Annotated in this window: 114 protein-coding genes, 2 tRNA genes, 1 other RNA gene and 3 pseudogenes (2 of these 120 cut by a window edge); 69 read left to right on the top strand and 51 right to left on the bottom strand. The window is 63.9% G+C overall.

What is annotated here, in order from left to right:
* Positions 1-1,263: the 5' portion of a short-chain fatty acyl-CoA regulator family protein gene (locus IM701_RS12435; protein ID WP_039331814.1), read on the bottom strand. 147 nt of this gene lie to the left of the window's left edge; the window shows 1,263 of its 1,410 coding nt (coding positions 1-1,263); the start codon lies at positions 1,261-1,263; its stop codon lies off the left edge, out of view.
* A 225-nt stretch (positions 1,264-1,488) separates the two neighbouring features.
* Between IM701_RS12435 and IM701_RS12430 the strand changes: the two genes are divergently transcribed.
* The 6 genes from IM701_RS12430 (at position 1,489) to IM701_RS12405 (ending at position 10,629) form a co-directional block, all read left to right on the top strand.
* Positions 1,489-3,015 carry an acyl-CoA carboxylase subunit beta gene (locus IM701_RS12430; protein WP_062342692.1) on the top strand — a complete coding sequence of 509 codons (1,527 nt, stop codon included), beginning with the start codon at positions 1,489-1,491 and terminating at the stop codon, positions 3,013-3,015.
* 29 nt (positions 3,016-3,044) lie between these two features.
* Positions 3,045-4,223: an acetyl-CoA C-acyltransferase family protein gene (locus tag IM701_RS12425; protein ID WP_193827098.1), complete on the top strand. Its 1,179-nt coding sequence runs from the start codon at positions 3,045-3,047 to the stop codon at positions 4,221-4,223.
* 2 nt (positions 4,224-4,225) lie between these two features.
* Complete coding sequence (gene mce, locus IM701_RS12420) at positions 4,226-4,666, top strand: methylmalonyl-CoA epimerase (protein WP_039331821.1); 441 nt, start codon at positions 4,226-4,228, stop codon at positions 4,664-4,666.
* A gap of 116 nt (positions 4,667-4,782) precedes the next feature.
* Positions 4,783-6,924 (top strand): methylmalonyl-CoA mutase, encoded by a 2,142-nt coding sequence (gene scpA / locus IM701_RS12415; protein ID WP_193827097.1) that lies wholly within the window; start codon positions 4,783-4,785, stop codon positions 6,922-6,924.
* Positions 6,925-6,956: 32 nt separating this feature from the next.
* Positions 6,957-8,240 (top strand): O-acetylhomoserine aminocarboxypropyltransferase, encoded by a 1,284-nt coding sequence (locus IM701_RS12410; RefSeq protein WP_193827096.1) that lies wholly within the window; start codon positions 6,957-6,959, stop codon positions 8,238-8,240.
* 367 nt (positions 8,241-8,607) lie between these two features.
* Positions 8,608-10,629, top strand: coding sequence for an acetyl/propionyl/methylcrotonyl-CoA carboxylase subunit alpha (locus IM701_RS12405; protein WP_193827095.1), 2,022 nt, complete (start codon positions 8,608-8,610; stop codon positions 10,627-10,629).
* Between the two features lie 148 nt (positions 10,630-10,777).
* Here the strand turns inward: IM701_RS12405 and IM701_RS12400 are convergent, their stop codons facing one another.
* Complete coding sequence (locus IM701_RS12400; RefSeq protein ID WP_193827094.1) at positions 10,778-12,181, bottom strand: FAD-binding oxidoreductase; 1,404 nt, start codon at positions 12,179-12,181, stop codon at positions 10,778-10,780.
* 157 nt (positions 12,182-12,338) lie between these two features.
* On the opposite strand from IM701_RS12400, the gene IM701_RS12395 reads away from it, so the two are divergent.
* Positions 12,339-12,728 (top strand): cytochrome c family protein, encoded by a 390-nt coding sequence (locus IM701_RS12395; RefSeq protein WP_369820982.1) that lies wholly within the window; start codon positions 12,339-12,341, stop codon positions 12,726-12,728.
* 9 nt (positions 12,729-12,737) lie between these two features.
* Here IM701_RS12395 and IM701_RS12390 read toward each other — a convergent pair whose 3' ends face one another.
* Complete coding sequence (locus IM701_RS12390) at positions 12,738-14,675, bottom strand: alkyl/aryl-sulfatase (RefSeq protein WP_062342681.1); 1,938 nt, start codon at positions 14,673-14,675, stop codon at positions 12,738-12,740.
* 170 nt (positions 14,676-14,845) lie between these two features.
* On the opposite strand from IM701_RS12390, the gene IM701_RS12385 reads away from it, so the two are divergent.
* Complete coding sequence (locus tag IM701_RS12385; RefSeq protein WP_193827093.1) at positions 14,846-15,724, top strand: hypothetical protein; 879 nt, start codon at positions 14,846-14,848, stop codon at positions 15,722-15,724.
* Here IM701_RS12385 and IM701_RS12380 read toward each other — a convergent pair.
* Together IM701_RS12380 and IM701_RS12375 are read right to left on the bottom strand one after the other, a co-directional pair.
* Positions 15,721-15,990, bottom strand: coding sequence for a hypothetical protein (locus IM701_RS12380; protein ID WP_193827092.1), 270 nt, complete (start codon positions 15,988-15,990; stop codon positions 15,721-15,723). The genes IM701_RS12385 and IM701_RS12380 overlap by 4 nt on opposite strands.
* A gap of 92 nt (positions 15,991-16,082) precedes the next feature.
* The gene (locus tag IM701_RS12375; protein WP_193827091.1) at positions 16,083-17,840 is read right to left on the bottom strand and encodes a fatty acyl-AMP ligase; all 1,758 of its coding nucleotides are present in this window, start codon (positions 17,838-17,840) and stop codon (positions 16,083-16,085) included.
* Between the two features lie 163 nt (positions 17,841-18,003).
* Here IM701_RS12375 and IM701_RS12370 point away from each other — a divergent pair, with 163 nt between their 5' ends.
* The 4 genes and pseudogenes from IM701_RS12370 to IM701_RS12355 form a co-directional block, all read left to right on the top strand.
* On the top strand, positions 18,004-18,576 hold the full coding sequence (locus tag IM701_RS12370; RefSeq protein ID WP_039331834.1) for a regulatory protein RecX: 573 nt from the start codon (positions 18,004-18,006) through the stop codon (positions 18,574-18,576).
* The gene (locus IM701_RS12365; RefSeq protein ID WP_039331836.1) at positions 18,560-19,057 is read left to right on the top strand and encodes a DUF192 domain-containing protein; all 498 of its coding nucleotides are present in this window, start codon (positions 18,560-18,562) and stop codon (positions 19,055-19,057) included. The genes IM701_RS12370 and IM701_RS12365 overlap by 17 nt, the downstream gene beginning before the upstream one ends.
* An 80-nt stretch (positions 19,058-19,137) precedes the next feature.
* A complete protein-coding gene (locus IM701_RS12360) occupies positions 19,138-19,551 on the top strand; it encodes an NADH:ubiquinone oxidoreductase subunit NDUFA12 (protein WP_039331838.1) in 414 nt (137 codons plus the stop codon).
* Positions 19,551-19,967 (top strand): annotated as a pseudogene (locus IM701_RS12355) (DUF2155 domain-containing protein); the annotation flags it as partial. The gene IM701_RS12360 and the pseudogene IM701_RS12355, both read left to right, overlap by 1 nt.
* A gap of 35 nt (positions 19,968-20,002) precedes the next feature.
* Here IM701_RS12355 and aat read toward each other — a convergent pair.
* A complete protein-coding gene (aat, locus tag IM701_RS12350; protein WP_193827090.1) occupies positions 20,003-20,791 on the bottom strand; it encodes a leucyl/phenylalanyl-tRNA--protein transferase in 789 nt (262 codons plus the stop codon).
* 69 nt (positions 20,792-20,860) lie between these two features.
* Here aat and IM701_RS12345 point away from each other — a divergent pair.
* Positions 20,861-20,936, top strand: a tRNA-Trp gene (locus IM701_RS12345).
* Between the two features lie 324 nt (positions 20,937-21,260).
* On the opposite strand, the gene IM701_RS12340 is transcribed toward IM701_RS12345, so the two are convergent.
* Positions 21,261-21,818, bottom strand: coding sequence for a hypothetical protein (locus tag IM701_RS12340; RefSeq protein ID WP_193827089.1), 558 nt, complete (start codon positions 21,816-21,818; stop codon positions 21,261-21,263).
* Between IM701_RS12340 and IM701_RS12335 the strand changes: the two genes are divergently transcribed.
* The 6 genes from IM701_RS12335 (at position 21,817) to IM701_RS12310 (ending at position 24,493) form a co-directional block, all read left to right on the top strand.
* Complete coding sequence (locus IM701_RS12335) at positions 21,817-21,996, top strand: hypothetical protein (RefSeq protein ID WP_193827088.1); 180 nt, start codon at positions 21,817-21,819, stop codon at positions 21,994-21,996. The two genes, IM701_RS12340 and IM701_RS12335, sit on opposite strands and share 2 nt — an antisense overlap.
* Positions 21,997-22,124: 128 nt before the next feature.
* Positions 22,125-22,319, top strand: a complete 195-nt coding sequence (gene secE, locus IM701_RS12330; protein WP_039331848.1) for a preprotein translocase subunit SecE — start codon at positions 22,125-22,127, stop codon at positions 22,317-22,319.
* A gap of 26 nt (positions 22,320-22,345) precedes the next feature.
* Positions 22,346-22,885 carry a transcription termination/antitermination protein NusG gene (gene nusG / locus IM701_RS12325; protein ID WP_039331850.1) on the top strand — a complete coding sequence of 180 codons (540 nt, stop codon included), beginning with the start codon at positions 22,346-22,348 and terminating at the stop codon, positions 22,883-22,885.
* Positions 22,886-23,047: 162 nt separating this feature from the next.
* The gene (gene rplK / locus IM701_RS12320) at positions 23,048-23,479 is read left to right on the top strand and encodes a 50S ribosomal protein L11 (protein WP_039331852.1); all 432 of its coding nucleotides are present in this window, start codon (positions 23,048-23,050) and stop codon (positions 23,477-23,479) included.
* A gap of 4 nt (positions 23,480-23,483) precedes the next feature.
* Positions 23,484-24,185 carry a 50S ribosomal protein L1 gene (rplA, locus tag IM701_RS12315; protein ID WP_039331853.1) on the top strand — a complete coding sequence of 234 codons (702 nt, stop codon included), beginning with the start codon at positions 23,484-23,486 and terminating at the stop codon, positions 24,183-24,185.
* Between the two features lie 119 nt (positions 24,186-24,304).
* On the top strand, positions 24,305-24,493 hold the full coding sequence (locus tag IM701_RS12310) for a hypothetical protein (RefSeq protein ID WP_039331855.1): 189 nt from the start codon (positions 24,305-24,307) through the stop codon (positions 24,491-24,493).
* On the opposite strand, the gene IM701_RS12305 is transcribed toward IM701_RS12310, so the two are convergent.
* The 7 genes from IM701_RS12305 to IM701_RS12275 all read right to left on the bottom strand — a co-directional run bounded on the left by IM701_RS12305 (position 24,468) and on the right by IM701_RS12275 (position 30,987).
* Complete coding sequence (locus IM701_RS12305) at positions 24,468-25,508, bottom strand: sensor histidine kinase (protein ID WP_193827087.1); 1,041 nt, start codon at positions 25,506-25,508, stop codon at positions 24,468-24,470. The genes IM701_RS12310 and IM701_RS12305 overlap by 26 nt on opposite strands.
* Positions 25,505-25,951, bottom strand: coding sequence for a response regulator (locus IM701_RS12300; RefSeq protein ID WP_039331857.1), 447 nt, complete (start codon positions 25,949-25,951; stop codon positions 25,505-25,507). The genes IM701_RS12305 and IM701_RS12300 overlap by 4 nt, the downstream gene beginning before the upstream one ends.
* The gene (locus IM701_RS12295; protein ID WP_193827086.1) at positions 25,944-27,434 is read right to left on the bottom strand and encodes an ATP-binding protein; all 1,491 of its coding nucleotides are present in this window, start codon (positions 27,432-27,434) and stop codon (positions 25,944-25,946) included. The genes IM701_RS12300 and IM701_RS12295 overlap by 8 nt, the downstream gene beginning before the upstream one ends.
* 73 nt (positions 27,435-27,507) lie before the next feature.
* Positions 27,508-28,056, bottom strand: coding sequence for a hypothetical protein (locus IM701_RS12290; protein ID WP_193827085.1), 549 nt, complete (start codon positions 28,054-28,056; stop codon positions 27,508-27,510).
* Positions 28,037-28,741 (bottom strand): peptidylprolyl isomerase, encoded by a 705-nt coding sequence (locus IM701_RS12285; protein WP_193827084.1) that lies wholly within the window; start codon positions 28,739-28,741, stop codon positions 28,037-28,039. The genes IM701_RS12290 and IM701_RS12285 overlap by 20 nt, the downstream gene beginning before the upstream one ends.
* 4 nt (positions 28,742-28,745) lie before the next feature.
* Positions 28,746-29,507, bottom strand: coding sequence for a molybdopterin-binding protein (locus IM701_RS12280; RefSeq protein ID WP_193827083.1), 762 nt, complete (start codon positions 29,505-29,507; stop codon positions 28,746-28,748).
* Positions 29,508-29,547: 40 nt separating this feature from the next.
* Positions 29,548-30,987: a flavin-containing monooxygenase gene (locus tag IM701_RS12275; RefSeq protein ID WP_370584363.1), complete on the bottom strand. Its 1,440-nt coding sequence runs from the start codon at positions 30,985-30,987 to the stop codon at positions 29,548-29,550.
* 172 nt (positions 30,988-31,159) lie between these two features.
* Between IM701_RS12275 and IM701_RS12270 the strand changes: the two genes are divergently transcribed.
* From IM701_RS12270 to IM701_RS12260, 3 genes are all read left to right on the top strand, one after another.
* Positions 31,160-32,134, top strand: a complete 975-nt coding sequence (locus IM701_RS12270; RefSeq protein ID WP_039331984.1) for a magnesium and cobalt transport protein CorA — start codon at positions 31,160-31,162, stop codon at positions 32,132-32,134.
* Positions 32,135-32,250: 116 nt separating this feature from the next.
* Positions 32,251-32,898 carry a DUF47 domain-containing protein gene (locus IM701_RS12265; protein ID WP_039331869.1) on the top strand — a complete coding sequence of 216 codons (648 nt, stop codon included), beginning with the start codon at positions 32,251-32,253 and terminating at the stop codon, positions 32,896-32,898.
* 24 nt (positions 32,899-32,922) lie between these two features.
* Positions 32,923-33,921 (top strand): inorganic phosphate transporter, encoded by a 999-nt coding sequence (locus IM701_RS12260; RefSeq protein ID WP_039331872.1) that lies wholly within the window; start codon positions 32,923-32,925, stop codon positions 33,919-33,921.
* Between the two features lie 13 nt (positions 33,922-33,934).
* Here the strand turns inward: IM701_RS12260 and IM701_RS12255 are convergent, their stop codons facing one another.
* Positions 33,935-34,693: a DUF1365 domain-containing protein gene (locus IM701_RS12255; protein ID WP_193827082.1), complete on the bottom strand. Its 759-nt coding sequence runs from the start codon at positions 34,691-34,693 to the stop codon at positions 33,935-33,937.
* Positions 34,693-36,024 (bottom strand): NAD(P)/FAD-dependent oxidoreductase, encoded by a 1,332-nt coding sequence (locus IM701_RS12250; RefSeq protein WP_193827081.1) that lies wholly within the window; start codon positions 36,022-36,024, stop codon positions 34,693-34,695. The genes IM701_RS12255 and IM701_RS12250 overlap by 1 nt, the downstream gene beginning before the upstream one ends.
* Positions 36,025-36,147: 123 nt before the next feature.
* Here IM701_RS12250 and IM701_RS12245 point away from each other — a divergent pair, with 123 nt between their 5' ends.
* From IM701_RS12245 to IM701_RS12235, 3 genes are all read left to right on the top strand, one after another.
* Positions 36,148-37,170 carry a cyclopropane-fatty-acyl-phospholipid synthase family protein gene (locus IM701_RS12245; RefSeq protein WP_193827080.1) on the top strand — a complete coding sequence of 341 codons (1,023 nt, stop codon included), beginning with the start codon at positions 36,148-36,150 and terminating at the stop codon, positions 37,168-37,170.
* 75 nt (positions 37,171-37,245) lie between these two features.
* Positions 37,246-38,865 carry a M20/M25/M40 family metallo-hydrolase gene (locus IM701_RS12240; protein WP_193827079.1) on the top strand — a complete coding sequence of 540 codons (1,620 nt, stop codon included), beginning with the start codon at positions 37,246-37,248 and terminating at the stop codon, positions 38,863-38,865.
* A 142-nt stretch (positions 38,866-39,007) separates the two neighbouring features.
* Positions 39,008-40,285, top strand: a complete 1,278-nt coding sequence (locus IM701_RS12235; protein WP_193827078.1) for a DUF3391 domain-containing protein — start codon at positions 39,008-39,010, stop codon at positions 40,283-40,285.
* Between the two features lie 2 nt (positions 40,286-40,287).
* Here IM701_RS12235 and rimO read toward each other — a convergent pair.
* Positions 40,288-41,694, bottom strand: a pseudogene (rimO, locus tag IM701_RS12230) (30S ribosomal protein S12 methylthiotransferase RimO).
* A gap of 87 nt (positions 41,695-41,781) precedes the next feature.
* Here rimO and IM701_RS12225 point away from each other — a divergent pair.
* Positions 41,782-42,213 (top strand): DUF1761 domain-containing protein, encoded by a 432-nt coding sequence (locus IM701_RS12225; RefSeq protein WP_230487692.1) that lies wholly within the window; start codon positions 41,782-41,784, stop codon positions 42,211-42,213.
* Here IM701_RS12225 and IM701_RS12220 read toward each other — a convergent pair.
* The 6 genes from IM701_RS12220 to IM701_RS12195 all read right to left on the bottom strand — a co-directional run bounded on the left by IM701_RS12220 (position 42,200) and on the right by IM701_RS12195 (position 46,038).
* Positions 42,200-43,249, bottom strand: a complete 1,050-nt coding sequence (locus tag IM701_RS12220; protein ID WP_193827077.1) for a TrkA family potassium uptake protein — start codon at positions 43,247-43,249, stop codon at positions 42,200-42,202. The two genes, IM701_RS12225 and IM701_RS12220, sit on opposite strands and share 14 nt — an antisense overlap.
* Before the next feature lie 5 nt (positions 43,250-43,254).
* Complete coding sequence (locus IM701_RS12215) at positions 43,255-44,016, bottom strand: M23 family metallopeptidase (protein ID WP_062780374.1); 762 nt, start codon at positions 44,014-44,016, stop codon at positions 43,255-43,257.
* Positions 44,013-45,293, bottom strand: coding sequence for a serine--tRNA ligase (gene serS / locus IM701_RS12210; RefSeq protein ID WP_039337737.1), 1,281 nt, complete (start codon positions 45,291-45,293; stop codon positions 44,013-44,015). The genes IM701_RS12215 and serS overlap by 4 nt, the downstream gene beginning before the upstream one ends.
* Before the next feature lie 53 nt (positions 45,294-45,346).
* Positions 45,347-45,538: a DUF2892 domain-containing protein gene (locus IM701_RS12205; protein WP_039337736.1), complete on the bottom strand. Its 192-nt coding sequence runs from the start codon at positions 45,536-45,538 to the stop codon at positions 45,347-45,349.
* Between the two features lie 76 nt (positions 45,539-45,614).
* Complete coding sequence (locus IM701_RS12200) at positions 45,615-45,866, bottom strand: hypothetical protein (RefSeq protein WP_039337735.1); 252 nt, start codon at positions 45,864-45,866, stop codon at positions 45,615-45,617.
* Positions 45,867-45,963: 97 nt separating this feature from the next.
* Positions 45,964-46,038, bottom strand: a tRNA-Val gene (locus tag IM701_RS12195).
* 99 nt (positions 46,039-46,137) lie between these two features.
* Between IM701_RS12195 and IM701_RS12190 the strand changes: the two genes are divergently transcribed.
* Complete coding sequence (locus IM701_RS12190) at positions 46,138-46,437, top strand: DUF3297 family protein (RefSeq protein ID WP_039337734.1); 300 nt, start codon at positions 46,138-46,140, stop codon at positions 46,435-46,437.
* Between the two features lie 113 nt (positions 46,438-46,550).
* Here the strand turns inward: IM701_RS12190 and IM701_RS12185 are convergent, their stop codons facing one another.
* The gene (locus IM701_RS12185; protein ID WP_039337733.1) at positions 46,551-47,447 is read right to left on the bottom strand and encodes a LysR family transcriptional regulator; all 897 of its coding nucleotides are present in this window, start codon (positions 47,445-47,447) and stop codon (positions 46,551-46,553) included.
* A 104-nt stretch (positions 47,448-47,551) separates the two neighbouring features.
* Between IM701_RS12185 and IM701_RS12180 the strand changes: the two genes are divergently transcribed.
* The 7 genes from IM701_RS12180 to mmsB all read left to right on the top strand — a co-directional run bounded on the left by IM701_RS12180 (position 47,552) and on the right by mmsB (position 53,885).
* The gene (locus IM701_RS12180) at positions 47,552-49,048 is read left to right on the top strand and encodes a CoA-acylating methylmalonate-semialdehyde dehydrogenase (RefSeq protein ID WP_039337732.1); all 1,497 of its coding nucleotides are present in this window, start codon (positions 47,552-47,554) and stop codon (positions 49,046-49,048) included.
* A 17-nt stretch (positions 49,049-49,065) separates the two neighbouring features.
* Positions 49,066-49,611 (top strand): hypothetical protein, encoded by a 546-nt coding sequence (locus IM701_RS12175; protein ID WP_062346944.1) that lies wholly within the window; start codon positions 49,066-49,068, stop codon positions 49,609-49,611.
* Positions 49,612-49,622: 11 nt separating this feature from the next.
* Positions 49,623-49,922, top strand: coding sequence for an I78 family peptidase inhibitor (locus tag IM701_RS12170; protein WP_039337730.1), 300 nt, complete (start codon positions 49,623-49,625; stop codon positions 49,920-49,922).
* A gap of 100 nt (positions 49,923-50,022) precedes the next feature.
* Complete coding sequence (locus IM701_RS12165; protein WP_193827076.1) at positions 50,023-51,165, top strand: acyl-CoA dehydrogenase family protein; 1,143 nt, start codon at positions 50,023-50,025, stop codon at positions 51,163-51,165.
* Positions 51,162-52,232, top strand: coding sequence for an enoyl-CoA hydratase/isomerase family protein (locus IM701_RS12160; RefSeq protein ID WP_193827075.1), 1,071 nt, complete (start codon positions 51,162-51,164; stop codon positions 52,230-52,232). The genes IM701_RS12165 and IM701_RS12160 overlap by 4 nt, the downstream gene beginning before the upstream one ends.
* Positions 52,229-53,011 carry an enoyl-CoA hydratase-related protein gene (locus tag IM701_RS12155; RefSeq protein ID WP_193827074.1) on the top strand — a complete coding sequence of 261 codons (783 nt, stop codon included), beginning with the start codon at positions 52,229-52,231 and terminating at the stop codon, positions 53,009-53,011. Before IM701_RS12160 ends, IM701_RS12155 begins: the two co-directional genes overlap by 4 nt.
* Before the next feature lie 4 nt (positions 53,012-53,015).
* Positions 53,016-53,885 carry a 3-hydroxyisobutyrate dehydrogenase gene (gene mmsB / locus IM701_RS12150; protein WP_062346936.1) on the top strand — a complete coding sequence of 290 codons (870 nt, stop codon included), beginning with the start codon at positions 53,016-53,018 and terminating at the stop codon, positions 53,883-53,885.
* Positions 53,886-53,939: 54 nt separating this feature from the next.
* On the opposite strand, the gene IM701_RS12145 is transcribed toward mmsB, so the two are convergent.
* Positions 53,940-54,710, bottom strand: a complete 771-nt coding sequence (locus IM701_RS12145; protein ID WP_193827073.1) for a CHAP domain-containing protein — start codon at positions 54,708-54,710, stop codon at positions 53,940-53,942.
* 124 nt (positions 54,711-54,834) lie between these two features.
* Between IM701_RS12145 and der the strand changes: the two genes are divergently transcribed.
* Both der and IM701_RS12135 read left to right on the top strand, forming a co-directional pair.
* A complete protein-coding gene (gene der / locus IM701_RS12140; RefSeq protein WP_193827072.1) occupies positions 54,835-56,217 on the top strand; it encodes a ribosome biogenesis GTPase Der in 1,383 nt (460 codons plus the stop codon).
* Positions 56,218-56,222: 5 nt separating this feature from the next.
* Positions 56,223-56,648, top strand: a complete 426-nt coding sequence (locus IM701_RS12135; protein WP_193827071.1) for a DUF983 domain-containing protein — start codon at positions 56,223-56,225, stop codon at positions 56,646-56,648.
* A 191-nt stretch (positions 56,649-56,839) separates the two neighbouring features.
* Here IM701_RS12135 and IM701_RS12130 read toward each other — a convergent pair whose 3' ends face one another.
* From IM701_RS12130 to IM701_RS12090, 9 genes and pseudogenes are all read right to left on the bottom strand, one after another.
* Positions 56,840-57,364 carry a hypothetical protein gene (locus tag IM701_RS12130; protein WP_156451885.1) on the bottom strand — a complete coding sequence of 175 codons (525 nt, stop codon included), beginning with the start codon at positions 57,362-57,364 and terminating at the stop codon, positions 56,840-56,842.
* A 23-nt stretch (positions 57,365-57,387) separates the two neighbouring features.
* Positions 57,388-58,113 carry a hypothetical protein gene (locus IM701_RS12125; RefSeq protein ID WP_156451886.1) on the bottom strand — a complete coding sequence of 242 codons (726 nt, stop codon included), beginning with the start codon at positions 58,111-58,113 and terminating at the stop codon, positions 57,388-57,390.
* 67 nt (positions 58,114-58,180) lie between these two features.
* A complete protein-coding gene (locus tag IM701_RS12120) occupies positions 58,181-59,356 on the bottom strand; it encodes an acetyl-CoA C-acyltransferase (protein ID WP_193827070.1) in 1,176 nt (391 codons plus the stop codon).
* Between the two features lie 3 nt (positions 59,357-59,359).
* On the bottom strand, positions 59,360-60,952 hold the full coding sequence (locus IM701_RS12115; protein ID WP_193827069.1) for a class I adenylate-forming enzyme family protein: 1,593 nt from the start codon (positions 60,950-60,952) through the stop codon (positions 59,360-59,362).
* 13 nt (positions 60,953-60,965) lie between these two features.
* A pseudogene (locus tag IM701_RS12110) lies at positions 60,966-62,204 on the bottom strand (3-hydroxyacyl-CoA dehydrogenase NAD-binding domain-containing protein); the annotation flags it as partial.
* Positions 62,205-62,248: 44 nt separating this feature from the next.
* Positions 62,249-63,481 carry a serine hydrolase gene (locus tag IM701_RS12105; RefSeq protein WP_193827067.1) on the bottom strand — a complete coding sequence of 411 codons (1,233 nt, stop codon included), beginning with the start codon at positions 63,479-63,481 and terminating at the stop codon, positions 62,249-62,251.
* A gap of 10 nt (positions 63,482-63,491) precedes the next feature.
* Positions 63,492-64,292 carry a thioesterase family protein gene (locus IM701_RS12100; protein ID WP_230487691.1) on the bottom strand — a complete coding sequence of 267 codons (801 nt, stop codon included), beginning with the start codon at positions 64,290-64,292 and terminating at the stop codon, positions 63,492-63,494.
* 206 nt (positions 64,293-64,498) lie between these two features.
* Positions 64,499-65,779: an MFS transporter gene (locus IM701_RS12095; protein ID WP_193827066.1), complete on the bottom strand. Its 1,281-nt coding sequence runs from the start codon at positions 65,777-65,779 to the stop codon at positions 64,499-64,501.
* A 117-nt stretch (positions 65,780-65,896) separates the two neighbouring features.
* The gene (locus IM701_RS12090; protein ID WP_039337715.1) at positions 65,897-66,784 is read right to left on the bottom strand and encodes a LysR family transcriptional regulator; all 888 of its coding nucleotides are present in this window, start codon (positions 66,782-66,784) and stop codon (positions 65,897-65,899) included.
* Between the two features lie 99 nt (positions 66,785-66,883).
* On the opposite strand from IM701_RS12090, the gene IM701_RS12085 reads away from it, so the two are divergent.
* Both IM701_RS12085 and IM701_RS12080 read left to right on the top strand, forming a co-directional pair.
* On the top strand, positions 66,884-67,996 hold the full coding sequence (locus tag IM701_RS12085; RefSeq protein ID WP_039337714.1) for an S-(hydroxymethyl)glutathione dehydrogenase/class III alcohol dehydrogenase: 1,113 nt from the start codon (positions 66,884-66,886) through the stop codon (positions 67,994-67,996).
* Positions 67,997-68,092: 96 nt separating this feature from the next.
* Positions 68,093-69,082: an MBL fold metallo-hydrolase gene (locus IM701_RS12080; protein ID WP_193827065.1), complete on the top strand. Its 990-nt coding sequence runs from the start codon at positions 68,093-68,095 to the stop codon at positions 69,080-69,082.
* Positions 69,083-69,103: 21 nt separating this feature from the next.
* On the opposite strand, the gene IM701_RS12075 is transcribed toward IM701_RS12080, so the two are convergent.
* The 5 genes from IM701_RS12075 to IM701_RS12055 form a co-directional block, all read right to left on the bottom strand.
* The gene (locus IM701_RS12075; RefSeq protein WP_039337751.1) at positions 69,104-69,883 is read right to left on the bottom strand and encodes an SDR family oxidoreductase; all 780 of its coding nucleotides are present in this window, start codon (positions 69,881-69,883) and stop codon (positions 69,104-69,106) included.
* Between the two features lie 82 nt (positions 69,884-69,965).
* Positions 69,966-70,508: an NUDIX hydrolase gene (locus IM701_RS12070; protein ID WP_039337713.1), complete on the bottom strand. Its 543-nt coding sequence runs from the start codon at positions 70,506-70,508 to the stop codon at positions 69,966-69,968.
* A complete protein-coding gene (locus IM701_RS12065; RefSeq protein WP_193827064.1) occupies positions 70,505-71,188 on the bottom strand; it encodes a TPM domain-containing protein in 684 nt (227 codons plus the stop codon). Before IM701_RS12065 ends, IM701_RS12070 begins: the two co-directional genes overlap by 4 nt.
* Positions 71,188-72,012, bottom strand: coding sequence for a YgcG family protein (locus IM701_RS12060; RefSeq protein ID WP_193827063.1), 825 nt, complete (start codon positions 72,010-72,012; stop codon positions 71,188-71,190). Before IM701_RS12060 ends, IM701_RS12065 begins: the two co-directional genes overlap by 1 nt.
* Before the next feature lies 1 nt (position 72,013).
* The gene (locus IM701_RS12055) at positions 72,014-72,640 is read right to left on the bottom strand and encodes a LemA family protein (RefSeq protein ID WP_039337711.1); all 627 of its coding nucleotides are present in this window, start codon (positions 72,638-72,640) and stop codon (positions 72,014-72,016) included.
* Positions 72,641-72,770: 130 nt separating this feature from the next.
* On the opposite strand from IM701_RS12055, the gene mscL reads away from it, so the two are divergent.
* Together mscL and ssrA are read left to right on the top strand one after the other, a co-directional pair.
* The gene (mscL, locus tag IM701_RS12050; RefSeq protein WP_052242698.1) at positions 72,771-73,244 is read left to right on the top strand and encodes a large conductance mechanosensitive channel protein MscL; all 474 of its coding nucleotides are present in this window, start codon (positions 72,771-72,773) and stop codon (positions 73,242-73,244) included.
* A gap of 43 nt (positions 73,245-73,287) precedes the next feature.
* Positions 73,288-73,695: a transfer-messenger RNA gene (ssrA, locus tag IM701_RS12045) on the top strand.
* Positions 73,696-73,793: 98 nt separating this feature from the next.
* Here the strand turns inward: ssrA and IM701_RS12040 are convergent.
* The 5 genes from IM701_RS12040 to IM701_RS12020 form a co-directional block, all read right to left on the bottom strand.
* Entirely contained in the window at positions 73,794-74,039 is a 246-nt protein-coding gene (locus tag IM701_RS12040) for a hypothetical protein (protein ID WP_039337710.1), read from the bottom strand.
* 165 nt (positions 74,040-74,204) lie between these two features.
* Positions 74,205-75,470, bottom strand: a complete 1,266-nt coding sequence (locus IM701_RS12035; protein WP_193827062.1) for an N-succinylarginine dihydrolase — start codon at positions 75,468-75,470, stop codon at positions 74,205-74,207.
* A 9-nt stretch (positions 75,471-75,479) separates the two neighbouring features.
* Entirely contained in the window at positions 75,480-76,517 is a 1,038-nt protein-coding gene (locus tag IM701_RS12030; protein ID WP_193827061.1) for an arginine N-succinyltransferase, read from the bottom strand.
* Positions 76,514-77,722 (bottom strand): hydrolase, encoded by a 1,209-nt coding sequence (locus tag IM701_RS12025; RefSeq protein ID WP_193827060.1) that lies wholly within the window; start codon positions 77,720-77,722, stop codon positions 76,514-76,516. The genes IM701_RS12030 and IM701_RS12025 overlap by 4 nt, the downstream gene beginning before the upstream one ends.
* 62 nt (positions 77,723-77,784) lie before the next feature.
* On the bottom strand, positions 77,785-78,312 hold the full coding sequence (locus tag IM701_RS12020) for a type 1 glutamine amidotransferase domain-containing protein (protein ID WP_039337706.1): 528 nt from the start codon (positions 78,310-78,312) through the stop codon (positions 77,785-77,787).
* Positions 78,313-78,431: 119 nt separating this feature from the next.
* Between IM701_RS12020 and parC the strand changes: the two genes are divergently transcribed.
* From parC to IM701_RS12005, 3 genes are all read left to right on the top strand, one after another.
* Positions 78,432-80,717 carry a DNA topoisomerase IV subunit A gene (parC, locus tag IM701_RS12015; RefSeq protein WP_193827059.1) on the top strand — a complete coding sequence of 762 codons (2,286 nt, stop codon included), beginning with the start codon at positions 78,432-78,434 and terminating at the stop codon, positions 80,715-80,717.
* A 238-nt stretch (positions 80,718-80,955) separates the two neighbouring features.
* Complete coding sequence (locus IM701_RS12010; RefSeq protein ID WP_156451936.1) at positions 80,956-81,324, top strand: hypothetical protein; 369 nt, start codon at positions 80,956-80,958, stop codon at positions 81,322-81,324.
* A gap of 135 nt (positions 81,325-81,459) precedes the next feature.
* Positions 81,460-81,873, top strand: a complete 414-nt coding sequence (locus IM701_RS12005; RefSeq protein ID WP_193827058.1) for a Rap1a/Tai family immunity protein — start codon at positions 81,460-81,462, stop codon at positions 81,871-81,873.
* 24 nt (positions 81,874-81,897) lie between these two features.
* On the opposite strand, the gene IM701_RS12000 is transcribed toward IM701_RS12005, so the two are convergent.
* Both IM701_RS12000 and IM701_RS11995 read right to left on the bottom strand, forming a co-directional pair.
* Positions 81,898-82,740, bottom strand: coding sequence for a class III extradiol dioxygenase family protein (locus IM701_RS12000; RefSeq protein ID WP_039337701.1), 843 nt, complete (start codon positions 82,738-82,740; stop codon positions 81,898-81,900).
* Entirely contained in the window at positions 82,740-83,138 is a 399-nt protein-coding gene (locus IM701_RS11995; protein ID WP_193827057.1) for a protocatechuate 4,5-dioxygenase subunit alpha, read from the bottom strand. The genes IM701_RS12000 and IM701_RS11995 overlap by 1 nt, the downstream gene beginning before the upstream one ends.
* Before the next feature lie 176 nt (positions 83,139-83,314).
* On the opposite strand from IM701_RS11995, the gene IM701_RS11990 reads away from it, so the two are divergent.
* Complete coding sequence (locus tag IM701_RS11990) at positions 83,315-83,695, top strand: hypothetical protein (protein ID WP_193827056.1); 381 nt, start codon at positions 83,315-83,317, stop codon at positions 83,693-83,695.
* Between the two features lie 126 nt (positions 83,696-83,821).
* Positions 83,822-84,796, top strand: a complete 975-nt coding sequence (locus tag IM701_RS11985) for a sensor histidine kinase (protein WP_193827055.1) — start codon at positions 83,822-83,824, stop codon at positions 84,794-84,796.
* 22 nt (positions 84,797-84,818) lie between these two features.
* Here the strand turns inward: IM701_RS11985 and IM701_RS11980 are convergent, their stop codons facing one another.
* Positions 84,819-85,409: a PAS domain-containing protein gene (locus IM701_RS11980; RefSeq protein ID WP_039337698.1), complete on the bottom strand. Its 591-nt coding sequence runs from the start codon at positions 85,407-85,409 to the stop codon at positions 84,819-84,821.
* 171 nt (positions 85,410-85,580) lie between these two features.
* On the opposite strand from IM701_RS11980, the gene folE reads away from it, so the two are divergent.
* From folE to IM701_RS11960, 4 genes are all read left to right on the top strand, one after another.
* A complete protein-coding gene (folE, locus tag IM701_RS11975; RefSeq protein ID WP_039337745.1) occupies positions 85,581-86,177 on the top strand; it encodes a GTP cyclohydrolase I FolE in 597 nt (198 codons plus the stop codon).
* Between the two features lie 16 nt (positions 86,178-86,193).
* Positions 86,194-87,168 (top strand): NAD(P)/FAD-dependent oxidoreductase, encoded by a 975-nt coding sequence (locus IM701_RS11970; RefSeq protein ID WP_370584315.1) that lies wholly within the window; start codon positions 86,194-86,196, stop codon positions 87,166-87,168.
* A 42-nt stretch (positions 87,169-87,210) separates the two neighbouring features.
* Entirely contained in the window at positions 87,211-87,687 is a 477-nt protein-coding gene (locus IM701_RS11965; RefSeq protein WP_052242692.1) for a PaaI family thioesterase, read from the top strand.
* Between the two features lie 224 nt (positions 87,688-87,911).
* A complete protein-coding gene (locus IM701_RS11960) occupies positions 87,912-88,232 on the top strand; it encodes an endonuclease domain-containing protein (protein ID WP_193827054.1) in 321 nt (106 codons plus the stop codon).
* 66 nt (positions 88,233-88,298) lie between these two features.
* Here the strand turns inward: IM701_RS11960 and IM701_RS11955 are convergent, their stop codons facing one another.
* Positions 88,299-89,207, bottom strand: a complete 909-nt coding sequence (locus IM701_RS11955; protein WP_193827053.1) for a LysR family transcriptional regulator — start codon at positions 89,205-89,207, stop codon at positions 88,299-88,301.
* 175 nt (positions 89,208-89,382) lie between these two features.
* Between IM701_RS11955 and IM701_RS11950 the strand changes: the two genes are divergently transcribed.
* The 5 genes from IM701_RS11950 to IM701_RS11930 all read left to right on the top strand — a co-directional run bounded on the left by IM701_RS11950 (position 89,383) and on the right by IM701_RS11930 (position 95,289).
* Complete coding sequence (locus IM701_RS11950) at positions 89,383-90,300, top strand: SDR family NAD(P)-dependent oxidoreductase (protein WP_193827052.1); 918 nt, start codon at positions 89,383-89,385, stop codon at positions 90,298-90,300.
* An 11-nt stretch (positions 90,301-90,311) separates the two neighbouring features.
* Entirely contained in the window at positions 90,312-91,496 is a 1,185-nt protein-coding gene (locus tag IM701_RS11945; RefSeq protein WP_193827051.1) for an acyl-CoA dehydrogenase family protein, read from the top strand.
* Between the two features lie 65 nt (positions 91,497-91,561).
* The gene (locus IM701_RS11940; protein ID WP_193827050.1) at positions 91,562-92,794 is read left to right on the top strand and encodes a CoA transferase; all 1,233 of its coding nucleotides are present in this window, start codon (positions 91,562-91,564) and stop codon (positions 92,792-92,794) included.
* A 114-nt stretch (positions 92,795-92,908) separates the two neighbouring features.
* The gene (locus IM701_RS11935; protein ID WP_193827049.1) at positions 92,909-94,123 is read left to right on the top strand and encodes an acetyl-CoA C-acetyltransferase; all 1,215 of its coding nucleotides are present in this window, start codon (positions 92,909-92,911) and stop codon (positions 94,121-94,123) included.
* Positions 94,120-95,289: an acyl-CoA dehydrogenase family protein gene (locus IM701_RS11930; RefSeq protein WP_193827048.1), complete on the top strand. Its 1,170-nt coding sequence runs from the start codon at positions 94,120-94,122 to the stop codon at positions 95,287-95,289. The genes IM701_RS11935 and IM701_RS11930 overlap by 4 nt, the downstream gene beginning before the upstream one ends.
* Before the next feature lie 120 nt (positions 95,290-95,409).
* Here the strand turns inward: IM701_RS11930 and IM701_RS11925 are convergent, their stop codons facing one another.
* Both IM701_RS11925 and IM701_RS11920 read right to left on the bottom strand, forming a co-directional pair.
* Complete coding sequence (locus IM701_RS11925; RefSeq protein WP_039337690.1) at positions 95,410-96,036, bottom strand: response regulator transcription factor; 627 nt, start codon at positions 96,034-96,036, stop codon at positions 95,410-95,412.
* Positions 96,033-97,667, bottom strand: a complete 1,635-nt coding sequence (locus IM701_RS11920) for a sensor histidine kinase (RefSeq protein ID WP_193827047.1) — start codon at positions 97,665-97,667, stop codon at positions 96,033-96,035. The genes IM701_RS11925 and IM701_RS11920 overlap by 4 nt, the downstream gene beginning before the upstream one ends.
* A 246-nt stretch (positions 97,668-97,913) precedes the next feature.
* Here IM701_RS11920 and IM701_RS11915 point away from each other — a divergent pair, with 246 nt between their 5' ends.
* From IM701_RS11915 to IM701_RS11900, 4 genes are all read left to right on the top strand, one after another.
* Positions 97,914-98,489 carry a helix-turn-helix transcriptional regulator gene (locus tag IM701_RS11915; RefSeq protein WP_062343242.1) on the top strand — a complete coding sequence of 192 codons (576 nt, stop codon included), beginning with the start codon at positions 97,914-97,916 and terminating at the stop codon, positions 98,487-98,489.
* Between the two features lie 112 nt (positions 98,490-98,601).
* Positions 98,602-99,021: a hypothetical protein gene (locus tag IM701_RS21905; protein WP_230487689.1), complete on the top strand. Its 420-nt coding sequence runs from the start codon at positions 98,602-98,604 to the stop codon at positions 99,019-99,021.
* Positions 99,022-99,065: 44 nt separating this feature from the next.
* On the top strand, positions 99,066-99,512 hold the full coding sequence (locus tag IM701_RS11905) for a hypothetical protein (protein WP_193827046.1): 447 nt from the start codon (positions 99,066-99,068) through the stop codon (positions 99,510-99,512).
* A gap of 83 nt (positions 99,513-99,595) precedes the next feature.
* Positions 99,596-100,120 carry a winged helix DNA-binding protein gene (locus tag IM701_RS11900; protein ID WP_230487688.1) on the top strand — a complete coding sequence of 175 codons (525 nt, stop codon included), beginning with the start codon at positions 99,596-99,598 and terminating at the stop codon, positions 100,118-100,120.
* A gap of 4 nt (positions 100,121-100,124) precedes the next feature.
* Here IM701_RS11900 and IM701_RS11895 read toward each other — a convergent pair whose 3' ends face one another.
* On the bottom strand, positions 100,125-100,826 hold the full coding sequence (locus tag IM701_RS11895) for a hypothetical protein (RefSeq protein WP_193827045.1): 702 nt from the start codon (positions 100,824-100,826) through the stop codon (positions 100,125-100,127).
* Positions 100,827-101,311: 485 nt separating this feature from the next.
* Here IM701_RS11895 and IM701_RS11890 point away from each other — a divergent pair, with 485 nt between their 5' ends.
* The 11 genes from IM701_RS11890 to rplB all read left to right on the top strand — a co-directional run.
* Positions 101,312-102,388, top strand: coding sequence for a DUF262 domain-containing protein (locus tag IM701_RS11890; RefSeq protein ID WP_193827044.1), 1,077 nt, complete (start codon positions 101,312-101,314; stop codon positions 102,386-102,388).
* A 108-nt stretch (positions 102,389-102,496) separates the two neighbouring features.
* A complete protein-coding gene (locus IM701_RS11885; protein ID WP_193827043.1) occupies positions 102,497-103,324 on the top strand; it encodes a hypothetical protein in 828 nt (275 codons plus the stop codon).
* A 525-nt stretch (positions 103,325-103,849) separates the two neighbouring features.
* Positions 103,850-104,221, top strand: a complete 372-nt coding sequence (gene rpsL, locus IM701_RS11880; RefSeq protein WP_011444902.1) for a 30S ribosomal protein S12 — start codon at positions 103,850-103,852, stop codon at positions 104,219-104,221.
* A 141-nt stretch (positions 104,222-104,362) separates the two neighbouring features.
* Complete coding sequence (gene rpsG / locus IM701_RS11875) at positions 104,363-104,833, top strand: 30S ribosomal protein S7 (protein WP_039334380.1); 471 nt, start codon at positions 104,363-104,365, stop codon at positions 104,831-104,833.
* Between the two features lie 84 nt (positions 104,834-104,917).
* Complete coding sequence (fusA, locus tag IM701_RS11870) at positions 104,918-106,990, top strand: elongation factor G (RefSeq protein WP_039334378.1); 2,073 nt, start codon at positions 104,918-104,920, stop codon at positions 106,988-106,990.
* Between the two features lie 92 nt (positions 106,991-107,082).
* Complete coding sequence (tuf, locus tag IM701_RS11865) at positions 107,083-108,273, top strand: elongation factor Tu (protein ID WP_039334376.1); 1,191 nt, start codon at positions 107,083-107,085, stop codon at positions 108,271-108,273.
* A gap of 168 nt (positions 108,274-108,441) precedes the next feature.
* Complete coding sequence (rpsJ, locus tag IM701_RS11860) at positions 108,442-108,753, top strand: 30S ribosomal protein S10 (protein WP_039334374.1); 312 nt, start codon at positions 108,442-108,444, stop codon at positions 108,751-108,753.
* Between the two features lie 326 nt (positions 108,754-109,079).
* Positions 109,080-109,835 carry a 50S ribosomal protein L3 gene (gene rplC, locus IM701_RS11855; protein ID WP_039334372.1) on the top strand — a complete coding sequence of 252 codons (756 nt, stop codon included), beginning with the start codon at positions 109,080-109,082 and terminating at the stop codon, positions 109,833-109,835.
* 3 nt (positions 109,836-109,838) lie between these two features.
* Positions 109,839-110,462 carry a 50S ribosomal protein L4 gene (gene rplD / locus IM701_RS11850; protein ID WP_039334370.1) on the top strand — a complete coding sequence of 208 codons (624 nt, stop codon included), beginning with the start codon at positions 109,839-109,841 and terminating at the stop codon, positions 110,460-110,462.
* Positions 110,455-110,757, top strand: a complete 303-nt coding sequence (locus tag IM701_RS11845) for a 50S ribosomal protein L23 (RefSeq protein WP_193827042.1) — start codon at positions 110,455-110,457, stop codon at positions 110,755-110,757. The genes rplD and IM701_RS11845 overlap by 8 nt, the downstream gene beginning before the upstream one ends.
* Before the next feature lie 9 nt (positions 110,758-110,766).
* Positions 110,767-110,802 carry the 5' portion of a 50S ribosomal protein L2 gene (rplB, locus tag IM701_RS11840; RefSeq protein ID WP_039334367.1) on the top strand. Its footprint extends 801 nt past the window's final position, so 36 of the gene's 837 nt are visible here — the first part of the coding sequence; its start codon is at positions 110,767-110,769; its stop codon lies off the right edge, out of view.

Raw genomic sequence — 110,802 nt, 5'->3', positions numbered from 1 at the left:
TCGTGCAAGATTGATCCCGTCGGCATAGATGAACTCATCGGCCAGCGCCGCCTCGCAGCCCAGGGCCACGGCGTAGCGGCGCGGTATGCGATAATAGCTGCCCGAAGGCTTCACCAGGCCCTTGGCAATCGAGACATAGCGCACGCCATCGGGCATTTCTGCGGCCTGCACGTGGATCCGATCGGGGATCGCCACGGCTTCGTGCACCACCCATAGCGGGCAGGCACCGCCGAAGCGGGCGAACTGAAGGCGCGTGGCCGAGTGGCGCTTGGTGATGTTGCCGGCCATGTCGACGCGGCAGAAGAACATCGGAATCCCGCGCGCCTGCGGGCGTTGCAGCGTCGACAGGCGATGGCAGACCTGCTCGAAGCTGGCCCCGAAAGTCAGGCGCAGCTGATCGATATCATGCCGCAGCGCACGGGCGCGGGTGCGGAACCATTCGTAGGGCATGATCAGCGCGCCTGCCGCATAATTGCCCAGGCCTACGGTCAGGAGCTGGCGCGCGGCGTCCGATTGCAGCGTTGCCTCGCCGACGATGGCGCTGATTTCATCGCGCAGGGCTTCGGCCGCCAGCTGGTATGCGATCTGGAACCGGGCGGATTCGATCGGCTGGTTGGGATCTATGGTGAGGCGGCGCGCTTCGGGGTCGAAGCGCCGCATTGCCCCGCCGCTGACCTGTTCAACCGCGATGCCGCGACTCTCCAGCCAGCTTGCCATTTGCGCCGATGTCGGCGTCAGCCCGGTGCCGGATAGTCGCACCGCCAGTCGTTCGGCGGCGCGGTCGATAGTATCGACGTAGTTGTTGGCGTGGTGGAACCAGTCGCGCACTTCTTCCCACGGCAGGCGGCCGCCGGAGATACTGTCCGATCCCAGCGCCTCGTCGATGGCTTCGAGCCGCTGAACCGAGCGGCGGTGCTGGTCCCACAACTGGGCGAAGGCCTGGGCGAAGGCGGGGTATTGCTCTGCAACGCGCTCCACCTGATCGCCGGGAAGCATCTGGCCCAGCATCGGATCGGCGGTGGCATCGCGCAAGGCGGAAAGCACCGGCTCGACCCGGTCGGCAGCGAAGTCCTGCCATTCGACCGGAAAGCTCTGCTGCAACCGGTCGGTCAGCGCAGGGGTCAGGGGGCGCTCGTCATTCTCGATCTGCGAGAGATAGGAGGCGCTGATCCCCAGAAGCGATGCCATCTCGCCCTGGCGCAGCTTTCGCGTGACGCGCAGAGCCTTGAGTTGTTCGCCTGCAAACAAGCGGCGTCGTGCCATTTATCCCGTCCCCCGGCTTCGACCGGTTTTGCAAAGTGACCCTTCGCAAGTTTGCAGAATAACATTGGACTTGGCAAGCGGCGTGGCGCAGTTGGAACGCCGATCCGCGCCCGGTGTCGTTCCGGCAGGGCGCGGGCGCGGCTCTGGCGTGGCGCCTCGGGGAGGAGGAGCAGGCCGGAGTCGCAGCAGAAAACGGTCCGCCAGTCAGAAGAAGGGATGCCACGCATGTCCGCCAATATCGCCGAAATGGAAAAGCGCCGGGAAGCCGCGCGGCTGGGTGGCGGGCAGAAGCGCATTGATGCCCAACATGCCAAGGGCAAGTTGACCGCACGCGAACGCCTCGAAGTGCTGCTGGATGAGGGCAGCTTCGAGGAAGTGGACATGTATGTCGAGCATAACTGCGTCGACTTTGGCATGCCCGACACCGTCATTCCGGGCGATGGCGTGGTCACCGGATCGGGCACGATCAACGGCCGTCTGGTCTATGTGTTCAGCCAGGACTTCACGGTGTTCGGCGGATCGCTTTCGGAACGGCACGCACAGAAGATCTGCAAGATCATGGACATGGCGCTGAAGGTCGGCGCGCCGGTGATCGGCCTCAACGATTCCGGCGGCGCACGCATCCAGGAAGGCGTGGCCTCGCTCGGCGGCTATGCCGAGGTGTTCCAGCGCAACGTGCTGGCCTCGGGCGTGGTGCCGCAGCTTTCGCTGATCATGGGGCCGTGCGCGGGCGGCGCGGTCTATTCGCCTGCCATGACCGACTTCATCTTCATGGTGAAGGACAGCTCGTACATGTTCGTCACCGGCCCGGATGTGGTCAAGACCGTGACCAACGAGGTCGTCAGCCAAGAGGAACTGGGCGGCGCGGTGACGCACACGACCAAGACCTCGGTCGCCGACCTCGCGCTGGAGAACGACATCGAGGCGCTGCTGGCGGCGCGCGATTTCTTCGATTACCTGCCGCTGTCGAACCGCCAGGACGTGCCCGAGCGGCCCACCTCGGATCCTTACGACCGCCTCGAGCCCAGCCTCGATACCATCGTGCCGGCTTCGGCGACGCAGCCCTATGACATGCACGAAGTCATCCGCAAGACAGTGGACGAGGGCGAGTTCTTCGAGATCCAGCCCAAGCATGCCGCGAACATCATCTGCGGTTTCGGGCGCGTCGAAGGCCGCACCGTGGGTGTGGTCGCCAACCAGCCGATGGTGCTGGCAGGTGTGCTCGACATCAACTCCTCCAAGAAGGCCGCGCGGTTCGTGCGCTTCTGCGATGCGTTCAACATTCCGATCGTGACCTTCGTCGACGTTCCGGGCTTCCTCCCCGGCACGGCGCAGGAGCACAATGGCATCATCAAGCACGGCGCCAAGCTGCTCTTCGCCTATGCCGAGGCGACCGTCCCGAAGATCACCGTCATCACCCGCAAGGCCTATGGCGGCGCCTATGACGTGATGGCCTCCAAGCACCTGCGCGGCGACCTCAACTACGCCTGGCCGACCGCCGAAATCGCGGTGATGGGCGCCAAGGGCGCGGTCGAGATCATCTTCCGCGGGCTTTCCGCCGAAGAGCAGGCGGTGAAGACCAAGGAATACGAGGACCGCTTCGCCAATCCGTTCGTGGCAGCCAGCAAGGGCTTCGTCGACGAGGTGATCCACCCGCACTCGACGCGCCGCCGTGTCGCGCTGGGTCTCAGGAAGCTCAAAAACAAGGCCCTCGAGAACCCGTGGAAGAAGCACGACAACATTCCGCTCTGACTTGTCCCAAGACTTTGGAAAGACTGACCATGACCGACATCTACATCGTCTCGGGCGCGCGTACCGCCATCGGCTCGTTCGGCGGCGGCCTTGCCTCGCTGCGTCCGGCCGAAACCGGCGCGATTGTCATCAAGGAAGCGATTGCCCGCGCCGGGATCACGCCTGACAATGTGCAGAACGTGGTGATCGGCACGGTCGTGCCGACCCAGCCCAAGGATGCCTATGTCAGCCGCGTCGCGGCGGTAAACGCGGGCGTGCCGATCGAGGCTCCCGCCATGAACGTCAACCGCCTGTGCGGTTCGGGCCTGCAGGCGATCGTCTCGGCGGCGCAGGGCATTGCCCTTGGCGAGCAGGACATTGCCATCGGCGGCGGCGCTGAAAGCATGTCGAACGCGCCGCACATGGTGCTGACCGCGCGCAACGGGCAGAAGATGGGCGACCAGGTGCTGATGGACGCCATGCTCGGCGCGCTGCACGATCCGTTCGAGAACATCCACATGGGCGTGACGGCGGAGAACGTGGCCGAGCGCTGCGCGATCAGCCGCGAGGAGCAGGACGCGCTGGCGGTGGAAAGCCACAAGCGTGCGGCCGCAGCCATCGCAGCGGGCTACTTCAAGGAGCAGATCGTCCCGGTCGAGATCAAGACCCGCAAGGGCGTGACGGTGTTCGATACGGATGAGCACGTGCGCGCCGATGCCTCGGTCGAGGCGATGGCTGGCCTCAAGCCGGTGTTCAAGAAGGACGGCACGGTTACCGCCGGCAACGCGAGCGGAATCAACGACGGCGCGGCAGCGGTCGTGCTCGCCAGCGGCAAGGCGGTTGAAGAGCATGGGCTGAAGCCGATGGCCAAGATCCTCGGCTGGGGCCATGCGGGCGTGGAACCGAACGTGATGGGTCTGGGGCCGGTCAAGGCCGTGCCGGTGGCATTGCAGCGGGCGGGGCTGACGCTCGACCAGATCGACGTGATCGAAAGCAACGAGGCTTTTGCGGCGCAGGCCTGCGGCGTGGCCAAGGAACTGGGCTTCGATCCGGCAAAGACCAACGTCAACGGCTCGGGCATCTCGCTCGGCCATCCGATCGGTGCGACCGGCGCGATCCTGACGATCAAGACGATGTACGAACTGCACCGCACCGGCGGACGCTATGGCCTCATCACCATGTGCATCGGCGGCGGTCAGGGCATCGCCATGGTCATCGAGAAGGTCTGAACATGAAACTGGGCCGCCTCAACCACGTGGGCGTTGCAACGCCGGACATCGACGCTTCCATCGCGTTCTATCGTGACGTGATGGGCGCAAGTGACATCACCGAGCCGTTCGTGCTGGAAAGCCAGCAGGTGCGGGTGTGCTTCGTCAATACGCCGGGCGAGAACGGCACGGCGGGGACGCAGATCGAGCTGATCCAGCCGACCAGCCCGGACAGCGCAGTGGGCAAGTGGCTCGCGGCCAATCCCTTGGGCGGGCAGCACCACCTTTGCTACGAAGTGCCCGATATTCACGAGGCCAAGGCCTGGTTCGAGGGGCAGGGCAAGCGCGTGCTCGGCGAACCCCGCATCGGTGCCCACGGAACGCTGATCTTCTTCGTGCACCCCAAGGACATGGGCGGGCAGCTGACCGAGATCATGGAGACGCCCAAGGACGGGCATCACTGAGGGTGAGAGAACCGTCACCCTGAACTTGTTTCAGGGTCCATCGTGCGAATGGCACGGCGGTTCGAGTGGCAAAATGGATGCTGAAACAAGTTCAGCATGACGTGCGAGATGGCAAAATGACCGACAAGACACTGGCCGACTGGCAGGCTGCCGCCGCCAAGGAAGTGAAGGGTAAAGACCTGACCTGGCAGACGCCGGAAGGCATCGCCGTCAAGCCACTCTACACCGCCGAGGACGTGACTTCCGATCCCGGCCTTCCCGGTTTCGCCCCGTTCACGCGCGGCGTCCGCGCCTCGATGTATGCGGGCCGCCCCTGGACCATTCGCCAGTACGCCGGCTTTTCCACCGCCGAGGAATCCAACGCCTTCTATCGCCGCAACCTTGCCGCGGGTCAGAAGGGCCTCTCGGTCGCCTTCGACCTTGCCACGCACCGTGGCTATGACTCCGACCATCCGCGCGTGGTGGGTGACGTCGGCAAGGCGGGCGTTGCCATCGACAGCGTCGAGGACATGAAGATCCTGTTCGACGGCATTCCGCTCGATCAGATGTCGGTATCGATGACGATGAACGGCGCGGTCATTCCGATCCTCGCATTCTTCATCGTGGCGGGTGAAGAGCAGGGCGTAGATCGCAAGCTGCTCGACGGGACCATCCAGAACGACATCCTCAAGGAGTTCATGGTCCGCAACACCTACATCTACCCACCCGAGCCCTCGATGCGGATCATCTCGGACATCTTCGGCTACACCAGCCGCGAGATGCCCAAGTTCAACTCGATCTCGATTTCCGGCTACCACATGCAGGAAGCCGGGGCGACGCAGGTGCAGGAACTGGCCTTCACCATCGCCGACGGCATGGAATACGTGAAGTATGGCGTCGCCTCGGGGCTGGACATCGACAAGTTCGCCGGGCGCCTGTCGTTCTTCTTCGCCATCGGCATGAACTTCTTCATGGAAGTGGCCAAGCTGCGCGCCGCGCGCGTGCTGTGGCACCGGGTGATGACCAAGCTCGGCGCGCAGGACGAGCGCTCCAAGATGCTGCGCACCCACTGCCAGACTTCGGGCGTGTCCTTGCAGGAGCAGGACCCCTACAACAACGTCATCCGCACCACGATCGAGGCGATGGCCGCGATGCTGGGCGGCACCCAGTCGCTCCACACCAACGCTCTCGACGAAGCCATCGCGCTGCCGACCGACTTTTCCGCCCGTATCGCGCGCAACACACAGATCGTGATCCAGGAAGAGACCGGCATGTGCAACGTGGTCGATCCGCTCGGCGGGTCGTACTACATCGAGGCGCTGACGCAGGAACTGGTCGACAAGGCCTGGGAAATCATCGAGCGCGTCGAGGCCGATGGGGGCATGGCCAAGGCCGTGGCCGCTGGCTGGCCCAAGGCGATGATCGAGGAAGCCGCCGCCGGGCGTCAGGCCCGCGTCGACCGTGGCGAGGACGTGATCGTCGGCGTGAACAAGTATCGCCTGGCGAGCGAGGACAAGCTCGAAACGCTGGAAGTCGACAACCATGTTGTCCGCGAAGCCCAGATCGCCCGCATCAAGCGCGTGCGCGAGACGCGTGACGAAACGAAGTGCCGTGCTGCGCTTAATGCCTTGACCGAAGGTGCAAAGACCGGCGGCAACCTGCTGGAACTCGCCGTGGAAGCCGCGCGCCACCGCGCCACGCTGGGCGAGATTTCGGATGCGATGGAAGTCGTGTTCGGCCGCCACGGCACTTTCCCGACCCCGGTGAAGGGCGTCTACGGCTCGGCCTATGCCGGGGATTCGCGCTACCAGCAGGTGCTGGATGGTGTCGAGGCGGTGACGCACCGGCTTGGCCGCAAGCCCCGCATGCTCGTCGCCAAGATGGGCCAGGACGGGCACGATCGCGGCGCCAACGTGATTGCCTCGGCCTTTGGCGACATGGGCTTCGAGGTGACCTCCGGCCCGCTGTTCCAGACGCCCGAGGAAGCTGCCGCGCTGGCACTCGAGAAGGACGTCGATGCGGTTGGCGCATCTTCGCTCGCCGCCGGGCACAAGACGCTGATCCCCGAACTGATCGGCCATCTCAAGGCCGCAGGGCGTGCGGACATCAAGGTCGTGGCAGGGGGCGTGATCCCGCCGCAGGACTACGATTTCCTGCGCGAAGCCGGGGTGCAGGGCATCTACGGTCCAGGCTCGAACGTGGTCGAATGCGCCGCAGACATGCTGCGCCTGCTTGGCCACAACATGCCGCCGCCGGGTAGCGAGATCGACGCCGCCTGATAGTATTCGCGCCTTACAACGGGAGAGATGCGATGACACAGAAGCTCGAAACGCTGTCGGTCCACGCCGGGTGCGAGCCTGATCCGACCACCAAGGCGCGGATCACGCCGATCTACCAGACGGCCAGCTACGTGTTCGACAGTGCCGAGCACGCCGCGAACCTGTTCTCGCTGGCCGAGTTCGGCAACATCTACACGCGCATCATGAACCCGACCAACGCCGCGCTTGAAGCGAAGATTGCGGCGTTGGAAGGCGGCGTGGCTGCGCTGGGCGTGGCATCGGGCCATGCCGCGCAGTTCATCGTGTTTCACACCCTGATGGAGCCGGGCTGCGAGATCGTTGCGGCCAAGAAGCTCTATGGCGGCACGCTCAACCAGTTCGCGCACAGCTTTGCCAAGTTCGGCTGGAAGGCGGTTTTCGTCGATGCCGACGATCCGGCTGCGGTTGCTGCCGCGATCACCGACAAGACGCGCGGCGTGTTCATCGAAAGCCTCGCCAACCCCGGCGGCGTGGTGCAGGACATTGCCGCGATTGCCGAGGTTGCGCACGCGGCGGGCGTGCCGTTGATCGTCGACAATACGATGGCCAGCCCCGCGCTGTGCCGCCCGATCGAACATGGCGCGGACATCGTCGTCCATTCGTGCACCAAGTTCCTCAACGGCCACGGCAATTCCATCGGCGGGCTGATCGTGGATTCGGGCAAGTTCGACTGGGCGGCTACGACCAAGTTCCCCTCGCTCACCCAGCCCAACCCGAGCTACCACGGCGCGGTGCTGACCGAGGCGTTGAAGCCCGTGGGCCCCATCGCCTTCATCATCGGCTGCCGGGTGCTCGGCCTGCGCGATCTCGGGCCGTCGATGGCGCCGATGAACGCGTTCCTGACGCTGACCGGCATGGAAACTCTGGCGCTGCGCATGGAGCGGCATTGCAGCAATGCGCTGCATCTGGCGCAGTGGTTGCAGGCGCATCCCAAGGTGGCGTGGGTGTCCTACGCAGGTCTGCCGGAAGACCCCTATCACCAGCTGGCCAAGCAGTACCTTGGCGGCAAGGGTGGCGCGGTGTTCACCTTCGGCGTGAAGGGCGGCTACGAGGCGGGCGTCAAGCTGGTCCAATCGGTCAAGCTGTTCAGCCACCTCGCCAACATCGGCGACACCCGCTCACTGATCATCCACCCCGCCTCGACCACGCACAGCCAGTTGGGCGAGGAAGAGCTGGTGGCCGCGGGCGCGGGCGCGGACACCGTGCGCGTGTCGGTGGGTATCGAACACATCGACGACATCGTCGCCGACCTCGCGCAGGCGCTGGAGCTGGTGTGATCTTGGCTTCTTCGCCTTGCCTCTTCCCCGTCACCCCGGGTTTGACCCGGGGTCCCGCTGCCTTTTGCGCGGTCACGGGATTAGCGGGACTTCGGGTCGAGCCCGGGGTGACGATTGAAGGTGAGGCTTCGGAATGAACTTTTTGCGCTTTGTCCTCATCGTATTTGTGATCGTCGCGTGCTGGTTGTTCCTAGGTATTTCCGCTTTGGACTTTGCAGAAACGAATTGGCACGTCTGCGGAATTCCTGACGCAAGCAATCCAACAGCTCTTTGTGAATTCAGAGAAGCAATTGCGATTGTGTTTCTTGTTTCCTTGCTTGTTGCTCTTTGCGGGGCAGTTTACTGGCTCAACAATAGGTCTCGCTGAATGTTCAAGAAAATCCTCATCGCCAACCGTGGTGAAATTGCCTGCCGTGTGATCAAGACGGCGCGTCGGATGGGTATTCGGACGGTGGCGGTCTATTCCGATGCCGATGCGCGGGCGCCGTTCGTGCAGATGGCAGATGAAGCCGTGCATATCGGGCCGGCGCCGGCCGCGCAGTCGTACCTGATTGCCGACAAGATCATTGCTGCTTGCAAGCAGACCGGCGCGGAAGCCGTGCATCCGGGTTACGGCTTCCTGTCCGAGCGCACCTCGTTTGCCGAGGCGCTGGCGGCAGAGAACATCGCGTTCATTGGCCCGCCTGTCGGCGCGATTGCCGCGATGGGCGACAAGATCGAGTCCAAGAAGCTCGCCAAGGAAGCGGGCGTCAACGTCGTCCCCGGCTTCGTCGGCGAGATCGAGGACACCGAGCATGCCGTGCGCATCTCGGACGAGATCGGCTATCCGGTGATGATGAAGGCCTCGGCCGGCGGTGGCGGCAAGGGCATGCGCCTGGCCTACAGCGAGAAGGACGTGCGCGAGGGCTTCGAGGCCGTGAAGCGCGAGGGCCTGAACTCGTTCGGCGATGACCGCGTGTTCATCGAGAAATTCATCCTCAACCCGCGCCACATCGAGATCCAGATCCTCGGCGACAAGCACGGCAACATTCTCTACCTCAACGAGCGCGAATGCTCGATCCAGCGCCGCCACCAGAAGGTGGTGGAAGAAGCGCCTTCGCCCTTCGTCACCCCGAAAATGCGCAAGGCCATGGGCGAACAGTGCGTCGCGCTGGCCCGCGCGGTGGGCTATTACTCCGCAGGCACAGTGGAACTGATCGTGTCGGGCGCTGACCCCTCTGGCGAGAGCTTCTACTTCCTTGAGATGAACACCCGCCTGCAGGTGGAGCATCCCGTCACCGAGGCGATCACCGGCATCGACCTTGTCGAGCAGATGATCCGCGTCGCCTATGGCGAAAAGCTGCAGATGTCGCAGGACGACATCAAGATCGATGGCTGGGCGATCGAAAACCGCGTCTATGCCGAAGATCCCTATCGCGGTTTCCTGCCCTCGACCGGGCGCCTGATCCGCTACAACCCGCCGCTGGCCGGATGGACCGACGATGGGCAGGCCAATGGCCGTCGCGGTGTCGATGGCGTGCGCGTGGACGATGGCGTCTATGAAGGCGGCGAAGTCTCGATGTTCTATGACCCGATGATTGCCAAGCTGGTGACCTGGGGCAAGACGCGCGACGAGGCGGCGGACAAGCAGATCCAGGCACTCGACGCTTTCGAGATCGAAGGGCTTGGCCACAATATCGACTTCGTCAATGCGATCATGCAGCACCCGCGCTTCCGTTCGGGCGAGCTGACCACCGGCTTCATTGCCGAGGAATACCCGGACGGCTTCCACGGCGCGGCAACGTCGGACGAACTGAAGCAAACGCTGGCGGCGCTGGCAGCATTTCTTGCCACCGCGCGGTCGGACCGGGCGCGGCAGGTCGACAACCAGCTTGGCCACGACCTCGATCCGCCGTCGGAATGGGCGGTGAAGATCGGTGGTTCGACCTATGCGGTGGAACTGACCGAGGACGAGATCAGCGTTGATGGCAAGGCCATCGACATCGCGCTCGAATACACCCCGGGCGACCGCATGGTGCATTGCGAGGTCGACGACAAGCCGCTGTCAGTGAAGGTCGAAACCACGCGCGCCGGGTTCAAGCTGACGACGCGGGGCGCGATCCATGACGTGCAGGTGCTGCCCGCCCACATCGCGCACCTGACCAGGCACATGATCGAAAAGATCCCGCCCGATCTTTCGAAGTTCCTGATCTGCCCGATGCCGGGCCTGCTCGTCAGCCTCAACGTGGGCGAGGGCGATACCGTGGAAGCAGGCCAGCCGCTCGCCGTGGTCGAAGCGATGAAGATGGAGAACATCCTGCGCGCCGAAAAGGCGGGCAAGGTCAAGTCGGTCAACGCCAAGGCGGGCGACAGCCTGGCGGTCGACGCGATCATTCTGGAAATGGAGTGAGGCCGGGCGGGGCGGCGCCATGTGCCCACCCCGCTGCGACTAGAATCGCTTCGCTCTCCAAGTCTCGCGGCCCTCCCGTTTACGGGAGGGCAGGAACAGGTTCTTCAACTCCCCTCCCGCACGCGGGAGGGGTTGGGGGTGGGCTGTCTCAGCTCCGGAAAATCTTGCCCGGATTGAAGATGTTGCCCGGGTCCAGCACTTGCTTGAGCGAGCGCATCACGTCCACCGCGTCCTCGCCCAGTTCATCGATGAGGCATTGCTGCTTGCCAATGCCGACGCCGTGCTCGCCGGTGCAGGTGCCGTCCATGGCCAGCGCCCGGGCGACCATGCGATGGTTGACCGCTTCCACTTCTGCCATTTCGTGCGGCGCATTCGGGTCAATCGAGAAGACGAGGTGGAAGTTGCCGTCGCCGACGTGTCCAAGGATCGTGGCGGGCACGCTGCAACCGTCGAGATCGGCGCGGGTGGCAAGGATGCATTCGGCCAGCCGGCTCATCGGCACGCAGACGTCGGTGGTCAGGCCGATGGCGCCGGGCCGCAAGTTGACGGCAGCATAATAGGATTCGTGCCGCGCGCGCCACAGGCGGTTGCGATCTTCGGCCAGTGTTGCCCACTGGAACGCGCCACCGCCGTTGGCCGAAGCCAAGCCCTTGACCGTCTCGACCTGCTCGGCAACCCCGTTGGGGGTGCCGTGAAATTCGAAGAACAGCGTCGGCGCTTCGGGCAGACCCAGCTTGCTTCGCAAATTCACCGCATGGACCTGCATGGCATCGAGCAGTTCGATCCGCGCCATCGGCACGCCGCAATGGAAGGCCTGCACCACCGTTTCGATCGCGCCGGACAGCGTCTCGAATGGGCAGGTTGCGGCCATGATCGCTTCCGGCACCGGATGAAGTCGCAGGGTGATGCCGGTGATGACGCCCAACGTGCCTTCGGAGCCGATGTAGAGCCGCGTGAGATCGTATCCGGCGGCAGACTTCTTGGCGCGCTTGCCAGTGCGGATAACCTTGCCCTGCGGCGTCACCACCTCCAGGCCCAGCACGGCCTCGCGCATCGTGCCATAGCGGACTGCGTTCGTGCCCGAGGCGCGCGTCGAGGCCATGCCGCCGATCGAGGCGTTCGCACCCGGATCGATCGGGAAGAACAGGCCGCTGTCGCGCAGGTGCGCATTGAGCGCCTCGCGGCGGATGCCGGGCTGCACGGTGCAGTCGAAATCGGCATGGTTTACAGCCAGGACTGCGTCCATCGGCGTCAGGTCCAGACTGACCCCGCCTTCGAGTGGCAAGGTGTGGCCTTCCAGCGATGTGCCGGCGCCAAAGGGCACGATGGCCACGCCGGCTTTGCGGCACAGGTTGACGCAATCGACCACGTCCTGCGTTGACCGGGCAAAGACCACGGCATCCGGAAGAACGGTGGGATACTGCGATTCGCTGGCGCCATGCTGGGCGAGGATTGCTTCGCTCGTCTGACATTGCAGGCCGAAGCGGGCCGAAAGACGGTCGAGAAAGCCGTTGGGCAAAGGGCGGGCATGCGGGACAGACAGGGTTTCCATGTTTACGGCCTAACCCATCGACACCCTTTTTGCAGCAACTGCCCTAATTGATATAGCGCCTGCGCGTTCAGCCGCGATAAAGCGCGAATGCGGAATTCTCTTCGTGCGTTCGAGCTTTGCGGCTCTGGCGGCTTCTGGAACTGAACAGGGTGTATCGATGAAGAAGATGATGGGTGCGATGATCGTTGCAGGGCTGGCCGCCTCGGCGCTGGCGGGCGGAACCGCCTTTGCCCAGGCCAAGGGCGATCCGGTTGCGGGCAAGAAGATTTTCATGCGTTGTATCGCCTGCCATGCCGTGCAGCCGGGCGCCGGTGCCAAGATGGGTCCCAACCTTGCGGGCGTTGTCGGGCGCAAGGCCGCGGCGGCTCCGGGCTTCAAGTATTCCGCGGCGATGCAGAAGGCCAAGATCAAGTGGGATGATGCCACGCTCGACAAGTGGCTCACGCGCCCTGCCGCGGTTGTTCCCGGCACTTCGATGGCGTTTGCGGGCCTGCCCAATGCTGCAGACCGCGCCAACGTGATCGCCTATCTCAAGAAGCCCAACTGAGCTTGCCTATTAGGGCGTCACGATATTGAATGCAGGGTCCGGCTTGTCGAGCCAGCCGATGAGGCGGGCGAAGGCCGCCGGATCCCCTTCGATCTTCGCCTCGCCGGAGGCAACCTTGGCCGCAAGCGGCTGACCTGCAAACAAGGCTGACAGCAAATCGGCATAACGCACCGTCAGCGTCGCCTGCCGCCCTTCGCGCAGGCCCTTGCGGTGAACCAGCACGCCATTGGCGATCGTTACCGTCCAGTCCTGATCCTTGTCAGGAAAGACGAACCCGAGCGAGGCAGAGCCGTCTCCAGCCTTGGCCGGATCGAGCCGCACCGCAAGGACTTCGAACAAGTCTGACGGCGGGAGTTGGCTGATCAGGGCTGCACCGCCGGTGGGATCGGTTGCGGTGACTCCCATTTCCAGTTCGGTCGCGCCGGTGAGATACATGTTGCGCCACAGTGCGTTCTCGCTCTGGTAGGCGAGCTGGCGATAGGTACGGGCAAGCAGGCTCTTTGCCGCAGCATCATTGCCATCGGCGAAAATCACCTTGTCGAGCAATTCCGCCGTCCAGCCGTAATCGCCCTTGGCGAAGGCGTCCTCTGCCAGGGCGCGCACCCGCGCTGCACCGCCCAATGCTTCGACATATCGCCTTCCGCCCTGTTCCGGGGGCAGGGGAGCGAGATGGACGGGGTTGCCATCGTACCAACCCATGTAGAACTGATACACGGCGCGGCTGTTGAAGCTGTAGGAGCCGTAATAAGGCCGGTCGTACCACTTTGCCGCCAGCGCAGGGGGCAGCGTGAGCTGCGCCGCGATTTCAGGCCCGGTCAGGCCCTTGTTCATCAGCCGCACGGTCTGATCATGAAGGTAGGCATAGGCATCGCGGTGCTTGGCGAGATAACTGGTGATCTCGCCTGCACCAAAGCGGGGCCAGCCATGGCTGGCGATCAGCACTTCGGACCCTGCAAAGAAGTCGATCGCCTCGGTCAGCCCTTGCGCCCAGGCCTTGGCATCGCGGATCACTGCCCCGCGCGGGGTGAGGATGTTGTGCTGTGTGACGTTGGCGTTCTCGGCCAGGTCGGCAACCTTCCAATCTGGGAAGCCGAAGTTCATCTCGGCAGGGGCTTCGGTTCCGGGCGTGATCTGGAAGCGCACGCGCACGCCGTCGAGCACGAGTTCCGTGCCGGTCTCGCCGATTTCGCGCGTTGGCGGGATCAGGCTGCGCCCGCCTGCCGCCACACCCATGCCGATGCCCGAGCCCATCGAGCCTTCCGGGCCCTTGGGCAAGCCCAGGCCGAACTGATAGGAGGCGCGACGCCCCATTGCGGGACCTGCAATGACGTTCTCGCTGACGGCAGCGCGGGTGAAGCCCTGCGGAGCAATGATCGGCGCGTCCTTGGCCATGACCGAGGTGAACGCACCCGCGCCGCCGAAATGATCGACGTGGCTGTGAGTGTAGATCATGGCGGTGACGGGGAGCCTTGCCACCTTCTCGGAGATCAGCGCGTAGGCGGCGGCCGCAGTCTCGGTGGCAGTCAGCGGGTCGATCACGATCCAGCCCTGGTCCCCACGCACGAAGGTCACGTTGGCGACGTCGAACCCGCGCACCTGCCAGATGCGGTCCGTCACCTTGAACAGGCCGGCCTTGCCGAGCACCTGGGCATGACGCCACAAACTGGGGTTCACGGTGGCAGGGGCAGGGCCATTGGCAAAGGCGAAGGCGGCGGTGTCCCACACCGGCTTGCCCGCGGCGTCGCGGATCACCGGGTCTTTCAGCGTTGCCACGAACCCGCGGGTTGCGAAATCGAAGTCCTGTCGGTCGGCCATCGGCAGGTCGGCGAGGGCCGCGGCGTTGGCCTTGCGGGTGGCGTCGGTCGGTGCATCGGCCCGGGCCGGGCCTGCAACGAGCAGCAGTGACGCGCTGGCGGTCAGGGCGCGGCAAAAGTTCGTGAAACGCATGTCCTCTCCCGGCTCCGTTCCATGTGGAGTTCCGGGTGCAGAGTGACTTTAATCGCGCGATTAGGGAAGCCCGAATAAGGAATCCCTGGCGGAAGAAATCTGTTCAACCTGCGTGGACAGTTCCGAAGCGTATCGGCACTCTGCAGGCTCCATTGCGTGAAGGCGTTTTCATGATCCTGCGGAAGCTCTTGCAAATTGCGGCCTTCATCACCCTGCCCACGTGGGCGTGCGCGGAAGACAGGCAGGCCACCTTCGTCAAGGATATGGTGCGCCTGGTCGGCAAGGCTCATCCGTCTGGCGAGGTAAAGCCATCGGGAGATGACTGGCAGGAGCTCCGCATTGATTTCCCCGGCGAGGACAGTGACCGGATCGTCAATATCGGCCGCATCTGGACATTCTGTCAGTCCGCAGAGAAAGCCGACTGCAAGGTTGCCAAAGAGGAGTTCGCACGAAAGACAGCACTGCTGCCACCTGAAGGCAAGGTCAGCGATCTTCGGGTTACTGTGCGAGACAAGGTCTATTACGACTATGTGAAAAGCCCTCCATCGCGTGGCGATGTTTCCGGTGCCAAGGTAATCGACGCTCTCGCGCGCCAGATCGGCGAGGATCTGTACGAGTTTCTGGTACTTGACTCACCCGACACGATCGCCCTTGCCGGACGCGAGGCGTTGCAGAAACTCTCGCTTTCGGAAGAAGAGGCGTGGCGCATTGCCGAGCGGCAGACTGCCGAGAGACTTCCGCCGCTGCCAACCGTAGCTCAACTCCGAGAAAATGCGGTGGCGTTCGAGGAGTACGAGTATCTCGGCAGCTTGCTGGTGCAGAGAGACGGATTTGCCGCGCTGGCAGAGGAACTTGGTCCCGATCTGTTTGTCACAGCCGTGTCGGATGGCTTCGTCTTTGTCGGTCTGATGCCTGATGGAGAGGGCCTGCAGCGGTTCTCGAAGACCGTCGCCGAGGACTGCGCCGCACAGCAGCGTTGCATCTCGCCAAACATCTACCGGTTTCGTGATGGGCAGTGGCGCATCGCGACTGGTAGCATCGTTCCCTAACCGAACAACCTCTGCCACAGCGTTCGCCGCCGCCTTGGCGGGAGCTGCTGGCCGGTTACACGCATGAGGTAATTGGCAAGCAGCAGGGCCTGGTTGCGCGTCATCAGCAGGTGGTGCGTGTCGATCGCCTCGGGTGTGGGCCGGGGGGTCTTGCTCGATTGTACGGTCAGATGGATATTGCGTGCGAAAGCGCGATGTTTCCAGCCAACGACAACGCCCGAAAGCTCGTGCGGTGTATCATCGCTCGGCGAGTTTGCCGTTGCCATAAACCCTCTCCCAATTCCCCGCAACACAGGGAATCGGAAGATGGCAATTTCGTCAAGCTATTGAGTCGGGCATTCGTTTCGGATTGGAACGGTCAGGCGGCGAGCTGGTATGGCGCGATCTCGCCCGCGAGGTAGAGCTTCTTGGCCTTCGCGCGGCTGAGCTTGCCCGAACTGGTGCGCGGCAGCGTGCGCGGCGGCACAAGTTCGACCACGCAGTTCATGCCGGTGATCGAACGCACCTTGTCGCGGATCTGGTCGCGCAGCTTGACGCGTTCGACCGGGTCGGACACGCGGCAATGCACGAGCACGGCGGGCGCTTCCTCGCCATTTTCGGTCTCTACCGAGAACGCGGCGATGTCGCCCTGGTGGAAGCCGGGAAGCTGCTCCACCGCCCATTCGATGTCCTGCGGCCAGTGGTTCTTGCCGTTGATGATGATCATGTCCTTGGCGCGGCCGACGATGAACAGGTAGCCCTTTTCATCGACGTAACCCATGTCGCCCGTATCGAGCCAGCCATCGACCATGCAGGCGTCGGTCGCTTCCGGGTCGCGGAAATAGGAGTGCATCACCGACGAGCCGCGGCACCAGACCTTGCCGATGTGGTGATGCGAAAGCGAGTTGCCGTTCTCGCCCCGGATCGCGACTTCCATGCCCAGAACGGGCACGCCGCAATTGACCATGGCGCGATAGCGGGCAGGGCGCGAAAGATCGCGCGGCGTGCCCGACAGGCGCTCTTCCTCGACCAGTTCGACGCGAATGCCTTCTCCCGGCGGCATGATGGTGACGGCCAGCGTTGCTTCGGCAAGGCCATAGCTCGGCAGGAAGGCCTCAGCCTTGAAGCCGGCTTCGGCAAAGGCGTTGACGAAGTTCTGCATCACGTCGGGGCGGATCATGTCGGCCCCGTTGCCGGCAACGCGCCAGCGCGACAGGTCGAAACGGTCCGAGACGTGGGTCTGGCTGGAGATGCGGCGGGCGCAGATGTCGTAGCCGAAGGTGGGCGAATAGGAGAGCGTCGTGCCCTTGTTGCGGCTGATCAGGTCAAGCCATGCCAGCGGACGGCGGGCGAAGTCCTCGGTCTTGAGGTAATCGACCGAGACGCTGTTGGCGATCGGCGAAAGGAAGCAGCCGACAAGACCCATGTCGTGATACCACGGCAGCCACGAAACCGCACGATCCGGATCGGCGATCTTCATGCCGTGCGAATGGCCGGCGAGGTTGGCCAGCAATGCGCGGTGCGTGACGGCAACGCCATGCGGAAAGCGCGTCGAGCCGCTGGAATACTGAAGGTAGCTGATTGCGTCAGGATCAGGCGTGGGCAGGGCGGCGTCGGACTGATCGCCCGCATGGAATTCGTTCCACGAAAGACCGGCGCAGCCCTGACGCGCGGCGGCGGCGCCTGCCATTTCGGCAATCTCGCCGGGATAGACCAGCATCTTCGGGTCCGAACTGGCAAGCTGGACGGCGAGCTGGTCGATATAGCTTTCCTTACCGCCGAAGCTGGTCGGCAGGGGCAGGGGGACGGGCCACGCGCCTGCATACATCGCGCCGCAGAAGATCGCGGCGAAATCGGGACCGGTTTCTGCTACCAGTGCCACGCGGTCACCGGGAACGACGCCCATCGCCATCAGGCGGCGGGCGGCCACCAGCGCGTCCTCACGCAGTTCGGAATAGGGATAGACTCGCGAAAGCGTGCCGCGCGGATCGTGGAAGTTGAACCCCAGCACGCCCTTGGCGGCATAGTCCAGCGCATCGCAGAAGGTATCGAAGTCCGCATACCGACGTGGCTGCACGTCGATGTTGGGCGTGGGAACGAGAATCGCCTTGTCAGCGACAGCGTTCGAAACAGTCATGCGATACCCCGATGTTCTCTTCATTCGTCCTGCGGGCCTGTGCAGACCCGCCGATGAACGGTCCATTAGCTCGAACGGCCCATTACTGGTCCGTGACGCGAAAACAACGCCACCACGGTACGGACGTTCTCATTTAACAGGGACTGTGGCACGAATGTGGCGGATGGACCGCAATTCCCCTGATGGCCGTGGCAACCGCCGCGAAAGGAAACCGCCAAGGCCGCTCGATGCCGCGCGGCTTGACGAAATGGCGCTGGCCTATGTCGCGCGCTTTGCCACCAGCGCGGGCAAGCTTTCCGACTACCTGAGGCGCAAGTTGCGCGAACGGGGCTGGGAGGGGGAAGGCGAAGCCGATCTTCACGCGATCGTCAGCCGATTCGTCGAACTGGGTTATGTCGACGATGCCGGATTTGCCCGCGGCAAGGCGCAAAGCCTTCTGCGGCGAGGCTATGGGGCGCGGCGCATCGAGCAGGCGCTGGGCGCTGCGGGAATCGCCGAACCGCTGCGCGAGGAGGCACGCGGCAGCGATGCGGAGCGACGCCGGGCTGCACTCGTCATGGCGCGAAAGCGGCGCTTCGGCCCGTTTGGCGGGGGCAGCGGGCTTGACCCGGCCCTGCGCGAGAAGCAGGTCGCAGCCATGCTCAGGGCCGGACACCCCCTTGCCTATGCGCGCGAGGTGGTGAATGCATCCAGCCCCGAAGCTCTGGAAGAGTGGATCGATGAAGCAGCTGACTAGACTAGCCGTTCTTTCTGCCCTTGCGCTGATCGCAGGGTGCTCGCCAGGTGCGGCCGACGCCGGGGCCAAGGCGCAGCCCCAGGCGTCAGCAGCGGCGGTTCATCCGGTCTCGGGCCTCCAGATCACGCCCGTGACGGTGACCAGCGGCAACGGGGCCCACGTGTTCAAGTCGGAAGTTGCACGCACCTCTGCCGAGCAGGCCAAGGGGCTGATGTTCCGAACCGAGATCGGCGATGACGAGGGCATGATCTTCCTGCGCAATCCGCCGGATATTGCTTCGTTCTGGATGCGCAACACGGTGATTCCGCTCGACATCATCTTCGTCGGTCTCGATCGCCGCATCATCAACATCGCGGCCAATGCCAGACCTTATGACGAAACCCCGCTCCCTGCGGACGGGCCGACGCTGGCGGTGCTGGAAATCAATGGCGGGCTGGCCGCAAGGCTCGGCATCAAGCCGGGCGACAAGGTTGACTGGTAAGATGAGGGCAGCGGCATCAACGCGCTTGCCGACTCCCCCCATCAGCGGCTAAGCGCCCCCTGATATCCAAGGCAGGTAGCATGAGCATCCTCGGCAAGATCTTCACGTGGTGGAATGGTGCCACCGTCACCACCATGCTGTTCAGCGCACTGAATGGTGAGCAGGTGGGCACCGATGCGCAAGGGAACACCTATTTCCGCGCCAAGAAGCCCTATCCCAAGGGCCACCCCTTTGCCGGGCGCGAACGCCGCTGGGTAATCTACAATGGCGCCAACGATGCCAGCCGGGTTCCCTCGGAATGGCATGGCTGGCTGCACGGGGCGTTCGATGGCGTGCCTGAAAGCAACCTGCCGCCACCGCGTATCTGGGAAGCGGACTTCACGCCGAATGCCACCGGGACCTCGCAGGCCTATCGTCCGCAGGGCGCGCTGGAGCGCGGTGGCAAGCGCGCCGCCGCAACCGGTGACTACGAAGCCTGGGTTCCGGAAGCCTGATGCCATCTGTCGCATCGCCGGCAATGCGTGCACTCGCACTTGCGGGTCTGCTGACGCTTGCTGGTTGCGGCGAGAAGGCTCCCGCTCCGCCGCCAGAGGCCACGGAAACAGGTGCGGCAATTGCCAGCGCATCCGGTGCCGCAGTGGAAAGCGAATTCGGCACGCCGATCAAGGACCGCGTGGCGACCCTCGGCCTGCTCAACAAGCGTAACAACATCACGCAGGACATTGTCCTCAAGAGCGGCGAATCGCGGCGGATCGGCAATGCCATCGTCAAGCTCGCCACCTGCGAGAAGACCGCGCCTTGGGAAGACCCGCCCGAGACCGGCGCCTTCGTCCAGCTTTTCGTCGAGGAGCGGGCGAGCACCGATCAGCCACTGGCCTGGCGCAAGGTGTTTTCAGGCTGGTTGTTCCGGAACGCCCCGTCGTTGAGCGTGGTCGAACACCCTGTCTATGACGTCTGGGTCAAGGACTGTGCGATGACCTTCCCCGGCGAGGAAGAGCCGGTCGCTTCCGCGCGCAATGCGGCAAAGCCCAGCGGCAACGCCAGCGCGGCGGCATCCCCCAATCCCGGGCCGAAGCCCGCGACCAGTCCATCACCGACCGCTTCGGCAAGCGCGCGACCTGCAGCCACTTCAGCCGAAGAATAGGGCCGCTGCGCCTGTGACAGCAGTTGCAGGTACTGGCTCTGCGGAATCTCGATTGCGCCCAGAGACGCCAGGTGGGTCGTGGTGAACTGGCAGTCGAGCAATTCCGCGCCCACCGTGCGCAGCGACGCGACCAACCAGGCCAGAGCGACCTTGGATGCATCGGTCTGGCGGCTGAACATCGATTCGCCACAGAACACGCGCGCGAATCCCACGCCATAAAGTCCGCCGACCAGCCGCCCCTCGTTCCAGCATTCGATGGAATGGGCATGACCATGTTCGTGAAGCCCGATGTAGCTTTCGCGAATCCGCGCGCTGATCCAGCTTTCGTCGGCACCGGGGCGGGGCGCAGCGCAGGCGTCGATCACGGCTTCGAAAGCGGCGTTGCAGGTGACGGTGAATTTGCCCCGGCGCAATGTGCGGGCCAAGGATTTGGAAAGATGAAAGCCCTCCAGCGGCAGAATCGCCCGTATCCGCGGCTCCACCCAGAAGACTTCGGGATCATCGCGGCTGTCGGCCATCGGGAAAATCCCGGCGCGATAGGCCTTGAGCAGGAGCTCGGGCGGGATGGCGTGGGGATCGTTGCGGGCCATAATCTTCAATAATGTGTTTCGGTCGGTTGCGCTCCCGCCGTCAAGTCTTTAAGGGGCCGCTCAGAGCACAGGAGTGTAGCTCAGTTGGTAGAGCATCGGTCTCCAAAACCGAGGGCCGTGGGTTCGAGTCCCTCCACTCCTGCCACTCGCCACCAAGGCGAGGTTTGGCGCCGCGAATCACCTTGAAGACAGCGCAATCCGCCAGCAGCTTTTTTGCCGCTGCGCAGGATTCGTCGTGCCGATGGTCACGCAATCGAATTAGGCGCAATGCCCAGGCAAAAAAGAGGCGGTACGCCTTTAAGCGCCCGCCCCCAGTCGTCTCATGCGTCTGGTTCGCTTGAGAGTGACAGGATGCTAGCATCGCGACTGCGCAACGCCAGCGTCAAAGTCCGGTGAGCCGACGAAACCGGCACGAAAAAGGGCGAGCCGTCTGCGGCCCGCCCTCTTCATGCCGGTTTGAGGCTGGTGCTTACCTGCGATGAAGGCCGCCCAGCGCACCGCCCGCGGTTCCCGTCACGCCGCCCTGGAGCGACCCGGCAGCGCCGGCTCCGGTCTGACCGAGGCTGCCACCGAGTGATCCACGGCCGGAGACTGCGGCATCGACCGCGCCAGACGTTGCCACGTCATCGAGAGTGTCGGTGGTACGATCCTTCAACCGACCAGTCGTCCTCTCGGCCGAGCGCCTGGTTTGCTCCGCCGTAGCTTCGGCCTTGCGCTTGGTGCGCTCGGCCGTCGCCGTGGCCTTGCGTTCTGCCCGGTCCACCGCCCTCGTGTCTGCGCGAGTCTCGTTGCGGGTACGGGCTGTAGTGGAAACCTCTCCACCCAAGCCCTTGGTGGCTGAGTCGCGCTGCGCGGTGGCGGACGTGCTCACTTCGGCGCCCACACCGGTATTGGCATTGACTGCGCCATTGCCCGTCGAAACCTGCGCGCCGGCATTGGTCGAGCCTTCAGCCTTGGCCTGGCCGCTCTGGGCCTGCGCGGTCCCGGCCATGGCAAGGGCCACCAGCGGAAGAATGATCTTTTTCATGGTTCTCGTTCCTTTCGCCCCATTTCGCGCCCCTGTTTTCGTGCAGGCGTTCAACGGTGCGCCGTCAGCTGCGTTCCTGCCGATGGCTCGGATTGCCGGGGGCAGGGAGCGGGCCATCCCGTTTGTCCTCCATGGCGGCCCCATTGCCACCCTTGCCAACCGGCCCGGCGCGGACTAAATGAACGGAACTTCCGACATCGGAAAATCGCCCGCCCCTCCCGGACTTGTCCGGGGCGGCGATGACCCCTAGCCGGAAGAAACGAAATTCCACGCGGCTCCGGCCGCAGCAAGCAAGGCACCAGAGCAATGGCCAAGACCAGCCCCGGCGAGTTCTTCAATCAGGTGAAGGCCGAAGCACGCAAGGTTGTCTGGCCGACCCGCCAGGAAACCACCACCACCGCGATCTTCGTCGGCATCATGATGCTGATCCTCGCAGTGTTCTTCCTCGGCATCGACTCGCTGTTCAGCGCGGTCGTCCGCTTCCTGCTCTCGCTCGCCTGATCACCTAAAGGACCAAGAGAAACGATATGGCCCGCTGGTACATCATTCACGCCTATTCCGGTTTCGAGAACAAGGTGAAGGAAGCGATCATCTCCGAAGCCGAGCGTATCGGTCTTTCGCAGCTGGTCGAAGCGGTCGAAGTGCCGACCGAGACGGTCACCGAGGTAAAGCGCGGCAAGAAGGTCCAGGTCGAACGCAAGTTCATGCCGGGCTACGTGCTCGCCAAGCTGGCGATGAACGACGACATCTACCACCTCGTCAAGAACACCCCGAAGGTGACCGGCTTCCTCGGCACCAACAACAAGCCGCAGCCGATTTCCGACAAGGAAGCCGCCCGTTACTTCGGTGCGCGCGAGCAGGCCGCCGCCGAACCGCGCAAGAACGTCTCGGTCGATTACGAGATCGGCGATCAGGTCAAGGTCAACGCGGGGCCTTTTGCCTCGTTCAACGGCGTGGTCGAGGAACTGGACTTCGACAAGAGCCGCGTGAAGGTCTCGGTCTCGATCTTCGGGCGTGCGACGCCGGTGGAACTGGGCTTCGAGGAAGTCGAACTCGTTCGCGGCTAAAGCACCAGAGCTTGCATTTGCGGGCCGATAGCCTTATCGGCCCGCGCTTCGCTGCCTGAAAGGGCAGTGATTCCGTGCGGGAGTTCCGGTTTCGGAGCGTTTGACCGCTCACTCTGAGGCTTCGCTCCATCGGGCGGGCCGACAGGAAGAAAGGAGGCCATCGTGGCCAAGAAGATTGAAGGCTATATCAAGCTGCAGGTTGCAGCCGGTGAAGCAAAGCCTGCTCCGCCGATCGGTCCTGCGCTGGGTCAGCGCGGCGTCAACATCATGGAATTCTGCAAGCAGTTCAACGCTGCCACGCAGGAAGTCGAAAAGGGCACCCCGCTGCCGACCGTGATCACGGTCTATGCGGATCGCTCGTTCACCTTCGTGACCAAGACCCCGCCCGCAACCTTCTTCATCAAGAAGGCCGCTGGCATCAAGTCGGGTTCGAAGACCCCGGGCAAGGCTTCGGCCGGTTCGATCAAGCGTTCGCAGCTGGCGGAAATCGCCCAGGCCAAGATGAAGGACCTGAACGCGAACGACATCGACGCCGCAACGAAGATCATCGAAGGCTCCGCGCGCGCGATGGGCCTCACCGTGGTGGAGGGCTGATTCCATGGCCAAGCAGACCAAGAAGCAGAAGGCCCTTGCCACCAAGCTGGGCGACAACCAGAAGCTTTATGCAGTCGATGAAGCCATCGCGCTGCTCAAGGACCTGAAGTCCGCCAAGTTCGACGAGAGCCTTGAAGTCTCGCTGAACCTCGGCGTCGATCCGCGCCACGCCGACCAGATGGTCCGCGGCATGGTCACGCTGCCCTCGGGCACCGGCAAGGACGTCAAGGTTGCCGTGTTCGCCCGTGGCGACAAGGCTGAAGCCGCGCTGGCCGCCGGTGCCGACAAGGTCGGTGCCGAAGACCTGCTCGAGGACATGCAGAACGGCAACCTCGACTATGGCCGCGTGATCGCGACGCCCGACATGATGGGCATCGTCGGCCGCCTCGGCAAGGTGCTGGGCCCCAAGGGCCTCATGCCGAACCCGAAGCTCGGCACCGTCACGCCGAACGTCGCTGATGCGGTCAAGGCTGCCAAGAGCGGTCAGATCGAATTCCGCGTCGAAAAGGCCGGCATCATCCACGGCGGCATCGGCAAGCTCTCGTTCTCGGACGAAGCGCTGCGCGCGAACTTCGACGCATTCGTCGATGCGATCGTCAAGGCGAAGCCTGCTGGCGCCAAGGGCAAGTACCTGCGCAAGGTCGGCCTGTCCTCGTCGATGGGCCCCGGCCTCAAGATCGACGTTGCCCAGGTTCACGGCGGCTGATCATGCTGCGTCCCCGCGAACGCGGGGACCTCGTGCGCTAATGCACCAGAAAAAGAAGGCCGGGGAGGGATACCTCTCCGGCCCTTTTTCTGTCGTCGTCACTCGTCTAGGAGCGGCGGATGCCCGATCCCGAAATCGCCCAGAACCCGGTCACCGTCGCTCGCCTGCAGGTGGAGGCGATCATTCCGCCCGAAAAGCGCGGGCCCGGCTGGGATCGCCACTGGCGTGAACTCGAAGCCTATGCCGATGCCGCCATGGAAGGCGCGGTTGGCGACTGGACGGTCAGCCCGGATCGAACTCGAGGCTGACCCGAAAGCCAGGGTTGGCACTCTGGGCGCAGATCGAGGCGCCAAGCCCGCGCGCCATGGCCTTGACCAAGCGCTGCCCAAGGCCGGTGCCCTTGGTTTCGGCGTTCTCGCCAAACCCTGCGCCATCATCTTCCACGGTCAGGCGAACGTGGCCGGCCGCGCCGGTTGACAGGATGATCCGCACTTCGCCGGCGCAATCGGCACCGTAGGCGTACTTGCAGGCATTTGCCACCAGCTCGCAGATGATGATGCCCAAGGTGACTGCCTTGTCGGTCTGCAATTCCATCGGTTCGGTCCTGGCCACGACATTGCGCGGCGCATGCGGCGACGTCCAGGTCTCGGTCAGATCGCGGGCGAGATTGGCGAGATATTCGTCCAGCGCCACGCTCTCGACATTGCCGGTGGCATAGAGGTGGCGGTTGACGTGCGCGATGGCGCCAATGCGCTGTTGCGAGGCCAGCAGCGCATTGCGCGCCTCGCCTTCGGGCAGGACCGAAGCCTGCATGTTGATGAAGCTCATCGTCATCTGCAGGTTGTTGGCCACGCGATGGTTGACCTCGCGCAGGAGCGCGGCGAGCCGCTCGTTGCTGGCAATCAGGTCGCGCTCGGCCTGTTCCTTGGCGCGGCGCAGGCGTACCCTTTCGAGCGATTGCGAGAAGGCCGAGCGCAGCAGCTCGATGAAGTCCTCGCCGATCGTCTTGACGACATAGTCTTCGGCACCGGCACGCAGCGCGGCGGCGGCAAGACGGCCATCATCGGCCCCGGTGACGTAGACGACCGGAGGGCAGGAGGGCAGGGCGAGCAGTCGCTCCAGCGTCTGCAAGCCATCCATGCCCGGCATGTGATGATCCACCGCGATAACGTCGAACTCTTCGCCCTGCGCCGTGGCAAGGCCCTCGTGCCCGTCGGCCGCGAGCGTGATCTCGAAGCCCAACGTGCCAAGGCGACGTTGTACCAGCCGGCGCAGCGCCGGATCGTCGTCGATATAAAGGAGGCGGACGGGATCCGCGCTCAATGGGCCTCCTCGGCGTCCGGCACCTGGATGACCGAGAGGAACAGGCCGAGCTGGCGGATCGCCTCGGCGAAGTTCTCGTAGTTGACCGGCTTGGTGATATAGACGTTGCAGCCCATGTCGTAGCAACGCTGAATCTCCACCTTGTCGTCGGTCGTGGTGAGCACCACAACCGGCGTGCGCCGCAGATGCGGATCGCTCTTGATCTTGGACAGGATGTCGATCCCGCTCATGTCCGGCAGGTTGAGGTCCAGCAGGACAAGGGCCGGGCCGTTGTGTGCCGGGCCGTGCGGATCGTTCCACAGATAGTCGAGCGCGCTGGTGCCATCGGTGAAATGATGGATGGTGTTCGAGATACCGGCGCGCCGGATGTTCTTCTCGATCAGACGGGCATGGCCTTCGTCATCCTCGACCATGACGATGTTGACGGCGAGTTGATCAGGCATCGGCTACTCCGGATTGAAACTTGAGCGGCAGGCTGACCGTGAAGGTCGAACCCTGTCCTTCCTCGGATGATACTTCGACGAGCCCTCCAAGGCGATAGGCCAGCGCGCGCACGTGGGCGAGCCCGATGCCTTCGCCCGGCTGGTCCTGCATGCCCGACCGGCGGAAGAGATCGAAGATGCGATCGTGGTCACGGGCGGATATGCCACGGCCGTTGTCCGTCACCGTTATGATCGCGCGGCCGTGGGATGTGCTGCCCGCAATGCGAATCTCGCCGGGGCGGCCCGGTTGCAGGTACTTCAGCGCATTCTCGATCAGGTTCGACAGGATCTGTTCGATCGCCAGCCGGTCGGTCTCGACTACGGGCAGTTCACCCAGTTCCACGCGCGTTTCGGTTTCGTCGATCCGGTGCTGGAGGGACTCGATAATGGATTGCACCACATCGGCAATGGCAACGCGCGCCGGGGAGAGCGTGCGGCGGCCCTCGCGCGAAAGGCGCAGGATCGCGTTGATCAGGCGGTCCATCTTCTGCGTGGACGACCGGATGAAGCCGATGGATTCGGGCAGGTCCTCCTCCACCGCCAGACGCACCTGCTGCGGCACTTCCTCGCCATCCTTCAGCACGTGTTCGCCGATAACCTTGCGTGCTGCATCAAGCTCTGCGGTAAAGCCCATGACATTGACCAGAGGCGAGCGCAGGTCATGGCTGACGATGTAGGCGAAGCGCTGGATCTCGGCATTGGCGCGCTGCAATTCGGCCGTGCGCTCGTCGACGAGCGTTTCCAGTTCCTGATTGAGCAAATGGAGTTCGCGGCGCTTGCCGTCGATTTCGGCGATGTTGCGGCGGATGATCTGTATGGCGGCTATCGCCACGCCGATGACCAGGGCGGCACAAAGCGCCAACATGGCCGAAAGCAGGGTGCGCGTGCTGTCCTGCGCGAGGTTCCGTTCGCGCAGGAGCTTGTCCTCGCGCACCAGCATCTCGTCGGCATAAGTGCGAATGTGGCGAATGGCCGCAACGGTGCTGTCGCGGTCAAGCGAATCCACCTTGAGAATGCCGAGCTTGGCCTCCGCCTCGGTGGTGCGTGCCTGTTCGGCGTATCCGTCAAAGGCCTTGCGCAGGCCAGCCACCGACCGGACTTGGGAGCTGTTGTCCTTCACCAGCGTTTCGAGCGTGGTCAGCTCGTTGCTGGCATCGGCGATGGCCTTCTCGGCAATCGTGATGAAGTTTGTTTCGGTCGGCGCGATGATGATCCCGCGCCGCGCTGTCTCGGTCCGCTCGGCGTGGCGGACGAAGCGATTTAGCGACGCTTCCACGTCAAGCGTGTGCTCTACCCAATAGGCATCGCGCTCGGCCTGCCGCTGCACGATGACCACGGCGGCAACCGCCGCGACGACGGCTGCGAAGCCGATCGCGAGCAGCAGCAGGATAAGCCGGTTGTTCCCCGCATCGCGCGAGAAAGCGTAAGTCGGCGTCGTCGGCATCGTAAGGTAGCACTCCCGTCGACGCAGGAACTCCTCAAGCCGCCATTGCGTTCCCGCTCTGTGTCAAGAAATGTTACCGGATGTTTTCGGTTGTATAGCACTCGGCGACCAGGCTGATCACTTGGCCCTCAGCCGTGCGCAGCCGGGCCCGGTGGGAAAGGACTGTCCCCTGCGGGCACTGCTCCATCGCCCCGCGCCGCTGTGCCAGACGCTCCCGCTGGAAGCGGAGCGGCGCAACGACTTTCCCGAAGGGCGTGTCGGTCGTGGCCAGCGCTCGGTTCATCTCGGGCGTCAGGCGTGACGGAACATACCAGTTGTGCGCTACCGAGAGCGTGCGGCTCCCGCAGACCAATCGCACATGGCGGTATGCCACCGGCTCGTCGGCGGAAATCTCGAGGCTCTGGCGGACTGCGAGGGAGACCGGTGCGGCGGCGGGATCAGAGATGGCCCGGATCACCGGGGGATGGGCAAGCCCCCGCCTTTCACACCACTGGCCCAACGCCGCCGTCGCGCTGTCATTGGCGGCAAGCGTGCGCTCGAAATCGGTCAGGGTCGTGGAGCATCCCGCCAGCGCTGGCAGCAGCAGTGCCAGCAGCATCCCATCAAGGTGCGGGCGGAGCATCGGGCGCAGCAACGGCCACGCGCCGGGCCGAGAGAATCTTCACCGGCTTTGCCAGGATCTGCCCCCGCATGATCCCTTCGCCCTCGGTCTCCGAGATCGGTGCAGCGAAGATGGCCTTGACCACTTCCATGCCTTCGACGACCTGGCCGAACGCGGCATATCCTGCCTTGGCCTCGGGATCAGTCGAGTCCGGCTGGGCATCGAGGCCCGGCTGGTCCGATACCATGATCGAAAAGTCGCCGGTTGCCGTGCCCGGTGCATAGCGCGCCATCGAAAGCGTGCCGGCCTTGTGCAGGATGCCGGTCACGTTTGTCGGCTCATGCGCGACAGGCGGCAGGTTGCGCCTGGGGTCGCCGCGCGTTCCGGCCTGGATGAGACCGTTCGGCTGCTCGCCCCAGTTGAGATGCATCGCGCGGTAGAAGACCGTGCCATCAAGGCGCTTCGTCTCGGCATATCGGACGAAGTTAGTCGCCGTCGCGGGCGCATGCTTGACGTCGACCTCGACGACAATTCGCCCGGCCTCGGTCTCCAGCGCGACCCGGACCGTGTCGGGCAGGGGAGCAGTCGACGGCGCGGGATAGGCTGGCGCTGCTGCGCGCGGCGCGGGCGCGCGCTTCTTTATCGGCGCGGCGGCAACGAGGGCAAAGGCGATCGGTGCAAGCACGGCAAGGCGACGGGTCAGCACGGCTTCAGATTCCCCCCGCAACGGGGAAACGGCCGATTGCGGCCAGCCCCTCTTCCAGCGCATGGGCGCAGGCCTTGAGCGTCGTCTCGCTGACCGAGCGGATCACGAAATTCGCCCCGGTCTTGCCTTCCCGGAAGAACGGGTAACTGCCGATCTGCACACCATCGAACGCCTTTTCCGTCTCGCGCAGAAGGTCGGCGATCTCGCTTTCTGCCACCCAGCAGCCGACTGTTGTCGAGAGCAAGGGCAACCCACCTTCGAGTTGACCGGTCAGGCCATCGAGCATCTGTGCGGTTATGCCCGGCACACCTGCCATCAGGAAAACGTTGCCGATGCGGATGCCGGGGGCGCCGGAAACGCGGTTCTCGATCAGGTCCGCGCCGGCCGGCACGCGCGCCATGCGCAGGCGCGCATCATTCAGGCCACCGCGCTTGGCGTAGTAGCTTTCCAGAATCGCCCGGGCCTTGGGGTGAATCACTACGTCCACGCCCAGCGCCGCCGCTACTGCGTCAACCGTGATGTCGTCGTGCGTGGGGCCGATGCCGCCGGTGGTGAAGAGGTAGTCGTTGCGGGCGCGCAGGGCATTGACCGCTTCGATGATGGCCACCATGTCGTCTGGCACGACACGCACCTCGCGCAGGCGTATGCCCTGGACGCCAAGCCAGGTCGCCACCTGGGCGATGTTCTTGTCCTGCGTGCGGCCGGACAGGATTTCGTCACCCACGACAATCAGCGCGGCGGTCCAGATGCGGGATTCGTCAGTCATCGCGGGTGTGGTATCGCAACGGGACGTCCCGCAAAAGCGCTTATTCCGCTGCCGCCATGTGCGCCTTGTGCGCGGTTGCGGGGCGGGGATGGCTGAACTGCAGCACGCCATCCTCGATCGGGTCATCGCGCATCCACGTCACGTCCCGCACGTAGTCCTGGTTCAGTCGCCAGCGCATGTCGCTTGCCGACTTGGGCAGGAGATGGCGGGCCCGTTCGATATAGCCCGAGGAGAAGTCGTAGATGTTGTCCTCGTCCAGATGGTGGTTGGGCGCCAGTTTCGGAACGGCCACTTCCATCCCGCGCGATTTCATCGCGTTGAGCACGTCACAGATGTAGCGCGCGTTGATGTCGGCCCGCAGCGTCCACGAGGCGTTGAGATAGCCAAAGACCGCCGCTAGGTTCGGCACGTTCGAGAACATCGCGCCCTTGTAGTAATAGCGGTCGGCGAAATCGACCGGCAGGCCGTCCACGCTGATCGCGATCTTGCCGGCCATTACCATCTTCAGGCCGGTGGCTGTCACGATCACGTCGGCATCGAGATGCTTGCCGGATTGCAGCTGGATGCCGGTCGCATCGAAGCGCTCGATCCGGTCGGTCACGACGCTGGCCTTGCCCGCCTTGATGGCCTCGAACAGGTCGGCGTCGGGCACCAGGCACAGTCGCTGCTCCCACGGATTGTACGGCGGCGTGAAGGCTTTTTCGTCGTATTTGTCGCCCAGAAGGGACTTCAGCCGCTTGGTCAGGAACGCGGCGACCTTGTCCGGCCGGGTGCGTGCCCGCTTGAAAAACAGGTTCTGCAGCTTGACGTTCTTGAAGCGGGTGATCCGGTACGCGGTCTCCTCCGGCAGGAACTTGCGCAGGAAGTTGGCGATCGCGTCCTTGGCCGGCCGGGTGACGTACCACGTCGGCGTGCGTTGCAGCATCGTGACGTGCGCGGCCTTGTCGGCCATCGACGGCACGATCGTCACTGCGGTCGCGCCCGATCCGATGACTACAACCTGCTTGCCCGTGTAATCGAGGTTCTCCGGCCAGAACTGCGGGTGGACGATCTCACCCTTGAAGTCCTCGCGCCCGTCGAAATGTGCTTCGTAAGGCTTGTCGTAATCGTAATAGCCGGATCCGAGATAGAGCCAGCCCGCCGTCACCCGGCTGCGCTGCCCATCCTTGCCTTCAAGGGTCACCACCCAATAACCGGCGGCACTGTCAAAATCGGCGCTGACCACCTTGCTGTCGAAGCGGATATGGCGGCGGATGTCGCGTTCGTCGGCAATCCGGTTGAGGTAGTCGAGGATGGAAGGCCCGTCGGCAATCGACTTCTCGTGCTTCCAGGGTTCGAACACGAAGCCCAGCGTGTGCATGTCCGAATCGGAACGCACGCCGGGATAGCGGAACAGGTCCCAGGTGCCTCCGATCTGTGACCGGCGCTCGACTATGGCGAACGAGCGGTCGGGGCAGAGCATTTTCATGTGTGCTGCCATGCCGATACCGGAGATTCCGGCCCCGACGATCAGCACGTCAGTATCCGCCTTGCTGGCCGTAAAGGTGGACTGCTCTGCACCCACTGTCTCTCTCCATCGCTTCTATTTACAGCAATGTTAGCACACTTGCGCGCGATTGCCAGTGGCGCCCGACTTTGCCACTCATGTCGGCATGACCGTTATCGCCGCCCGCCGCTACAGCAATGGCACCGCTCACGATGAAGCCCTTGCACTGACCGGCGAGTGCGTACCCGACCTTGCGCCCCACACCTTTGACTGGATCGGCCTGTGCGAGCCTGACGTGGCCGAGATGGATCTCGTGCGCCGCCAGTATGGCCTGCATCCGCTCGCGGTCGAGGACGCCCTCAATCCCCGCCAGCTGCCCAAGGTCGAGGTCTATGGCCGGACGCTGTTCGTCGTCGCCCGCACCGCCGAGCTGAGGGAGGGCGAGGAGATCGGCTATGGCCAGACAGCATTCTTCGTCGGCCCCCATTTCCTCATCACCGTGCGCTTCGGCAGCACGCGGCCCCACCTGTCCCTGCGGGCCGAGATCGAGGCACAAGGCGACAGGCTTTCTGAAGGACCGGATTACATTCTCCATGCCGTGCTCGATTTCATCGTCGATGGCTACCTGCCGCTGCTCGAACGCCTCGAGGAGATCGCGCAGGAAATGGAAGAGGCGGCCATCGACGTGTTTCCGGAGCAGTCCGTCATCCGCCGCATCTTTCGTCTGCGCCGCCAGCTGCGTCGTTTCGAAAGGGTGATCGGTCCGATGGAGGAGGTTTGCGAACGCCTGGTCGTGGCTGATCTTCCCTGCATCGATCCCACTGCGCGGATCTGGTTCCGCGACGTGCTGGATCATGTCCGCCGGGCGATGGCGCGGATGCGCGGGCTCAAGGAAACGCTCGCGGCGATTGTCGAAACCGCCAGCCTGCTTGAACAGCACCGGCAGGGAGAGATGACCCGTCAGCTGGCTGCCTGGGCCGCCATCCTCGCCGTGCCCACCGCCATTGCCGGCATCTATGGCATGAACTTCGAATACCTGCCCGAGCTGAAGTGGCATTATGGCTACTTTGCGGTTTGGGGGGTCATCATCACCGTCTGCGGGGGCCTGTGGTTGCGCTTCAGGCGGATCGGCTGGCTCTGATCGTGTGGACAATCGCGCGCTTTCGGATTGTTACCGCACTATGACTGCCCTAGTGCGCGCACAGGAGGAGACGAGTCGTTTCCCCTGGTGCGTGCGGCAATTCGGGAAGCTTATCGATGTTCGGCTGGTTCCAGCGTCTCCTGCCCAAGTCGGGCGATTTCTTCGGCATGTTCGAACGCCATGCGGCCGCCTGTGTCGATGCGGCTGATGCGCTCGCCAGGTTGACGCGCGCCCAAGGCGATGCGGCGCAGTGGGTCGGCCGGATCCGCGATCGCGAACACGCTGCCGACGACGTCATCCGCGAAGTGCTGTTCACTGTGCGCCGCACCTTCCTGACGCCGTTTGATCGCGGGGCAATCACTTCGCTGATCGGCGCCATGGATGACACCATCGACGAGATGCAGGCCGCAGCTTCCGCCATCGAGCTTTATGAAGTCGTCGGCTTCGAGGCCGAGATGCAGGCCATGGCCGACAAGATCGTCGAAGCCGTCGGCCTCATTGCCGAAGCCATGCCGCTGCTCCGCGACATCGAGCGCAACGGCGGGCGTCTTCACGCGCTGACCGAACGCATCGTCAAGCTTGAGGGCGAGGTCGACCTGATTCACCAGGCGGGCCTCAAGGCCAACTTCGAACGCCATCGCGCCGATGGCGATCACATCGCGTTCATCGTCTCGCGCGAGATATTCAAGCACCTCGAAAAGATCGCCGACGCCTTCGAAGACGTGGCGAACGAGATCGACGCGCTGGTCATCGACCACGCCTGACGGCGCGGGACAGGAGCTGATCCGATGCACGAGCTCGCCTTTCCGCTGCTGGTCGGCCTGATTGCGCTGGCGCTGGCCTTCGACTTTCTCAACGGCCTGCACGATGCGGCCAATTCCATCGCCACCGTCGTATCGACGCGCCTGCTCTCGCCCGTGGCGGCGGTGATCTTTGCTGCCGCCGGGAACTTCGGGGCTTACTGGCTGGTCGGCCTCCATGTTGCCGATACCATCGGCAAGGGCATCATCGACAAGGATATCGTAACCCCTGCCGTCGTGTTCGGCGCACTGGTCGGGGCGATGTTCTGGAACATCGTCACCTGGATCAAGGGCATTCCCTCCTCGTCCAGCCATGCCCTGATCGGCGGGCTGCTGGGCGCGGGCGTGATCCACGGTGGGTTTGATGCGATCGAATCCAAGAAGACGATCGAGACGTTCGTCGCCATCTTCATGTCGCCGATGATCGGCATGGCGCTGGCCATGTTCTTCGTGCTCATCACCAGCTGGCTGTTCAAGGGTTTCCAGCCGCGCCGCGCCGAAGGCGTGTTCAAGGGCCTGCACCTGCTGTCCTCGGCGGCCTATTCGATCAGCCATGGCGGCAACGATGCGCAGAAGACGATGGGCATTATTACCGTGCTGCTCTACTCGACCGGCTACCTTAAAGGTGAATTCCACATTCCCGAATGGGTCGTGCTGTCGTGCTATGCCGCCATCTCGCTCGGCACGATGTCGGGCGGCTGGAAGATCATCAAGACGATGGGCACCAAGATCACCCGTCTCAATCATCACACCGGTTTCTGCGCCTCTTCGGCAGGGTCGATCGTCGTGTTCGGGGCGAGCGCGCTCGGCATTCCGGTCTCGACGACCCATGCGATCACCGGCAGTGTCATCGGCACCGGCGCTGCCCGCCGTGCCAGCGCAGTGCGCTGGGGCGTCGCGCAGCGCGTGGTCATGGCCTGGTTCATCACGATCCCGGCCAGCGCCACCGTCAGCGCCGCCTTCTACCTGCTCACGCGCCTGTTCTGATCTGCTCGGGGCGCTATCGCCCCACCGTCATCGCTGTCGCGGGCGGCGGAGGCTTGCGGAACAGGGGCACGCGCTTGAGCCACAGCTTGAGCGCCTCCCAATGAATACCTGAAGTGACCTTGAGAGTTGCCAGAGGGTAGCCCAGCGCTGCTCGCAGGAGTGCCGCATCGGTCAGTTCTGCACGTCGCGCAGAGTGGACTGCCGCCAGGATCGGGCCTTTGCTGTCGGCCACGGTGATACCGATCGTCAGACGATCGCCCGGCGGAGCGACGCGGAAGGCATATTCCAGATCCATCGGCAGGAAGGGGGAGACGTGGAAGCGCTTGGCCGCGCTCTGGTGCAGGATCGTTGCCCCGGGCCGCGCTGCGATCACATAATTGTGCCGTTCGCCGAAGGTGTTCGAAACCTCGTAGATCACTGCCCGCAACGCCCCGTTGGCGCCATGGCAGAACCAGGTGCTCAACGGATTGAACGCATATCCCAGAATGCGCGGCATCGTCAGCAGCACGATGCGGCCGCCGTCCGGTTCGATTCCGGCCTCGCGCAGCAAACGTTCCGCGTGTGGACGCAGCGTCCGGCCGTCGCCGATATCGCGGTCGTGGAAGGAAAACAGGTTGAACGTCCCGCGCGAAAACAGTCTGAGCCGCGCGGCGAGGTCGTCGATCCGGTCGATGTCGAGCGCCATGTGCAGCACGCGATAGCGCAGTACGTGGATGCAGGGCCGCAACCGCCGGTGCAGCACATGCCCAAGGTACAGTGCGCCGTCGTCCATCACGCCATTTCCGGCACGCGCGCCTGGTGCGTCACATGGATGCGCCCGGATTCCTCAGCCACGTTCCACGGTCGGCGCACCCCGCCCAGCTGCTCGGCCACGGCCAGCCCCGATTGCAGCCCGTCCTCGTGGAAACCTGCCCCGAACCATGCTCCGCAGAACCAGGTCCGCCGTCGCCCCTGCAAGGACCACAAATGCTTCTGCGCAAGGTCGGCGGCCAAGTCGAACACGGGGTGATCATAGGCCTCGCGCCGGATTAGCAGCGCCGGGTCCGGCTCGACGAGCGGATTGAGCGTGACGAACAGGTCCTTGTCGGTCGGCAGATGCTGCAGGCGGTTCATCCAGTATGTCACTGAAAGCTGGTGCTGTTCCGCGCCCCGCTGCGCCGCATAGTTCCACGCTGACCACACCTTGCGCCGCCGCGGCATCAGGCGCGGATCGGAATGGAGCACGGCCTCGTTATGGCGATAGGGAAAGGCGCCAAGTAGACGGCGCTCCTCGGCATCGGCATCGCCCAGCATCGCCAGCGACTGATCCGCGTGCGATGCCATCACCACGTGATCGAACCGCTCCCAACCGCGCCCGGTGTCAACCTCGACGCCATTGGGCAGGCGCCGCACCTGCCGCACCGGCGAGGACAGCCGCACCCCCTTGATGAACGGCGCGCTGATCCGCTTCACGTATTCGCGGCTCCCACCATTCACCGTGCGCCAGCGGGGGCGCTCGCGGAACTGCAACAGCCCGTGGTTCTCGAAGAAGCGCACGAAGGCCGCCGCGGGATGATGCGGGATATCGTGCACCGGGGTGGACCAGATCGCCGCTGCCATCGGATAGAGATGATCGTCGCGGAACGCCGGCCCACAGCCCAGCCCGTCAAGATAGGCGCCAAGCCCCAGCTCGCCCATCTCCGGCAGATCGCGCGGCGCCGCCTTGTAGAACCGCACCAGGTCGCGCAGCATCGACCAGAAGCGCGGAGACACGAGGTTCCGCCGCTGCGCGAACAGCCCCCGCAAGTCGCCCGAATATTCCAGCCGACCCTGGTCCAGCGTGACGGCAAAGCTCATCACCGTCTCGCACGTCGGCACGCCAAGATGGGCAAACAGCGCGGTCAAGTTGGGATAGGTGCGTTCGTTGTAGACGATGAACCCGGTGTCCACCGGCACGCCATCGGCCTCGACCGTGTTGCTGTGCCCGCCCAGCCGGTCCGCTGCCTCGAACAGCGTCACGCGGTGCCGCCGCGATAGCAGCCACGCAGCCGAAAGGCCGGAGATCCCGCTCCCCACCACGGCAATATCGAGCGCGCCCCCCGGCGCACTACCCTCTGTTATCACACCATGACCCCCATAGGCACCGCGATACGAACCGCCGCGACCTTACCCGTCCGTTTCCCGTTATAGACCGTTCCCGTGGTGACAGGTTGACACAAGTCACACCCCGGTGGCTAGTTGCTCTTCGTGAGCCTCCTTGCCCCGCTGATCTCGCTCGTAGAGCGCGCCCCGCTGCCCGATGCGCTGACCCGCGCCGGTGTGTCCTTCATGTGCGAAAAGCGCCGCCGCGCGGTCCATCGCGATCGGCCCGACGATGCGCGTTTCGCCGCGTGGATGGCGCAGCGGCCCGTTGCCGAACACACCGAAGCCGCCAACGAACAGCACTACGAACTGCCGCCCCGCTTCTTCGAATTGAGCCTTGGGCCCAACGCCAAGTATTCCTGCTGTCTCTATCCCACCGGCAACGAGACGCTCGAACAGGCCGAACTTGCGGCCCTTTCCGCCACCATCGAACATGCCGCGCTGGAAGATGGCCAGCACATCCTCGAACTCGGCTGCGGCTGGGGTTCGCTCAGCCTCACCATGGCCGCGCGCTTCCCCAACGCTCGCATCACCGCCGTCTCGAATTCTCGGCCACAGGGCGAACATATCCGGGCAAAAGCCGCAGCGCGCGGTCTCACCAACCTCACCGTGCTGACTGCCGACATGAATGCCTTTGCGCCGGAAGGGCAGTTTGATCGCGTCGTCTCGGTCGAGATGTTCGAACACATGGCCAACTGGCGCGAACTGCTTGCCCGGGTGAAGACATGGCTCCGGCCCGATGGTCGCCTGTTCCTTCACGTCTTCAGCCATCGCCAGTATCCCTACCGCTTCGACACCGCCGACAAGTCCAGCTGGATCGCGCAGTATTTCTTCACCGGCGGCATCATGCCCAGCCACGCGCTCATCGGCCAGTTCGACGATCTGTTCGCGCTCGAGCGGGAATGGTGGTGGGATGGCACGCACTACGAAAAGACCGCGCGCCACTGGCTTGCGCTGTTCGATGCCAAGGCGGCCGAGATCGAGCCGGTGCTACGTCAGGTCTATGGCGGCGATACGCCATTGTGGATGCGTCGGTGGCGCCTGTTCTACCTCGCCACCGCAGGATTGTTCGGTCATCGCGGCGGCAGGGAATGGGGCGTCAGCCACTGGCTGCTCAGGCCGGTATAAAAAAGGCACTTGGCAATCGCGGCTCCAGCGGCAAGACTGGTTGCGATAGAAACTTGCTCAGGGAGCCTTCCAGACATGACCGTCCGCTCGCGCGTCGCCACCGGCGTCGCCGCCATTGCGCTTTGCGCCACCGCTGCTCCTGTCTTTGCCGGACCTGCCGAGGACAGGCTGATCGCCCAATTGCTCGACGAAGGCCTTAACCGCTCCGACGCGATGGAAACCGCCTCGGAACTGATGGACCGGATCGGCCCGCGCCTCACAAACTCGGAAAACCACCGCAAGGCCGAAGACTGGGCTGCGGCAAAGTTCGCGTCCTACGGCCTCAAGAACATTCACCGCGAACCGTTCGAGTTCGGTCTTGGCTGGAACCTCAAGTCCTATTCCGCCACGATGACCAGCCCGCGCAGCCTGCCGCTCACTGTTCTGCCGGTAGCGTGGTCGCCCGCCACGAATGGCACGATCACCGCTCCGGTCGTGGTCGCGCCGATGAGCAAGGTGGAGAATTTCGAAGCCTGGAAGGGCAAGCTCGCCGGCAAGATCGTCCTCGTCAGCCTGCCGGGCGAGAGCAGCGAATCCAAGGATCCGATGTTCGAACGCCTCTCGGGCGAGGATATCGGCAAGCTCGACAAGTACAGCCTCCCGCGCCACGATCCCGAAGGGCTGGCCATGCAGGTCGCGCGTCGCGGCTTTGCCCGCAAGCTTTCCGAATTCCTCAAGGCCGAAGGCGCGCTGGCGATGGTCAAGATGACCTACCGCGACGGCAAGCTGGTCCACGGCGAAGGCTATGATTTCATCCCCGGCGAAACGCTCGCTGTGCCGGCGATGGACATGGCGCAGGAAGACTACCGCCGCCTCGTCCGCCTCGAGAAGACTGGCGCTGCCCCGCAGCTCTCCCTGTCGATCGACGCCAGCTTCGATGACAAGGACCTCATGGCCGACAACGTCATCGCTGAAATCCCCGGCACCGATCCCAAGGCAGGTTACGTCATGGCCGGTGCCCACTTCGACAGCTGGATCGCTGGCGATGGCGCTTCCGACAACGGTGCGGGCAGTGTTGCCGTGATCGAAGCCGCGCGCCTCCTTTCCAGGATGGGTGTCCGGCCGAAGCGCACCATCCGCTTCGCATTGTGGAGCGGGGAAGAGCAGGGGCTGCTCGGGTCCAAGGCCTATATCGAGCGGCACCTGGCGACGCGACCGGTTGATCCCACGCTCAAGGGGATCGACAGCTATTCGGCATGGCGCAACGCCTATCCGATCACGCCCAAGGCCGGCTATGCCGATCTCAAGGCCTATTTCAACATGGACAACGGCTCGGGCAAGTTCCGCGGCATCTATGCCGAAGGCAATGTGGCTGCCGCGCCGATCCTGCGCGAATGGCTGGCGCCCTTCAATTCGCTCGGCGCAGACAAGGTGGTGATGAGCAAGACTGGCGGCACCGATCACGTCTATCTTCAGGCGATCGGCCTGCCCGGCTACCAGTTCATCCAGGACCCGCTCGACTACGACAGCCGCGTCCACCACTCGAGCGCCGACACGCTCGATCACATGCGCGCCGATGACATGCGCCAGGCCTCGGTGATCCTTGCCGGCATGCTGTTGCAGGCCGCAATGAGCGACAAGGAATTGCCCCGCTCGCCCTTGCCGACAAAGCCCGACGCCACCGATCCGTTCAAGGTGCAGGACCCCAACCAGTAACACGCTCAGACCCGCTCCTTCCCTTGGCCGCCATGGCTAACGGAAGGAGCGCAGGCCTTACGCATTTCCCCGGAGTTTTCCGGCTGGAAAAGGCACACCCGCTATAACCTAGGTTAGTGCCCGTCATTCAAGCAGGCGGGCCATGCTCAAGCGCATATCCACGGACGAAGTCCAACTCGGCATGTTCATCCACAAGCTGGAAGGAAGCTGGTTCAGCCATCCCTTCTGGAAGCGGAAGTTCCTGCTCGATGATCCCGACATGCTCGAACGCCTGCGCGAGAGTGACGTGGACGGCGTGATCATCGATACGACCCGCGGCAAGGCCGTGGCGGACGAACCTGTTGCAGCACCGCATATCGTCTCGGGCCCGCGTAACGCCGGCATGACCGCCAAGTCCATGCGCCCTGCCATCGAACCCGTGCCCCAGCGGCCCGGGCCTGGTTTCGGTCGGGCACCTGCAGCCATGTCCATGGCGCGTGAATTCGGGCGGGCCAAGCGTGCTGCCGGCGATGCCCTGCGCGTGGTGAGCAAGGCCTTCATCGAGGTCAGGCTGGGCAAGGCGATCAAGGTGCACGATATCGAACCCGTGCTCGATGCCGTCTATGCCTCGGTCCAGCGCAACCTCTATGCCTTCAACGGCCTGCTGCGCTGCCAGAACGACAACGAGCCGGTCTATCGCCATTCGCTTGCCGTCAGCGCCCTGATGATCGCGCTGGCCCGCCATATGAAATTCTCGCCCGTCGACATCCGCGACGCGGGCATGGCAGGCCTGCTGATGGACGTTGGCGTAGGGCAGCTCCCGGTCGACCTCGCGTCGGTCGGCGGGGACTATTCGCTGCTTCGCCCCGACCTACGCGAACAGCACGTCGTGCTTGGTTACACCTTCCTCAAGGCGGCAGGCGACATTCCCGAGCCGGTGCTGCGGGTGATCCTGCACCATCACGAAAGGCTCGACGGCAGCGGCTATCCGCAAGGTCTGAGCGGCGCGGCAATCGAAGCCCTCAGCCGCATGGCCGCAATCTGCGATACCTATGACACGCTGATTTCGGGTGCCGAGCAGCTTGATCCGGCCGACGCTATCCGCAGGCTGCGCGAACAGCCAAGCACGTTCGATCCCGGCATCCTCGAACGCTTTGTCGAAACCGTCGGTGTCTACCCGATCGGTTCCTTCGTGCGCCTGCGGTCACAGCGCCTGGCCATGGTGGTCGACGAGGACCCTGCCGACACCGCGCTCCCGGTGGTCCGCACCTTCTGGTCGCTGCCTCTGGCCAAGCGGCTCAAGGGCGAGACGATCGCACTTGCCCATTGCTACGGCGACGATGCCATCGAAGGCATCGCCGACCTTGCCGACCTCGATCTGCCGGATATCGGCGCCCTGCGCGAAAGCCTGCTGGCCGCTGCCTGCAAGGAAGCGGCCTGATCCTATTCCACGATCACGCCGTAGAGGTCGTGGGCGTCGGCATCCTCGACCAGCACCTGCGCAAAATCGCCAGCCTTGAGCGTGGCTGGCACGTTGCGCAGATAGACCGCACCGTCGATCTCGGGCGCATCGGCCTGTGATCGTGCGGTCGCGCCGATGTCGCCATCTTCGTCAGGCTCGCCCACTTCATCCACGATAACCTTGATCGTCCTGCCGATCTTGGCTGCCAGCTTGGCAGCGCTGATGCGCTCGGTGGTTTCCATAAGCCGCCGATAGCGCTCTTCCTTGATCTCCTCGGGCACCGGGTTCGGCAGGTCGTTCGCAGCCGCACCGGCCACCGGCTCAAACCGGAAGCCGCCCACGCGATCAAGCTGCGCTTCTTCCAGCCACTCCAGCAGGTACTCGAAGTCGGCTTCGGTCTCGCCGGGGAAGCCGACGACGAAGCTCGAGCGGATGGCGATGTCCGGGCAGATTTCCCGCCAAGCCTTGATGCGGTCGAGCACCTTGGCCTCGTTGGCCGGGCGCTTCATGCTGCGCAGCACGTTGGGGCTGGAGTGCTGGAACGGGATGTCGAGATAGGGCGTCACCAGCCCTTCCGCCATCAGCGGGATCACCGCATCGACGTGGGGGTAGGGATAGACGTAGTGCAGCCGCACCCACGGCGTTTCGCCTTCCGGCGTGCGCAGCTTGCCCAGTTCACGGGCGAGGTCGGTCATGTGCGTGCGAACCGGCTCGCCCTTCCACATGCGCTCTTCATGCCGCACGTCCACGCCATAGGCCGAGGTGTCCTGGCTGATCACCAGCAGTTCCTTGGTGCCCGCTGCCACCAGCTTTTCGGCCTCGCGCAGCACCGCGTCGATGCGGCGGCTGGCGAGCTTTCCGCGCAAGCTTGGAATGATGCAGAACGCGCAGGCGTGGTTGCAGCCCTCGGAAATCTTGAGATAGCCATAGTGGCGCGGGGTCAGTTTCACGTCGCCTGGTTCGGCCTGCGGGATAAGGTCGATGTACGGGCCCATGCTCGGTGGGGCGGCTTCGTGCACCGCTTCGACTACCGCCTCGTACTGGTGCGCACCCGTCACCGCCAGCACCTGCGGAAACTTGGCGCGGATCACGTCGGCCTCGTTGCCCATGCATCCGGTCACGATCACCCGGCCGTTCTCGGCAATGGCCTCGCCGATTGCGGAAAGGCTCTCTTACTTGGCGGAATCGAGGAAGCCGCAGGTGTTGACCAGCACCACGTCCGCGCCCGCATAATCGGCGCTCATCGCATAGCCGTCGGCGCGCAGGCGCGTGAGAATGCGCTCGGAATCGACCAGCGCCTTGGGACAGCCAAGGCTGACCATGCCGACCTTGGGGGCTTCGGGAATTTCGAGAGGGGGAATCTGGCTTGCCATCGTGGCGCGGCCCATAGGCTAAAAAGCACGCCACGTCACCATTGCCCCGCTTGGCGTTGCCATCCGCGTTTGTCAGGCGTAGCAGTTGGTCGCAACGGGGGCTTGGCAAAGAAGGAAAAGATGGGCCCGGTCAACTGGATAGCCGTCGTTGTTGCAACGCTTTTTGCGCTTGGTGCGTCAGCCCTTTGGTATGGCCCGCTGTTCGGCCGTGCCCGGCTGGAGGAGGTTGGCCCCGGCAAGCTCGGCATCCGCCGCTCGCCTGCCCGTACCGCCGCGATCACCGCTGCCCTGCTGTTCATTTCCGCCAGCATGATGGGCCACATGTTCGCCCGCGTCGGCGCGGCGACGCTCGACGTGAAGTGGTGGCTCTACTTCATGATGTCGGGCGGCCTCGCCATCGCCTTCGTCGTTCCATCGCTGTGGATCAGCTACAGCCAACAGCGCATCAGCACCCGGCTGGCCCTGATTGACGGCGGATTCTGGCTCGCCGCCTATCTCTCGATGGGACTCGCGTTCATGCTCATGGGGCAATAGCAGGGGTAGGCGCGATCTCGACGATCTCGTCACCTTCCTCAAGCCGATCGGCGGCGGCTTCCCAGAAGCCGATTGCCGTTCCGCGCCGATAGATCCTCAATCCCCGCCCGCCGCTGACCAGTGCCGCCAGCGGACGACCGACTTCCTCGGGCCTCACCTTGCGCTCCACCAGCTGCACCCGGCCTTCGACCGAGGCGAGATCGGTCAGGTATTCGGCGACGTGCTTGCCATGGGCGGACCCGGCCATCAGCAGCCCAGTAAAGCGCACCGGGTTGATGACCGTGCTGGCGCCAGCCTGCCGGGCCAGATCTTCGTTGTCGGCCGCGCGCACCACGGTGCTGATCGGCACGCCGGGCGCCAGATGCCGCGCGGTAAGGGTGATGAGGATCGAGGTGTCGTCGCGTCCGGCCGAAACCAGGATGGCGCAGGCCCGGTCGATCCGCACGTCGACCAGCGTTGCATCGCGCGTGGCATCGCCAGCCATGACATTGCAGCCGATGTTGGCTGCGGCTGCCAGCGCGCTTTCCGAAGGATCGATCACCACGATGCAGCCCGGATCGGTGCCCCGCGCGACCAGTTCGGCCACGGCTTCTGCCCCCGAAACGCCAAAGCCCAGCACCACGATATGGTCGGTCAGGTTCTTCTGGATCTGCGCCATGCGAAACCGCTCCCAGGTGCGCTTGATGATGAAATTGTAGGCCGTGCCCACGAAGATGAAGATCACCGCCACCCGGATCGGCGTGACGATGACCGCCTCGATCAACCGCGAACGGTCGCTCACGGGGGCGATGTCGCCAAAGCCGGTCGTCGTGATCGAGATCATCGTGAAATAGACCACGTCGAGGAAACTGATAGACCCGTCATGGCTGTCCTTCAGCCCCGACCGGTCGATCCAGTGGACCGCCACCACGATAGCCACCAAGGCAAATGCGGCGCCCAGCCGCAGCCCGAGGTCCGCCCATACCGAAACCTTCAGCGTTCGCCGCAGCACGTTCACCGGTTTGCGCTTTCCCGGGCGGAGAAGGTGGAGGTCCATGGGCGTTACAACCGCGGCGGCAGGTAGAGTTCCGGATCGCGCGGCACGTTGTTGCGGCGCAGCTCGAAATGGACCGTCGGCCGCTGTGCCTCGCCGCTCTGCCCGACCAGCGCGATGCGCTCGCCCTTGGTCACCGTCTGCCCTTCCTTCACCGTCATCATGCCGAGATAGGCATAGGCGGTGACGAAGCCGCCGCCGTGATCGATCAGGATCAGCTGCCCGAAGCGTTCGGGTTCCTTGCCGGCGTAAAGCACGGTGCCTGCCGCCGCCGCTCGTACCTTTTGTCCGGGGTGGGCAATCAGGTCTATTCCGTTCGAGGGAATGCCTGCCACCTTTTCGCGGAAATGACTGACAACGGCGCCTTCCGTGGGCCAGCCGATCTTCGGCGCGTCGGATTCACGCGGGGCCAATGGCGCGCGAGGGGGCGGGGCGGGGCGCAACGTGGGGGCAGGGCGGGGCACGGCCTTCGGGGTTTGACCGGCTGGAGCCTGCGCCGGGACCGCTGTTGCCGGCTTGGCTGATGGCCTCGGCGCACCCTTCGGATCTGGCCGCTTCAGCACCTGTCCGATGCGGATGACGTAAGGACTGGGAATGCCGTTCGCCTCGCCCAGCGCTGCCATGTCCACGCCCCAGCGCCGCGCGATGTCCGAGAAGGTATCACCCGCCTGCACGGTATAGGTCCAGGCCACGATCGGCGGTCGCGCACCTTGCGCAACAGCCGGTGCCGCTGCCAGCAGTGCCAGGCCTGCCGCCAGCGCGCGGATCACGCCAGCGGCACGAGGCGGGTCAGCCCGCCCATGTAGGGGTGCAGCACTTCAGGCACATCCACCGATCCGTCCTCCCGCTGGTAGTTTTCCAAGACTGCCACCAGCGTACGGCCCACGGCAAGGCCCGAACCATTGAGAGTATGAACGAACTCGGTGCCTTTCGCGCCTTCCGGGCGATAGCGCGCGTTCATGCGCCGCGCCTGGAAGTCACCGCAGTTGGAACACGAGGAGATCTCGCGATAGGCGCCCTGGCCCGGCAGCCACACTTCGAGGTCATAGGTCTTCCGGGCGGTGAAGCCCATGTCCCCGGTGCACAGCAGCACCTTGCGATAGGGCAGGCCCAGCGCCTGCAGCACGCCCTCGGCACAGCCGGTCATGCGCTCATGCTCGGCTTCGGAATCTTCGGGCCGGGTGATCGAAACCAGTTCGACCTTCTCGAACTGGTGCTGGCGGATGAACCCGCGCGTATCGCGCCCCGCCGCGCCCGCCTCCGAACGGAAGCAGGGCGTCAGCGCAGTCATGCGCAGCGGAAGCTGCCCTTCGCTCAGGATCTCCCCTTGCACCGCATTGGTCAGGCTGACCTCGGCGGTGGGGATCATCCAGCGACCGTCGGTCGTCTTGAACAGGTCTTCCGAGAACTTGGGCAATTGCCCCGTGCCGAAAACTGCCTCGTCCTTGACCAGCAGCGGCGGAATGCACTCCAGATAGCCGTTCTCGCCGGTCTGGCGATCAAGCATGAACTGCGCCAGCGCCCGGTGCAGCCGCGCCATCCCGCCCTTGAGGAAGGTGAACCGTGCCCCCGAGATCAGCGCGCCAGTCTCGAAATCAAGGCCGAGCGCCGGGCCAAGGTCGGCGTGTTCCTTCGGCGGAAAACTGAACTCGCGCGGCGTGCCCCAGCGCAGCAATTCGGCATTCTCGCTCTCGTCGGCGCCTTCCGGCACATCGGATGCAGGGGCATTGGGATAGGCGGCGAGCGCGGCATTCTGCTGCGCCGTCAGCGTCCGCTCTTCCTCTTCCAGCGCGGGCAGTTCAACCTTGAGCGCGGCAACCTCGACCTTCAGCGCTTCGGCCGTATCCTTGTCACCCTTGCCCATGGCTGCGCCGATGGCTTTCGACGCTTCATTGCGGCGGGCCTGAACTTCCTGCATCCGCGTCGCGATCTCGCGGCGGCGCGCATCGAGCGCGAGGATGGATTGCGCCGCAGGCTCCACGCCCCGGCGGGCGAGGGCGGCGTCGAAAGCGGCGGGGTTTTCGCGGATCAGGCGGATATCGTGCATGGCGCAGCGCTATGCCGCCTCGCGCCCCCGGGCGCAACCCGCCCTCAGCGCTCTTACGTGCGGGGACAGGTATTCATGCCAAGTAGCGAATAGAGCGGGCACGTGCGCAGCAGCCCCGTCAGCAAAGGAACCAGCCCGATCCAGCCCAGCGGCGTCTGCGGCCCGACAAAGACGAGCGCGATCAGCACGAGACCGAGCACGATGCGAAGCACACGATCGATCCCGCCAACATTGGTCTTGAACATGGGTCTGGTCCTCCTTGTGAACCAGCCCATGATGGCGCCTTATATTAGGCTTTCCTTGATTTCGCGCAAACGCCGCTCATTCATCGCGTTCGCCCTCGCTCGGCTCTTCGCTCGAACGTGATTGTCGGGTCGCGTCCTGTGCCTGGTCCTTGCGGACGCCCTCGCTCGGTTCCTGCGATGAGATTGCCTGCATCTTGCGATCTTCCTCGGGATAGTCCTCCGGCGTCACGTTCGAATTGATCTTGGTGGTCGCGTGGACTTCGCTGTTGAGGCTCGCGTTGTCGCTCTTGGGCTCGAGCGGTGGCGTGCGTTCATCCTTGTTTTGCATGGAAATTTCTCCGTTGGGGGGAGAATGACCAATCCACCGGAGCAATGCGAGGTTCCGCCAGATACAGAAAAGCCCGCGATCTCTCGCGGGCCGTTTCTGGTGGGCGCGACAGGGATTGAACCTGTGACCCCACCCGTGTGAAGGGTGTGCTCTACCGCTGAGCTACGCGCCCGTCAGAGCATGGTCGGTGTTCGACCGCTTGACAGGGGCGGGCCTCTACGACGCTCCGCTTCGATTGACAAGTGGGGCAATCAAGATATTTGCGCGCTCCATGAGCGACGAAACCAACCAGCCCGAAACCACCGGCAGCGACGTGCCGCCGGATCACCTCGCGATCAACCCGCGCAGCCCCTATTTCGATGCGGACAAGCTGCGTCGCGGCGTCGGCATTCGCTTCAAGGGCGTGGTGCGCAACAACGTCGAGGAATACTGCATTTCCGAAGGCTGGGTGCGCGTGCAGGCGGGCAAGACCATGGACCGCAAGGGCAACCCGCTGACGATCAAGCTCAACGGCCCGGTCGAAGCCTGGTACGAAGACCTTGGGCCAGACGCGCCCGTCGCGAAGGTTTGAGACCCCAACGGCATCCTTCGACAAGCTCAGGATGTGCGGGCTACTTTGACAGGATGAGCGCGTTTTTGCAAAAGAACCGCTCGTCCTGAGCCTGTCGAAGGACGCCCGCACCACTACCGCGGTAGCAACCGCCCGCGTTCGCGCGTCACCAGCGCGGTCAGCCAGTCCTTGAACGCCCGCACGCGCGCCAGGTTGTGCGTGTCCTTGTGCGTCACCAGCCAGAACGATCGCGTCACGCGGGCGGCGGGCAGCACCGGCACCAGCCACTTGTCCGAATCGCCAATGAAGCACGGCAGCACGCCGATGCCCGCCCCCGCCGCGATCATGCGGTGCTGCGCGATGATCGAGGACGAGCGCAAGTTGGCGGTCAGGTCCGGCTCGATCTCGGCCAGGTAGCGCAGCTCCGGTGCATAGAGCAGGTCGGGAATGTAGCCGACCAGCCGGTGCCCCTGCGCCAGCTCGGCAGGCTTTTCAGGCAGCCCCTTTTGCGAAAGATACCCCCGCGTGGCATAGAGCCGCAGGCTGTAGTCCGACAGCTTGCCCGCGATCACCGGCCCTGCGCGCGGGCGTGACAGCGTGACGGCAAGGTCCGCTTCGCGCTTGGACGGGCTGAGAAATCCGGACGAGGCGACGAGATCCACCATCAGTCGCGGATTGGCCTCGACAAAGCCGCGCAGGGCAGGAGCGACAATCCAGCTGCCAAACCCTTCGGACAGGCTCACCCGCAGGGTTCCGGCAACGCCCCCGCCACTGGCGGCGTGTTCGGCGATGCGACTGGCGGCCTGGTCCATCGCCTCGACCTCGGCCAGCATAGCCTCGCCCGCCTCGGTCAGGACCTGCCCCTCGCGCGTCTGCTCGAACAGCGTGGCGCCGACTCGCGTTTCCAGCCGCCGCAATCGCCGCCCGATCGTGGTGGCGTCCACCCCCATGTTTGCCGCCGCCCGCGCGAGCTGTCCGGCACGCGCTACCGCGAGAAAGGCCTGAAAGTCGTTCCAGTCGCTGGACTGCATCCGGTCACCTGCAAATTTGCAGGTAGACCTCGCATAATCGCTTGTTGCCTGCAATCAGTCATCGGCGCATCACGCCAGCAAGTTTTGATGAAAGAGGATTCCTGATGCGTCTCGTAGACCACTTCATCGTCGGCGGCCCCGGCGGCGCGCCCGCCCGCAAGAGCCCGATCTTCGATCCGAACAACGGCGGCGTGCAGGCCGAAGTCGCGCTCGGCACCGCCGAAACGCTCGAGCGCGCCGTTCAGGCCGCCCTGAAGGCGCAGCCCGCCTGGGCCGCCACCAACCCGCAGCGCCGCGCCCGCGTGATGTTCCGCTTCAAGGAACTGGTCGAGGCGAACATGGACAGCCTCGCCCACATGCTCTCCTCCGAGCACGGCAAGGTCATCGCCGACTCGAAGGGCGATATCCAGCGCGGTCTCGAAGTGGTCGAATTCGCCTGCGGCATCCCGCACGTTCTCAAGGGCGAATATACGCAAGGTGCCGGGCCCGGCATCGACGTCTATTCGATGCGCCAGCCGATCGGCATCGGCGCAGGCATCACCCCGTTCAACTTCCCCGGCATGATCCCGCTGTGGATGTCGGCCATCGCCATTGCCACGGGCAACGCCTTCATCATCAAGCCTTCAGAGCGTGACCCCTCGGTTCCGGTTCGCCTTGCCGAACTGTTCATCGAAGCGGGCCTGCCCGAAGGCATCTGCCAGGTCGTCCATGGCGACAAGGAAATGGTCGACGCGATCCTCGATCACCCGGCCATCGGCGCGGTCAGCTTCGTCGGCTCGTCGGACATCGCCCACTACGTCTACAACCGTGGCGTCGCCGCTGGTAAGCGCGTGCAGGCCATGGGTGGTGCCAAGAACCACGGCATCGTCATGCCCGACGCCGACCTCGATCAGGTCGTCAACGACCTGTGCGGCGCGGCCTTCGGTTCGGCTGGCGAGCGCTGCATGGCGCTGCCCGTCGTGGTGCCCGTGGGCGAGGAAACCGCCAACAAGCTCCGCGCCAAGCTGATCCCCGCGATCGAGGCCCTGCGCGTCGGCGTCTCGACCGATCCCGAAGCGCACTACGGTCCTGTCGTGACCCAGGCGCACAAGGAAAAGGTCGAAGGCTGGATCGGCAAGTGCATCGAGGAAGGTGGCGAACTGGTCGTCGACGGCCGCGGCTTCACGCTGCAGGGTCATGAGGAAGGCTTCTTCGTCGGCCCGACGCTGATCGACCATGTCACGCCCGACATGGACAGCTACCACAATGAGATCTTCGGCCCCGTCCTGCAGATCGTCCGAGCCAAGGACTTCGAGGAAGCGCTCGCGCTGCCTTCGAAGCACCAGTACGGCAACGGCGTTGCCATATTTACCCGCAACGGCCACGCGGCGCGCGAATTTGCCGCCCGTGTCAACGTCGGCATGGTCGGCATCAACGTGCCGATCCCGGTGCCGGTTGCCTACCACACCTTCGGCGGCTGGAAGCGTTCGGCCTTTGGCGACACCAACCAGCACGGCATGGAAGGCGTGAAGTTCTGGACCAAGGTCAAGACCATCACCCAGCGCTGGCCGGATGGCTCGCCCGATGGTGGAAACGCCTTCGTCATTCCGACGATGGGCTGAGGCGGAAAGGCCCGCTCATGGAAAGGATCGCTCCGGTGCGCGTTGGTTATGCCATCAACCACACCGGAGCATTCCCGATGAAGCAATCCGCTCTTCTTCTCCTTGCCGCACCGTTGGCGCTTGCCGCCTGCTCGGACCCATCGCCCGAGCCGGGCGCGTCGGCCACGCCCAGCCTCGCGCCCACAGTCAGCGAGAGCGAGGCCATGGTTCCACCGGTCTCGCCCGCGGCATCGGCACCGGCAGCGGACGGCGTCTTCCCGGTCGCAATGCGCGGCAAGTGGGGCGTCAACGCGGCGGATTGCAACCCTGCGCGCGGTGACGACAAGGGGGCGATCACTGTCGGCGAGAGGTCGGTCAAATTCTATGAATCCGTTGGAGAGATCGCTTCGGTAAAGGATGTCGATCGCAATACCTTGCGCGCGGTGTTCGATTACGAGGGCGAAGGCATGAAGTGGCAGCGCGATGCCAGCTACAAGCTGGAGGACGGCGGCAAGACGCTGGTCTTGACCGAGTTCGGCGATGACGCTCCGCAAGGCCCGCGTCGCCACAGCCGTTGCAAGTGAGGAGAGCCGTGATGAAGCCTGCTATCATTGCCATCGCTGCTCTGGCCGGTCTTTCGGCCTGCACGCAAGGCACGCCGCCACCGGAGGACCTTCCCGCCATGCCCGAAGGCACCTGCAATGCCGACGCAGTCCAGTCGCACATCGGCCACAAGGCCACTGCTGCCAGCGGTGCCGAGCTGATGCGTCTCAGCGGCGCACGTACCCTGCGCTGGGTGCCGCCGCGTTCAGCCGTGACAATGGACTACCGCGCCGACCGGCTGACGGTCTCCTACGACGACAACTACACGATCGTCCGCATTTCCTGCGGATAGGTCTGGACAGCATGGGTGGTGGGCCATATCCGCCGCCCATGACAAATTTAAGGGCGCGGTTAACTCTGCGTGACGGCCAAAAGGGTAAGACGGGAAGAAGATGACCGACCAGTTCTCACTGACCGAAGATCAGATTGCCATCCAGGACATGGCCCGCCGCTTCACTGCCGACGCCATCACGCCGTTCGCCGCGCAATGGGACGAGGACCACACCTTCCCGCGCGAAACCATCAAGGCCGCCGCCGAACTCGGCTTTGCCGCAATCTACGTCAGCGAGGAATCCGGCGGCATCGGCCTTGGCCGCCTTGAAGCTGCGCTGATCATGGAAGCCATGGCTTATGGCTGCCCCGCGACCAGCGCCTTCATCTCGATCCACAACATGGCCGCATGGATGATCGACACCTTCGGCGGTGAAGAGATCAAGGGGCGCTACCTTCCCGATCTTGTCACCATGGACAAGATGGCGAGCTACTGCCTGACCGAGCCCGGTTCGGGATCGGATGCAGCCGCGCTCAAGACCACCGCCCGCCTCGATGGCGACCACTACATTGTCAACGGCACCAAGCAGTTCATCTCGGGCGGCGGCGTCAACGACATCTACGTCACCATGGTGCGCACCGGCGAAGATGGCGCCCGTGGCATCTCCTGCCTCGTCATCGACAAGGACATGGAAGGCGTCAGCTTCGGTGCGCCCGAACGCAAGCTCGGCTGGAATGCCTCGCCCACCGCGCAGGTGATCTTCGACAACGTGCGCGTGCCGGTCGCCAACCGCGTCGGCGCCGAAGGCGATGGCTTCAAGTTCGCGATGGCCGGGCTGGATGGTGGCCGCCTCAACATCGGGGCCTGCTCGCTGGGCGGCGCACAACGCTGCCTTGATGAGGCAATCGGATACGTCAAGGATCGCAAGCAGTTCGGCAAGGCCATCGCCGAATTCCAGAACACCCAGTTCGTGCTGGCCGACATGGCGACCGACCTCGAATCCGCCCGCGCGCTGCTCTACATGGCTGCCGCCAAGGTGACCTCCGGCGCACCCGACAAGACGCGCTTCTCGGCCATGGCCAAGAAGCTGGCGACCGACAACGGCTCGTCGATCGTCGACCGCGCGCTGCAGATGTTCGGCGGCTACGGCTACTTGCGCGATTACCCGATCGAGCGGTTCTGGCGAGACCTTCGCGTCCACCGCATCCTCGAAGGCACCAACGAAGTCATGCGCATGATCGTGGGAAGGGACCTGCTGAAGTGACCGATGAAGTTCTTGCCACCCGCAGCGGCGCGGCTGGCGTGCTCTCGCTCAACCGTCCGCGCGCGATCCATGCGCTGACGCTCGACATGGTCCACGCCATGACTGCATCGCTCCTGGATTGGCGCGGTGACAATGGCTTGGCGGTCGTGATGATCGACCACCAGCTTCCCGCCGATGGCGATCCCAAGCTGTCGCGGGGCTTCTGCGCAGGCGGCGATATCGCCTTCCTGCGCAATTCGGCGCTGAACGACGGCGGCACGTCGGGCCGCAAGTTCTTCCATGACGAATACCAGCTCAACCACCTGCTGATGACCTATGGCAAGCCCGTGGTCGCCTTCATGGACGGCATCACCATGGGCGGCGGCGTGGGGATTTCCGGCCCGGCCACGTATCGCGTGGCTACCGAGAACACCAAGCTGGCCATGCCCGAAACCGGTATCGGCCTGTTCCCGGACGTGGGCGGCGGTTGGTTCCTGTCGCGGCTCAAGGGCCGTCTCGGCCAGTACCTTGCGCTGACAGGCGCGCGCCTTGATGGTGCGGAATGCCTCTGGGCAGGTCTTGCCACGCATTATCTGCCCTCGGCCAACCTTGCGCAGGCCAAGGCCCGCATCGCGGCAGAGCCCGACAATATCCCGGCCATCTTGCGCGAACTGTCGTCGGTCCCGCCCGAGCCGAAGATCGTTGCTCATGCCGATGATATCGCCCGCCTGTTTGCTTCGGACCGCTACGAGGACATCCTCGCCGCGCTCGAAGCCGACGGTTCCGACTTCGCGGCCGAAACGCTAAAGACGCTGCACACCAAGAGCCCGCAGACCTGCAAGGTCGCCCTGCGCCAGCTCGCCACCAGCCTGACCCTGCCCGACTTCGCCGCCAACATGGCGATGGAATACCGCATCGGTGCCCGCGTGCTGACTTTGCCGGATTTTGCCGAAGGCGTGCGCGCCGTGATCGTCGATAAGGACCACGCCCCGAAGTGGTCGCCCGCCACGGCAGAGGGCGTCACCGACGATCTTCTCGACCAGATCTTCGCGCCGCTGGGCGCTGCTGACGAATGGAAACCGCTATGACTTACGAAACCATCCTCGTCGAACAGAAGGGTGCTGTCACCCTCATCACGCTGAACCGCCCGCAGGCGCTCAACGCGCTCAACTCGCAGGTTCTGGCTGAGCTGATCGAGGCCTTCGCCGCCTACGAGGCCGACGCCTCGCAGCGCTGCGCCGTGCTCACCGGCGCGGGCGAGAAGGCCTTTGCCGCCGGGGCCGACATCAAGGAAATGTCGGAAAAGCCCGCTGCCGATTTCTACAACGAGGACTTTTTCTCGAAGTGGACCAGCCACCTCGTCAAGACCACGCGCAAGCCGTGGATCGCGGCGGTCAACGGCTTCGCGCTGGGCGGCGGTTGCGAACTCGCGATGATGGCCGATTTCATCATCGCGTCTGAAAACGCCAGGTTTGGCCAGCCCGAGATCAAGCTCGGCGTGGCCCCCGGCATGGGCGGATCGCAGCGCCTCACCCGCGCCGTGGGCAAGGCCAAGGCGATGGACATGTGCCTGACCGGCCGCATGATGGACGCCGCCGAGGCGGAGCGCTCGGGCCTTGTAACCCGCGTGGTGCCGCTGGCCGACCTGCTCGCCGACGCGCTCAAGACCGCCGAGACCATTGCCGCGATGCCGCCGATGGCCGCCGTCGCCAACAAGGAAATGGTCAACGCCGCGTTCGAGACCACGCTCGACCAGGGCCTGCTGTTCGAACGCCGCGTCTTCCAGATCCTCACCGCCAGCGAGGACAAGGCCGAGGGCATGAAGGCCTTCATCGAAAAGCGCCCCGGCGTATGGAAGGGGCGTTAAGGCCATGAAAATCGCATTCATCGGCCTCGGCAACATGGGCGGCGGCATGGCCGCGAACCTCGTCAAGGCGGGGCATGACGTCCACGCCTTCGACCTTGCCGAAGCGGCGCTGACCCGCGCCAGGGAAAACGGCTGCACCACCTACACCTCGGTCAAGGAAGCAGTGCAGGGTGCAGATGCCGTGGTCTCGATGCTGCCCAACGGCGCCATCGTGAAGTCGGTCTACAGCGCCGACGTGATCGGCCACGCGCCGACCTCGGCCCTGCTGCTCGATTGCTCGACCATCGACGTCGCCACTGCCCGCGAAGTTGCCACGGCAGCCGATGCTGCGGGCTATGTCATGGTCGATGCGCCGGTTTCGGGCGGCATCGCAGCTGCCAATGGCGGCACGCTCACCTTCATGGTCGGCGGCAGCGACGAGGCCTTTGCCCGTGCCGAGCCGATCCTTGCCGCCATGGGCAAGGCCGTGATCCATGCCGGTGCCAGCGGCGCAGGGCAGGCGGCCAAGATCTGCAACAATATGCTGCTCGGCGCCTCGATGGTCGCCACGTGCGAAACCTTCGCCATGGCCGAGAAGCTCGGGCTTGATCTCCAAACCTTCTACGACATCTCGTCCAAGGCCTCGGGTCAGTGCTGGTCGATGACCTCGTATTGCCCGGTCCCCGGCGTCGGCCCGCAAAGCCCGGCCGACAACGGCTATCAGGGCGGCTTTGCCACCGCACTGATGCTCAAGGATCTGAAGCTGGCCATGGCCGCTGCCAAGGATGCCGGGGCCGATGTGCCGATGGGCCAGCGCGCCGAAGAGCTCTATTCGGCCTTCGCCGATGCGGGCAACGCCGGCCTTGATTTCTCGGCCATCATCAAGTCGCTCTGATCGAACAAGCTGGCGCCCCCGCGCAGGCGGGGGCCTCGGTGTTGTGACGGAACGTCAGCGCGTTTTCGCGGCAATGATCCGCCCGATCGGATCGTTCGCCAGCCCACCCGAAGCTTTGGCCACGGGCCTTGCAACCGCCGTCTTGGGCGCCTCATACCGATAGGACAGCTCGCGCCGTACAGGCGATGTCCTGACCGCCACCTCGGGTTTGATGCCCTTGAGGAAATCCGCCCCGATGGCGCGCGGAGATTCTGTCGCCTTCGCCTTGCTGGCGCTGGAAAGCAGCGTCAGCCGCTCCTTCGTGCCTGCCTTGTCCGGATAGATGAACCCGTTCACCGGCCATGCGGTGGTGCCAAGGTTGCCGATGGGGGCATACCACACGCGCACTTCCGACCAGTCGTTCGCCTCGGATACGTCCACCGCGCGCACGTCGTTCTCGATCTGCCCGCGCCGTCCGTCAATGGGCGACCAGTTGGCATGGCGCAGCAGCACGGTGCGCGAATCGATCACCCGGCTGACGGCGGCAACGTGGCCAAGTTCCATCCGGCCATGAGGTGCAAAGCTCATCACCGCGCCCACTTTTGGCCGGTGACCGCGGGCATAGCGACCCTCGGCCTGATCCCACCACGTCAGCGCATCGCCATAGATCTTGATGCCGCTGACCTCGCGGGCATAGGGCACGCATTGCAGATAGGGCAGGGCTTCGGCCTGATCGTAGTCCCCGGTCCCAGGGCGTGAAGAGTCGCGGAATTCTGCGGCATTTGCACCCGTTCCCAGCAGGACCAGCGCACCGAGCAATCCGAAACGGCAGATCTTTTCCCTCATTCCTGCAGATATCTGCAGGTTAGGTTATGGCGGACCTTATACCCATGGTTAATGGCGCAATAATCAATTGCCCTCACTTAAACGCACTCTTGCGTTCATGCGCTTAAACAGCCACGGCAGGCCCATGCGCCCCCAAGTCATCATTATCGGACGCCCGAACGTCGGCAAATCGACGCTGTTCAACCGCCTCGTCGGCAAGAAGCTGGCCCTGGTGGACGATCAGCCCGGCGTGACGCGCGACCGCCGCTTCGGCGATGCGACACTGCTCGGGCTTGAGTTTACCATCGTTGATACCGCCGGCTGGGAGGATCTCGATCCTGATACGCTGCCCGGCCGCATGCGTCAGCAGACCGAAGCCTCGCTGGTCGGTGCCGATGTCGCCCTGTTCGTGATCGACGCACGCGCCGGCGTCACCCCGCTTGACGAGGAAATCGCCCGCTACCTGCGCCAGAGTCGCGTGCCGATCGTGCTGATGGCCAACAAGGCCGAAGGCCGCCAGGGTGATCCCGGCATCTACGATGCCTTCGCGCTGGGCTTTGGCGAACCGGTCGCCTTCTCCGCCGAACACGGGCAGGGCCTCGCCGACCTCTTTGAAGCGCTGCGCCCGCATCTCGAACCCAAGCAGGTCGAAGAGGACGAAAACGCCGAGGTTGAAGGTGACGAGGAGGAATTCGATCCCGAATCCGTCCTCAAGCTCGCCATCGTCGGCCGCCCCAATGCGGGCAAATCCACGCTGATCAACAAGCTGCTGGGCGAAAACCGCCTGCTCACCGGGCCGGAAGCGGGCATTACCCGCGATTCCATCGCGATTGACTGGCAGTGGTTCGATCCCGAGCGTGAAGGCTATCGCCCGGTCCGCCTGATCGACACGGCGGGCATGCGCAAGAAGGCGCAGGTCACCGACAAGCTCGAAAAGCTCTCGGTCGCCGATGCCCGCCACGCCATCGACTTCGCCGAGGTCGTCGTGCTCACGCTTGATGCCACGCGCGGGCTTGAACATCAGGACCTCAAGATTGCCTCGATGGTGCTCGAAGAGGGCCGCGCGCTGATGATCGCGATCAACAAGTGGGACGTGGCCGAAGACCCTTCCGGCCTGTTCCAGGGCATCCGCAAGGCGCTCGATGAAGGTCTCGCACAGGTGCGCGGCGTGCCGCTGCTCGCCATCTCGGGCCGCACCGGCAAGGGGCTGGACGATCTGCTCAAGGCCGCGTTCGAAATCCGCGCCGCATGGTCGAAGCGCGTGCCGACCGCTGCACTGAACCGCTGGTTTGACGATGCGCTCGCCGCCAACCCGCCCCCGGCCCCCGGCGGCCGCCGCATCAAGCTGCGCTACATCACCCAGGCCAAGACGCGCCCGCCCGGCTTCGTCCTGTTCGGCACCCGGCTTGATCAGCTCCCCGAAAGCTATCGCCGCTATCTGGTCAACGGCATCCGCCGCGAACTCGGCTTCGACGCCGTGCCGATCCGCCTGACCCTGCGCAGCCCCAAGAACCCGTTTGCGAAGTAGGCGTCATGCCCACCGAAGCCCTGCCTCTCGACCGCACCTCGCTCCCGCAAGGACTTGGCGCGGCGCTGTGGCGTGGCGTGCGCGGCAAGTGCCCGCGCTGCGGAGGCACGCACCTGTTCACGCGCTTCCTCAAGCCGGTCGAGCGCTGCCGCCTGTGCGGCCAGAACTGGACGCTCCACGCGGCTGACGACTTCCCGCCCTACATCTCGATCCTGCTGACCGGCCACATCATGGCCCCGGTGATCATCGAACTGGGCCTGCACACCGGCCTGCCGGGCTGGGCGATGATGCTGATCGTGGCGGTCCTGGCGCTGGCGCTGCTGGTTGGCCTGCTCCAGCCCGCCAAGGGCGGCGTGATTGCGCTGCAGTGGTGGCTGGGCATGCACGGCTTTGCCGGGCGGGCAGGGAAGGGTGAGGCAGGCGTCGGTTAGTCCAGCGACTGCACACACTCGGCCAACCTACGTCACCCCGGGCTTGACCCGGGGTCCCGCTTTTGCCCTTTACGCACCGCCAGAAGAAGCGGGACCCCGGATCAAGTCCGGGGTGACGGCGTTTCTTTTAGGCGCTGGCAGAGCTGGTGAAATGTCGACAATGGGTCAAGGGCGGGGTTGGCTACGGAGGATCAATCACCGCCGTAAGCATCTGCGGTGATAATAGTCAGGCTCGCATCTTCAGTCAGAAACAGGCAGATGTCGTCAAAGTTTATAAACCGCTGCTGTACGCCGTTGCTCACCTCAATCCAGCATTGATCGTGCACAGCAGCAGACTTTTCCAAGCCAAAATATTTCAAAATCAATGCGACAGCATCAACACTGTGCATGCCGATAATGTTCACATCACCGATCAAAAAATGCCTGTGCGACGAAAGTCCTGTCACGAAACGATCTTTTACAAAAACAGTGTATGACCCATCACGACTGTCAAATATCTCCGAACCAATCTCGTCTGCCGATTCGACGAGACAGTGAAGCGATCGAAAATCATCGTAATCTTCAATCGGCACACCCAATCTAAAACCTGCAACTTGGTTGCATGGCTGCCACCAAGCACCTTCAGACCCGTTTCTCGATTGACAGCTCATTGAGAATGAATGGGGCAACTGCGGAATATTCGCAATCTCCTTCGTATCCAGATCTTCTGCTTCCAACTTGGTGACCGCCAGCCACCCCCTCACAAAAAATTATTCGGCCAGATCATCGTCCGCCACATATGCGCCGTGGGCGACCCGTCAAACCCCAGCCCTTCCTCGGGCTCGCGGAAGTTCCTCGCGATGACGCCTTCCAGTTCCTCCGGCTCCACCACCGGAAAGTCGTCGAAGAAATAGGTGTCGTAGAGCGTCACAGCCCTCGCGGTCATGTACCATTCGTGGCCGCGCGCGTATTCGGCGTCGCGCAGCAGGTATTCGGGCACCTGATAGTCCGGCCCGAAGAACTTGTGGTAGCTGTCAGGGTAGGCATAGCCGACGCTTTCGTCCGCCACATAGCGCAGTGCCTGGTGGTACTTCACCGCAAAGGCCACTTCCGGATCGACATAGGGTGCGATCAGCTGCGCGCTCCAGTAGCCGTGGTCGGCGCGGATCAGGCAGCCGTTGGAAATGTCGTGCAGCAGGCAGGCCATCACGACCTTCTCCGGCAACCCATCGTCCAGCGCGCGCTTGGCGCTGACCAGCAGGTGCCGCACGGTGATGTCGCCGAAGCGGCAGCGGAAGAAATCGAGCAGGCGTGGCCGCTCGGGCATCCGCGGCAGGGCGGGATTGTCGCCCATCATGAACACCGTCTTCGGGTTCAGCAGCTTGAGCAGTTCGGCTTCGTTGTCGACGAAGTCGGTGCCCTTCCAGCCCACCGGCGAGGGATAGATCAGCCTCTCGCGCCCGGCCTGCGGCCAGGGGCGTTCCATCTCGTTATCGTTCATGGGGGTAGGGTAGGCGCGGCACCGCTTCGGGGCAAGCACCGCGCCGATCAGCTTACAGAACCTCGAACAGCCCCGCAGCGCCCATGCCACCGCCGACGCACATCGTCACCACGACGTACTTCGCGCCCCGGCGCTTGCCTTCAATCAGGGCGTGGCCGGTGCAGCGGGCGCCGGTCATGCCATAGGGGTGCCCGATCGAGATCGAGCCGCCGTTGACGTTGAGCAGGTCATTGGGAATGCCCAGCTTGTCGCGGCAATAGAGGACCTGCACGGCGAAGGCCTCGTTCAGTTCCCACAGGCCGATGTCGTCCATTTTCAGGCCGAAGCGCTGCAGCAGCTTGGGGATGGCGAAGACCGGGCCGATGCCCATTTCGTCAGGCTCCGTGCCCGCCACCGCCATGCCGACATAACGGCCCAGAGGCGTGAGCCCGCGCTTGGCGGCGAGGTCTGCCTCCATCACGATCACGGCCGACGATCCGTCGGAAAGCTGGCTGGCGTTGCCCGCGGTCACGATGCCGCCTTCGATCACCGGCTTCAATGCCTGCAGGTTCTCGATGGTGGTCGAGGGGCGATTGCCTTCGTCCTTGGTCAGGTGGACGTCCTGGAAGGTGATCTCCCCGGTTTCCTTGTTCTGGACGCCCATCGAGGTGTCGACCGCGACGATCTCGTCATCGAACTTGCCGGAGGCTTGCGCGGCGGCGGTGCGCTGCTGCGATTGCAGGGCATATTCGTCGCACTGTTCGCGGCTGATGCCATAGCGCTGTCCGACGATCTCGGCGGTCTGCAGCATCGGCATGTAGATCGCCTTGTGCATCGCCATCAGGCTCTTGTCCGGGGCGACGCGCATGTCCTTGGTCTGGACCAGGCTGATCGATTCCTGGCCGCCTGCGGCAACCACGTCCATGCGGTCGATGATCACCTGCTTGGCGGCGGTGGCAATGGTCATCAGGCCCGACGAGCACTGACGGTCCATGCTCATGCCCGATGTGGTGATCGGCAGGCCCGCACGCAGCGCGACCTGGCGCGCGATGTTGCCCGCCTGCGCGCCCTGCTGCAGCGCTGCACCCCACAGCACGTCGTCAACTTCGGCCGGATCGATCCCGGCGCGGGCAACGGCGGCCTGCAAGGAAAGTGCGCCGAGCGTTGCGCCCGGCGTGGCGTTGAAGGCGCCCTTGTAGGCGCGCCCGATGGGCGTGCGGGCGGTCGATACGATTACGGCGTCACGCATGGTTCAAGCTCCTGCTGGGGATGTTTTTTCAAGCGATGTGGCGGCGAGGATGGGATTGCCGCCGAACCTGTCGCGCAATTCGCGCTTGAGCACCTTGCCGATCGGGCTGCGGGGAAGTTCATCCACCACTTCGATCGCGGAAATGCGCTGCGTCTTGCCCAAGTGTCTGTTGGCTTCTGCCAGGACGGCCTGGGGGTCGGCCGAAGGATCAGCCAGAACGACTACCGCCAATGGCGTTTCGCCCCAGGCATCCGAAGCCACGCCCACCACAGCGGCTTCCTTCACCGCGCTCTGCCGCGTCAGTTCAGCCTCCAGATCGCTGGGGTAGATGTTGAACCCGCCCGAGATGATCATGTCCTTGGCGCGGTCCATCAGGATCAGGAAGCCGTCCTCGTCGAACTTGCCGACATCGCCGTGGCGGATGTAGCGGCGTCCCTCGGCATCGTACCACTCGACCTCGCGGGTCTTGTCGGCCTTGTTGTGATAGCCGTTCATCATGATCGGCGAATGGCCGACGATCTCGCCCACTTCGCCTTGCGGCAGCTCGTTGCCGTCCTCGTCGATGATCTTGATGATATGGCCGGGGGAAGGCTGGCCGACGGTGTGCAACTTGTCCGGGTGCAGGTGCGCCAGCAGGATCGCCGTCGCGCCGCCCTCGGTCATGCCATAGCCATCGGTCAGGCCGCCCGGCCAGCGCTTGAGCACATCGGCCTTGAGCCAGGCGGGGAAGGGCGCAGAGGTGCAGGACTTGAGCTTGTAGGATGACAGGTCGAAGCGGTCGAAGTCGGACACTTCCATGATCCGCCGGTACTGCACCGGCACGAGCATGGCGTGCGTCACCCGCTCGCGCTCGGACAATTGCAGGAACGTGCGCGCATCGAACTTGCGCATCAGCACCACCTTGCCGCCTGCGGTAAGGGCAGGAAGGAAGCTGACCAGCGTGGTGTTGGAATAGAGCGGGGTCGAACAGATCACCGCCGTATCGTCGCCATAACCTGCGGGGATGGTGCGCCGGGCATATTCGTGGCGCATCTTGTGGCTCTGCACGATGCCCTTGGGTGCACCGGTGGTGCCTGAGGAATAGATGATGTTGAACGGATCGCCGGGGGCAGGCGTCCGCTCCTCCGGCTTGGCGCCTTCCTCGGCGATCCATGTGCTGAACGGCTCGCCTGCATCGCTGTCGTCCAGCGCGATGCGCTTCACGCCTTCAGGCAGGTCCAGCCCCGCGAGACGGTGAGAAATCTCCTTGTCCAGCAAGAGCACCCGGCTGCCGCTGTCCTCAAGCATGGCGATGATCGTTTCCGGCGTCGCGGTGGATGTCAGCGGCGCTGCCACCGCGCCTGCCCGGATCGCGCCGAGGAAAGCGAGGCCCGTGGTCACCGCGTTCATTGCCGCGATGGCCACAGGCTCGTGCCTTTGCACGCCCTCGCGCTGCAGGGCCGTGGCGATGCGGTCGAGCAGGGCGTCCATCTCGGCCCAGCCGACAGTGCGGTTCTCGTCCGCCAGCGCCACCGCATCACCCCGCCTTGCGGCATGGGCGCGCAGAATGTCGCTCAGCGGCGTGAACTCGCTCTCGACGATATCCTCGATCCGCATCGCAGTTCTCCGGTCAGCCGTTGAACTTCTCGCCTGCAGCCGCCTTGCGCTCCAGCAGGGGTGCGACGGGAAGGCCGTGCTTCTTCAGGCCCGCGACCACGGTATCGAGCCCGATATGATCGGCCCAGAACATCGGCCCGCCGGTCCATGCAGGCCAGCCATAGCCGTTGAGCCAGACGGTATCGATATCGCTCGCCCGCTGCGAAATGCCTTCCTCAAGGATCAGCGCGCCTTCGCTGATCATCGGATAGAGCAGGCGTTCGCGGATCTCGTCCTTGTCAATCGAGCGCTGTGGCTTGCCTTCCTTCTGGGCGAAATCGGCGATGATCGCCTTCACTTCGTCCGAAGGCGAACGCTGGCGGTTGTCGTCGTAGTCGTAGAAGCCCTTCTTCGTCTTCTGCCCCCAGCGGCCGACCGCGCACAGCGCATCGCGCAATGTCTCGATCCGATTGGGATCGCGGTGCCAGCCGATGTCCACACCGGCAAGATCGGCCATCTGCCACGGCCCCATCGGGAAACCGAATTCGAGCAGCGCCTCGTCCACGTCCCAATAGTTCGCGCCTTCCATGATCAGCGCATGGGCCTGCGCCTGACGGGGTGAGAGCATGCGGTTGCCGATGAAGCCATGGCACACGCCCGAGACCACCGGCACCTTCCCGATCTTCACCGAAAGCGCCATCACCGTTGCCAGCTGCGCCTTGCCCGTCGCCTTGCCGCGCACGACTTCAAGCAGCTTCATCACGTTGGCGGGCGAGAAGAAGTGCATGCCCAGCACCGCTTCCGGGCGCGAGGTGACACTGGCGATCTCGTCGATGTCGAGATAGCTGGTGTTGGAGGCGAGGATCGCGCCCGGCTTGGCCACGTTGTCGAGCCGGCCGAACACGTCCTTCTTCACGTCCATGCTTTCATAGACCGCCTCGATCACCAGATCGGCCTCGGCCAGCGCCCCGAAGTCCAGCGTCGGCGTCAGCCGGCCCATCGCGGCCTCGGCGTCTGCGGCCTCCATCTTTCCGCGCTTGACGGTGTTCTCGTAGTTCTTGCGCATGGTGGCAACGCCGCGATCGAGCGCTTCCTGCGTCATTTCCACGATGGTCACCGGAATGCCCGCCGTCAGGAAGTTCATGGTGATGCCGCCGCCCATCGTGCCAGCGCCGATCACGCCGACGCGGTTGATGGGAAGCAGCTGCGTGTCAGCCGGGATATCGTCGATGGTCGCTGCCAGCTTCCGAGCGGCGTCGATGTGCTCCTTGGCACCGGGGATGGGGTCGGACATCGTGGTTCTCTCCTAAAGCTGGATCAGGCGCGGCTGGTGGCCAGCGCGCTGTAGATCAGCGTCTTCAACTGACGCCGGATGGGATAGATGAACGAAGGGTAGAGCTGGGTCATGAAGACCGCGTGGACCTTCTCCACCGGGTCCACGAAGAACGCGGTCGAAAAGATGCCGCCCCAGTAGAACTCGCCGGCTGACCCCGGCACCAGCGCCTTCGCCGGGTCGATGGTCATGCCGAAGCCAAGGCCGAATCCAGCGCCCGCGTTGTAGGCCTCGCTGAACAGTGCCTTGGACACCTGCGTCAGATCCGCGCCGCCGGGCAGGTGGTTGGCGGTCATCAACTGGAGCGTCTTGGGGCTGAGGATACGCACCCCGTCTGCCGCGCCGCCGTTCACGAGCATGCGGCAGAAGCGGTGGTAATCGGCGGTCGTGGAAAGCAACCCACCGCCTCCGCTTTCGAAGCGTGGCACCCGGCGCGTGCCCGATTTCTCGGCGGGATCGAACAACTGCGGCGGCTGCCCGGCCTGGTAGGCCCAGGCATCGGCAAGCCGATGCGCCTTGTCGTCGGGGCAATGGAACCCGGTGTCGACCATGCCCAGCGGATGGAAGATGCGTGTGCGCAGGAACTCGCCAAGGTTCATCCCCGAAAGCCGCGCCACCACCACGCCGAGCACGTCGGTGCCCACCGAATAGTTCCACGCCTGTCCCGGCTCGAACTCCAGCGGCAACTTGGCCAGTTGCTCGACGAAATGGTCGTTGCCGGGCAGGCTGGCGTGCCCGTCCAGCCGCGCCTTGCGATAGGCGGCGTCCACGTTGGTGCGGTTCTGGATGCCGTAGGTCAGCCCCGACTGGTGCGTGATCAGGTCGACCATGCGCATCACCGGGGCGGGGCGGACGGGCATGAAATCCACCTCGCCGCCGCCTCCGGCATAGACACCAAGGCTGGCAAACTCCGGGATCACTTTCGTCACCGGATCGTCGAGCGCAACCTTGCCTTCCTCGACCAGCATCATGAATGCGACTGAGGTCAGCGGCTTGGTCATCGAGGCTATGCGGCAGATCGTATCCACCGCCATCGGCGTCCCGTCCTCGCGCGCACGGCCCGCGGTGTGGCGATAGACCGCCTCGCCATCGCGCGCGACCAGCACGTCGAGCCCCGGCAAGCGCCCGCTGGCGATATAGTGCTCGTCGAGATAGGCTCCGATCCGGTCCAGCCGGTCAGGCTCGAACCCCAGCGATTGCGCGTCGGCCAGTTCCATGTCCTTCCCCTCAGCCAAAGATTGCCACGCTCTGCAGGCCGTGCATCACCTGCACACCGTCGGCGTTCCACATGCGCAAGCTCTCGCTGCTGAAGCCCTCGGCCATGTGGTTCGAAGCTGTCTCGAGCAGCCACCAGCCGTCGCGCGTTTGCGGGGAGTCTCCCAGCAGGGTGAACGCCCAGTTGATCGAGCTGATCGGGCCTCTGCGCTCCATCGCGCGCATCGATCCGGGCGGCAGAGTATCGCCGATCAGCACCAGCTCTCCGATGGGATCCAGTTCGGTACGGTCGCGCAGACGCACCCAGCGCCGCACAACGCCCGGACGCCGATCTTCCTTTGCTTCGCCGCGGCGCAGTTCGAATTTCTGGATGAAGTGCAGCCCCTCGGGCGAACCCAGTTCCTCCATCTCGGTATGGGATATGAAGTTTTCCGCGCGCTGCGGCGTGACGGATCCGTTCGATGGCCGCGCACTGCCGAATACCCACGCGGCACGATGCGCCAGCGTGCCCCCGCTTGTCATGTCGGTCTGGATGTTGGCCACGCTCTTGCCTTCGCGCAGGCTTGCTACGGTGATGTCCAGGTCGGACCCCACCGGGGCGAGGAAGCTGATCTGGCCCCCGCGCAACGGCGGCAGGTCGGGCCGCGCCTTGCGGGCCGCGGCATAGGCGAGGAACGAGGATGCCCCGCCATACATCGTGCGCCCCTGCAGCCAGCCGTCAACGCCGCGCACGGAAAAGTCGGGACCGGCTCCCGCCAGCCCTTTCGCGATTGTGCCGATCGCTTGTGCGTCCATGCCGATTGCAGCTTCCAATGCTCTCTCCCGGTCGCCTGTCGCTGGAACGACTCTGTGACCCAAGAGCTAGTGGAAGTTTACGTAAAGGGAAAGGGGGTGGGCGCCGGTCCGAGCCGGAACGAGGCCCTTACGCTACGGCACGCACGGCCTCGGGCGGCCAAAAAAATTCGGCCCCGGCGCAAGGACCGGGGCCGACGTGTTCTCGTGTCGTCAGGTAATGCGGATCAGTGCATGCTTTCGCCACTTGCGCGGCGCAGGATCGGCGCCTTTGCCGCGCTCGCTGCAAACACGACCAGCAGCACGTAGCAAACCAGCGGCACAAGGAACGAAGCGAAGATGCCAGCCGCATCCGTCACTCCACCGGCCAGCGCCGGGATCAGCGCGCCCCCGATGATGCCGGTGCACAGCAGCCCCGAGGTCGCCTCTTCGCTGGCCGAGGAACGCTCCAGCGTCAGCGTGAAGATCACCGGGAACATGATCGAATTGAACAGCCCGATCGCCAGCGCCACGTATCCCGCCGAAACGCCGCCGACGAGGAACAGATAGGCGCACATGGCCGCGGCAATCGCAGCAAACAGGGTCATCAGCCGTGCCGCCGGGAAGCGGGCGAGCAGCACCGTGCCGATCGCGCGGCCAACCATGGCGCCACCCCAGTAGAACGACACGGCCTTGCCCGCCTGTTCGAGGCTGACATTCCAGATGCCTGGGTTGTTGAGGTAGAATGCCATCTGCGTGCCGATGGTCACTTCCGCGCCCACGTAGATGAAGATCGCAGCCGCACCCAGCACCGCCCAGCGCGACGAGAACGCCTGGCCGAGCAGAGCGCCGATGCCGCCGGTCGGCTGCGCTGGAGGGGCCGCCGCCGAAATGCGCGCGCGGTTGACGAAGAAGAACGCCAGCAGCACGATCAGCAGTCCGCAGATCCAGAAGTAGGCGCGGTCGATCCCGGCCAGCGCCGCCTCGCGCACTTCAGGCGTCAGCGCGGTGCCTTCCGAAACCTCCACGCCCTTGAGAAACAGCGATGCGCCAAGGGCCGGGCCAAGGAAGGTGCCGAACGAATTGAACGTCTGCGAAAGCGTGAGTCGGAAATGGCTGCCTTCGGGCTTGCCGAGCGCTGCGGCCAGCGGGTTCGCGGCAACCTGCAGCACCGTGATGCCCGCAGCGAGCATGAACAGTCCGGCCAGCACCAGCGGGTATGACGCGATGTTGGCCGCAGCAAGCATCACAAGGCAGGCCACGACCATCGTTGCCAGCGCCAGCAGGATCGCCGGAACGGCGCGCAGGCGTCCGATGATCGCTGCCGCCGGGAAGCTCATCACGCCATAGGCGATAAAGAAGGCAAAGGCCGAAAGCTGTGCTTCCAGCGTGGTCAGCGTGAAGATGCCCTTCACTGCGGCGACGAGCGGATCGATCAGCGAGGTGATGAAACCCCAGGCAAAGAACAGCACGGTAACCGCGATGAACGCGGCCCTCTGCGAACCTGAATGTGCATTGCTGCCTGCCACGTATCTCTCCTCACCCAGCCATATTTGGCGTATCGCGCCTTCTAGCCACCGCTGACAGCCTTGTCATGCTTGTTGCATAGCTATTCCTGTGAACGTTCTCACAGAACGCGCGCCATTTCAACCCGCCGCCATGGCCGGGGCCAGTTCGCGCCGCAGTTTTTCGATGATCCGTTGAACCTTGGGCAGCAAGTGCCGCCGCTGCGGGTAGACCGCCCAGATCGGATCGACCTCGGGCCTGAACTGCGACAGGACTTCGACCAGCGCGCCTTCGGCAATCGCCCTGCTCACGTAGAATTCGGGCAACTGGCACAGGCCCAACCCCGCCATCGCCGCATCGAAGACCGCTGTCCCGTTGCTGCACCGCCAGCGCCCTCGTGGTCGCACCGTGCGCACTTCGCCGTCCACCAGATAGCGCCACATGTCGAGCGTCGCGGGGATGCAGTCATGCGCCTCGAGGTCGTCCACCGTCTCGGGCGTGCCATGCGCGGCCAGGTACGCTGGCGAAGCGCAAGTGACGATCCCGCGCGTGGCGATCTGCGTGCGGATCAGGCGGCTGTCCGGCAGGGTGCCGGTGCGAATGGCCAGATCGTACCCTTCCGAGACCAGCTCAACCACGCGGTTCGAGAGGTCAAGGTCCACCGAAAGCTTCGGATAATCCTGCACATAGGCGCGCACGATCGGCGCAACGAAGCGCTCGCCCAGCGCGGTCGGGCAGGTGATGCGCAAGTGGCCCTGCGGTTCGCCCTGCAAGTCGAGCATGGCAATCGCCTCGTCGCGCTCGGCAATCAGGCGGCGAAACTGGTCGACCAGCGTGCGCCCGGTGTCCGTCAGGCTAACAGCCCGCGTCGTGCGGTGGAAGAACTGCGCGCCAAGGCTCTGCTCCAGCCGCGCCACGGCCCGGCTCACGTGGGAAGTCGATGTCCCCAGCCGCTTTGCCGCCGCCACGAAGGTGCCGGTATCGGCAACCGCCACCACTTCATCTATCCCGTCCCAGCGATTGCTCATTATTCTCGTCTTGCAACAGTGTTTCGCATATTGTGCAATTTAACACTGCCGTAGCAATTATGCTAACGCGCCGCCACATCCAAAGGGAGACCGGACACCATGAAGACCCGCGCCGCCGTAGCGTTCGCGCCCAAGCAGCCGCTCGAAATCGTCGAGCTCGACCTTGAAGGCCCCAAGGCTGGCGAGGTTCTGGTCGAAATCATGGCCACCGGCGTCTGCCATACCGATGCCTACACGCTCGACGGGTTCGACAGCGAAGGCATCTTCCCCAGCGTGCTCGGCCATGAAGGTGCGGGCGTGGTGCGTGAAGTCGGCCCCGGCGTCACCTCGGTAAAGCCCGGCGATCACGTGATCCCGCTCTACACGCCGGAATGCCGCCAGTGCAAAAGCTGCCTCTCGGGCAAGACCAACCTGTGCACCGCGATCCGCGCCACACAGGGGCAGGGCCTGATGCCCGATGGCACCAGCCGCTTCTCCTACAAGGGGCAGACCATCTTCCACTACATGGGTTGCTCCACCTTCTCGAACTTCACCGTCCTGCCAGAGATCGCGGTGGCGAAGATCCGCGAGGACGCGCCGTTCCAGTCGGCCTGCTACATCGGCTGCGGCGTGACGACGGGCGTCGGCGCCGTCGTCAACACTGCCAAGGTCCAGGTGGGTGACAACGTCGTGGTCTTCGGTCTCGGCGGCATCGGCCTCAACGTGATCCAGGGCGCGCGCCTTGCCGGCGCCAACAAGATCATCGGCGTCGACATCAACCCCGATCGCGAGGAATGGGGCCGCAAGTTCGGCATGACCGACTTCCTCAACTCGAAGGGCATGAGCCGCGAGGACACCGTGGCCAAGATCGTCCAGATGACCGACGGCGGCGCCGACTATACCTTCGACGCAACCGGCAACACCGAAGTCATGCGCACCGCGCTGGAAGCCTGCCACCGCGGCTGGGGCACCTCCATCATCATCGGCGTGGCCGAAGCCGGCAAGGAAATCAGCACCCGCCCGTTCCAGCTCGTCACTGGTCGCAACTGGCGCGGCACCGCATTCGGCGGCGCCAAGGGCCGCACCGACGTGCCCAAGATCGTTGACATGTACATGACCGGCAAGATCGAGATCGACCCCATGATCACCCACGTCATGGGCCTTGAGGACATCAACACCGCATTCGACCTGATGCACGCCGGCAAGTCGATCCGCTCGGTCGTGGTATTTTAAACCGGTTTGCTGCGTCTGGAACTCCCGGGATTGTAAAGCGCCCGCAATCCCGGGATGAAGGCGGCCAGATAACGTATCGGTGAGAGGATTTTCGTGATGGCCATCAGAGCATGTGTTTCCGCTGCGCTTGCGGCGCTTGCCTGCCTGTGTGCACAACAGGCTGCTGCGGCTGAAACCTGTCCGCCATTGCGATGGATGACGCTGGGAACCGCGGGTGGGCCGGTGCCGACCCCTGACCGATCAGAACCTGCCAACCTGCTCACCGCCGATGACTTCTCCGCACTGGTGGATGCTGGTGACGGTACGGTGGTGCAACTTGCACGTCGCGGCCTTGATCTGACTCGCATCAATGCCGTCTTCATCAGTCATCACCACATGGATCATACTGGCGGACTGCCTGCGGTCATAGGCCTGCGCTGGATGAACAACATGCCTGGCCAGTTGACCATTTATGGCCCGCCCGGCACGCGCGAGATTGTGGACGGGATCATTACCACGATGGGCCCGCAGTCGCGCGTAGGTTTCGGGCTCGGGCAAAAGAGCACCCCCCCGACGGAGACCGTAAAAGTCGTCGAATTGCGGTCGGGCGATCAGGTCTGGGCAGGCAACGTGAAAATCTCTGCTATCGAGAATTCCCATTACGATGAATCGGCCTCAGGGAAGGCCGACCGGGCAATTTCGCTCAGCTACCGGTTTCAGCTCGGCTCGCGATCGATCACCTATTCCGGTGACACTGGCCCGAGCACAGCGTTCGAGAAACTCGCAACCGGCACCGACTTGCTCGTCAGCGAAGTCATCGATCTCGATCCGATACTTGCGCCCATCCGCAAGACGCGCCCCGACATGCCCGAAGCCTTGTTTCAGTCCATGAGCAAGCACCTCTCGACGCATCACATCACGCCGGTCGATCTTGGCGGCCTCGCCGCAAGGGCAAATGTGTCGAGGCTTGTTCTGACGCACTTCGCCATCCCGCCGGCACCGCTTGCCCATTACGAGGCCCGACTGCGCGAAGGCATCAGCCGAAGCTATTCAGGCCCGGTCGAACTCGCGATCGATGTCCAGTCATTCGACGTCGCCTGCAAATAACAGGCCGTCGAACGGCAAGCCTCACATCGCCGAAATCCCGCCGTCGAGCTTCAGTTCTGCCCCGGTCATGAAGCGGCTTTCATCGCTGGCGAGGTAAAGCACGCCCGCAGCAATGTCGTCCGGTTCGCCCACGCGGCCCAAGGGGATCTGGCGGGCGAGCTTGCCCATGACCACGTCCTTGTCGATGTTCGCATTCGTCGCGATGCCGTCAAGGATCGGCGTGTCAACGAACGTGGGATGCACCGAATTGCAGCGCACGTCCCAGCCGCGCTTGGCGCAATAGAGCGCAACCGATTTGGTCAGCATCCACACCGCCGCCTTGCTGGCATTATAGCCGGGCATGGTGTCCGAAGCGATCAGGCCGGCGATCGAGCTGATGTTGACGATCGAGGCAGGCTGGTTGTCGCGCAGCAGGGGCAGGGCCTTCTGGCAGCCGAGAAAAACGGAATCGACATTGATCGCAAAGCCGCGATGCCATTCCTCCAGCGTGCAGGTTTCGATATTCCCGCGCACGCCAACGCCAGCGTTATTGACCAGCACCGAAAGTCCGCCCAGCTTTTCCGCCGCCAGCGCAATCGCTGCGTCCCAATCGCTTTCCTTGGTCACGTCGTGGCGCATGGCAAAGGCCGTCCCGGCGCCCAGTTCGGCGTTGATCGCTTCGGCCTGTGCCGCTGCGCCATCGCCGTTGATGTCGGTCAGCAGGACCCGTGCGCCCTCGCGCGCCAGCATCCACGCATGCGCGGCACCAAGCCCCTGCGCTGCCCCGGTGACGAGTGCCTTCTTGCCCTGAACCCTGCCCATCGTGCCGCTCTCCTGCTTTCCGTTTGCGTCAACCAAGCAAGTTGGGACCGATCGCGCAAGTCCCGGAAACGTCAGCGCAAGATCAGCCCATGATTCCCGGCGCGAGCAGCAGCAACATCCGCACGTCGATGGCATAGCCTTGGCCGCGCTTCTGGCTGAGGAAGCGCTCGATTTCCGTAAGGGCAACCCTGTGGACGGTAATGCCTTCGCCTTCCACGCCGCCGCCCTCGGAAACTTTTTCCAGATCGCGCGCGCGGAACAGCGTGAAGGCCTCGGTCACCATGCCCGGCGAGGAATGGAACTCGCCCAGCGATTCGATCCGGCCCGGCCGATAGCCGGTCTCTTCCTCCAGTTCGCGCGCCGCCGCAGCGGCCGGGTCCTCGTTCTCCGCACCTGCTTCGTCACCGATCAGCCCGGCGGGCAGTTCGATGCACGGGCGCCCGAGAGGCACGCGGAACTGCTCGACCAGCAGCACGTGCCCGTCTTCGATCGCAAGGATTACCGCCGCCTTGATGTTGCGATTGCGCGAGACATATTCCCACCGTCCGCGCGTCTTGGCGACGATGAAACGCCCTTGCCAGTGCACCTGCTCGGGATGGTCGCGGTACTCTTCTTCAAGACTCATACTTCGATCAACCTGTCGGGCAGTTCGTTCTTGTCATCGCTGGATCGTGGGAAATGCTCGGCCAGGACCCTGCCCACCTCGGCCACCGCCGCTGCCATGCCTTCCGCCATCCGTCCCTGCCGCAGCGGGTCAAGCATGGCTTTCATCGCCAGCCCCCAGGTCTCGGGCGAAACCTTCGAGGCAATCGCCGCATCGGCGATGATCTCGGCTCGGTGCTCGGCAAGGCTCAGGTAGATCAGCACGCCGGTATGGCCAGTCGTCCGGCTTGCTGCCCCAACCCGGAAACACGTCAGCGCCCGCTCGCGCACCCGCGCATTGCGGACCCGGCGCGGCGTCAGCCATAGGCCGAGCGGCGTGAACCGCATGAGCAGGTACATGGCCCCGAACTTCAGCGTGATAACCGTCAGCGCCAGTCCCAGCACGGCGCGCGGAGTCCATTCAAACGCCCACAACCCAAGCACATGCTCGACGACGGGAAGGTAGAACCCGGCAAACATGTCCACTACGGCCAGCGCCACGAAAGCCACCAGCGCGCTCCAGACCAGCGCCACGTCGCGATAGCTGTCGGAACGCGGCGTCACGATCGTCACGATCTCGCCCGCGCTCTGCGCCTCGGCTGCGGCCACGGCGTCGGAGACCAGCTTGTGATCTGCCTCGGTCATCTGCACCAGCCTGCTCATCACCAGTCCCCCGAAGCGCCGCCGCCACCGGAATCGCCGCCGCCAAAGCCACCGAAGCCACCGCCCCAGTCGGACCCGCCGCCGCCGCCCCAGCCGCCGTAATGGCGGTTATCCGATGCGGCACGCGCAATTTCGCTGATGCCCCACAGCACGATGCCCGGATCGATTCCGCTGCGCCGCTGCACATAACCCTTCCGACGACGGCCGAAGACGGCGATCATCACCACGATCAGAACCACCCAGAATATCGCGCTGCCTATGGTCGATCCGCCGCCAGAGACGTCCTCGCGCGCACCGGCCCTGGCTGCTTCGGCAACCGCCTTGGCCTCGGCAGGGGTGCGGTTCAGTTGCGTCAGGATCTGGTCGATGCCGGCGTTTATGCCGCCCGGATAGTCGCCCGCCTTGAAGCGCGGCGTCACCGCGCCCGAGATGATCCGGCCAGCGAGTACGTCGGGCAGGAACTCCTCCAGCCCATAGCCCACCTCGATCCGCACCTTGCGGTCATTGGGCGCAATCAGGAACAGAAGGCCTTGGTCGGTCTCCTTCCCGCCCACGCCCCAGGTCCGGAACAGCGTATTGGCATATGTCTCGATATCCTGCCCGTCGAGCGAGGCGACCGTGGCCACGATCACCGCCCGCCCGGTCTGCGCGTTGTAGGCGGAAAGCCTCTGCGCAAGCGCCGCCTCGTCGGCATCGGGTATGATCCCGGCCTGATCCAGCACCGGTCCCGCAGGCCGTGCGGGCATGGCCGCGTGTGCTGCTCCCGCGATCAGCAGGAACAGCAGAGCAACAGTCTGCCAGAAAGCCCGCAACTGGCGGGTCACGTCACTTGCCCGACGCTGCAGGCGCCGGAGCGTTCATGTCGAAATTGACGGTTGGCGCCACTTCCGATCCGGCGGCAGCCTTGAACGGTACCATCGGCTTGGCCCCATGGATCAGCTTCGCGCCGATCGCGTCGGGGAAGGTGCGGATCGTGGTGTTATAGGCCTGCACCGCCTCGTTGTAGCGGGTGCGGCTCACATTGATGCGGTTCTCGGTGCCTTCAAGCTGCACCATCAGGTCGGCAAAGCGCGCCTGGCTCTGCAACTGCGGATAGTTCTCCACCACCGTGCGCAGCTGGCCCAGCGCCTGGGTCAACTGGTTCTGCGCGTTCTGGAATTTCTCGAACTCTTCCGGATTGGAAAGATCGTCGGTGGTGATGTTGATCGACGTGGCCGCGGCGCGCGCGTTGGTCACGTTGGTCAGGATCTGGGTTTCCGAAGCGGCCGCGCCCTTGGCCGTGGCGACCAGGTTCGGGATCAGGTCGGCACGACGCTGGTACGAGCTTTCGACGTCCGCCCAGCGCGCCTTGGCTTCTTCCTCGGCCGCGGGGACCGAGTTGATCCCGCAGGCCGAAAGGCTGGCAGCGGCAACGGTGGCAAAAGCGATCTGCGTGAAGCGGGTAGCGGCCATCGACGTGAGTTCCCCTAAAGTTATGCAGCAGAGATAGCGGTCCGCCGAAACGGTTCAAGTATCCCCCATGCTGCAACCGATTGCCACTTGTGGCGTTCCGCGCACGATGGCAACCAACGGAAAAGGGATCATGGTTAATCAGGACGTGAAGGGGGAAGTGGTCGGCATGTTCGCAGAGTTCAAGAAATTCATCGCCCGGGGCAATGTGCTCGATCTGGCGGTCGGCGTGATCATCGGTGGCGCATTCGGCAAGATCGTCACCTCGCTCACCGAAAGCGTGATCATGCCGGTGGTCGGCTTCATCACCGGCGGCGTCGATTTCAGCCGTTATTTCGTGCGCCTCGGCCCGGTCCCGGCAGACTTCAAGGGCGATGTGTCCAGCTATGCCGAATTGAAGGCCGCCGGGGTGCCGATGATCGGGTATGGTGATTTCATCACCCAGGCGGTCAATTTCGTGATCGTCGCCTTCATCATCTTCCTGCTGGTCAAGGCGATCAACAAGGCCTTCGAAAAGCCCGCCGAGGAAGCACCCGCCGCGCCCGCCGGCCCGACCGAGGTCGAACTCCTCGCCGAAATCCGCGATGCGCTGAGGGCCAAGGGCTGAAGCGCCTTGCCAGAACAACTTCAAAGGGGCGGGCGCAATCCCGCCCCTTTTCATTTGCGCCCGCATCCCTATATGGGTCCCTGCCGGTTTCGGCCGGCTATGGTGATAAACTGCGGCGTGCAATAGGCACAGCGGACCCGGGGGCGGTACCCGGCGGCTCCACCATCACTACCGTGTCTTTCGGGATGCGGGCCTTGTTGTCGCAAGGGTGTTGATGGGGCCGAACTAGGATCGACGTGTGTTGAAAAGCGCTGTTTTTGCCCGGGCTGAGTAACCCGTTCAAGGCTCAAAACTCACAAGTGCCAACGACAACGAAGCACTTGCTCTCGCCGCATAATTCTAGGGGCTGACGCCCTGAAGTTATAAAGCGAAAGCACGGTTCGGACCGAACCGGGTAACAGAATCGGAAACCGGGGGCTGGGGGCGAGCCTAGCAACAGAATCGCCCTACTTGCATTGCTGCTCCATCCTTCGACAAGCTCAGGATGAGCGGCTTTCAAAAGGTAGTCCCAAGTCCCGCTCGTCCTGAGCTTGTCGAAGGACGCTGGCACTACCCCTCGGCCTTCGCCTCAAGCTCCTGCAGCCGCCGCTCCATCCGCAGGGAGTCGAGGATCTTCGCCCCGGCGATGAACACCGCGCCGGTGGCTGCGACGAACAGCAACTTGCCGGCAAAGCCCGGATACTGGCCGAGATAGGCGTGCCCGCGCTCCACCGCGCCCAGCGCGAGCGCGTAGATCACCGCGAACGCTTCGAAGCGGGTCTTGATGACAAACAGGCGACCGATCTTGCGAAACATCCGAAGCAATATCCTCTTTTGACGAGGCGCCCCTCGTCGGCGAGTCTCTCCGCAAGCATCGTGCCAGATCATGAAACGCTGGCAATAGTCTGGTTAATCCAATCTTCACTGTAAAGCGAAGCGACAACCTGCGGAGCGGCTCTTTCGGAAGATACGCCGCAAGGCTCAGGCCAGTTCCTGCACCTCCAGCAATTCGAGCAGTGCCTGCCGGGCGCTGACCACTGCGCGGCCCAGGGATTCCGCCCCCAGATCAGCAGGATCGATCTGCTCGGGCCAGTGCGCCTCCACCACCCTCTCGATCCGCGCGATCTTTGCCTCGTCCAGCAGAAAGCGCGGGTCGACAGTGGCAGGATCGGCGACAACCCGCAGGCGCAGGCATGCAGGTCCGCCGCCATTGGCCATCGACTGGCGCACGTCCACTGGAAGCACCTTGCGGATCGGGCCGTTCGAGGCAACGTGCCCTTCCAGCCAGCCGCGCACCGATGGCGTCTCCCACGCCTCGAGCGGGATCACCAGGCCCATCTCGCCCCCTGGAAGCGTCAGCAACTGTGCGTTGAACAGGTAGCTCCTGATCGCATCGCCAAGGCTCACCACGCTGGCCGGCACCACCACGATCTCGGCCTCGGGCAACTTCTCGCGGATCGCGGCATAAGTGGCTTCGGGGTCAGCAAAGGCCTGTTCGTGCGTGAACAGCACCCGCTCGTTGGCCACGGCCACCACGTCGTTGTGGAACGCGCCTGCCGCAATCGCCTCGCTCGCCTGTTCCACGAACAGGCAGCGCTCGGGATCGAGGCCATGCAGCCGTGCCACGGCGCGGCTCGCCTGCTCGTGCTGGCGTGCGGGGAAGGCGCCACCGGTCGTGCCGTAGACGAAGATCTCGATCCCCGGCGCATCGTGGCTCGCGCACATGCGCATGTGGTTTGCCGCGCCCTCGTCGCCGAAGCACGGCGGCACCGCATCGTGCACGGCAAAGGCGGTGCTGTCGGCAAAGGCGAGGCGCAACTGGCGCACCGTATCGGGCCATTCCTGCGAGCGGTGGGGCATCGTCACCAGATTCGCCGCAGTCAGGTGGCAGCGCCCGTCCGCGGTGTCAGGGGCGGGGCTCACCGTCGCCGCATTGGCCGTCCACATTGATGACGCAGACCATGCCGCCGCCCGCAACCGCCGCTGCGCCGCATCGCTTTCGTCGATGCTTTCAAGCCCGAGCGCGCCGAGCAGGACCGGGTTGGGGCGGGGCAGGGGCATGAACAGCCCTTGGGCCAGCCCGAGGCCCAGATTGTGCCGCATCTTGCTTAAGCCCTGAAGCGCCGCCGCGCGCGGGTAGGACACCTCGCCCGCGTTGCTGGCCGAGGCCAGGTTGCCAAGGCTGAGGCCTGCATAATTGTGGCTCGGTCCGACCAGACCGTCGAAGTTGATTTCCACCAGAGGCATGTCTTTTCCTTAGCGACCGACAAACCAGACCATGTCACCCACGCTCACACCCAGCGCAGCCGCAGCCACCGGGTCCAGCGTCAGGCCATCGTCCGCCTCGGCTATCTCGGCGAAAGTGCAGCGGTATTCGGCCAGCTTGCCCGTCGCCACCAGAGCCTTGGTCACGTTGCCGCTACCCTCGGGCGCGCGGATGTGCGCCACAGGCACCTCTTTCGCCTCGCAGATCGAGCGCACGCGGTCGGTCCGCGCGGTCATCGTCGGGCCGCCATCGAAGATGTCGACGTAGCCTTCGTAGGCAAAGCCTTCCTCTTCCAGCATCCGCATCGCGGCGCGGCCCGAAGGGTGGGGCAGGCCGATGGCGGAGCGCGCGGTCTCGGGCAGCATGGCGATATAGACCGGGTGCTTGGGCATCAGGTCGGCAATGAACTGATTGCCGTTGATCGCGTTGAAATAGTCTGCTTCCTGAAAGCTCATGCCGAAGAAGCGACCGGCCACGCCGTCCCAGAACGGCGATCCGCCGCGCTCGTCGATCACCCCGCGCAGCTCCGCCAGAATCTTGTCGCCAAAGCGCTTCCGGTGCATCGCGATGAACAGATAGCGGCTGCGCGCAAGCAGCATGCCAAGCCCGCCTGCGCGTTCGGAAGGATGCAGGAACAGCCCGCCCACTTCGCTCGATCCTTCAAGGTCGGTGACAAGGTTGAGCATCTCGGCGCGGAAGGTGCGGTTCAGCTCCTTCGAATGCTGGGTCAGCGTGGCCATGCGATAGGAATAGAACGGCCATTGGCGCCCCACCGAGGTGAAGATCTGCGCCGTGCCGCGCACTTCGCCTGTGGTCGTATCCTCCAGAACCAGGACGAACAGCTCGTCCTTCGGATTTTTCGGATCGCCCTCCTCGCTATTGCCATAGGCCTCCGACGCCCGCGCCAGCTTCGCCGTCAGGGCCTTGCGGTCGGGTGGCAGGTTGGTGAAGCCGCCGCCGGTCAGCTTGGCCATCTCGTAGAGCGGTTGGAGATCGTTCGCGCGCGCGGCGCGGATGCGGAATGTCATGGATTTCCCCCGGAAAGTCGATGCAGGACGAGCGCGGACAAGGCGGCACGCTCAGCCAGCGAAGGCACGATCAGGTACTCCTGATCGGAATGGATCGCCCCGCCGCGCACGCCCATGGTATCGACCACCGGCACGCCGCAGGCGGCAATGTTGTTGCCGTCGCAGACCCCGCCCGAGGCCTGCCAACGGATCGTCTGGCCAAGAGATTCGCCGCACTCGCGCACCAGTCCGAACAGCGCCTCGGCCTCTTGGGTCAGCGGCTTGGGTGGCCGTGACACCCCGCCATGGAGGTGGATTGCAACCTCGTGCAATGCTTCGAGACTCTGCACCAACTCTCGCAGACTCTCGGTGAACTCCACGGCAACTCCCGGGAGCCGAGGCCGGACATTGAAGCGCAGGATCGCATGGTCGGGCACCACGTTGTTGGCGCTCCCGCCATCGATCCGGGCAGGGTTGATGGAGAGGCCGGGACGCTCCAGACCCTTCAGCTTCAGCGCCATGTCGGCCGCCGCGATCACCGCGTTGCGTCCGTCCTGCGGATTGCGCCCGGCGTGGGCCGATCGACCCTTGATAACCGCGCTGTAGTTCCCGCTTCCCGGACGCTCTCCAGCCAGCGTGCCATCTGGCAGGGCGGAAGGTTCGTAGGTCAGCGCCGCCGCCTTGCCCTGTGCCAGCTGCGCGATCAGCGGGGCGGAAGACAGGCTGCCGGTCTCCTCGTCCGAATTGATCATCACGTCATAGCCAACCCCGGCCGCAGCAGGGCTCTGCTCGAATGCCTTGAGCGCAGCGAGGATCACCGCGATGCCGCCCTTCATGTCGGCAACGCCCGGGCCATTCAGCGTTTCCGCGTCGAGCCAGCGCAGCGTCTGGAACGCATGGGCAGGCGGGAACACCGTGTCCATGTGGCCAGTCAGCAGATAGCGCCGCTGCGCCTCCGGCCTGACCGACAGCACGAAATGCGCGCCGTTTGCTGTCTGGACCTCGTGCCCGTCGGCGGCCATCGCGGTGACCGGGGCCGGCTCGACCTTGCGAATGTCTCCGGGCAATGCGGCGAAGGCGTCGGCCAGCAGATTCCACTGCGCTTCGAGCCCCGGAAGGTTGCCGGTGCCGGTATTGACCGTGCACCATGCCTCCACCTGCGCCAGCATGGCGGCGGCATCCATCCCCTCGATCAGTTTGTGTTCTGTGTGATCAAGCTGTTTCATCTGATACGACCCTAGCGGTTCCCGAGGGCGGGGTGAACCCCCGGAAACCGCCAGAAGTGGTATCAGTCGTCAGCCAGCATCTCGATCAGCGCCTTCGAGAACGCGGGAATGTCGTCAGGCTTGCGGCTGGTGATCAGGTTGCCGTCCACGGCGACTTCCTCGTCCACGACGTCGGCACCGGCGTTGGCAAGGTCAGTCATGATCGAGGGCCACCCGGTGACGGTGCGGCCGTCGACGATGTCAGCCTCCACGAGAAGCCAAGGGCCGTGGCAGATCGCGGCGATCGGCTTGTCGAGATCGTCGAACTCATTGACGATGTCGACCGCGCGGTCGTCCATGCGCAGGATGTCCGGGTTCATCTGGCCGCCGGGAAGCAGCAGCGCGTCGTATTCGTTGGCGTCCACTTCATCGAGCGTGATGTTGACCGCGACGGCATCGCCCCAGTTCTTGTCCTTCCAGCCGGTGATCGAACCTGCCTTGAGGCTGGCAACCACGGTTTCGATTCCGGCGTCTTCCAACGCCTTCTTGGGGCCTTCGAGTTCCGACTGTTCGAATCCGTCGGTCGCGACGATCAGCACGCGCTTGCTCATGAAAATCTCCTTTGGGGGAATTCGGGGCGGCATTTGCCCGTTCTCCCCAAGAATTGCCGGGGACTGCGGTTGTTCCGTGACTTCCGCACGGACGGACGTGTTGCTAAGGCGTTCCAACCATGGCGACAGACACGACCGAGCCCGATCCTTTCGACGCAATCGTCGATGCCCCGTTCGATTCCGCACTGTCGGAGCGCTACCTCGTCTACGCGCTCTCCACGATCACCGCGCGTTCGCTCCCCGATCTGCGCGATGGACTGAAGCCGGTCCACCGCCGCCTGCTCTGGGCGATGCGCCAGCTGAAGCTCAACCCCACCGACGCCTTCAAGAAATCGGCGCGCGTGGTGGGCGATGTGATCGGCAAGTATCACCCCCATGGCGATGCCTCGGTCTACGATGCCATGGTCCGCCTCGCGCAGGACTGGTCGCTGCGCTACCCGCTGGTCGAAGGGCAGGGCAACTTCGGCAACGTCGATGGCGATAATGCCGCCGCCTACCGCTACACCGAAGCTCGCCTGACGCGCACGGCGATGCAGCTGATGGCCGGGCTCGACGAAGGCACCGTCAATTTCGTCCCCACCTACAACGGTGAGGACGAGGAGCCGGAAATCTTCCCCGGCCTGTTCCCCAATCTGCTCGCCAACGGCTCCAGCGGCATCGCCGTGGGCATGGCGACCAACATCCCCAGCCACAATGTCGCCGAGATCATCGACGCCGCATTGCTGCTGATCGACAATCCCCACGCCGAACACAGCCAGCTGATGGAAGTGTTCCACGGCCCGGACCTGCCGACCGGCGGCGTCATCGTCGATAGTCCCGCCGTCATCTCCCACGCCTATGAAACCGGGCGCGGCGCGATCCGCGTGCGCGGGCGCTTTTCCACGGGCCGTGACGAGGCGGGAAACTGGGAAGAAACCGGCGTCGAAAAACTGGGCGGCGGGCAGTGGCAGCTGGTCGTCTCCGAAATCCCCTACATGGTGCAGAAGAGCAAGCTGATCGAACAGATCGCCCAGCTCATTGCCGACAAGAAGCTGCCGATCCTCGAGGACATCCGGGACGAATCCGACGAGCAGATCCGCCTCGTCCTGATCCCGAAGAGCCGCAACGTCGATCCAGAGTTGCTCAAGGAATCGCTCTACAAGCTGACCGATCTCGAAAACCGCTTCGGCCTCAACCTCAACGTGCTGGATTCGCACCGCACGCCGGGGGTTCTGGGCCTGAAGCTGGTGCTGCAGGAATGGGTGATCAGCCAGATCGACATCCTGCTGCGCCGCTCGCAGCACCGCCTGGACAAGATCGCGAGCCGCCTGGAACTGCTCGGCGGCTATATCGTCGCCTACCTCAACCTCGACCGGATCATCGAGATCATCCGCACCGAGGATGAGCCCAAGCCGGTGATGATGGCCGAGTTCGAACTGACTGACCGCCAGGCCGAAGCCATCCTCAACATGCGCCTGCGCTCGCTCCGCAAGCTCGAGGAAATGGAGCTGCGCAAGGAGCGTGACGAACTGCTGGCCGAGCAGGAGGAGCTGCAGAAGCTGCTCGACAGCCCGGCCCGCCAGCGCACCCGCCTCAAGCGTGACTTGGGCGCACTGCGCAAGGATTACGCCGAGGACACCCCGCTCGGCCGCCGCCGCACCACCATCGCCGAAGCCGCGCCGACGCGCGAATTCAGCATGGATGCGATGATCGAGAAGGAGCCGGTCACGGTGATCCTCTCCGCCAGGGGCTGGATCAGGGCGGCCAAGGGCCACGTTCCGCTAGATGGCGACTTCAAGTTCAAGGAAGGCGATGGCCCCGCCTTCGCCTTCCACTGCCAGACCACCGACAAGCTGCTCGTCGCGGTCGACAACGGCCGCTTCTACACCGTGGGGGCCGACAAGCTCCCCGGCGCGCGCGGCTTCGGCGAACCGATCCGCACCATGGTCGATATCGACCCGGAAGCGCAGATCGTCAGCGTCACCGTCTACAAGCCCAAGGGGCAGCTTCTGCTCGCCGCCAACACCGGCCGGGGCTTCGCCGCCGAGATGGACGAACTGCTCGCCGAAACCCGAAAAGGTCGCGGCGTCGTTTCCACAAAGCCCGGCGTGAAGCTGGCCGTGGTGCGCGAGATTGCGCCCGAGCACGATCATGTCGCGGTGATCGGCGAAAACCGCAAGCTGGTGATCTTCGCCCTGTCTGAGGTGCCGCTCCTCGCCAAGGGGCAGGGCGTGACCCTGCAGCGCTACAAGGACGGCGAGATGTCGGACGTGATCACGCTGAAGCTGGAAGACGGCCTGTCATGGACGATGGGCGGCGAATCCGGCCGCACCCGCGTCGAGAAGGACCTCCTGCCATGGAAGGTCGCCCGCGGTGCAGCAGGCCGCCTGCCACCCAACGGCTTCCCGAGGGACAACAAGTTCTGATCCTGACCCTGGGGGGTGGTGGAGGGGTTAGGCTGAACTGACGCTTCCGCCATCTGCTGAAGCGAATGGCCCCTGACCTGATCCGGCGCCATGGGTCGTTCTTGTCCAGTGCCTGCAACAGAAGGCGTGATCGCTGGTTCATATCCGGGATCACGGCAGCTTTCGGGGCTGTCGACCTTTGCTCCGAACAGCAGGAATGGGGTGGAAAACGGATTGTTCGTATCTTAAGCCGCTATTGATGCAGATGAATATCAAACGCTACGCAGAGAGGCCACGCTACCGGATTGGATCGGCAACGCTTGTAGCGATCATTTGTGTTGCTTTGGCTTCTGTAAATATCGGCATCCCCGCTTGGCTTGTTTTTCTTGTCGGGGTTTCTGCCGCGATTACCCTTACGCTGATGACTTATCATCGCCTTCGCAATGCGAACCTATCCACTGCATGGTTGCTTTTGATGATCCTCCAGTTCGGCATCGGGCCAACGTGGCGTCTTTCGGATCATATAACTTTCAACATCGGCGGATTAATGATCAGCTTAGTGCCGGTGATACTCGGATGGGTCGTGCCCCGAATGGGGGATCATGGGATTGAGCCAGAGTCTGGTTAGGCGTCGCATCCGGAAAGTCCGCTTTTCACTCGGGCGTGCAAGTAGCAGCCAATCCGCCACCGCTATCGCCGATGGTCGCGCCACCGGGGCAAGAGCGAGGATCAAAACCGCCTGGCGCGGGTTGTGGATGGTCGATTGCCCGGAGTTGCCCTGATCGTGTTGCGCTGTTTTCCCGTTTTTGCCGTGTTGACCCTGCTTGCCACACCTGCGCGTGCCGAGTGGATGAGCGGCGCGCAGCTGAACGAGGCGTGCTCGGCCAAGGCGCCGGTCGACAGGGCCATGTGCCTGTCCTACGTGATCGGCGTGCTCGACGGGTTTCGCAGTATGGAGCGCCCGCCCAAGGTGCCGGACGACGTGAGTGCGGGGCAGGTGCGCGATGTGGTGGCAACCTATCTCGCCAGCCATGACGAAGCGCAGACCCTGCAGGGCCGCATGGTGGTGAAGGCGGCGATCGCGGATGCCTGGCCGGATATCCAGCCAAAGGTCGCGCCTCCGCCGAAGCGCAAGGCTCCGGCGAAGACGACGCGCAAGACCCGCCGCAGGAGCTAGGCTCCCGACCTTGGGCTCCTGGCTTTAAGCCGGTTCCAGCAGCAGGCTCGCGGCGGCGGTATTGCTGATCGGGATGTGGTAGTTGCGGCTGACTTCGCTCATCCCCTGTTCGCCCATGGCGCCGCGTGCAGCGATCCAGTTGAGGATCTCGACACCTTGGGTGCCGGCAAGCTCGGCCACTTCCTCGGCAGTGTGGCCGGTCAGTGCTTCTGGGTTGCTCGCCAGGTTATCCAGACAGAACAGGTCGTAGTCCGGGTTCATGAAGCCGGCGCGCGGACCGTCGAGCTGGTGCGACAGGCCCCCTGTGCCGCAGATCAGCACGCGCTCGTCCCCGCCCCACGATTGCAGGGCGCGGTGGACCGCACGGCCCAGCGCCAGACACCGCTTCGGGCTGGGCAACGGATACTGCACGGTGTTGATCGATATCGGCACAAGCTTGATCGGCCATGTCTCGACACCGGGATAGGCCAGTTCGAAGGGGATCGACACAGCGTGGTCGACCAGCATCTTCTGGCAGGTGGTGATGTCGAACTCGTCGCGCACCAGGCTGTCGATCAGGTGCCAGGAAAGCGCCGGGTGGCCCTCGAAGCTCTTGTAGACCGGCAGGCCCCAGCCTTCGTCGGCGTTGTCGTACGAAGGCGCTGCGCCAACCGCGAAGGTCGGCATCTTGTCGAGGAAGAAGTTCAGGCCATGATCGTTGGAGAAGACCACGGCGACGTCTGGCTTCGCTTGCGCCAGCCATTCGCGGATCGGTGGGAAGCCCTGGAAGAACGGCTTCCAGTAGGGCGTGTCCTGATCGCCGCGCATGATCGCGCCGCCAATGCCGGGGACGTGGCTGGTGAAATAGCCGCCGATGACTTGTGCCATCATGCATTCTCCTTGGTGGGGATCTTGGCTGCCCAGGTGGCGAGCATGGCCTTGAACTGGTCGACGGACATGCCGGTCTGGAGGGCGCCGAGGTCCTGCACGCCAAGGCCGAAGATGCCGGCAAGCTTGGCAAGGTAATAGACGTTGCCGCCAGCCTCGAGCATGGCCAGCACGTTGCGCTCGGCAACGGCCTTGCGCTGCTGCGGCGTCAGGTTGAAGCGGGCGCAATAGGCTTCCTCATCGGCAAGGAAGGCATCGCGGTTGGCTTTCTCGTTGAACGAAAAGCACATGGCATTGAGTTCATAGCCGCGCGAGGCCGGGGCGCCGTCGAACAGGGGGATGGCACGGCGCAAGGCCTGTTCGCGGGCGGTGGCGGACGGGGTCTGATGGTGTTCCATGCATCTGGTCTCCCAAGCGATCTTGTCGCCGAATCGAACAGGCCTTCGATGCGGCGCCTGCCAAGATCATATGCAACACATACAATCTCGGCCTTGATGCAGGTCAAACTTCGGCCAGCGGCATAAGTAACGTAACGGAGTTTGAACGGGGCGGGTTCACGTGTAAAATCAAGTTCATGCCCCTTACCAACGCCGAACGTCAGCGCCGCTATCGCCAAAGGCTCAAGGCCCGCGCCTCAGGCGCGCTGGTGGTGGAACAGGTGCAGATGGCGGTGGAGCGCGCGATCCATGCGCTCTGGGCCTATCACGAACGCCCCTCTCCCAGCGGCATTGCGTGGAGCGAGATCGACGGTTGCCGGACTCTGGAAGCCTATCGTTCCGAATTGGAGCGTTCGCCTGCCAATCTGCTGCAGACCTGCCGGGCATTCCTGCCCGATTTCTCGGGCCTGACGGTGGAAGAGGCGACCGCGATAGCAGAGGTTATCGCCATGGCCGACGTGCTGCGCCTAGCGGCGCCGACGCGGGTGGATTTCGCCGCGCTGGCTCCCGTGGATTGATGTGACGCGCGGTACATAAAAAACCCGAAAAATCTTGCACTTGTAAATCCGGCGACGCTAGTATGGTCCGAATTGGACCAAGCCGTCGAAAAAAGAGCCGGTCCAATCGAAAATGGGGGTGCAAACTTGGCAAATGGCGAGACACGTCAGGCACGTGTCGTGCGTGCGCTGGTCAATCCTGATCGCACCCCTGCGGAATCGCTGGCGTGGATTGCGGTGCTGCTTGCCGTTCCCACGATATTGCGCGCCTCGCTCGACATGGGCGCGCTCGGGCGGCCGTTCGTAACCTATTGGCCTGCCTTGCTGATTGCGTCGCTCGCACTCGAGCTGCGCTACGCCCTGACCTACCTGGTTGTTGCTTCCCTGCTGGCACAGCGGCTTTTCGGGGGCGAACCCTGGTTCTCGCAGATGAGCATCGTGCGCAGCCTGCTCTTCATGCTGTTCGTGTTCTCGGGCGGGCTGACGGTCCTGATCGGCAGCATCCTGCGCGGGGCTATGCGGCGGATCGCGGTCGTCAATGCCGAGCAGGAGCGCTACAATCGCGAGCTGCGCCACCGCGTGCGCAACATGCTGACGCTGATCCAGGCGCTCGCCTCGCGCGGGCCCAAGGCGGCATCGGCGATGGATTTCTACAAGGAGTTCAGCCTGCGGATCGAAGGGCTTGCCGCTGCGAGCGATCTCTTGCAGATCGGCGCAGAGGCGGAAGGACGGCTGCCGCAACTCGTGCGCGACACCGTCGCCCCGTTCGAGCACGACGACCGCATTCGCATGACGGGAGAACCGTGCGTGCTGCCGGCTGGAAGCTGCATTCCGCTGATCATGGCTTTGCACGAGTTGTGCACCAATGCGGTAAAGTACGGCGCACTTTCGGGCGGGCGGGGCCATGTGGAGCTGAGCTGGTTCATCGGCCCGTCGGGTTCGACGCTCTATATCTTGTGGGCGGAGAAAGGCGGCCCGCGCGTTACCAGCCCCGCGCGCCCGGGCATAGGCTCGCGGCTGCTGGTGCCGCAGCCGGGGATCGAAGGACTGGAGTTGAACTTCGATCCGGCTGGCGTGTGGTGCGAACTGCGCATCGAGGGCGTGCGGCCGCTAGAGCGCTGAGCTCCTGAACCGCTGACGGGCGTCAGAACCCGGCTTCGATCGCCACGCGGATGGCATCGGCGCTGGTCTTCACGTCCAGCCCCTTGAGCACGGCGGAGCGGTGCATCTTCACGGTGCGTTCGCTAAGGCCCAGTTCGTAGGCGATCTGCTTGTTGAGCTTTCCGGCCGCCATGAGCACGAGGATTTCCTTCTGGCGACGGCTGAGGCGTTCGACGCGTTCGGCAGCGCCATTGCGGCGCACGTCGTTGGCTGCGCCCTGTTCTTCGGGCAGTTCGACCTGGGAGCCAAGGAAGTATTCAACTTCGCCTTCGGCATCGAAGATCGGCGCGACCATCACCGCGTTGCGGAAGCGGGTGCCGTCCTTCTTGTAGTTGATGATCTCGACCATCACCGGTTGCTTGCGGTGAATGCCTTCACGCAGGACCCTCGCCTTGTCGTCCTCCGTCGTGGGCCCGCGGAGGAAGCGGCAGTTGCGGCCGATGATCTCCTCTCGCGGGTATCCGGTCAGTTCGACGAACGCGTCATTGCAGGCAATGATCGGGTTGTCCGGCAAACGCGGATTGCTGATGACGGCGGCCGTCGGGCTGGAGGCGATCATCTCGGCTATGGACATGCGGACAGATATACGCGCCTTTCCGCGCATTTCCAGCCCGTGCCCTTTGGTCCGTGTTGTTCCTGACAGGGCCGGGGCGCATCCGGACATCATTCCGCAACCTTTTTTCGTGCCGGATCGGAGCCTTTGCCGATGAACGTCCTGTCACCCTCCCTCGCCGCCTCATCGGGCATGGCTGACGTGATCGGCGAGGACGGGAAGATCGTCGTCCCCGCCGAGGTCGAGGAGGCGATCCGCACGCTGATCCGCTGGTCGGGCGACGAACCCGAGCGCGAGGGCCTGCTCGATACGCCCAAGCGCGTGGCACGGGCCTGGCGCGAATACTGCCGCGGCTATGCCGAGGATCCGGGCCTGCACCTTTCGCGCACCTTCGAGGAAGTGGGCGGCTACGACGAAGTCGTGCTTCTGCGCGACATCCCGTTCCAGAGCCATTGCGAACATCACATGGCGCCGATCATCGGCACCGCCTCGATCGCCTACCTGCCCAAGGACCGCGTGGTCGGCATTTCCAAGCTGGCGCGGGTGCTTCACGGCTATGCCAGCCGGTTGCAGGTGCAGGAGCGGCTGACGGCGGAAGTCGCCAAGTGCATCTGGGACAATCTCCAGCCGCAAGGGGTCGCGGTGGTGATCGAGGCGCAGCATGGCTGCATGACAGGACGGGGGGTCAGGACGCATGGCGTGGGGATGGTGACGAGCCGGATGCTCGGTTGCTTCCTCGACGATGCCAGCAGCCGCAAGGAAGTCCTGGCGTTGATGGGACGTGGTTGAGCCCGCGAAAACACCGATGAAGATGCATGTTGCCATTGTTGGCGCAGGAATGTCCGGTCTTTCCTGCGCTTCCCAGCTTGTTCGCTCGGGCCATACCGTAGCCCTTTACGACAAGGGGCGCGGCCCCGGCGGGCGCATGTCGACGCGCCGCATGGCCACGCCGCTGGGCGATGCCCATTTCGACCATGGCGCGCAATACTTCACCGTCCGCGATCCGGCGTTCATGGCGCAAGTCGCGCGCTGGTCGGCGAGCGGCGTCGCTGCGCCATGGCCCGCCGCCGGAACCGGCGCGTGGGTCGGCGTGCCGACGATGAACGCCGTCATCAAGGACATGGCCGACCAGCACGACGTGACCTTCGGCTGGCACGTGCGCGGCCTTGTCCGCCGCGAGGATCGCTGGTTCCTGACCGGCGAGACCGCTGCGGGAGAGCGGCTGCAGGCCGGGCCGTTCGACGCCGTTGTCGTATCCCTCCCGCCCGAGCAGGCATCCGCCATCGTGGCGCTGCACGATCTTTCGCTGGCGGCAACCGCGCTCGCCGCCCGGTCGCAACCGTGCTGGACCGGCATGTTCGCCTTTGCCGAGCGGCTGCCGAGCCGACAGGACACGGTACGCGAGGCGGGCCTGATAAGCTGGGCCGCGCGCAATGGTGCCAAGCCGGGCCGGAAAGGCCCGGAAACATGGGTGGTGCAGGCCAGCCCCCACTGGTCGACCCAGCACATCGAGGACACGGTGGAACAGGTCACGGCAGCCCTGCTTGCCGCTCTGTGCGAGGCATTGGAGGAAACCCTTCCTGAACCGGTCACGGCCTCGGCCCATCGCTGGCGCTATGCGATGTCGACCGGCAGCAACCTTGGCGCGCTGTGGAGCGCACAGTCGAAAATCGGCGTATGCGGTGACTGGCTGCTGGGTCCGCGCGTTGAGAATGCGTGGATATCGGGAAGGACGCTGGCAACCCGCATGATGGCCCGCGAACGCGAGGAAGTGGCCTGACCCTATCGACAGCCCTTCAAACGTCCGCTTAAGAAGGCGGCCATGAGCACGTCAGAGACTTCGCCGATCCGGGGCAATTTCGAACAGGTCAAGGACGGTCCCTGGGCCGGCTGGTGGAAATGGTCGGGCAAGGACCCGTTCGAGGACGGCACCGGTCCGTTCTTCGTGAAGCGCGACGAGCGCGGCATCGTCACCGGGTTCATTCCCGAAGCGAAGAACCTCAATGGCCATGGCATCGTCCATGGCGGATCGCTGATGACCTTCGCCGACTTCTCGCTGTTCATGGTCGCGGCCTCGAACGGCGACGAAGTGAGTGGCGTGACCGTGACGATGAACTGCGAATTCGTCAGCGGCGCACAGGCGGGCGAGATGCTGACCGCGCGCGGAGAATGCGTGCGCGCAGGGGGCAGCCTGGTCTTTGCCCGCGGCACGATCCTGCGCACCGGCGCGAATGGACAGGAGGAAGCCGTGCTGAGCTTTTCCGGCACGATCAAGCGGGCGCGACGCACCTCGCACTAGGGGTGGTGGCTGGATGTCTGGCAACGAGTGGCGGCATCCGGATGATGGCTATGATTTGCCAATGACCGTCCTGCAGAATTGGTAGCAAACCCGCTTTCCCTTCCCCCTTGATGGGGGAAGGATACGAAGGCTTGGCAGCTTGCTGCCTAGGCGGAGTTGGATGGGGGTGAAATTCGCACGTGAAGAAGCCTCCACCTCCTCTGGCAATTCAGCGCGCACGAAAGATGCGGCGTGAACCCACCGAAGCCGAAGCGGTGATGTGGCGCCTGCTCAAGGAGCAATTCGGCTGTTGGCGTTTTCGCCGACAGGTCCCGCTCGCTCAGGCAATCTGTGATTTCGCAAGCCACCAAGCACGTTTGGTAATCGAGATCGATGGTGGTCAGCACGGTGGAAAAGACGATGCGCGTCGCGATGCAATGATCGCAAGAGAGGGATACCGGGTCCTGCGGTTCTGGAACAACGAGGTATTGGGCAACCGCGGGGGAGTTGCGCTTGTCGTTGCCCGCGAACTCGGCGCAATTTCACCCCCATCCAACCTCCGCTAGCGGGCAAGCCCGCAAGCTACGGTATCCTTCCCCCATCAAGGGGGAAGGATTGCGGCGCAATTTCGCTCAAGCCGCCTCTGCGGCAACCTCGCGCATCTGCTGGCGCAACCAGTTGAGCCCGGCGTCGTCGGCGCGCGATTCATGGAATTGCATCATCTCGTGCATCTTGGGAAACGCGAACGGCATTGGCGCCCAGGCCAGATTGAAGCGGCGGGCGATCTGGCGGACGAGGCGCTCGTGCAGAACCGCAAGGCGCGCGGTGCCCTCGATGAACCACGGCGCCGAGGCAAAGCTGGACACGGTAACTTCAACCAGCCGTTCGCGCCCCATGCGCGATAACGTGGAATCGGCAAAGGCGGCGGTGCGATTCGCCCCGAAGGCGACGGTGACGTGACCTGCGGCGTAGAAGTCTTCCTCGGTAAGGCCGCGCTTGAGCACGGGATTTTCTGCCCAGCCGACCACGACCTGTTCCTCTTCGAACAGGATTTCATGGGGATGCCAGGCAGCAAGGAACGGCTCGGGCGTGACGAGGAGGTCGGCCTTGCCCGATTCCAGTTCGGACACGGCCTGTTCGGTCGGCTGGATAATCTCCACGCGCACGCCCGGCGCCGTTACGGCAAAGCGCTCGATCAGGGGGACCAGCACGGCAACCATGATGTAGTCCGAACTGACGATGCGAAAGCGGCGGGTCGAGGTCGTCGGATCGAACGCGGTGGGCGTGGTGATCGCACGCTCGACCCCGCGCAGGGCGAGCTGAATCTGCGGGTGGAGCCCCTCGGCGAACGGCGTGGGGTGCATGCGCTTGCCTACGGCGACGACGATCTCGTCATGGAAGTAGTCGCGTAACCGGCGCAGGGCCGCGCTTGTCGCAGGCTGGGTCAGGCCGATCCGCTCTGCCGCGCGGGTCACGCTGCGCGTTTCCATCAGCGCGTCGAACACGACGAGCAGGTTGAGATCGAGGCCCTTGAAGCGCATCGGAAGCCACCCTTGGTACAATCACAAGGTGATTGGTTGAGCTTCCAAACCACAATTCTTGGTGATTGTGAAGTCCTCTCCCAAAGGCGCTGCCGAAGGTGGTGGTGGCAGCGCTTGAAATGGTTTAATCGGTCGCTTAACAAGAGTGTCAACAAGACACCGTTGGGAGATTCGGATGGCCGGCGTGCTGGATGGAAAGGTCGTTGCCGTGACCGGCGCCGGGCGCGGGATCGGGCGCGAGATCGCGCTGCTCTGCGCCCGTGAAGGTGCTGCGGTGGTGGTCAACGATCCGGGCGTGGCGCAAGGCGGGGATGGTGGAGATGCAGGCCCCGCGCAGACCACGGTCAACGATATCGTGGCAGCGGGAGGCAAGGCTCACGCCAATCTTGCCAGCGTGGCCGATCCGGCGGGCGCAGCCAGCATCGTGGAAGATGCCGTGCAGCGGTTCGGGCGGATCGATGCGGTGGTGAACAACGCCGGCATCCTGCGCGATACGATCTGGCACAAGATGTCCTACGAGGACTGGACGAGCGTCATCGACGTGAACCTCACGGGCGCGTTCAATGTCTCGAAGGCGGCAACGCCCTACTTCCGCGAACAGTCTTCCGGCAGCTTCATCCACTTCACCTCCACCTCGGGCCTGATCGGCAACATCGGCCAGGCCAACTATTCGGCGGCGAAGCTCGGGCTGGTGGCGATGTCGCAGTCGATCGCGCTCGACATGGCGCGCTGGGGCGTGCGGTCGAACTGCATCGCGCCGTTTGCGTGGAGCCGCATGACCGCCTCGATCCCGGCAGAGACGCCCGAGCAGAAGCTGCGGGTGGAGCGGATGCAGACGATGAGCGCCGACAAGATCGCGCCGCTGGTGGCCTATCTCGCCTCGGACCTTTCCGTGGACGTTACCAACCAGATCTTCTCGGTGCGCAAGAACGAGATCGTGCTGTTCGACAAGCCGCGCCCGGTACGTTCGATGGTCAAGCTGGAGGGCTGGACGCCCACGGCCATTGCCGAGGAGCTGATCCCCGCATTCCGCCCGAGTTTTGCGCGTGCCGACGAGGTTTCGGCGCACGTCTTTCCCTATGATCCCGTCTGAGGAACCCTGACATGGCCAACGTCAACCCCGGCATGGACCCGGAAATCTTCGAACAGTTCCTCGAACAGTTGCGCCGCTATGTGCGCGAGCGGCTGATCCCCGCCGAGGACGACGTGATTGCCAATGACCGCATCCCCGACGAGATCCTCGACGAAATGCGCGAGATGGGGCTGTTCGGCATCACCATCCCCGAGGAGTTCGGCGGCGCGGGCATGAACATCAGCCAGTACATCACCACGGTGATGCACATGGCCTATGCCTCGCCCGCCTACCGTTCCACCGTGTCGATCAACATCGGCATGACCGGCAGCGCGATCAAGAATTACGGCACGGCAGAGCAGAAGGCCGAATGGCTGCCGCGCATCGCCAGTGGCGAGATTGCCTGCTTCGGCCTGACCGAGCCGGGATCGGGATCGGACAGCGCGGCGATGCAGACCACCGCCGTGCGCGATGGCAACGGCTACCGGCTCAACGGTACCAAGCGCTACATCACCAACAGCCCGAGCGCCAAGATCGGCCTGATCATGGCGCGCACCTCGAAGGAGGCCCTGCCCAAGAACGCGCACGTATCGGCCTTCATCGTCGACATGACGACGCCGGGCATCACCGTGGGCAAGCCCGACAAGAAGATGGGCCAATCGGGCGCGCACATTGCCGATGTCATCATGGAGGACGTCCACATTCCGGGCTCGGCACTGGTCGGTGGCGAGGAAGGGCGCGGCTTCCAGATCGCGATGCAGAGCCTTGATAACGGGCGCCTTTCGGTGGCGGGCATGGGCGTGGGCATGGGGCGCCGCGCGCTCGATACCGCGATCCGCTATGCCAACGAACGCAAGGCCTTTGGCGAACCCATCGCCAATTTCCAGCTGATCCAGGCGATGCTGGCTGACAGCGAGGCCGACCTCTACGCTGCCGAATGCATGGTCGCCGATGCCTGCGCCCGCGCCGACCGGGGCGAGAACATCCAGCGCAAGGCGGCAGCGGCCAAGCTGTTCTCGTCCGAGGCCTGCGGACGCGTGGTCGACCGCTGCGTGCAGGTGTTCGGCGGGGCGGGCTACCTCGCCGAATATCCGGCAGAGCGCTTCTTCCGCGATGCGCGCATCCTGCGCATCTACGAAGGCACCAGCCAGATCATGCAGTTGCAGATTGCCAAGCACCTGTTGCGTGAGTTCGCCAGCGAAGGTTCGGTGTGGTGAATTTGCGAGGGTGCCCTTCTACCATCCTGCGGATGGTCCCCCTCCCCGCTCCGGGGAGGAACTAGGTGTACCAGCTGCTCTCCGGGCTTTCGATCGTCGAGGTCTCGTCCTTCGTCGCCTCGCCGACGGCGGGCCTCTACTGCGCGCAGATGGGTGCAGAGGTGATCCGCATCGACGATCGGCGCGGCGGCCTGGACTACAAGCGCTACATGATGACGCGCGAGGGGCGCTCGCTGTCGTGGGAGAACCTCAACCGCGCGAAAAAGAGCGTCGCGCTTGACCTGCAGACTGGTGAAGGGCGCGAATTGGCGGTGGAGCTGGCGCGCAAGACGGGGCAGGTCATCACCAACCTGCCGGTGGAAAGCTTCATGGCGCATGAGCGGATTGCGGCCGGCAGGCCCGATCTCGTCTCGGTGCGGATCATGGGCTGGCATGACGGGCGGCAGGCAATGGACTTCACTGTCAACGCCGCCTCGGGCTATCCGCTGATGACCGGGCCGGAGGAGTGGGACCAAGGCACCGCGCCGCCGGTCAACCAGATTCTGCCCGCCTGGGACTTCATCACCGGCGCCTATTGCGCTTTCGCGCTGCTGGCGGGCCTCAGGCATCGTGACGTCACGGGTGAGGGCAGCGAGCTGCGCGTGCCGCTGGGCGACGTTGCCATCGGCACGGCCTTCAATGCAGGGGCGGCAGCGGAAATGCTCTATCGCGGAGGTGACCGCGAACGCATTGGCAATGCCATCTGGGGCGCGTTCGGGCGCGATTTCCGCAGTGGCGATGGCCAGCGCTTCATGGTCGCCGCGCTGACGCCGAAACAGTGGAAGGCCACGGTCGAGGCCTTCGGGCTGACCGATGATGTTGCTGCAGTTGAAGCGGAACTGGGCGTCAGTTTCGGCCTGAGCGATCATCACCGCTTCGTCCACCGCCACCGCCTGTTCTCGATGTTCCAGGAAGCGGCGGAGCGGTTCAGCTACGCCGATCTGGCAGCGCGGCTGACCAAGGCCGGAGCGACCTTCGAGCGCTATCGCACGATGCACGAGATGGCGCGCGATCCGGACCTCGTCACCAACAATCCGCTGTTCGGCCCATCACCCGCCAACCCGAGCGGCTTCGAATATCCCGCCCCGCGCAGCTTCGCCAACATCCCCGACCGTGAAGCGGGAGATCCGCTGCCCGCACCCTATCTTGGCCAGCACAGCGATGAGGTTCTGGCCGAGCGGCTGGGCATGTCTTCGGGCGAGATCGCCGCACTGGTCGACAAGGGCGTGGTTGGCACAAGTGATCAGCATTCAGAATGACCCATACCCCATTCCCGCTCAGCCTGAGCTTGTCGAAGGCCATATGCCCGGCTTGTGCCTCAAGGGGCTTCGACAGGCTCAGCCTGAGCGGGAATGGAAGGAAGAGGAATCAGCATGACCCTTCGTAGAGCCGCCATCGTCGCCCCGATCCGCACGGCCGTCGGCAAGTTTGGCGGCAGCCTTTCCGCGCTCACCGCCGGGCAGCTTGGCGCGACGATCCTCACCGCGTTGATGGAGCGGACCAAGATCGATCCCGCCCGCGTGGACGACGTGATCTTCGCGCAAGGCTATGGCAATGGCGAGGCACCGTGCATCTCGCACTGGTCGTGGCTGCTGGCCGGACTGCCCGAGGAAGTGCCGGGCTATCAGCTTGACCGGCGCTGCGGTTCCGGCCTGCAGGCGATCGTCAATGCCGCGATGATGGTGCAGACGGGCGTGTCCGATGTCGTGGTGGCGGGCGGCGTGGAATCGATGTCCAACGTCGAGCACTACACCACCGATGTGCGCAAGGGCGTGCGCGCAGGCTCGCTGACGCTGCATGACCGGCTGACGCGCGGGCGGGTGATGAGCCAGCCGATCGAGCGCTATGGCGTGATCTCGGGCATGATCGAGACGGCGGAGAATCTGGCGAAGGACTTCGGCATCAGCCGCGAGGCCTGCGATGCCTATGCCGTGCGCAGCCACCAGCGCGCTGCAGCCGCCTGGGCCAAGGGCCTGTTCGATGATGAACTGGTGCCGGTAAGCATTCCGCAGAAGAAGGGCGATCCTGTGCTCTTCGCGCATGACGAAGGCTATCGCGCTGACGCGACGATGGAATCGCTTGGCAAGCTGAGGCCGCTTGAAAAGGGCGTGGTCACCGCAGGCAATGCCAGCCAGCAGAACGATGCGGCGGCGGCGTGCCTGATCGTGGCCGAGGACAAGCTGGAAGAGCTGGGGCTGGAGCCGATCGCCTGGTTCCATTCCTGGGCGGCGGCGGGCTGCGATCCTTCGCGCATGGGCTATGGCCCGGTGCCGGCAACCGAGCGGCTGTTTGCGCGCAACGGGCTTTCGTGGGGCGATATCGACCTGATCGAACTGAACGAGGCGTTCGCGCCGCAGGTCCTCGCCTGCCTCAAGGGCTGGGGCTGGTCGGACGACGACAGCCGCCATGACATGCTCAACGTCAATGGCTCGGGCATCAGCCTCGGCCATCCCATCGGCGCGACCGGCGGGCGCATCCTCGCCAACCTGACGCGGGAATTGCAGCGGCGCGGCGGGCGCTATGGGCTGGAGACGATGTGCATCGGCGGTGGTCAGGGCATCGCGGCGGTGTTCGAGGCGGCGCGATGATCCTTTCGCCTTACGATTTCGAGGACCACGGCGATATTCGCGAAGGCGTGCGCAAGCTCTGCGCGCAGTTTCCGGGCGAATACTGGCGCAAGCTGGACGAGAAGCGCGAATATCCCACCGAATTCGTGCATGCGCTGACGCAAGCGGGCTGGCTTTCGGTGCTGATCCCCGAGGAGTACGGCGGCTCGGGCCTTGGCCTTGGCGCGGCGGCGGCGATCCTTGAGACGATCCAGGCCGAGGGCGGCAATGGTGGGGCGTGCCACGCGCAGATGTACATCATGGGCACGATCCTGCGCCACGGCTCGGAAGAGCAGAAGCGCCAGTATCTGCCCAAGATCGCCAGCGGCGAATTGCGGCTTCAGGCCTTCGGGGTGACCGAACCGACGAGCGGGACCGACACCACTTCGCTGCGCACGTTTGCTAGGCGCGAGGGCGACGAATACGTCGTCAACGGCCAGAAGATCTGGACCAGCCGGGCCGAACACTCCGACCTGATGCTATTGCTGGCGCGGACTACCCCGCGCGAGGAGGTGGCGAAGAAGACCGACGGGCTTTCGGTGTTCATCGTCGACATGCGCGAAGTGGTGGGCAAATCGCTGACCATCCGCCCGATCCGCACGATGATGAACCATGCGACCACAGAGGTGTTCTTCGACAACATGCGCATTCCGGCCGCGAACCTGCTGGGCGAGGAGGGCAAGGGCTTCCGCTACATCCTCTCCGGCATGAACGCCGAGCGCGTGCTGATTGCCGCGGAATGCGTGGGCGATGCCAAGTGGTTCACGCAACGGTCCGTGGACTACGCGAAGGAGCGGCAGGTGTTCGGGCGGGCGATCGGGGCGAACCAGGGCGTCGCCTTCCCCATCGCCAAGGCTTACGCCAACATGCGCGCGGCCGAACTCATGGTGCGCGAGGCGGCGCGGATGTACGAGGCGGGCCTGCCGATGGGGGCAGAGGCCAACATGGCCAAGATGCTCGCCGCCGATGCCTCATGGGAAGCGGGCAACGCCTGCGTCCAGACCCACGGCGGCTTCGGCTTTGCCGAGGAATACGACGTGGAGCGCAAGCTGCGCGAAACGCGCCTCTATCAAGTTGCGCCGATCAGCACGAACCTGATCCTGTCGTTCCTGGCCGAGCACGTGCTCGGGCTGCCAAGGAGTTATTGAGAGGGCAAGAGAAGCCCGTCAGGACGATACCGTTGCGGGTCGTTCAAACTCGCCTCCAACCTCCCTACCGTCACCCCGGGCTCGACCCGGGGGTCCCGCTTTTCAGGCTCGAACGACCGATCAGTTGTCCTGTTCGTTCACCGCCAGCAGCGCTAGTTCGGTGCGGTTATCGATGCCCAGCTTCTGGTACATCGTGTGCAAATAGACTTTCACCGTGCCTTCGCCGATGCCCAGTTCCGCTCCGATGTCGCGGTTGCGCAGGCCACGTGCCACCAGCCCGGCGATCTTGCGCTCGCGCGGGTTGAGCTTGGCCAGCGGCCCCTGCGCATCGGGGCGCAGCGAAAGATCGATGGCCCGCTGCAGGAAGATCGGCTCGATGGCCTTCTGGCCGCCGTGAACCTTTTCCAGCACGTCGACCAGGCCGTCCTCCGCCCCGTCTTTCGAGACGATGCCCTCTACCCCTGCACGCATCACCGAAATCAGCTGGCGATCATTGATCTCGGCGGTCAGCAGCACGACAGGGCGCTTGTCGCCACGATCGCGCAAGACTTCCAGCGTCTGCACGCCGTTCATGCCGGGCATGTTGATATCAAGCAGGACAATGGCCGGATCGTGGGTCTTGATCGCGTCCAGCGTTTCCTCGCCACTTGCGGTGGCCGCTACTACCGAGAACCGGGTGCCGCGCAACACCGCTTCCACGCCTGCGCGGATGAAGCCGTGGTCATCGGCCACTAGGACTGGAATCATGCAAGTTCTCCGGATCGTAAGGCAATTTCGAGACGAGCGCCGCCTCTGCTGGAATCAAGCCTGAAGCTCCCCCCCAGCGCTTCGACACGTTCCGAAATCGAGCGTGGCCGCGTGGCATTGCCGAGGGTGGGGAATCCGACGCCATCATCGGTGATGCTCAGGCGCAGTTCGCCGACATCTTCGGTCAGACTGACAAGCACCTTGCTGCACTTGCCGTGACGGGCCGCGTTGGCAATTGCTTCGCGCACCAGTTGGCGGATTTCGTGGGAAAGCTGCACGGACACCGGCTCGGGCGCACCTGTCAGCACAAGCTCGGTCGAGATGTGCCAGTGCGCACCTGCCTCAGCCAGAAGATCGCGCAGCTCCTCGGCAATATCGGTCCGGCGGTCGCTGTCCTGTCCCCGCCTCAGTCGTTCGATCAGCAGGCGCAGCTGCCCCTGTTCGCGGCGCAATGCGTTCTTGATCGAATCGATCTCGCCTTCCGGGTCATTGCCTTCGCGGATCCAGCGTCGCAGCGCTTCGAGACGGAACAGCGTGCCCGCCAGGAACTGGGCGACACTATCGTGCAGGTCGCGCGCGACCGCGTGCCTGATGCCGGTTTCGGCTGCTGTTCGGGCAAGCAGGGCCATTTCTTCCCGGTCCAGCGCCTGTCCGACCTCCCGGGCGATGGCAGACATCAGGCCGATATCGTCAAAACTGAGGGCGTGGGCATTCCACACAACGAGATGGCCGGACCCCATCACGCTGCGCACCGAAGCGATCATCCCGGTCTCGACACCGAGGTAGGTTGCAAGCCGCGAATCCAGCTGCTCGGCGCGGACTTCGATCGCGTCGTTGGCAGGGGTTTCGATCAGTTGCCTGCTTCGCTTCATGTCTATGAGCATCGTCGGCAGGGGGGCAAGGAGCTCCTCCGCGAATGTTTCAGGCGAAAGGCGCTGTCTGTCCGGAACCCCATCGTCCATGCGGCGCAGATCGATCCACGGTTCCTCGCTGCTGGCGAAGGCGAAGGCGACGTTGCGCGCTCCGAAGGACTGGACCAGCAGATTGAGCGCTCCATCGAACACGAGGTCGCGCCGTTTGCCCGGAATCCCCGTCGGCTCTGGCAACACTGCCAGGCGCCCGGTCGAGCGTGACATGCTCAACCAGATCAGCATCGAGGCAAGCAGGATCATGTAGATCGTGCGCCGTACGAAGCGGTAGGGATCGATGTCGACGCCCCAGGAGTACAGGATCATTCCGAACAGCAGGTTCGTGAACAGCAAAACGATGGCGGTGACGACCGTGGCGCGCCAGTTCCAACGAACCATGGCGACAACAAGCAGGAACGCGGCCAGTGCGAGGAACGGGCTCTGGAACTCGGTGTAGCGGCTTTCGGTGAAATAGACTGCCGCGATGAAGATTGCGATGTCGATGGCCTGCGCGGCTGGAGCAAGCCGAAAATCGAACCACCAGCTTCGCCAAGCGAGGACCATAAGCGCTGCCGTCCACAGCGTGTATGCCGAAAGCAGGCTGTAGCCCAAGGCGCTGTCCCGCACCGGTACGGTCGGATCAAGCACCAGGGCGAGCAGAAACGCAAGCGCAAGGATGGCCCGTCCGGTCGCAACGACTCGCCCCGTGTTCCGCCTGCGCATTTCCTACCCGTCCTGTCCTGATTCGGACTCCCCGCATCATTTTTGCACGCCATACGCGCCGTGAACAGCGATTTGGACACGCCGGGTTTGCGCCGCCCCAAGTTAAGCGCGTCTTAACTGGCTGATCACCTTCATGGTGCGATGAATGAAAGAATATTTGGCAAATCCGGGGCGTTCGTGCAGAATTGACAGTACCGGATGTTTACCTTTTTCGAAGGCCGGGAATAGTCGGGATTCATCACTGCAATGATTGTGACGGGCGAACTTTGCGACAATCCGCTGGTCGAGCTGACGGCAAAGCAGAGAGAGGTTCTCGATCTGTTGATTCAGCATATGACATCGAAGGAGATCTCGCGTCAGCTCGGGATTTCGCCTCATACCGTCGATCAACGCATCATGCTGGCCCGGGCCAAACTTGGCGTGGCCACCCGGGGTGAGGTCGCGCAAGCCTATCGCCGATTGGTGGAGACATACGAACAACCCGTATATGAAGATTCCCATATACGTTTTCCGCCGCTTCCGGTCGAAACCAGCTCTCGGGATGACACGGATGTCGGACCGTCAGGAGCAGAGGCCAGGCTTCCGGTGCAAGATGCACCAGGGATCGAGGGTCGGGCCGATGCTCCGGTCGAACGCAGGCGCCAGGCGCCGGCCGAGGCTGACGGGATGGTCTATCATCATGTCCTCCCGGAGATGTTCGACGGGCCGAACGGCACCCTTCTGCGGCTGGGGTATATTGGCGGCATAACGGTGTTCCTGATCCTGATCGTGCTGGGTGGGCTGAGCATGTTCATGCAACTGTCCGCCATGCTCGATCGGTAGGGCAAGGTCCTTCACCGACCATCTCCTTCCATGAACCGGATTTCCGGCGCGGGGGCGTCGGCGTCCACATGAAGGGGTCCGTCCCGACAATGGGGCGGGACAGGGTGTGAAGATGAAAGCTACTGACAACACGATCGCGATGACCTTCGGGCAAACCAGGGGCGGGCAAGCCAAGGCGCGCGCCGCCGTTGCCGGGAATGCCACCGCCGTTCATGGCCTGCGCATCAGCCGCGATCTCCACGATGCCGAGGCCGCGCTCGACGAAGCGCTGATCCGCCAGGCCAACCTGCTCGCCACCATGGTCCGCGCCCGGCGTGAAACCCCGGTCGGCCCGTTCACCGGCCAGGAAGCGCTGCTCCGCCTCGCGGCCAGCCAGAAGGCGGTGCTCGATGCCAGCGGCGAACTCGCCCGCGTCCATGGCAAGCTGGCCGACGTCGGCCGCGAAATGGGCTCTGGCCTGGTCGACGACTGCCCGCCCACGGGCTCGCTCGGCGATGCCGCCCACCCGGTCGCGCTGGTCGATGCGGCCTGAGCCTCGGGCGCTGATGAATCGGGCAGCAGGCAGGGGTTGAAGCAATGCTCGTGATCTGGGCCGCTCGCATCGCCTTTGTCGGCATCCTCGCCTTTGCCTTGCGCAAGGGCGAGGAGCCGGAGCGCATGGTCGCGGCCATCCTTATCGCGACCATCCTGCTCGATCTCGCCAACCATGCCCTGTTTGGCAGTCCCGCCTTCTTCGCGATCGACCCGGGACACCTGGTCATCGACAGCTGGGCCCTGGCCGCGCTGCTGTGGGTAGCCTTGCGCGCCAACCGCGCCTGGCCGCTCTGGGCCTGTTCGGGGCAAGTGATCGTGATCCTCGCCCACCTCGCCAAGATGATAGACCTCTCGCTCGTCCGCTACGGCTACTTCGCGATGAGCCAGCTGCCCATCGCCATCCAGAGCGCCGCGCTCCTCCTCGGCACCACCGCCCATCTCCAGCGGACCGACCGCATCGGCCGCTACCACGCCTGGCGCCTCACCTGACGCCCTAGGCACCCCGGCCCGCCGCCGGACACCGCAAGACATCGCCGCCTTACCATCCATCCCATTTCACGGGAGCCACAGACATGACCGTACGTTCCATGCGCAGTGCGCCCCCCCGGCGCGATTCCGTCGGCCGCCGGGCCGGTCTCACCATCGTCGGCGCCCCGTCCGCTCCGGCCGTGCCCGCCTTCGCCGCGCCCGCCGCCCCGGCACTCGACGAGGCGACCATCGCCCGCCACACCGTCGCCGCGCGCGAGTTCTACGCCGCCCGCCGCCGCCGCCACAAGCACCTGCCCGCCGATCTCTTCGGCGAGCCGACCTGGGACATCCTGCTCGATCTCTACGTCGCCGGGCGCGAGAACCGCCGCGTGCCGACCACCAGCGCCTGCATCGGCGCCCACGTCCCCCCGACGACCGCGCTGCGCTGGCTGCGCATCCTCGAGGCGCGCGGCCTGGTAGAGCGGGAGGACGATGGCCGCGATGGCCGCCGCACTTTCGTCCACCTCAGCCCCGCCGGGCTCGCCGCGATGGACGCCACGCTCGCCCTGATGTGCCAGCGCATGGAGGACATCGCCGACAAGATCCTCACCCCAACCGCCGAAGACTGACCGCTCATTCCTCCCCGTCAGGGGGAGGAAGGGCGTCACCAGCGGAGGAGGGGCCAGCGGAGGAGGGGCCAGCGCCGCCACGCACCTCCTCCCGCAGCACCCCCTCCCGCAAGCCCCCCTCCCGCAACACCGCCTCCCGCATCCCCAGCAGCTTCGCCCGCAGCGAAGCCCGCGCCCCATCGGCCCGCGCCCCATCCGCCGCCGCGCGCTCGGCTTCCCAGCGCACCTTCAGCGCATCATAGGCCGGACGCCCCTCGCGCAGGTCGCCCACCCGCACCGCCCCATACTTCTCCGGCCGCCGCGCGCGCAGCAGGAACATCAGCAGCCCGGTATTGTGATGCGTCCACGTGGCGACGACCTTCCCGCGCGAGACCACCGGCCGCTCCTCGCCGGCAATCGCCCGCTCGAGCGCACAGTCCTCCAGCCGCGAATAGCCCCGCTCCACCGCCGCATCCCACGCCCGCGCAAAGTCCTCCGCGCCCACCCGATGCCGCAACTTGTAGAGCGCCTCCACCGAAGCCCCGATGGAGAGCGCCGCCTGACTCACGATCCCCGTAGCCGCCAGCGTGGCAATGAACCGCCGCTGCTTGTCCGGCGTGATCGAATTGCGCCGAGGCGCCACATGCACGAACGGCGCAAAGTCGAGCGCCGAGTCCTCGACAACATCCACCCGCCGCACCCGCGAAGTCCGCCTGCGCTCCGCCATACCACCTCCGCTCATCGAAATGCCGCCTCATCATCCGCTCATCCTGAGCCTGTCGAAGGAGAGCCTGTCGAAGGACGCAATTAACCCATACGGTTAAATGTAGGAAAGCGAAAACTGGTAAATAGTCAGGAAGAAAGCCAGAATGCGAGGGTCAAAACCCTCGCGCTCCCATGAGTCGGAGCAAACCCCACCCCAGCTCCTCCCCCGCTAGGGGAGGGGGACCGCCGCCGGCGGTGGAGGGGGCTATCATCCAAAGCCGTCATTGCCCTCCTCCCGCAATCGGGAGGGTCTGGGAGTGGGCGCCAAACACGCCCTCGATTGCGCGCTGAAGTCTCTCAGGACAGAAGCCTCAGATGTTCAAGCCCCACCTTCCGTTTAGACTTTCGGTGTCTGGCCAAGGGTGACATAACATTGCAAGATAGATATTAGGCTCTGCCGAACATTCTTCGTGTAAACGTTATTCCGTCCAAAATTTGAGGTTTCTCGTGGCAATTGGAAGTATCCATGAAATAGAACGCCGTTTTGAGCAGTCTCAGAATGATCTTGTTCTTCAAACTTCAGATTTCTCGTTGCAAGGCCTCAAAGATATGGTCGATAATGAGATTATCGATCTTGACCCGAAATACCAGCGGCGAGAGCGTTGGGAGGTTGACCGCCAATCTGAATTGATTGAGTCATTTCTGCTCAATGTTCCCGTTCCCCCAATTTACCTTGCCGAAGAAGACTATGGAATCTACACTATAATAGATGGAAAGCAACGCATTACAGCAGTATCAGATTTTTTGAATAATGGCTTTGCATTGCATGGCCTAGAGGAGTTTCCAGAATTAAATGGATCTAGATTTCGAGAGTTGCCCAAATCTCTGCAAAGTGCACTCCGTGTAAGGCCTTATTTAAGGGTAATTACGCTTTTAAAGCAATCCCACCCAAAGTTAAAATACGAAGTTTTTATTCGATTGAATAGGGGTGGGATTCGCCTAAACAATCAAGAAATTCGAAATGTGGCATTTCGTGGGGAGCTGAATGATGCAATCTACGAAGCTGCTAATCATCCTCTTCTTCGAACCGCGCTGAAGATTGAGGGGCCAAAATCCGCAGCGTTCCAGCAAATGCAGGATGCAGAGTATGTGTTGCGCTTTCTGACACTCGAAGGCGCGTGGGAGAAGTTTTCTGGAAGTTTGTCCCGCTCGATGGACAGCTTTATGCTTGCGCACCGAAGCTCAAGCAGTCAACAAATTGATACTATCATCGAGCTCTTTACGAGGGCGATCCAGCGCACGGAAATTTTATGGGGAGACAAGGCTTTTCAAAGGTGGGACGGGCAGAAATGGCGTCAGCAAGCACTCGCGGGGCTTTATGACGCTCAAATGATTGGCGCCACCTTGTTAACCGACGAACAATTAAGCTCTCTGGCCGATAAGCAGGGCGAGATCATCAGCGCTACGCAAAAGCTATTTGAGAATCCTAGTTTCGAGGAAGCGGTTCGCTTGGGTACCAATACTCCATCACGAATTCGGACTCGAATTGATGAAGTTTATCGCATGCTGGTCGAATTGGCTTAGGTAGACTGACGCATGAGTGTGGCTCGGAGTGAGTTTCTGCGCAGTCTCTCTGGTATCCGAGAGGCTATTGCGCTTGAGCCGGTTGCGCAAGGAGCTACTGGGGCAATATTGTCGCCGAGTATCTCGGTGCTTCGGCGCGGAATTTTAATTGCAGGATTAATTGCGCTAGAGACATTTGTACGTGATCGTACCGTTGAAGTTTTGCGAAATCTCGAGCGCTGGCCAAGGGCATATGAGGAGTTGCCGGAGAAACTTCGCATAGCTGCCCGTCTCAATGCGCTTTCGCATTTGCAGCAGTTTGCCAAAATGTTGAAAAGACAGGGCGATGATTACGAGGCAGAGCTAAAGACTGAAATCGCAAAAATGTCGTCAGGTGATGGTACTGCTATCCAATTTACAAAGTTTGTTGCTGGGGACTTTACTGGAAATCTTTCGGACACGGGCCTTAAGGAGTTGCTCGGAAGTCTGCAGGTCGCTGATTGTTGGGCAACTTTCAGGATTTTTTCGTCAGCGGTCGGTTTGGGTGTCCCCTCCGTTCAAGAGATCGTCAAAGGAACGGTGCGTAAGCGGCACAGAAGTGCGCACTCACAAAGTTATGTTCCAACTGCAACGGAGATAGCTGAGCTGCCTTCAGATCTCCTTTGCATTGCTATGTGCTTCGATGTTTCGACAACAGCCTCGCTGGAGCAATCATTGGCAGTATCACAGCGCTGGGCAGCTGGGGAAACGGCGTGGCGAGACGGTGTAATACTCTACTTTACCGAGCCTCATTCGCGTGGCGTTAAAGTCACGAAGGAAGGTTCTGCAAGGGCATTGCGCATTGTTGGCCAAGGCAGTGAGGTCGGGTCAGTAATTCCTCGCCCTTCGCCGGGCAACATTGCTGTTGTCGTTAATCACAGTGAATCTGGCATTCCGCAAAGCTGGACAATTATGTAGATTTGTCTGCTAAAAATTGGCCAAGTATTAGGAATCTAGGCGATGTATTGTCTGCACGAATTGTCACTGGATGGATTGAAACGGCAATAGTTCGATGATCTGGTCCAAGCGTAAAATTCGACGATTCAGCCCCACCCCTTGACCCCACCCCCAAACCCGCCTAAGGGCGCGTCCTTCCACAGGTGCGGCCTCGCTGCGTCCGTGGCTTGAGCTGAACATTGCCGGTGCGTCTGGGGCTCCCAGGTAATCCGTCAAAGTAACCCGGTGACGAAAGTTGCGGGTGGAGCGTTTCGGTTCGTGATTGCGTTTGGGGGAGGGGCTTGTCCGTCATCTTCCCGCTCTGCGCATTTGCGGTGCCCGCATCCTTCACCTTCCGCCTCCGTCGCAAGCCGGTCCCGGCCTTTCCTGACGTGGCGCGCGAAAGCCGAGCCCCTTCAGGAAAAGTGGGAACCGGTTTTCCGCCCGGAAGGGGCGACCCCAGCATGGCAATTCCGCCATGCTGGCAAAGCAGGTGAAGAGTACTTCATGCCCACTATCAATCAGCTGGTCCGCAAGGGCCGCGAACCGCAGAAGGCCAAGTCCAAGGTCCCTGCGATGGAGCAGAACCCGCAGAAGCGCGGCGTCTGCACCCGCGTCTACACGACCACCCCGAAGAAGCCGAACTCGGCGCTTCGCAAGGTCGCCAAGATCCGCCTGACCAACAGCCGCGAAGTCATCTCGTACATCCCGGGTGAAGGCCACAACCTGCAGGAGCACTCGGTCGTGCTCATCCGCGGCGGCCGCGTTCGCGACCTTCCCGGCGTTCGCTACCACGTCCTGCGCGGCGTGCTCGATACGCAGGGCGTCAAGGACCGCAAGCAGTCCCGCTCGAAGTACGGCGCCAAGCGTCCGAAGTAATTAGGCCAAGGTCCGGCGCAGGACCGCTCCCCCTCCCGGCTACCCACCCTTGGGTAGGCTATGGGTGGCCGGGAGGGGGAGCGGGCCGGAGCCGAGAGCCTGCCGCGGATGCGGAAGGCTCACTCCGAAGGAGTACAGAGTATGTCACGTCGTCGTCGTCCGGAAAAGCGGGTCATCCTGCCCGATCCGAAGTTCGGTGATCAGGTTCTGTCGAAGTTCATGAACAACCTCATGCTCGATGGTAAGAAGTCGGTTGCCGAAAGCATCGTCTACGGTGCGCTCGAAACCATGCAGACCCGTGCGAAGGCGGACCCGGTCCAGCTCTTCCACGATGCGCTGAACAACGTCCGTCCGCAAATCGAAGTGCGCTCGCGCCGCGTCGGTGGTGCGACCTACCAGGTCCCGGTCGAGGTTCGCCCCGAGCGTGCCCAGGCGCTCGCCATCCGCTGGCTGATCACCGCGGCGCGCAACCGCAGCGAAACCACGATGGCCGCGCGCCTCTCGGCCGAGCTGCTTGATGCTGCCAACAACCGTGGCAACGCCGTCAAGAAGCGTGAAGACACCCACCGCATGGCCGACGCCAACCGCGCGTTCAGCCACTACCGCTGGTAATCGTCGCCCGTCTTTAAACGGTCACGAACGTAACCATATGGGCGGAGCCTCTCCGGCTCCCCCATAGACCCAAGGAATAGCACCATGGCACGCAGCCATCCGCTCGAGCGCTATCGCAATTTCGGCATCATGGCGCACATCGACGCCGGCAAGACGACGACGACCGAGCGCATCCTCTACTACACCGGCAAGTCCTACAAGATCGGCGAAGTCCATGACGGCGCCGCTACCATGGACTGGATGGAGCAGGAGCAGGAGCGCGGCATCACGATCACGTCGGCCGCCACCACCTGCTTCTGGCAGGACCACCGCCTCAACATCATCGACACCCCCGGCCACGTCGACTTCACCATCGAAGTCGAACGCTCGCTGCGCGTGCTCGACGGTGCCGTGGCCGCCTTCGACGGCGTCGCCGGCGTGGAACCCCAGTCGGAAACCGTCTGGCGCCAGGCCGACAAGTACAACGTCCCCCGCATGTGCTTCATCAACAAGCTCGACCGCACCGGCGCGAACTTCAAGTACTGCGTCCAGACGATCATCGACCGCCTTGGTGCTACGCCGGCGGTGTTGTACCTGCCCATCGGCGCGGAAAGCGATTTCAAGGGCCTCGTCGATCTCGTCGAACAGCGCGCGATCATCTGGAAGGATGAATCGCTCGGTGCCGAGTTCTTCTACGAGGAAATCCCGGCCGACATGGCCGATGAAGCCGCGCTGTATCGTTCGCAGCTCGTCGAACTCGCCGTCGAGCAGGACGACGAGGCGATGGAAGCGTACCTCGAGGGCAACGAGCCCGACGTGGCTACGCTCAAGAAGCTGATCCGCAAGGGTACGCTCGGCCAGGCCTTCGTGCCGGTGCTGTGCGGCTCGGCGTTCAAGAACAAGGGCGTCCAGTGCCTGCTCGACGCGGTGGTGGACTACCTGCCTTCGCCGCTCGACATCGAGGACGTGCAGGGCATCAACCCCGACACCGAAGAGCCCGACAGCCGTCCGACCGCGGACGACGCGCCGTTCTCGGCGCTGGCGTTCAAGATCATGAACGACCCGTTCGTCGGCTCCCTGACCTTCACCCGCATCTATTCGGGCACGCTGACCAAGGGCAGCTACCTGAACTCGGTGAAGGACAAGAAGGAGAAGGTCGGCCGCATGCTGCTGATGCACTCCAACAACCGTGAAGACATCGATGCGGCCTACGCCGGCGACATCGTTGCCATCGCGGGCCTGAAGGAGACGACCACGGGCGATACGCTCTGCTCGGAAAAGCACCCGATCATCCTCGAGCGCATGGAATTCCCCGAGCCGGTCATCGAGCTCTCGGTGGAACCCAAGACCAAGGCCGACCAGGAGAAGATGGGCATCGCGCTCAACCGTCTCTCGGCCGAGGACCCCTCGTTCCGCGTTTCGACCGATCACGAATCGGGCCAGACGATCATCAAGGGGATGGGCGAACTTCACCTCGAAATCCTTGTCGACCGCATGAAGCGCGAGTTCAAGGTCGAGGCGAACGTCGGTGCGCCGCAGGTGGCCTATCGCGAATACCTCGCCAAGCCGGTCGATCTTGACCACACCCACAAGAAGCAGTCGGGCGGCACCGGCCAGTTCGGTCGCGTCAAGGTCAAGGTGACGCCGGGCGAGCGTGGTTCGGGCTTCGTCTTCAAGGACGAGATCAAGGGCGGTAACATTCCCAAGGAATATATCCCCGCGATCGAAAAGGGCTTCCGCGAAACCGCGCTGACGGGCTCGCTGATCGGCTTCCCGATCATCGACTTCGAAGTCCTGCTTTATGACGGCGCGTACCACGACGTCGACTCGTCGGCCCTGGCCTTCGAAATCTGCGCCCGCGGTGCCATGCGCGAAGCCGCCCAGAAGGCCGGCATCAAGCTGCTCGAGCCGATCATGAAGGTCGAGGTGATCACGCCTGAGGAATACCTCGGTGACGTGATCGGCGACATCAACTCGCGTCGTGGCCAGATCCAGGGCACCGACAGCCGCGGCAACGCCCAGGCTGTTACCGCCATGGTCCCGCTGGCGAACATGTTCGGCTACGTGAACCAGCTGCGCTCGTTCACCCAGGGCCGTGCAAACTACTCGATGTTCTTCGACCACTACGACGAGGTCCCGGCGAACGTCGCGACCGAGCTCAAGGCGAAGCTTGCATAAGAGCACGGATAGCATTAGGGGCGGCGCTCGATTCAGCGGGTGCCGTCCATTTCCCGCAGTATCTGCACACATACGAAAAGAAGGTTTGAACAATGGCCAAGGCTAAGTTTGAGCGGACCAAGCCGCACTGCAATATCGGCACCATCGGTCACGTCGACCACGGCAAGACCACGCTGACCGCTGCCATCACCAAGGTTCTCGCTGAGACCGGTGGCGCAACGTTCACCGACTACGCGAACATCGACAAGGCTCCGGAAGAGCGCGAGCGCGGCATCACCATCTCGACCGCACACGTCGAGTACGAGACCGCCAACCGTCACTACGCGCACGTCGACTGCCCGGGTCACGCCGACTACGTCAAGAACATGATCACCGGTGCCGCCCAGATGGACGGCGCGATCCTGGTCGTGAACGCTGCTGACGGCCCGATGCCGCAGACCCGCGAGCACATCCTGCTCGCCCGTCAGGTCGGCGTGCCGGCTCTGGTCGTGTACATGAACAAGGTCGACCAGGTCGACGACGAGGAAATCCTCGAGCTCGTCGAACTCGAAGTTCGCGAACTGCTGTCGTCGTACGACTTCCCGGGCGACGATATTCCGATCGTCAAGGGTTCGGCTCTGGCCGCTCTCGAAGGCCGCGACGACAACATCGGTCGCGACTCGATCAACGCGCTGATGGAAGCTGTCGACAGCTACATTCCGCAGCCGCCGCGTCCGACCGACAAGCCGTTCCTGATGCCGGTCGAAGACGTGTTCTCGATCTCGGGTCGTGGTACGGTTGTGACCGGCCGCGTCGAAACCGGCATCGTCAAGGTTGGTGAGGAAGTCGAGATCGTCGGCCTCAAGGACACCACCAAGACCACCGTCACCGGCGTCGAAATGTTCCGCAAGCTGCTCGACCAGGGTGAAGCCGGCGACAACATCGGTGCACTGGTTCGCGGCGTGAAGCGTGAAGACGTCGAGCGCGGCCAGGTCCTCTGCAAGCCCGGTTCGGTCAAGCCGCACACCGAGTTCTCGGCCGAGGTCTACGTGCTGTCGAAGGACGAAGGTGGCCGTCACACGCCGTTCTTCGCCAACTACCGCCCGCAGTTCTACTTCCGCACCACCGACGTGACCGGCGAAGTGATCCTCCCCGAGGGCACCGAGATGGTCATGCCTGGCGACAACGTCACGCTGTCGGTCAAGCTGATCGCTCCGATCGCCATGGACGAAGGTCTCCGCTTCGCAATTCGCGAAGGCGGCCGCACCGTCGGTTCGGGGGTTGTCAGCAAGATCACGAAGTAATATAGGCCGCGCACCGGCGGGGAGATTCGCTCTTCCCGCCGGTCGGTTTCTTACTGACTGATCGCTATTGGACAGTCGGCCCGCTCTCCCCGAGCTTCGTAAAAGGGGTGGGGTAGAGGGCAGGTCGACTGGCTTTTTTGTTTTGCTCTTTCGCATCGGTAAACGGACATGGACGCCCAGAATATCCGCATTCGCCTCAAGGCCTTTGATCATCGTGTGCTCGACCAGGCCACTGGAGAAATTGCAGATACCGCCCGCCGCACCGGCGCGCTGATCCGGGGCCCCATTCCGCTCCCGACGCGCATCGAGAAGTTCACCGTGAACCGCGGTCCTCACATCGACAAGAAGTCGCGTGAGCAGTTCGAAGTTCGCACCTACAAGCGCCTGCTCGACATCGTGCAGCCCAATGCGGCCACTGTCGACGCGCTGATGAAGCTGGACCTCGCGGCCGGCGTCAACGTCGAGATCAAGCTGGCCTGAGGCCGCTGATCGAGCGAGCTGCCACGGCAGTGTCCGCTCCGGCCGGGTCGTCCGCATCGACCCAAGGTTTCTGGCCGGACACGTTCCGGCCCAGACTTTCGCCAGGGCTGAGTTCCGGTGAAAGGCCAGAGTTTCCGGGGTAACAAAAGCCTCGTTGACAATGGGATACCTCCGGCACCGTCCTTTTCGGACCTTGCCGGGCAAGCGTCCCCCGATTGCTCCCGTTCAGGCGGGGGCATTCAGCCCGGTCGGGGGCGCGCTTCACATACGGGCTGAACACGCATGTCGGGATGGGCCCGGCATGCCTCTGTTATGGAGTATGGATCATGCGCACCGGCGTGATCGCGAAGAAGGTGGGGATGACCCGCCTTTTCCAGGAAGATGGTCGGCACGTGCCGGTCACTGTCCTGTCGCTTGAAAATTGCCAGGTGGTTTCGGTTCGCACTGAAGACCGTGACGGTTACGTCGCGGTTCAGCTCGGTGCAGGCGAAGCCAAGCAGAAGAACGTTGCCAAGCCGCAGCGCGAACACTTTGCCAAGGCAGAGGTTCCGCTGAAGATGGAAGTCGCCGAGTTCCGCGTCGCTGAAGATGCGCTGCTCGATGTCGGCTCGACCATCGCCGCTTCGCACTTCGTCCCTGGCCAGTATGTCGACATCACCGGCAACACCCAGGGCAAGGGCTTCCAGGGCGCGATGAAGCGTTGGGGCTTCGGCGGTATGCGCGCCACCCACGGTGTCTCGATCTCGCACCGTGCACACGGTTCGACCGGTAATCGCCAGGACCCGGGCCGCGTCTTCAAGAACAAGAAGATGGCCGGTCACATGGGCGACCGTCAGCGCACCCAGCAGAACCTCGAAGTCGTCCGCACCGACGACGAGCGCGGCCTGATCTTCGTGAAGGGCTCGGTGCCCGGTTCGAAGAACGCCTGGCTCCTCGTGCGCGACGCCGTGAAGGTCTCGCGCCACGCTGAAGCGCCCTATCCCGCAGGCCTCAAGCAGGCCGCAAACAGCAATGACTCGGCAGCTGCCGACACTCCCGCAGAAGTTGCGGCTGTCGAAGCCACCGAAGGTCAGGAGGGCTAAGTCGTGAAGGTTCAGGTCCTCAATCTCGACGGCACCGCCGGCAAGGGCGAAGTGGAACTGTCGGACGACGTGTTCGGTCTCGAACCGCGCGCCGACATCCTGCACCGAGTCGTCACCTGGCAGCTCGAAAACCGTCGCGGCATTGCCCGCAAGGCGCGCGAGCGTTCGGACGTTGCCCGCACCGGCAAGAAGTTCGGTCGCCAGAAGGGCGGCGGTACGGCTCGTCACGGTGACCGCAAGGCTCCGATCTTCATCGGCGGTGGCAAGGCTCACGGTCCGCGTGTCCGCGAGTTCAACATCTCGCTGAACAAGAAGGTCCGTGCGCTCGGTCTCAAGATGGCTCTCTCGTCGAAGGCCAAGGCTGGTCTCGTCGTGGTCGACTCGCTCGACATCGACGCCAAGACCAAGGCTCTCGTCGGCCAGTTGTCGAAGGCCAACTGGGGCAAGAAGGTTCTCGTGATCGACGGTGACGCCGTGAACGACAACTTCGCCAAGGCCGCCCGTAACATCGTCGGCGTGAACGTGCTGCCTGCCATCGGCGCCAACGTCTACGACATCCTGAAGCATGACACGCTGGTGCTGACGCGCTCTGCTGTCGAAAAGCTGGAGGCGCGTTTCAATGGCTAACGCAATCGACACGCGTCACTATGACGTGATCGTGGCACCCCACATCACGGAAAAGGCGACGCTGCTCAGCGAAAACAGCGCCGTGGTCTTCAAGGTTGCCGAAAAGGCGACCAAGCCGGAGATCAAGGCAGCGGTCGAAGCCCTGTTCAACGTCAAGGTCACCAAGGTGAACACCCTGACCCAGAAGGGCAAGACCAAGCGCTGGAAGGGCAAGCCCTACAAGCGCTCCGACGTCAAGAAGGCTGTCGTGACCCTGGCTGCTGGCCAGTCGATCGACGTCACCAGCGGGATCTGAGGCTAGACCATGGCACTCAAGAGCTACAATCCGACCAGCCCCGCC

The organism is Novosphingobium sp. ES2-1, assembly GCF_015169775.1.
GTDB classification, from domain to species: domain Bacteria; phylum Pseudomonadota; class Alphaproteobacteria; order Sphingomonadales; family Sphingomonadaceae; genus Novosphingobium; species Novosphingobium subterraneum.
The sequence above is the reverse complement of the archived record's forward strand: the minus strand, read 5'-3'. Positions and strand labels throughout refer to the sequence as shown.

What these genes read in the sequence shown, in the direction of transcription:
- IM701_RS12430 (WP_062342692.1), top strand. Translation starts at nt 1,489, where the DNA reads ATGTCCGCCAATATCGCCGAAATGGAAAAGCGCCGGGAAGCCGCGCGG.
- IM701_RS12425 (WP_193827098.1), top strand. Translation starts at nt 3,045, where the DNA reads ATGACCGACATCTACATCGTCTCGGGCGCGCGTACCGCCATCGGCTCG.
- mce (WP_039331821.1), top strand. Translation starts at nt 4,226, where the DNA reads ATGAAACTGGGCCGCCTCAACCACGTGGGCGTTGCAACGCCGGACATC.
- scpA (WP_193827097.1), top strand. Translation starts at nt 4,783, where the DNA reads ATGACCGACAAGACACTGGCCGACTGGCAGGCTGCCGCCGCCAAGGAA.
- IM701_RS12410 (WP_193827096.1), top strand. Translation starts at nt 6,957, where the DNA reads ATGACACAGAAGCTCGAAACGCTGTCGGTCCACGCCGGGTGCGAGCCT.
- IM701_RS12405 (WP_193827095.1), top strand. Translation starts at nt 8,608, where the DNA reads ATGTTCAAGAAAATCCTCATCGCCAACCGTGGTGAAATTGCCTGCCGT.
- IM701_RS12400 (WP_193827094.1), bottom strand. Translation starts at nt 12,181, where the DNA reads ATGGAAACCCTGTCTGTCCCGCATGCCCGCCCTTTGCCCAACGGCTTT.
- IM701_RS12395 (WP_369820982.1), top strand. Translation starts at nt 12,339, where the DNA reads ATGAAGAAGATGATGGGTGCGATGATCGTTGCAGGGCTGGCCGCCTCG.
- IM701_RS12390 (WP_062342681.1), bottom strand. Translation starts at nt 14,675, where the DNA reads ATGCGTTTCACGAACTTTTGCCGCGCCCTGACCGCCAGCGCGTCACTG.
- IM701_RS12385 (WP_193827093.1), top strand. Translation starts at nt 14,846, where the DNA reads ATGATCCTGCGGAAGCTCTTGCAAATTGCGGCCTTCATCACCCTGCCC.
- IM701_RS12380 (WP_193827092.1), bottom strand. Translation starts at nt 15,990, where the DNA reads ATGGCAACGGCAAACTCGCCGAGCGATGATACACCGCACGAGCTTTCG.
- IM701_RS12375 (WP_193827091.1), bottom strand. Translation starts at nt 17,840, where the DNA reads ATGACTGTTTCGAACGCTGTCGCTGACAAGGCGATTCTCGTTCCCACG.
- IM701_RS12370 (WP_039331834.1), top strand. Translation starts at nt 18,004, where the DNA reads ATGGACCGCAATTCCCCTGATGGCCGTGGCAACCGCCGCGAAAGGAAA.
- IM701_RS12365 (WP_039331836.1), top strand. Translation starts at nt 18,560, where the DNA reads ATGAAGCAGCTGACTAGACTAGCCGTTCTTTCTGCCCTTGCGCTGATC.
- IM701_RS12360 (WP_039331838.1), top strand. Translation starts at nt 19,138, where the DNA reads ATGAGCATCCTCGGCAAGATCTTCACGTGGTGGAATGGTGCCACCGTC.
- aat (WP_193827090.1), bottom strand. Translation starts at nt 20,791, where the DNA reads ATGGCCCGCAACGATCCCCACGCCATCCCGCCCGAGCTCCTGCTCAAG.
- IM701_RS12335 (WP_193827088.1), top strand. Translation starts at nt 21,817, where the DNA reads ATGGTTCTCGTTCCTTTCGCCCCATTTCGCGCCCCTGTTTTCGTGCAG.
- IM701_RS12340 (WP_193827089.1), bottom strand. Translation starts at nt 21,818, where the DNA reads ATGAAAAAGATCATTCTTCCGCTGGTGGCCCTTGCCATGGCCGGGACC.
- secE (WP_039331848.1), top strand. Translation starts at nt 22,125, where the DNA reads ATGGCCAAGACCAGCCCCGGCGAGTTCTTCAATCAGGTGAAGGCCGAA.
- nusG (WP_039331850.1), top strand. Translation starts at nt 22,346, where the DNA reads ATGGCCCGCTGGTACATCATTCACGCCTATTCCGGTTTCGAGAACAAG.
- rplA (WP_039331853.1), top strand. Translation starts at nt 23,484, where the DNA reads ATGGCCAAGCAGACCAAGAAGCAGAAGGCCCTTGCCACCAAGCTGGGC.
- IM701_RS12310 (WP_039331855.1), top strand. Translation starts at nt 24,305, where the DNA reads ATGCCCGATCCCGAAATCGCCCAGAACCCGGTCACCGTCGCTCGCCTG.
- IM701_RS12300 (WP_039331857.1), bottom strand. Translation starts at nt 25,951, where the DNA reads ATGCCTGATCAACTCGCCGTCAACATCGTCATGGTCGAGGATGACGAA.
- IM701_RS12295 (WP_193827086.1), bottom strand. Translation starts at nt 27,434, where the DNA reads ATGCCGACGACGCCGACTTACGCTTTCTCGCGCGATGCGGGGAACAAC.
- IM701_RS12290 (WP_193827085.1), bottom strand. Translation starts at nt 28,056, where the DNA reads ATGCTCCGCCCGCACCTTGATGGGATGCTGCTGGCACTGCTGCTGCCA.
- IM701_RS12280 (WP_193827083.1), bottom strand. Translation starts at nt 29,507, where the DNA reads ATGACTGACGAATCCCGCATCTGGACCGCCGCGCTGATTGTCGTGGGT.
- IM701_RS12275 (WP_370584363.1), bottom strand. Translation starts at nt 30,987, where the DNA reads ATGGCAGCACACATGAAAATGCTCTGCCCCGACCGCTCGTTCGCCATA.
- IM701_RS12270 (WP_039331984.1), top strand. Translation starts at nt 31,160, where the DNA reads ATGACCGTTATCGCCGCCCGCCGCTACAGCAATGGCACCGCTCACGAT.
- IM701_RS12265 (WP_039331869.1), top strand. Translation starts at nt 32,251, where the DNA reads ATGTTCGGCTGGTTCCAGCGTCTCCTGCCCAAGTCGGGCGATTTCTTC.
- IM701_RS12260 (WP_039331872.1), top strand. Translation starts at nt 32,923, where the DNA reads ATGCACGAGCTCGCCTTTCCGCTGCTGGTCGGCCTGATTGCGCTGGCG.
- IM701_RS12255 (WP_193827082.1), bottom strand. Translation starts at nt 34,693, where the DNA reads ATGGACGACGGCGCACTGTACCTTGGGCATGTGCTGCACCGGCGGTTG.
- IM701_RS12240 (WP_193827079.1), top strand. Translation starts at nt 37,246, where the DNA reads ATGACCGTCCGCTCGCGCGTCGCCACCGGCGTCGCCGCCATTGCGCTT.
- IM701_RS12235 (WP_193827078.1), top strand. Translation starts at nt 39,008, where the DNA reads ATGCTCAAGCGCATATCCACGGACGAAGTCCAACTCGGCATGTTCATC.
- IM701_RS12220 (WP_193827077.1), bottom strand. Translation starts at nt 43,249, where the DNA reads ATGGACCTCCACCTTCTCCGCCCGGGAAAGCGCAAACCGGTGAACGTG.
- serS (WP_039337737.1), bottom strand. Translation starts at nt 45,293, where the DNA reads ATGCACGATATCCGCCTGATCCGCGAAAACCCCGCCGCTTTCGACGCC.
- IM701_RS12205 (WP_039337736.1), bottom strand. Translation starts at nt 45,538, where the DNA reads ATGTTCAAGACCAATGTTGGCGGGATCGATCGTGTGCTTCGCATCGTG.
- IM701_RS12200 (WP_039337735.1), bottom strand. Translation starts at nt 45,866, where the DNA reads ATGCAAAACAAGGATGAACGCACGCCACCGCTCGAGCCCAAGAGCGAC.
- IM701_RS12190 (WP_039337734.1), top strand. Translation starts at nt 46,138, where the DNA reads ATGAGCGACGAAACCAACCAGCCCGAAACCACCGGCAGCGACGTGCCG.
- IM701_RS12185 (WP_039337733.1), bottom strand. Translation starts at nt 47,447, where the DNA reads ATGCAGTCCAGCGACTGGAACGACTTTCAGGCCTTTCTCGCGGTAGCG.
- IM701_RS12180 (WP_039337732.1), top strand. Translation starts at nt 47,552, where the DNA reads ATGCGTCTCGTAGACCACTTCATCGTCGGCGGCCCCGGCGGCGCGCCC.
- IM701_RS12175 (WP_062346944.1), top strand. Translation starts at nt 49,066, where the DNA reads ATGGAAAGGATCGCTCCGGTGCGCGTTGGTTATGCCATCAACCACACC.
- IM701_RS12170 (WP_039337730.1), top strand. Translation starts at nt 49,623, where the DNA reads ATGAAGCCTGCTATCATTGCCATCGCTGCTCTGGCCGGTCTTTCGGCC.
- IM701_RS12165 (WP_193827076.1), top strand. Translation starts at nt 50,023, where the DNA reads ATGACCGACCAGTTCTCACTGACCGAAGATCAGATTGCCATCCAGGAC.
- IM701_RS12155 (WP_193827074.1), top strand. Translation starts at nt 52,229, where the DNA reads ATGACTTACGAAACCATCCTCGTCGAACAGAAGGGTGCTGTCACCCTC.
- mmsB (WP_062346936.1), top strand. Translation starts at nt 53,016, where the DNA reads ATGAAAATCGCATTCATCGGCCTCGGCAACATGGGCGGCGGCATGGCC.
- IM701_RS12145 (WP_193827073.1), bottom strand. Translation starts at nt 54,710, where the DNA reads ATGAGGGAAAAGATCTGCCGTTTCGGATTGCTCGGTGCGCTGGTCCTG.
- der (WP_193827072.1), top strand. Translation starts at nt 54,835, where the DNA reads ATGCGCCCCCAAGTCATCATTATCGGACGCCCGAACGTCGGCAAATCG.
- IM701_RS12135 (WP_193827071.1), top strand. Translation starts at nt 56,223, where the DNA reads ATGCCCACCGAAGCCCTGCCTCTCGACCGCACCTCGCTCCCGCAAGGA.
- IM701_RS12125 (WP_156451886.1), bottom strand. Translation starts at nt 58,113, where the DNA reads ATGGAACGCCCCTGGCCGCAGGCCGGGCGCGAGAGGCTGATCTATCCC.
- IM701_RS12120 (WP_193827070.1), bottom strand. Translation starts at nt 59,356, where the DNA reads ATGCGTGACGCCGTAATCGTATCGACCGCCCGCACGCCCATCGGGCGC.
- IM701_RS12115 (WP_193827069.1), bottom strand. Translation starts at nt 60,952, where the DNA reads ATGCGGATCGAGGATATCGTCGAGAGCGAGTTCACGCCGCTGAGCGAC.
- IM701_RS12105 (WP_193827067.1), bottom strand. Translation starts at nt 63,481, where the DNA reads ATGGAACTGGCCGACGCGCAATCGCTGGGGTTCGAGCCTGACCGGCTG.
- IM701_RS12090 (WP_039337715.1), bottom strand. Translation starts at nt 66,784, where the DNA reads ATGAGCAATCGCTGGGACGGGATAGATGAAGTGGTGGCGGTTGCCGAT.
- IM701_RS12085 (WP_039337714.1), top strand. Translation starts at nt 66,884, where the DNA reads ATGAAGACCCGCGCCGCCGTAGCGTTCGCGCCCAAGCAGCCGCTCGAA.
- IM701_RS12080 (WP_193827065.1), top strand. Translation starts at nt 68,093, where the DNA reads ATGGCCATCAGAGCATGTGTTTCCGCTGCGCTTGCGGCGCTTGCCTGC.
- IM701_RS12075 (WP_039337751.1), bottom strand. Translation starts at nt 69,883, where the DNA reads ATGGGCAGGGTTCAGGGCAAGAAGGCACTCGTCACCGGGGCAGCGCAG.
- IM701_RS12070 (WP_039337713.1), bottom strand. Translation starts at nt 70,508, where the DNA reads ATGAGTCTTGAAGAAGAGTACCGCGACCATCCCGAGCAGGTGCACTGG.
- IM701_RS12065 (WP_193827064.1), bottom strand. Translation starts at nt 71,188, where the DNA reads ATGAGCAGGCTGGTGCAGATGACCGAGGCAGATCACAAGCTGGTCTCC.
- IM701_RS12055 (WP_039337711.1), bottom strand. Translation starts at nt 72,640, where the DNA reads ATGGCCGCTACCCGCTTCACGCAGATCGCTTTTGCCACCGTTGCCGCT.
- mscL (WP_052242698.1), top strand. Translation starts at nt 72,771, where the DNA reads ATGGTTAATCAGGACGTGAAGGGGGAAGTGGTCGGCATGTTCGCAGAG.
- IM701_RS12040 (WP_039337710.1), bottom strand. Translation starts at nt 74,039, where the DNA reads ATGTTTCGCAAGATCGGTCGCCTGTTTGTCATCAAGACCCGCTTCGAA.
- IM701_RS12035 (WP_193827062.1), bottom strand. Translation starts at nt 75,470, where the DNA reads ATGCCTCTGGTGGAAATCAACTTCGACGGTCTGGTCGGACCGAGCCAC.
- IM701_RS12030 (WP_193827061.1), bottom strand. Translation starts at nt 76,517, where the DNA reads ATGACATTCCGCATCCGCGCCGCGCGCGCGAACGATCTCCAACCGCTC.
- IM701_RS12025 (WP_193827060.1), bottom strand. Translation starts at nt 77,722, where the DNA reads ATGAAACAGCTTGATCACACAGAACACAAACTGATCGAGGGGATGGAT.
- IM701_RS12020 (WP_039337706.1), bottom strand. Translation starts at nt 78,312, where the DNA reads ATGAGCAAGCGCGTGCTGATCGTCGCGACCGACGGATTCGAACAGTCG.
- parC (WP_193827059.1), top strand. Translation starts at nt 78,432, where the DNA reads ATGGCGACAGACACGACCGAGCCCGATCCTTTCGACGCAATCGTCGAT.
- IM701_RS12010 (WP_156451936.1), top strand. Translation starts at nt 80,956, where the DNA reads ATGCAGATGAATATCAAACGCTACGCAGAGAGGCCACGCTACCGGATT.
- IM701_RS12000 (WP_039337701.1), bottom strand. Translation starts at nt 82,740, where the DNA reads ATGGCACAAGTCATCGGCGGCTATTTCACCAGCCACGTCCCCGGCATT.
- IM701_RS11995 (WP_193827057.1), bottom strand. Translation starts at nt 83,138, where the DNA reads ATGGAACACCATCAGACCCCGTCCGCCACCGCCCGCGAACAGGCCTTG.
- IM701_RS11990 (WP_193827056.1), top strand. Translation starts at nt 83,315, where the DNA reads ATGCCCCTTACCAACGCCGAACGTCAGCGCCGCTATCGCCAAAGGCTC.
- IM701_RS11980 (WP_039337698.1), bottom strand. Translation starts at nt 85,409, where the DNA reads ATGTCCATAGCCGAGATGATCGCCTCCAGCCCGACGGCCGCCGTCATC.
- folE (WP_039337745.1), top strand. Translation starts at nt 85,581, where the DNA reads ATGGCTGACGTGATCGGCGAGGACGGGAAGATCGTCGTCCCCGCCGAG.
- IM701_RS11970 (WP_370584315.1), top strand. Translation starts at nt 86,194, where the DNA reads ATGAAGATGCATGTTGCCATTGTTGGCGCAGGAATGTCCGGTCTTTCC.
- IM701_RS11965 (WP_052242692.1), top strand. Translation starts at nt 87,211, where the DNA reads ATGAGCACGTCAGAGACTTCGCCGATCCGGGGCAATTTCGAACAGGTC.
- IM701_RS11960 (WP_193827054.1), top strand. Translation starts at nt 87,912, where the DNA reads ATGCGGCGTGAACCCACCGAAGCCGAAGCGGTGATGTGGCGCCTGCTC.
- IM701_RS11955 (WP_193827053.1), bottom strand. Translation starts at nt 89,207, where the DNA reads ATGCGCTTCAAGGGCCTCGATCTCAACCTGCTCGTCGTGTTCGACGCG.
- IM701_RS11950 (WP_193827052.1), top strand. Translation starts at nt 89,383, where the DNA reads ATGGCCGGCGTGCTGGATGGAAAGGTCGTTGCCGTGACCGGCGCCGGG.
- IM701_RS11945 (WP_193827051.1), top strand. Translation starts at nt 90,312, where the DNA reads ATGGCCAACGTCAACCCCGGCATGGACCCGGAAATCTTCGAACAGTTC.
- IM701_RS11935 (WP_193827049.1), top strand. Translation starts at nt 92,909, where the DNA reads ATGACCCTTCGTAGAGCCGCCATCGTCGCCCCGATCCGCACGGCCGTC.
- IM701_RS11930 (WP_193827048.1), top strand. Translation starts at nt 94,120, where the DNA reads ATGATCCTTTCGCCTTACGATTTCGAGGACCACGGCGATATTCGCGAA.
- IM701_RS11925 (WP_039337690.1), bottom strand. Translation starts at nt 96,036, where the DNA reads ATGATTCCAGTCCTAGTGGCCGATGACCACGGCTTCATCCGCGCAGGC.
- IM701_RS11920 (WP_193827047.1), bottom strand. Translation starts at nt 97,667, where the DNA reads ATGCGCAGGCGGAACACGGGGCGAGTCGTTGCGACCGGACGGGCCATC.
- IM701_RS11915 (WP_062343242.1), top strand. Translation starts at nt 97,914, where the DNA reads ATGATTGTGACGGGCGAACTTTGCGACAATCCGCTGGTCGAGCTGACG.
- IM701_RS21905 (WP_230487689.1), top strand. Translation starts at nt 98,602, where the DNA reads ATGAAAGCTACTGACAACACGATCGCGATGACCTTCGGGCAAACCAGG.
- IM701_RS11905 (WP_193827046.1), top strand. Translation starts at nt 99,066, where the DNA reads ATGCTCGTGATCTGGGCCGCTCGCATCGCCTTTGTCGGCATCCTCGCC.
- IM701_RS11900 (WP_230487688.1), top strand. Translation starts at nt 99,596, where the DNA reads ATGACCGTACGTTCCATGCGCAGTGCGCCCCCCCGGCGCGATTCCGTC.
- IM701_RS11895 (WP_193827045.1), bottom strand. Translation starts at nt 100,826, where the DNA reads ATGGCGGAGCGCAGGCGGACTTCGCGGGTGCGGCGGGTGGATGTTGTC.
- rpsL (WP_011444902.1), top strand. Translation starts at nt 103,850, where the DNA reads ATGCCCACTATCAATCAGCTGGTCCGCAAGGGCCGCGAACCGCAGAAG.
- rpsG (WP_039334380.1), top strand. Translation starts at nt 104,363, where the DNA reads ATGTCACGTCGTCGTCGTCCGGAAAAGCGGGTCATCCTGCCCGATCCG.
- fusA (WP_039334378.1), top strand. Translation starts at nt 104,918, where the DNA reads ATGGCACGCAGCCATCCGCTCGAGCGCTATCGCAATTTCGGCATCATG.
- tuf (WP_039334376.1), top strand. Translation starts at nt 107,083, where the DNA reads ATGGCCAAGGCTAAGTTTGAGCGGACCAAGCCGCACTGCAATATCGGC.
- rpsJ (WP_039334374.1), top strand. Translation starts at nt 108,442, where the DNA reads ATGGACGCCCAGAATATCCGCATTCGCCTCAAGGCCTTTGATCATCGT.
- rplC (WP_039334372.1), top strand. Translation starts at nt 109,080, where the DNA reads ATGCGCACCGGCGTGATCGCGAAGAAGGTGGGGATGACCCGCCTTTTC.
- IM701_RS11845 (WP_193827042.1), top strand. Translation starts at nt 110,455, where the DNA reads ATGGCTAACGCAATCGACACGCGTCACTATGACGTGATCGTGGCACCC.